The organism is Vibrio lentus (assembly GCF_030409755.1).
GTDB lineage: Bacteria > Pseudomonadota > Gammaproteobacteria > Enterobacterales > Vibrionaceae > Vibrio > Vibrio lentus.
Window position 1 is genome coordinate 2,421,725 of the sequence record NZ_JAUFQE010000002.1, and the last position, 115,343, is coordinate 2,537,067.

Genomic DNA, 115,343 nt, shown 5'->3' on the forward strand with positions numbered 1-115,343 from the left:
AGCTGTTCCAAGGTAACCATGCGTTCATACGGGTACTTTGCAACACCAGTACGACGAAGCATTGTCACGTGAGCACCACAACCTAGCATTTCACCAAGATCGTCGGTGATTGTACGGATGTAAGTCCCTTTAGAACAATGCACTTCCATCTCAACTTCATCGCCTTCAAAGCGAAGTAGCTCAATAGAATACACAGTGATCTTGCGAGACTCACGAGGCACCTCGATACCTGCACGTGCGTATTCATACAAAGGCTTACCTTGATACTTCAATGCTGAGAACATTGATGGAATCTGGTCGGTTTCACCTTTGAAGCTTGCAATGCAGCGTTCAAGTTGCTCTTGAGTCACGTTGATTTCACGCGTTTCAACCACTTCACCATCAGAGTCTGAAGTGTTGGTACGCTCACCAAGCTTAGCAATAACAACGTAGCGCTTATCAGAATCTAATAGAAACTGAGAAAACTTCGTTGCTTCACCAAGACAAATTGGCAGCATGCCAGTCGCAAGAGGATCCAGAGCACCGGTGTGCCCTGCTTTCTCTGCAAAGTAAATGCGTTTTACTTTTTGCAGTGCATCATTAGATGAAATACCTGTCGGCTTATCTAACAGAATTACCCCGTTTATAGGGCGACCTTTACGACGGCGAGCCATTACTCTTCGTCCTTAGACTGAGTATCCTCAGTACGGCCTGCTTCTTCTTGCTTACGCTTGTCGTCATTCAATACTTCGCTTACTAGGTTAGACATACGCATGCCTTCAACCAAAGTGTTGTCGTAAGTAAAGCGAACTTCAGGCGTTAGACGGTGACGAATACGCTTACCAAGAGCCATACGAACTGGCACTTCATGCTCTTTAAGAGCAGCAAGACATGATTCAGGTGTTTGCTCACCGATACATAGGAAAGTCACGAACACTTTTGCGTAAGCAAGGTCACGAGACACTTCTACATCTGAAATAGTTACCATACCAATGCGTGAGTCACGAACTTCACGTTGTAGGATAAGTGCTAGCTCTTTTTGAAGCTGCTGAGACACACGTTGTGTGCGGCTAAATTCTTTTGACATTTTCTTTTCTCACTTAGAAAGATGGGGGGCTTGGTAATTACCAGCCCCCCATGGTGTATTCAACAACCGATTACTTATTACCTTTACTAGTAATGTTAGTAACCTTAGTCAATATGTCGAGTCGTACAGACTGATTAGTCTAGAGTACGTTTAACTTCAACAATTTCGAATACTTCGATCTGGTCACCAACGCGAACGTCGTTGTAGTTCTTAACGCCGATACCACACTCGTAACCATTTTTAACTTCTTGAACGTCATCTTTAAAGCGACGAAGTGACTCTAGTTCACCTTCGTAGATAACAACGTTTTCGCGAAGTACGCGGATTGGGTTGCTACGCTTAATAGTACCTTCAGTAACGATACAACCAGCGATTGCACCAAGTTTAGGCGACTTAAATACGTCACGAACTTGAGCAAGACCAATGATCTCTTGACGGAATTCAGGAGCAAGCATACCGCCCATTGCCTGTTTAACTTCGTCGATCAGTTGGTAAATGATTGAGTAGTAACGTAGATCTAGGTTTTCATTCTGAACAGTACCACGCGCAGTTGCGTCAGCACGTACGTTGAAACCAAGGATGATAGCGTTAGAAGCTGCTGCAAGCGTTGCATCAGTTTCAGTAATACCACCAACACCAGAACCTACGATGTTCACTTTAACTTCGTCAGTTGACAGTTTCAGTAGAGAGTCAGCAATCGCTTCTACAGAACCTTGAACGTCAGCTTTAAGTACAACGTTAAGTTCAGCAACTTCACCAGCCGTCATGTTCGCGAACATGTTCTCTAGTTTCGCTTTTTGTTGGCGAGCTAGTTTAACATCACGGAATTTACCTTGACGGTAGTTTGCAACTTCACGCGCTTTACGCTCATCACGTACAACCGTTGCTTCATCACCTGAAGCAGGAACGCCTGAAAGACCTAGAATTTCTACAGGGATAGATGGACCTGCAGTTTCGATGTCTTTACCGTTTTCATCACGCATTGCACGAACACGGCCGTACTCTTGACCACAAAGAACGATGTCGCCTTTGTTTAGAGTACCAGACTGTACTAGTACTGTTGCAACTGGACCACGACCTTTATCAAGACGAGATTCAACAACAACACCAGATGCCATGCCTTCTTTAACCGCTGTAAGCTCAAGAACTTCAGACTGAAGAAGGATAGCTTCTAGAAGACCATCGATGTTTGTACCCTGTTTTGCAGAGATGTGAACGAAGATGTTCTCACCGCCCCATTCTTCAGGGATAACGTCGTATTGAGCTAGCTCATTCTTAACGTTGTCTGGGTTTGCACCCTCTTTGTCGATCTTGTTCACAGCAACAATCAGAGGAACGCCTGCCGCTTTCGCGTGCTGGATTGCTTCGATTGTTTGTGGCATTACGCCATCGTCTGCTGCAACTACAAGTACAACGATATCTGTCGCTTGAGCACCACGAGCACGCATAGCAGTAAACGCCGCGTGTCCAGGAGTATCAAGGAACGTGATCATGCCGTTGTCAGTATCTACGTGGTAAGCACCAATGTGCTGCGTGATACCGCCAGCTTCGCCAGAAGCAACGTGTGCTTTACGAATGTAATCAAGTGTAGAAGTTTTACCGTGGTCAACGTGACCCATGATAGTAACAACAGGAGCACGACCTTCTGCGATAGCATCGCTATCACGGTCAGCTAGCACTGCTTCTTCTAATTCGTTCTCTTTGCGAAGGATAACCTTGTGGCCCATTTCTTCAGCAACAAGTTGTGCTGTTTCTTGGTCGATCACTTGGTTGATAGTCGCCATAGCGCCCATCTTCATCATCACTTTGATAACTTCCGTTGCTTTAACTGACATTTTGCTAGCCAGTTCAGAAACAACGATAGTTTCGCCGATAGCAACATCAGATTTAGCAACAGTTGCTGACTTATCGAAGCCTTGTTGCATTGAAGTTGGTTTAGCTAGCTTACCTTTACCGCCACGACCACGTTGGTTACGACCACCACGGTTGTTGCCTGGTTGAGCTGCTGGAGCAGGTTTCTTCTTGCGACGACGAGGAGCTTTCTCATCTTTTTTATCAGCCGCATCTTCTGCTTCACGAGCATAAGTAGAAGTAGTCACATGGTAATCCGCAGATTTCTCTTGCTCTTTCTTCTTCTTCTCTTCTTCAGACCAACGTTCTTGGTTTTCTTCTGCTAACTTACGAGCTTCTTCAACAAGCTTAGCTGCTTCAGCTTCTGCTTTACGAGTTGCTTCTTGCTCTTGACGAGCTTTTAGTTCATCCGCTTCTTTTTTCGCTTGTGCGTTAGCGTCTGCATTTTTTGAATTCATGTCTTTTTTAGCCTTATCAGCTTGTGCGCGTTGAGCCTTCTCTTCAGCTTCACGTTTTGCATCCGCTTCACGTGTTACTTTTGCTTCGGCTTCGCGCTGTGCTTTCTCTGCAGCATCACGTTTCGCTTGCTCTTCAGCATCGCGTTGTGCTTTCTCTTCCGCTTCACGATTAGCTGCATCCTCAGCCTCACGTTTCGCTTCATCTTCAATAGCGCTGCGCTTCACGTAAGTACGTTTTTTACGTACCTCTACTTGAACATCCTTACTCTTACCGCCTCCAGCGGCAACACTTAGCGTGCTGCGGGTCTTGCGTTGAAGAGTTAAACGAGTCGGTTCTGTTTCACCTGAAGTATCGCCGTGCTCCTTTTTAAGGTGCGTTAGCAATGTTTGCTTCTCTGAATCAGTCACTTGATCCGACCCTGCTTTCTTCATGCCTGCATCAGCAAGTTGTTCAATTAAGCGGTCAACTGGCGTACCAATCTCTTCACTCAGTGCTTTAACTGTTAATTGTGTCATACCGCTCTCTCTCCTTGCTGAATTATTCTTCGTCGCCGAACCAACAGATGTTACGCGCAGCCATAATCAGCTCGCCCGCACGCTCTGCAGTTAGGTCTTCGATGCCTTCTAGTTCATCAACGCCTTGGTCAGCTAGGTCTTCCAATGTAGCAACGCCTTTTGCAGCTAGCTTGTAAGCCATTTCACGCTCAAGACCTTCAAGTGCAAGTAGGTCTTCAGCAGGCTCAACACCATCGAAAGTTTCTTCTTTCGCTAGCGCTAGAGTAGTTAGTGCGTCTTTTGCGCGGTTACGTAGTTCTTCGACGATACCTTCGTCTAGACCGTCCACTTCAAGAAGCTCGTTTACAGGAACGTATGCTACTTCTTCAAGCGTAGAGAAACCTTCTTCAACAAGCATTTGAGCAAAGTCTTCTTCGATGTCTAGGTGCTTCATGAAGTTTTCAATTGAAGCAACTGCTTCTTCTTGGTGCTTCTTCTGAAGATCTTCAACAGTCATTACGTTCAGTTCCCAACCAGTTAGTTGAGATGCTAGACGTACGTTTTGACCGCTACGACCGATAGCTTGCGCTAGGTTGTCAGCTTCAACCGCGATGTCCATTGAATGTGTATCTTCATCAACGATGATAGAAGCCACATCAGCAGGAGCCATTGCGTTGATTACGAATTGCGCCGGGTTATCGTCCCAAAGCACGATATCGATACGCTCACCGCCAAGGTCGTTAGAAACAGCTTGTACACGTGCACCACGCATACCAACACACGCACCAACAGGGTCGATACGTTTGTCGTTTGTTTTAACAGCGATTTTAGCACGAGAACCAGCGTCACGTGCAGCACCTTTAAGTTCAATTAGCTCTTCACCAATCTCAGGCACTTCAACGCGGAATAGTTCAGCTAGCATTTCAGGCTTAGAGCGAGTAATGAACAACTGGAAGCCGCGAGCTTCTGGCTTAACTGCGTATAGAAGACCACGAACACGGTCACCTGGACGGAAGTTTTCACGAGGAAGCTGGTCATCACGAAGGATTACCGCTTCAGCGTTGCTACCTAGGTCTAGGATAATAGTGTCACGGTTTACTTTCTTAACAACACCAGTAACTAGCTCACCTTCGTTATCGATGAACTGCTCAACGATTTGAGCACGCTCAGCTTCACGTACTTTCTGTACGATAACTTGCTTAGCCGTTTGAGTCGTAATACGGTCAAACGTTACTGATTCGATGTCATCTTCAATGAAGCCGCCAAGTTCGATCTCTGGGTCATCGTACTTCGCAGCTTCAATAGAGATTTCTTTTGTTGGGAATTCAACTTCCTCAACAGCTTCCCAACGGCGGAAAGTTTCGAAATTACCCGTTTTACGGTCAATTTCAACACGAACTTCAATTTCTAGTTCGCTTTTCTTTTTTGTTGCCGTTGCAAGCGCGATTTCAAGCGCTTCAAAAATACGCTCACGAGGAACTGCTTTCTCATTAGAAACAGCTTCTACTACCGCCAAAATTTCTTTGTTCATTAATCTAGCCTCTTAAGCTCATCTCTCTAGGAGAACTAAAATTTAGGGATCAGGTTAGCTTTCGCAATATTGCTCAGGACGAATTCTTCTTCTTGTCCTTCAACCAATACTTTTACTGTCTCGCCTTCAATAGATTGGATATCACCTTTCCATTTACGACGGTTGCCGACAGCCATTTTCAAAACGATGCTTACCTCGTGACCAATAAATTGTTGGTAATGCTCTGCTTTGAACAGTGGTCTCTCTAAACCTGGTGAAGAAACTTCAAGGTTATAAGCCACTGAAATTGGATCTTCAACGTCCATTACGGCACTTACTTGGTGACTAACTTCAGAGCAATCGTCTACATTGATACCATTTGGTGAATCGATGTAAATACGTAGCGTTGAGTGCTCACCAGCACGAATAAATTCTAATCCAACTAACTCATAACCTGATGCTGCTACTGGAGCGTCAAGCATTTCAGTAAGTTGTCTTTCTAAACCAGTCATTTAACCACTCCAGAAACAAAAAAAGGGCTCAAAGCCCAATTTAAATTCCAAGCAAACATTATCTAAATTGCATTTACAAATGCTTAGATAACAAAAAACCCCGTATAAGCCGGGGTTTTTGTTGCTGGACCCTTATATGTTAAGTGCCATCATATTTGATATTACACTTAACTCACAGTGAGGTTCACACTGTGCAAACTTGCTACCAATACACGCTATATAATAGCATTGAAATTGGTTGCGGGAGCCGGATTTGAACCGACGACCTTCGGGTTATGAGCCCGACGAGCTACCAAACTGCTCCATCCCGCGTCCGACTTGTGAGCATTATACGCCCAACAAGATGTTTTACAAGTTTGTAAACATGGTGCCGAGAGAGGGACTCGAACCCTCACACCCTAAGGCACTAGCACCTCATGCTAGCGTGTCTACCAATTTCACCATCTCGGCATCAAATCTTTGCAGATTATTGTGGAATCTCGTCGCCTTGCGCCGGAACTTCACTCACTGCATCTTCAGCTTGCTGAATTACCTGACCTTCAGTCGGGTTAATCCATTGTGACTCAGTTTTATGTGTAGACATATTACCAAGCACTAAGCTAAGGATAAAAAATGTAGTTGCAAAAATTGCAGTCATTCGGGTAAGGAAATTTCCTGAGCCACCAGCACCAAACACAGTGTTTGAAGCGCCAGCACCGAATGAGGCTCCCATATCTGCGCCTTTACCTTGTTGAATCAACACTAGGCCAATTACACCAAGCGCTGCCAACAGGTAAATCACAAGTAGAACTGTAAACATTTTTCCACCTATGTTCCTAATTGTTGAGCCAGCGCCGTTCAAAAAACTATTTTTAAGAACAAGGCTAGCGACCTCCTAACTGAAGGCCGAGCAATACTAGCGAATGCGACGATGACTGACAAGGGGAATTTGCTAAAAAATAAGCCTTTAACAAGCGAGTGCTTAAAAAAAGCTCAAAAGCGACATAAAACTCGTTTATGTCGCTTTTATCAAGGCATAAGTTAAACAGACCTAATCACGGGCATGATGATGCACGCCACAGCGATAAACTATTTAATTAGCAATTCGCTTTTACAGCATCAGCAATCTTAAGTGCAGATTTCTGAACAAGATCAGCATCTTCACCTTCAACCATCACTCGTAATAGTGGCTCTGTACCTGACTTACGCAGCAATACGCGGCCTTTTTCGCCAAGTTCAGCTTCCACTTCCACAACTGCCGTTTTAACGGCCTCTGCTTCTAATGGGTTTGAGTCACCGCTGAAACGAACATTTTCTAGAACCTGAGGGTATAACGTCATACCTTGAGAAAGTTCATTCAGTGTCATTTCGCTATCAACCACTGAAGCCAACACTTGCAGTGCAGCAACGATGGCATCACCCGTCGTTACTTTATCCAATAGAATCACATGGCCAGAGTTTTCTGCACCAATCTTCCAGCCTTTAGCAAGAAGCTGCTCCATTACATAACGGTCACCTACAGCAGCACGTACAAATGGAATACCTAATTGCTTAAGTCCATTTTCCATACCAAGGTTCGTCATCAATGTACCAACAACCCCGCCTTTTAGTTCACCTCGACGTAGCGCATCACGAGCAATGATGTAAGCGATTTGGTCACCATCAACCTTGTTGCCTAGCTCATCAACCATAATGATACGGTCACCGTCGCCATCAAAGCCAAGACCTAGTGCTGCTTTCTCTTCAACCACTTTAGCTTGCAGAGCACGCACATCCGTCGCTCCCACTTCATGGTTAATGTTGGTACCATTTGGCTCAACGCCCATTGCGATGACTTCAGCACCCAACTCTTTAAACACAGCTGGCGCGATGTGGTAAGTTGCACCGTGCGCGCAATCAACCACAATTTTCATTCCGGCTAACGTCATTTTGTGCGGGAATGTACTTTTACAAAATTCAATATAACGACCAGCGGCATCATTTAAGCGTACTGCTTTACCTAGTACTGAAGATTCCACGCACTCGATATCTTTGTCTAGTTCAGCTTCGATTGCCAACTCAATTTCATCCGACAATTTAGTACCTTCAGAAGAGAAGAACTTAATGCCGTTATCGTAATATGGGTTGTGCGATGCAGATATAACAATCCCCGCCTCAGCACGGAAAGTTTGTGTTAGGTAAGCAACAGCCGGTGTCGGCATTGGCCCCGTAAACGTTGCCTGTAGGCCCGCTGCAGCTAAACCAGCTTCTAAAGCAGACTCAAGCATGTAACCAGAAATACGAGTATCTTTACCTATAATCACTTTTTTTGTGCCCTGTTTTGCTAAAACACGACCCGCAGCCCAGCCAAGCTTCAAAACAAAATCAGGTGTAATTGGGTACTGACCCACTTTGCCACGTACGCCATCTGTTCCGAAGTAACGTCTTTTATCAGACATATTGATTTTCCTTAATTATTATTTAGTGATTGTTGTTCATCACTTCAATTATCTTCATCGCTTCCAATGTATCTTCCACATCGTGAACGCGAATAATTTGAGCACCTTTCATCGCAGCAATGGTGGCGCAAGTAACACTTCCTACCATGCAATCTGCTGGTGCTTTGTCTAGCAGCTTAAAGATCATCGATTTTCTCGAGATACCCGCTAAGATTGGCAAGCCAAGCGTATGAAATTTTTCAAGGTGCGCTAATAGGTGGTAATTATGCTCGATGGTTTTACCAAAGCCAAAACCAGGATCGAGAACAAGTTGCTCTTTGGGTATGCCTACAGCCTCACAGGCCTCAACTCTTTCTTTTAAAAAGTCTTCAACATCCGTGAAAACATCGCCATAACAAGGATTAGCTTGCATGGTTCTTGGCTGGCCTTTCATGTGCATCAAACAAACTGGAACTTGAGCTTGAGCAGCAGCCTCTAAAGCGCCCGGCTCTTGCAGAGCTCGCACATCATTGATCAAGTCAGCGCCCGCCTCAACGGCTTGACGCATCACTTCCGCTTTGCTGGTATCAATAGAGATCCACACATCAAAATTGGCTCGAATCGCTTTAATTGCAGGTATAACCCTTGATAGTTCATCTTCCAATGTAACTTCAGGCGCTCCCGGGCGGGTAGATTCACCACCGATATCAATAATACTGACACCTGCTTTGATCATGCGTTCAGCTTGCTGCAATGCTTTCTCTAATGAGTTGAATTGACCACCATCAGAAAATGAGTCGGGCGTAACATTGAGGATACCCATCACATGCGGACGGTCTAAAAGGAGTGTTTTGTTGTTTGCTTGTAATATCATGGAAGGCGGGTCTTAAAAGGTTAAAACACTTTGCGCTATAAACAGAAAAACCCTGAGCGTACTCAGGGTTTTAATTAACAGCTTAGCGATTAAGAATCTTTGTTTTGAGCATCATCTGATTCAGATTTAGCTTCTTCAACTTTCGACTCTTCAGCTTTTGGTTCGGCTTTAGCTTCAGGTTTAACCTCAGCTTCAGGCTTAGCTTCTTCCTTTGCAGGTTCTGCTTTTGCCTGGTCACCCCAACCAGCAGGCTCACGAATATCAGTCTTACGTTCCATGAGGTCATCAATCTGACCCGCATCGATCGTTTCGTACTTCATAAGCGCATCTTTCATCGAGTGCATCAAATCCATATTATCTTCTAGGATTTGCTTAGCTCGAGCGTAGTTGCGGTCGATAAGAATACGAATTTCTTCATCGATAAGTCGAGTTGTATCGTCAGACACATGCTTCGCTTGGCTCATGCCGCGACCTAGGAAAACTTCGCCTTCTTCTTCAGCATAAAGAAGAGGACCCAATTTCTCAGAGAAGCCCCATTGCGTAACCATCTTACGAGCAATATCTGTTGCACGTTCGATATCGTTAGACGCACCAGTCGAAACATTATCTTTACCGTAGATAAGCTCTTCAGCAAGACGACCACCATACAAGCTAGAAATCATTGACTCTAGATGTTGGCGAGACATGCTTACGCGATCTTGCTCTGGTAGATACATCGTCACACCAAGTGCACGACCACGAGGGATGATTGATACTTTGTACACTGGATCGTGTTCAGGTACCAAACGACCAACAATCGCGTGTCCCGCTTCGTGATAAGCCGTTGATTCTTTCACTTCTTCAGACATAACCATTGAACGGCGCTCTGCACCCATCATGATCTTATCTTTCGCAAGTTCAAACTCAACCATAGATACATTGCGTTTGTTTCCGCGAGCAGCGAATAGAGCCGCTTCGTTAACAAGGTTCGCAAGATCTGCACCAGAGAAACCTGGAGTACCACGAGCAATCAGAGATGGTTCAACATCGCCTGACAATGGAACTTTACGCATGTGTACTTTAAGAATCTGTTCACGACCGCGTACATCAGGCAGACCAACCACAACTTGACGGTCAAAACGACCTGGACGAAGTAGTGCTGGGTCAAGTACGTCTGGACGGTTAGTCGCAGCGATAACAATAATACCTTCGTTACCTTCGAAACCATCCATCTCAACCAGCATTTGGTTCAGTGTTTGCTCACGTTCATCGTGACCACCACCAACACCAGCGCCACGTTGACGACCTACTGCATCGATTTCATCGATAAAGATGATACATGGTGCGGCTTTCTTCGCTTGTTCGAACATGTCACGCACACGAGATGCACCAACACCAACGAACATTTCTACGAAGTCAGAACCAGAGATAGTAAAGAACGGTACTTTCGCTTCACCCGCAATCGCTTTTGCAAGCAATGTCTTACCAGTACCAGGAGGACCAACTAACAGGATACCTGTAGGGATCTTACCACCTAGCTTTTGGAAACGACTTGGGTCACGAAGGTAGTCAACAAGTTCTTTAACGTCTTCTTTTGCTTCGTCACAACCAGCAACATCAGCAAACATCGTTTTGATTTGTTCTTCGCTCATCATTCGAGCTTTGCTCTTACCAAACGACATTGCGCCTTTACCGCCGCCGCCGCCTTGCATTTGACGCATGAAGAAAATCCACACACCAATCAGTAAGATCATTGGGAACCAAGAGATGAAGATAGTGCCAAGCAGGCTCTGCTCTTCAGGTGGTGTGCCCTGAACTTTCACGTTTTGGTTAATTAAGTCATCAAGTAGCTTCTGATCATAAACAGGCATGTAAGTTACATACTTAGCACCACCACCACGACGGGTGAAAGAGATTTCACTGTTATTGAACTGTGCGTCTTGAATCTGGCCTTGGCCAACTTCCTGTACAAACGTGGTGTAATCAACTGCTCTGCCATTACTTTCACCAGGGCCGAAGCTCTGGAATACAGACATAAGCACTACAGCGATAACTAGCCACAGAATTAAATTTTTTGCCATGTCACTCAAGGTGTCAGCCTCTCGATAACTAATTGTAATTAAAGGTAGGGTACTACAGTTTGTTACCTGTAGCTATATTGTTAACGGTTCAAAATCGAACAGAATCGTTAACCTTTGTAACCAGTGGCTACGATAAACACTTCACGAGAACGAGCTCGAGAAGAGTCGGGTTTTCTGACCTTAACCGTCTTAAACATCTCACGGACATCTTTAACGTATTGGTCAAACCCTTCGCCTTGGAATACTTTAACAACAAAACTACCATTGGTAGCTAGAACTTGTCGACACATATCCAAAGCTAATTCAACCAAGTACATAGCTCTTGGTTGGTCTACTGAGTTATTTCCTGCAATGTTAGGAGCCATGTCAGACATAACCACATCAACCATATTAGGTTGAATACGATCTAACAACGCTTCCAATACTGCTTCTTCGCGGAAATCACCTTGTAAAAAGCTCACTCCAGCGATTGGGTCCATAGGTAACAAGTCACACGCAATGATTTGTCCACTGTCACCAATAATCTTAGCAGCATATTGAGACCAACCACCAGGAGCTGCACCCAAATCCACAACAGTCATCGCAGGAGACAACAATTTATCTTTCGCTTGAATCTCTTCCATTTTGAAATAAGCACGTGAACGATAGCCTTTCTTTCTCGCCTCATTTGCGTACTTGTCGTCGAAGTGTTCCTTCAACCAACGGCCTGAACTGGCCGAGTGTTTCTGTTTACTCATTGGATACCTAAATTGGAGGAAAGTACTAATTGCTGAATAAATTATAGTCTTCAGCATTAGATGGCGTTAAAATAGGTTTTTTCAACCCTAATACTAAAGAAAATTGGCCGCGTAATGAACCTAAGTACCAAACAAAAGCAGCATCTAAAGGGCCTAGCTCACAGTTTAAAACCTGTAGTGCTAATGGGCGCAAATGGACTTACTGAAGCTGTTCTAGCGGAAATCGAATTAGCTCTAGACCACCACGAACTGATCAAGATTAAAGTAGCATCAGAAGACCGTGAGACTAAGCAACTGATTATCGATGCAATTGTACGTGAAACTAAAGCTGAGAAAGTACAAACTATCGGTAAAGTTCTTGTACTGTTCCGTCAGTCTGAAGCACGTAAAATCGAGATTCCACGCAAATAAGTTAGTTTGACATCAAACTAGCTCCGCAATCAGAAAGCCACTGTGCTTATCTTTTAGTGTAGCGTGAGAAACGAAAAAGGTCGCATTAGCGACCTTTTTACTTATTAGAACCAAAGTAAATTCAATTAGATGTATTCTACTTTGTCGATTTCGAAGTCTTTATCCCCGCCAGGTGTAGAGATAATAACCTCGTCACCTTCCATCTTACCAATAAGACCACGAGCGATCGGTGATTTCACCGAAATGCGGCCAGTTTTGATTTCAGCTTCATCTTCAGAAACGATTTGGTAACGGAACTCTTCATCAGTATCTACGTCAATCAAAGTTACGGTAGTACCAAAGATAACCTTACCCGTGTTATCCATTTGAGTTACGTCGATGATCTGAGCTAGCGATAGCTTGTATTCGATATCTCGAATTTGAGCTTCACAGATACCCTGCTCTTCACGAGCGGCGTGATATTCAGCATTCTCTTTCAAGTCACCGAGTTCACGTGCTTCACCAATAGCTGCTGAAATAATAGGACGTAGCTTAAGTAGGCGATCTAATTCGTCACGTAGCTGCTGAGCGCCACGTACTGTCATTGGAACCTTTTCCATTTTTTACCTCTATGCCAAAGCTTTCTTTGGCCAACATAAATCCACCCAATATAGTTATTGGGTGATAGAAACAAAACGATTTGGCTTAGTGTAAACAAACTTTATGGCTAAATCACCTTTATTCCACTTTGCGTTATAAAAGCTTTATCTAGGTCTAAATTACAGACATCACAAAAATGAATAATAACCTCCCCATCAATAAGCTCAGAAATAAATACCTAAAAAAACAAAAAACAAACAAAATAAATACAGATCACACTTTTATAAAAACCACTTTAAAACAGATAGTTAAGCAACAATAAATATAATAAAACAGTGTTCATTTTTTAGTTTTATATCATTTTACTAACTAACAATGGAACTTTAGAGGTAAAAAGTAACCCATGGATTGCACTGGCATTTTTCAGACTTCTGTTCTAATCATGATTATGAAGCCTGATTAATACAGGCAATACACAAAAGGGTTCAAATCCTTGATAAAACTTCTATGGACAGTAATTAGGAATTAATAACATGAACAAGACTATGATCGCGCTTGCTGTATCTGCTGCAGCTCTTGCTACTAACGCAGTGGCAGCGGACGGTAAACAAGCTGGTGGTATCGACGGTACTTCTGTATACAGCTCAAACGGCACTTCTTTAGAGATCGGTGGTCGTGCGGAAGCTCGTCTATCTCTAAAAGACGGCAAAGCACAAGACAACTCTCGTGTACGTCTAAACTTCCTAGGTAAAGTTGAAATCCAAGACGGCCTATACGGTGTTGGTTTCTACGAAGGTGAATACACTACAGCTGACAACAAAGTAGTTGTTGACGGCGACACAACTTCTGGTAGCGATATTGACCACCGTTACACTTACGCTGGTATCGGCGGTGCATTCGGTGAAGTAACATACGGTAAGAACGACGGCGCGCTAGGCGTAATCACAGACTTCACGGATATCATGTCTTACCACGGTAACTCAGCAGCATACAAAATTGCTGCAGCAGACCGTACTGACAACATGCTTTCTTACAAAGGCGAATTTCAAGACCTAGCAGTAAAAGCAAGCTACCGCTTCGCAGACCGTACAGATTCAGTTGACGGCGGTTACTCAGACAACAACGAAGATGGCTACTCTCTATCTGGTATCTACTCAATCGGTGATACAGGCTTTAAACTAGGTGCTGGTTACGCTGATCAAGACGTAGAAAACGAGTACATGCTTGCTGCATCTTACCGCACTGAAGCGCTATACTTTGCTGGTACGTTCACAGACGGTGAGCTTGCGAAGAGAAACGGTGATTACACTGGTTACGAATTCGCTACAGCTTACACACTAGACAAGACTGCATTCACACTAACGTACAACAACGCAGAAACTGACGGTGAAACTTCAGCTGACAACGTTGCAATCGATGCGACTTACTACTTCAAGCCGAACTTCCGTACGTACATCTCGTACAACTTCAACCTAATCAGTGAAAATGACACTATTGGTACTGTAGGTTTTGGTAACGGTACTGCATCTAAAGCAGATGCTGAAGACGAGCTAGCTCTAGGTCTACGTTACGACTTCTAATTCTGGTTACCTAATTGATTAATTAGTTAATTGAGAATCAAAACGCCCGCTATCTAGCGGGCGTTTTTTATATCTGTATACTGAAAAAATCAGCCATCCAAGAAAATCTTCTATGCGCCTTCTATCCACTCTACTTCTATGTAGTTTTTTCATTAGCGTTTTCTCAATTAACGCTTTTGCATACGCCCCTTTAGATAAACTGCCAAACGGCAGCAGCACAAGTTTGATCTTAGAATCTTTAAGTGGCAGTTCAAATGAAATGAATACCAACAGTGATGGCTTTTACCCACCAGCCAGCACTTTAAAACTGGTTACGGCTTTGGCAGCCAAGTTGGAATTGGGGGATGACTTTCACTACACAACCAGCATTGCCCGTTCTAATAGGGATGTTGTGATCTCATTCAGCGGTGACTCAACGCTACAACGAGAACATCTAAAAAGTCTTTTAGCTCAATACGCTAAGTCGCAATCTAAAACCATCAAAGGCAATTTATACCTCGATAACTCGGCTTATACAGGCTATCAACGAGCAGTTGGTTGGCCTTGGGACATTCTAGGCGTTTGTTACAGTGCGCCTTCTAGTGCGATGACTTTAGACAGCAACTGTGCACAAGCCTCTATTTATACAAAAGATAATGGTTCGACACGCGTATATATCCCAGCTCATTACCCAATAGACGTGACAACCACAACTGCCACTGTAACTCGCTCAGGGCAGAAGGCAACACAATGCGACTTAGAGCTCATAACGACTCCAGACAACGCTTACAAGCTCTCTGGTTGCTTAGTTGAACGTAAGAAACCACTGCCGCTCAAGTTCGCGATTCAAAATCCAGAGCTTTATACCTATCAAGTCGTGACATCGCTTCTTAAAGAGCTGAAAATCCAAGTTAAAGGCAATGTGATTGTGGGTAAAAAAGCTAAAGCAGACAAAACTACGTTAGTCGCGAGTCACCATTCTGAAAAGCTTCCTGAACTGCTCGATATCATGCTGAAGAAGTCGGATAACCTTATCGCAGATAACCTAACTAAAACGTTGGGTGCGACATTTTATGTTCAGCCGGGCAGCTTCAATAACGGCACTGAAGCAATAAAACAGATACTGCTGACCAAGGCTAATATTGACCTCAGCAAAGCGCAATTAGTCGATGGCTCAGGGTTATCGAGAAATAACCGAATGAGATCGCAGACCATGGCACAGGTGCTTCGTTATATCTGGGAAAACGACCAACAGCTCAACCTAATTGAGGCAATGCCAACATCAGGCACTGATGGCACGCTCAAATACCGTCAAAGCATGAGAAAGGCACCGATCCAAGGCAATATTATTGCAAAGAGTGGTTCGTTGTACGGTAGCTACAACATGGCAGGTTTTGGTTTAGACAAAGCGGGCAATCCAAACTCTCTGTTCGTACAGTTTGTCCGAGATTACTTCCCGGAAGAGCAAGATCCAGACAAACCAGTCGAAGCACCAATTACCCAGTTTGAACGTGCTTTCTACACAGATGTAGTTGAATTCAGTCAAACACAAGGCAAACCTAAGTAACGTTCAGCTCTGTGTAAGCTTCTACTTAAACAATAAAAAATGGCGCTGAAGATCTTAAATCTTCAGCGCCATTTTTGTTTATCAGGTGTATTTTAGTTATTTGTTATAAGCTTTTAAGCGATTCCTAGGAATGAGTTCACTACCGTGAAGTAAATCCACATCCCTGAAATATCCACTATCGAAGCGAGAACAGGGCTCACCAACACCGCAGGATCTAACTTAAATAACCGAGCAACAATCGGCAATCCAGCGCCTAGCACGGTTGATATTGTCACTTGAATAAACAGAGCAACAGCAATCGCGTAAGCAATCATATTAATGTCGTAACCACCCGTTGATTGGTTGTCACTGAACAGTAATATGCGGCCTATCATCACCAAAGCAATCGCAAGTGCTAAGCAAATTGCGACTCTAAATTCTTTCCAAAGAACGTTCGCCCACTGGCGTTTCTTCAATTCCCCTGTGGCTAAAGCTCTGATGACCAAAGTCGCAGCCTGTGTCCCTGTATTACCACCCGCAGCGGCGATTACCGGCATATAAATCGCAAGAAGTACTAGCTGGCTAAGGATATCTTCATACTGAGCAATGATAAGCCCAGAGACAATACCCAGCAGCGCTAAGGCAATGATCCAACCGATACGCTGCCTAACGTGGCTAAGCACTCCCGTTGAAAGGTAACCTTGCTGCGGTTCAACCTCTGAGTAGATCAGCCCTAGTTGGTGAGCTAGATGTCGAGAGCGCTTCTCAAAGCCCTGCTCTTCTAACTCACTAAGTAAAGTCTGAATCGTACTAAGAGAGCATTGCCCAAGTACTAACACCGCATCTTCAAGCGGCATTCTGTTCAAAAGGTTAATTTGTTGCTCACGTCCGTACTGTTGAAAGGCATTAGATACAGCTTGGATGTCTTTCTCTGAGTACAGAGCTTCAATAGATAAAAAATTGTTGTTCATTACCGTCATGGCGAATCTCCCGATTGGCAAAGGTAACGACCATCAAAACAAATAGCCTATAGCGAGTACACCAAGAATATATAACTCGTATATCAAGAGCGTATAGCTAGGCGCACCAAAAGCTTAAAGTTAGTATATCAATAGCTTAAAGCGCTAATGTGTCTACTTGTTAGAATCTAGTGTGTGGAAAAGAATGAGGGGGAAAAACAAAGATACCCTACCTGAACGGCAGGACAATAGATCAATACCGAGACAGGTTATTCTTCTCCATTCAAACTAGGAGGATGGTCGGTATTGTTCATAAAAATCTCCAGAATTACTGTCAATATGACAGCGCGCACAGTGTAGCAATGCACGTTCAAAAACTTCGTCAACTTTGTGTCAATAAAAAAGGCATCCGTGGATGCCTTTTGTTCAATTATTGATGTACGTTATTACTTAATAGTAATACGAGCAAACTTACGCTTACCTACTTGGTAAACTGCAGTACCTGCTTCAGGTACGAATCTGCTGTCTTCAATCTTCTCGCCTTCAAGCTTAGCCGCGCCTTGCTTGATCATACGCATCGCATCAGAAGTAGAGTTTACAAGACCTGCTTCTTTTAGAACGTTAGCGATTGGTAGACCTGCTTCGAATTCGAATTCAGGCATTTCATCTGGCACTTGGTTCTTAGCAAAACGGTTAACGAACTCTTGCTCAGCTGCTTCAGCATCGGCTTCACTGTGGAAACGAGCAATGATCTCTTTAGCCAGTAGAACTTTAACGTCACGCGGGTTCTTACCTGCATCAACGCCAGCTTTCAGTTCCGCAACTTCTTCAAGTGGACGGAAAGACAGTAGCTCGTAGTAGCTCCACATTAGATCGTCAGAGATAGACATGATCTTACCAAACATTTCGCTTGGTGCTTCGCTGATACCGATGTAGTTATGCGCAGACTTAGACATCTTCTTAACGCCGTCTAAACCAACAAGTAGTGGCATCATTAGTACCGCTTGTGGTTTTTGACCTGCAGCTTTTTGCAGTTCACGACCCATTAGAAGGTTAAACTTCTGGTCAGTACCGCCAAGCTCAACATCGCTCTCGAGTGCAACAGAGTCGTGACCTTGAAGAAGTGGGTACATGAATTCGTGGATTGCGATCGGTTGGCCACCAGCGTAACGCTTTTTAAAGTCATCACGCTCAAGCATACGAGCCACAGTTTGGTTAGAAGCAAGACGAATCATACCTTCAGCACCAAGCTCAGATAACCACTCAGAGTTGAAACGAATTTGCGTTTTCGCAGGATCTAGAATCTTGAATACTTGCTCTTTGTAAGTTTCAGCATTCTTCAATACGTCTTCACGGCTTAGCGGTGGACGCGTTGAGTTCTTACCTGATGGGTCACCAACCATTGCAGTGAAATCACCAATAAGGAATGTCACTTCATGACCAAGCTCTTGGAAAGCACGAAGCTTGTTAAAGATAACCGTATGGCCTAGGTGGATATCTGGAGCTGTTGGATCGGCACCCAGCTTAATGCGTAAAGGACGACCTTCTTTTAATTTAGCAATCAGTTCGTCTTCTGGAATCAGTTCTTCTACGCCACGTTTGATCTCGGCTAGTGCAGCTTCAATACTCGCCATTCTTGTTCACTCCCACAGATTTGGCAAAAATATAATAATTAGACATCTTACTTGAATAGCGATGTATTTTGAAACCAGTTACACTATTCCGTCGTCGATTTTCATAATATTTACAGAACGAACCGGAACATGTTGTCTATTTTTGCACGCCTTCCTATTTTGCACCGGGCTTTTATCGCATTTTTTAGTGCCGTAATTTTCGTCGCGATCTTCTTACTCCCCGATGTCAGCAGTTTACGTGACGATACGGGCGCTTTAGTGGTGGGGAAACATTACCCACTGACTATCAATGCATCCGCGCTTGTTAGCTCAAGTGACGCACCGCCGACGGCAGTGCTTAATTGGGAGAAATACACCGTTCGTTCTGGCGAAAGCACCTCTGTTTTATTCGAACGTATTGGTCTCTCATACCGCTTGCTGATCACGCTACTCAATACCAATAACGATATTAAGAAGCAGCTGTCTAATCTAAGACCTGGCGATGTATTACAATTCGGTTTTGATGAAAACAACGATCTTATTCAGTTAAAACGACAACTTAGTGCGTTTGAAAGCTTCAAAATCACTAAGTCTGGCGATTCGTTTACCTCTAGCATCGACAAGAAAGAAGTTGCCTACCAATACAATTACGCTGAAGCCAACATTACCTCTAACTTCTGGAATGCAGGCGTTAGCGCAGGTTTAACCGCAAACCAAATCATGGAACTCGCCGGTATCTTCGGTTGGGATATCGACTTTGCGTTAGATATTCGTAAGAACGACAGCTTCAAAATCTTATACCAAGAGAAAGTGGTTGAAGGTGAGGTGGTTGGTCGCGGTAAGATCATGGCAGCCGTATTCAAAAACCAAGGCGATTCATTTACCGCGGTATTGGATGATAAGAGCGGCAACTACTTCGATGAAAATGGTCGAGCAATGAAGAAAGCGTTCTTGCGCTCACCAATTGATTTTCGTCGCGTAACATCGAACTTTAATCCTACCAGGAGACACCCAGTAACCGGTAAGGTTCGAGCTCACCGCGGTACTGACTACGCAGCTCCTGTTGGCACGCCTATCTGGGCAGCCGGTGACGGTATTGTTCAAAAGTCGGGTTACAACCAATTCAATGGTAACTACGTGTTCATTCGACACAGCAACACCTACATCACCAAGTACCTGCATATGAAGCGACGCATGGTGAAAACGGGTCAGCGCGTAAAACAAGGCCAAACCATTGGTACTTTGGGTGGGACAGGTCGTGTTACTGGCCCGCACTTACATTATGAATTCTTGGTTAATGGTGTACATAAGAATGCTCGCACCGTAAAATTGCCACAATCTAAGTCATTAACAGGTAAAGCAAAAGCTACCTTCATTGCTAACTCCGAGATTCGACTGAATAACCTTGAGCGATACGGCCAGTTGTTAGCAACTAATTAGGTTGCTAGCAACCAATTAGGCTAGAACCCTAACAGCCAACAAAAAAGAGCGCCCATCAAGGCGCTCTTTTTATTTCAGTCGAACTAGTACTTATCGTTCATCGTCGTTGCTTTGGATCATATCGGGTTTCTTATCTCGCCCTAGCATCAGCAAACAAGGCGTCAGCACCAAGGTTAGTACTGTCGCAAATGCCAAACCTCCAGCAATCGCCGTAGCGAGTTGCGACCACCATTGGGTACTCGGCGCGCCAAACTCTATTTTTTGGTTAATCAGGTCGATGTTCATCTCTAATACCATCGGCATCAAGCCTAATATGGTAGTAACCGTAGTAAGCATCACTGGCCTTAAACGCTGAACACCGGTTCTTAGAATCGCATCTCGCTTATCCAAGCCTCGTTTAACCAACTGATTATAAGTATCGATCAGCACGATATTGTTGTTCACCACAATCCCAGCCAATGCAATCACCCCAATACCTGACATCACAATGCCAAACGGACGTTGGAAGATAAGTAAACCGACAAACACACCAACCGTTGAAAACAACACCGCACTAAGAATCAAGAACGCTTGATAGAAGCTATTGAACTGAGTAATCAGAATCAACGCCATTACCGCAAGAGCAACCATGAATGCACTTTGTAAGAAGGCTGAAGAGTTTTCTTGTTCTTCATTCTGACCACGGATACGAAACTCGACACTACTCGGTAGCCCCAATTCACTTAACGCTTGCTCAATCTTTGGCAGTTCGAGAGCAAGGTTATAGCCCTCTTCCATATCCGCCATGATGTTCACGACTCGCTTACCATCGAGGCGTTTGATCGTGTCTTGCTTATGGTCGGGAACAATCTGAGCAAAGTTGGTGATCGGCACCAAGCCAGCCGGTGTTTTGACTCTTAGTTGGTCAAAGCGCCCGATATCTCTTTTATCGCTTGGGTAGCGTACCAAGATATCGACTTCTTCTGATGAGTCATCAGGCAGGTAATCACCAATCTTTAGTCCGTTAGTTACAAATTGAACGGTATTGCCGACCAAGGTCGCGTCTGCGGCAAAACGCGCGGCATCGTCGCGGCGAATATCCACCTTCCAATCAATACCGTCTTTGCTTGCAGTATCACTGATATTAGTCAGTGCTTGATTACCATCCGCCCAACTTCTTACAATCTTAGCCGCCTGATTGAGCTGCTCAGGTGTTTTGGCTGAGAGCTCAATCACTAAGTCATTTTCAACCGGTGGCCCTGCATCAGGAAACTTGTATTCAATCTCGACCCCAGCGTATTGATCAGTTTGTGTCTTTAACTCATCAATGATCGCTTTAACACTGCGACGATATTGCCAATCCACAGGCGTGATCGATATCAAACCAATCTGGTCGTCCCCACCCGTTCGCGTGTAAACAGTATCGAACTCATCATGATTTAGCATCATCTGTTCAATATCGCGCATGATGACATCTTTCTCTTGGATAGATAGATCACCATGGGAACGAACTTTGACGTTAAAGAATGGCGGATCAACTTCAGGGAAGAACTCTGCACCTAGACCCGCTTTTGAATACGTAAAACCAACCGCCACCGCAAGTAATATTGCACTGGAGAGAATCTTAAATGGGTGTTTAATCGCAATCGAAAGCGTGTGGTAGTAAGCCTTGGTTAAGCCAGTCGCCTGTGAGAAATCACCGTTGTGCAGTGCCACCATTCGCGCTTGGCTTTTGGGCGATACGTATTGAGGTTTACCAATCAAACCACCTAGTACAGGCACAAACAACAACGCCATAATCAATGAAGCGGTTAAGGTTGCAATCAATGTTAATGGCAAGAACTTCATGAATTCGCCCGTCACATCTGGCCAAAACAGTAACGGAGCAAATGCCGCCAAGGTTGTAGCCGTGGATGCCGTTATCGGCCATGCCATTCGTTTGGCTGCATCTCGATAGGCTGCTTTACGCCCTTCCCCTTCTTGCATTCTCCGGTCAGCAAACTCGGTGATCACAATCGCACCATCGACCAACATCCCCACCGCCATAATCAGCGAAAAAAGCACCACTATGTTTACGGTTAAACCAAATACCGATAGAACTAGTAACCCCGTGAGGAATGATCCAGGAATTGAAATTCCGACCAATAATGCGGTTCGCACACCAAGAATAGCGATGATCACGATCACCACTAAAATGATGGCGGACAAGATATTGTTTTGAAGATCGTTGAGCATGATCTTCACATCTTTAGATTCATCCCAAGTGTATTTGACCAGCAGGTTATTTGGCCACTCGGCTTGCTGCTGAGCGCCTGCCATGACGGCTTTGACTAGCTCAACGGTTTCAATGATGTTTTCACCCGCTCGCTTCTTGATATCCAAGACAACCGCTGATTTACCATCTAAACGAGCAAAACTCTCTGGATCTCGAAACGCTCGACGAACCGTGGCCACATCACCAAAGGTCACGACCTGCTTACCATCGACTTTAATTGGTAGCTCAAGCACGTCTTTTAGAGAGTTAAACACCGAAGGGACTTTGACAGAGAAACGCCCATAACCCGTATCTACAAAACCTGCCGCAACCACTCGGTTATTTAAAGCGATCAAGTTATAGATATCCGCTTGATCTAGGCTGTAGCTCTCCATCAACAGCGGATCAACAATGATTTCAACAATGTCATCGCGATCGCCTGCAATATCGACCTCTAGAATTTGGCGATAGCTTTCGAGCTTATCCCCAAGCTCTCGAGCAATTTGCACTATCGTACGCTCAGGAACGGTACCAAACAGAACCACTGACAACACTGGCTGCTCAGACGCGAGTGTCACCTCATTCACAGTCGGCTCGTCACTGTCTTCTGGTAGCTTTGGTTTGGCAAGGTCAACCGCATCACGCACATCCGCCATCGCTTTAGTTAGGTCGACGCCAACGTTAAACTCCAACACTACCGAGGCGTGACCTTCTGCTGCGGTTGCCGTCATCTCTTTTACGCCTTCAATCGACCTAAGCTCTTGCTCGATAGGTCGTACCAATAAACGCTCCGCATCAGTTGGCGAGATCCCTTGGTGCCCGACTGAAACGTAGATAATTGGAATGGTGATATCTGGGCTCGATTCTTTGGGTATCGTGATATAGGTAATCACACCTGCGACTAAGATGAGCGCCAAAAGGGAGAGCATTGTTCGAGCGCGAGACAAGGCTGCATCAATAATTGAATACATCGGTTATCTCCTACTCTGCAGTTACGTTAGAGAATTCAGCACCTTGCTCAACAGCAATCACCGAATCACCATCACGAACAAAACCTTGCCCTACCGTGATGATATCGACACGCTGACCTAACCCCGTGAGCCACACGCCATCTTGCTCAGCTTTCACCAGTTGAATGCCGACGAATTTCACGATTGGTGAGTCATCAATTGAAACCAAAGTTTTGACCCCAAGATTACCCGCCTCATCTAGTGCCAACATAGCAGGTGTCACTTTGATAGCGTCTCTTGTTTCTAGATTAAGGGTGACTTCGGCACTGACACCGGCAGGTAACAGGCCATCGGAATTATCGATTTCAATCTCTATTGGAAAGGTATTGGTTGAGGCAGAAGATATTCGAGAAACATAACGCAGACGACCCTCTGCTTCTTCTCGCCCTAACAAGCGAACCAAAGCAGATTGATTGACGAGCAAATGCTGGATATGACGCTCACTGACATCGGCCTCAATAACCAAAGGATCGAGGTCAATCACGCCAGCAACAGGATCACCAACACCAACGAAATCACCGAGCTCCACCATCAAATCTTGAACCACTCCCGAAAAAGGCGAAGTAATCACAGTATTCTTTAAAGCCAATTCCGCATTGCGCTTCATAGCCTTTGCTTCCGTTAGTGAAGCCTCTGCGGTGGTATAGGCTATCTCGCCTTGCAACCCTCTTTTCTTCAAAGACTGTGCTGCTTTAAATTCTTTTTGCTTCAAACGATATAACGCAGATGCTCGCTCCAGCTGAATCTCTAAGTCGCCTTTATCAATCTGAGCAATGGCTTGTCCTGCTTTAACTGTATCGCCCTTAACAACATTCAGTCGGACGACCTTACCCGCAACTTCCGCTCCTAATCGAGCATGCCTGTCGGGCGCCGTTCTTCCATAGAGATCAATCGTTTTAAAGGTCGGTGATGAAGTGAATGTTTGAAAGGAAACCTTAGCCAACGGAATCTCTGTCGCTTTTTTCTCTGGCGCTTCTTCCGCCTGTCCCACTCCTAAGCCAAGCCAAATAAACAACAGCACAACTAAAATCAACGAAACCAGCCACGGCTGCTTCAATTTCTGAAAAAGTGGTGAGTTAGGAAATAGAGTGGGCATAACAAATCCTTTTGTCCGATGTAATTAAGACGCGCTAAATGGCTTAACACTGTCATGTGCAACTTCCATATGCACGGAGTAACCTTAACAGACCAAAACCAAACGAAGTTGGACGTTATCGACAGTTTAAAAAATATGCCGTGTACTAAAAATGAAGGGAATGCGTTGAAAAATAATAGGTTAAATATCGAGGTAAGTACTGATTTCGATGAAAAAGCCAAGCGGTCGACCGTCAGGCTTAACTTACTGCGGTTTTTTAGGAGTCTATAAACACAAAAACGCCGAACATAGGTTCGGCGTTTGCAGTATTTCTAATGTAACTTCAGCTTTTTCAGTTCAGCTATACGCTGAATGAAGCACCACAGCCACATGTTGTTGTCGCGTTCGGGTTATTAACAAAGAAGCGTGCGCCTTCTAGGCCTTCAGTGTAATCAACCATGCCGCCCATTAAGTACTGTAGGCTCATTGGGTCAACAACCAGCGTTACACCGCTGTTTACAATGGTAGTGTCGCCATCATTTACTTTTTCATCAAATGTGAAGCCGTATTGGAAACCACTACAACCACCACCTGTAATGTATACACGCAGTTTTAGTTCTGGATTTTCTTCTTCAGCAATTAGCGTTTGTACGCGGGTAGCTGCTGCATCAGAAAAAGACAATGGGATATTTACTTCGCTCACGACAACCTCTCTTACCTGTGTCAAAAACAACATGATACAAATCTAATTCGAGACCATAGTTGTTGAGTATTTTCTTATATTCTGGTGATTATCTAATACCTGACTGAAACGTTCAAGTATTCACCACAGGATCGGTCCTTTTACTGTTGTAAACTCGCCAGAATCTGACAATTAAAACGTGTAACCACACAAAACAACCAGATTCGGGGGATTATATCGGCGAAAGCATTCCTAGTTGGATTCGGGATAGGTACAATGCGAGCCAATTGGTCCGACAGTCAAAAGAGGATATATCAATGACCAAATCAGCAGAACTGTATCAAAAGGCACAGCAAACTATTCCAGGTGGTGTTAACTCTCCAGTGCGCGCTTTTAACGGTGTAGGTGGTTCTCCAATCTTCGTTGAGCGAGCTGACGGCCCACTTCTTTTTGATGCTGATGGTAAAGCATATATCGATTACGTTGGCTCTTGGGGTCCAATGATCCTAGGTCACAACCACGCGGTTATCCGTGAGGCTGTTATTGATGCAGCGCAACGTGGTCTAAGTTTCGGTGCTCCAACTGAAACCGAAATCAAAATGGCTGAGCTAGTATCTGAAATGGTTCCATCAATGGAACAGCTGCGTATGGTTAGCTCAGGTACAGAAGCAACAATGAGTGCGATTCGTCTCGCTCGTGGCTTCACTGGTCGTGACAAGATCCTTAAGTTTGAAGGCTGTTACCACGGTCACGCAGACAGCCTACTTGTAAAAGCAGGCTCTGGCGCACTGACTTTAGGTCAACCAAGCTCTCCAGGTGTTCCTGCTGATTTTGCTAAGCTGACACTAACGGCAACGTTCAATAACCTAGATTCTGTACGTGAAATCTTCGCGGCAAATAAAGGCGAAATCGCATGTATCATCGTTGAGCCAGTAGCGGGCAACATGAACTGCATCCCGCCAGTAGAAGGCTTCCACGAAGGTCTTCGTGAAATCTGTGACCAAGAAGGCGCGTTGCTGATCTTTGATGAAGTAATGACAGGTTTCCGCGTTGCAGAAGGTTGTGCTCAAGCTTACTACAACATCAAACCAGACCTAACGTGTCTTGGTAAAGTGATCGGTGGCGGTATGCCAGTGGGTGCTTTTGGTGGTCGTAGAGATGTGATGCAATACATCGCACCAACAGGTCCGGTTTACCAAGCAGGTACGCTTTCTGGTAACCCTGTTGCAATGGCAGCTGGCTACGCATGTCTGAAGCTATTAAGAGAAGAAGGCAACGAGAAGCGTCTTGCTGCGAAAACTAAACAGTTAGCAAGCGGTTTCAAACATCTAGCGGATAAACACGGCATCCCAATGCTCGTGCACCAAGTTGGTGGTATGTTCGGTTTCTTCTTTACGGATCAAGAAACAGTAACGTGCTACGAAGATGTAACCAAGTGTGATGTAGAACGCTTCAAGCGCTTCTTCCACCTGATGCTAAAACACGGTGTTTACCTTGCACCATCAGCATTCGAAGCAAGCTTTACGTCTCTTGCTCACGGTTCAAAAGAGATCGATGCAACATTAGAAGCAGCCGATCGCTGTTTCGCTATTATTGCTGCAGAAAGCAACGAATCAAACAGCTAACAATTTAGCTAAGCGTTTGAATTTAGGGCTGCATTACTGCAGCCCTTTTTAGTATTTGGTTCAGTGCATTTAAGGTAAATACCTCAACGACACAAGCTAGCCCTTTACTAAAAAAGTCGTTAACGTTCCCAAAAAAGAAAAACCAGCAACATAATGGTGCCTAGAAACATTCGAAACCAAGGGATCTCTTTTTTTGTTTGCTGTTCTTCATCTTGGCATTTCTTATCTTTACCACAACATCCCATAATGCAAACTCCTCATTGCTAACTCTCTGTTTTGCAGCCATTATAAACTCAGAACGCCAATATAGAGACCATTACTGTGTCAGAAAAACTCAAAATCAATACAAGCCACTGGGTAATTATCATTGCCCTACTCGCGGCGGCTTATGCTTGTTTCTTACTTATCGAGCCTTATGTAAATTCCATAGTAATGGCATTCATCATCTCATTACTGATGTTTCCAATTCACGAATGGCTTGAAAAGAAGATACCGAATAAAGAGAACGTAGTCTCTCTACTTTCTTGTGTCATCCTCACTTTCATTATCGTCATCCCTTTACTGGCAGTATTTGCAGCCATCGTGCAGCAAGGCTCGTTATTCTCGCAAAACACTTATCAATGGGTAACACACGGCGGCATTCAAACCTTGTTTGAGCATCCTTTAGTCGTGAAAGCTTTATCGTTCGTGAACAATTATCTACCTTTTGACAATATCGAACCAAAAGCAATAGCCCAGAAAGTCGCAGAATTTGCCACCAGCTTTGGCTCAAAACTTGTGGGTATTAGCGCGAAGATCCTTGGTGATGCGACCAACTTCTTAATGGACTTTTTCTTAATGCTGTTTGTCTTGTTCTTCTTATTGAGAGATCACGACAAAATAATCAGCGTTGTTCGTCATATTTTGCCTTTATCTCGCAGCCAAGAAGACAAACTGCTAACCGAGATTGAGCAGGTTTCTAAATCAGCCGTAATGGGTTCATTTTTAACCGCAATAGCGCAAGGTTTTGCGGGTGGCTTAGGTATGTGGATTGCGGGCTTCCCTGGTCTATTCTGGGGCACTATGATGGGCTTCGCATCCTTTATTCCCGTGGTTGGTACTGCGCTTATCTGGATTCCAGCAGCCACGTACTTATTCCTAACAGGCGATACCACTTGGGCTATTTTCCTAACGGTATACTGCATTGCGATTGTGGGCTCGATTGATAACCTACTGCGCCCGCTATTAATGCAGGGCAGCGCTGGCATGAACACCCTTATGATCTTCTTCTCATTACTGGGTGGTATTCAACTGTTTGGCTTAATCGGCCTGATCTATGGTCCACTGATCTTTGCTATTACGATCGTCCTTTTCAATATTTACGATGAAGAGTTTAAAGACTTTTTGAACCAGCAAGACAAGAGTTAACCTAATCAACGTCAACTTGGTTGGCGAACGAGTATTAAACACTTCAAGCTTTGGGCGGATTATGCGAAAATCCGCCCTCATTTTTTGCTAACGATTCAATAGAGTGTCCTATGTCCGCCTACATTGCCCCAAGCCAGATTGCTCAGCGTCAACTCGCCTACTTTGAAGGCAAACATGTTTTAGTTGCTGGTGAGGCAGAAGACTTATTCCCTGTTGAGTTAGCCAAACATTGTGAATCTGTCACCGTATTTACCTCTAATTACAGCTATTACCGCCAACTGGATAACTGCAGCTCTATTCAACGTTTTTATGGTGCTGAGTTTACCGAAGAGACCAAAGCTGACTTGGTGATGCTGTATTGGCCAAAAGCAAAAGCGGAAGCTGAGTTCTTACTCGCGATGTTGTTTGCAAAATTAGGTAAAGATACTGAAATCGTTGTCGTTGGTGAAAACCGCTCAGGCGTGAAAAGCATTGAGAAGATGTTTGCCCCTTATGGCAAGGTCGTAAAATACGATTCAGCGCGCCGTTGTTCTTTCTACTGGGGTCAGTGCTTCGAGCAACCGCAAGCTTTCAACCTACAAGATTGGTTTAAAACCTACACAGTTAGTATTGACGAGCAATCACTTACCGTTAAAAGCCTTCCTGGCGTATTTAGCCACGGTGCATTCGATGTCGGTAGTCAACTTCTGCTGGATACTCTGCCAAAACTAAAAGGCAAAGTACTGGATTTTGGTTGTGGTGCAGGCGTGTTAGGTGCGGTTATGGCATCTCGTAACCCTGATATCGAGCTAGAAATGTGTGATATCAGCGCGTTCGCAGTCGCATCAAGCCAAGCAACCCTCAAAGCCAATGGTCTTACGGGCAAAGTTTTCGCTTCTGATGTTTATTCTGATACGTCTAAAGACTATCAGTTCATTATCAGTAACCCGCCTTTCCACTCAGGATTAGACACAAGCTACAGCGCAACGGAAACTCTGCTAGCGCACGCACCAAAGCACCTCAAGCGCTCTGGTGAGATGATTATTGTTGCAAACAGCTTCTTAAAATACGTACCTATTATTGAACAAGCGTTTGGAAAATGCGCGACTCTAAATAAGACCACCAAATTCGCGATATACCACGCAAACAAGTAGCCCATCTAACACAGCGCAGGGTCATATTCTGCGCTGTCTGTTCATATTTCTATCAAAACTCTATAAAAATGAGCTTTTGCACACGCTTTAAATACCACTTACTTGTCAAAGTAAAAAAACTCGTTAATTTCGTTAAATTGGAACCCATTAATTCTATTCTCTGTACTTGTTTTCGCCCCTTTTAGCAGTACATCAAAGGAAAGTAGTACCCAATTTATGTTTAGATTCTATCGAAAGCAGAAGTTTAAGCGCCTTCAAAATACCCTAATGTTGGCGTTTCTCGTCCTCAGTATTACCCCAGTGACACTTATCGCGATCTTTTTCCTCCAATCGCACAGTCAGGATCTTCAGGAACAAAGTACTTCGCACCTTGTTTCGGTCCGTGATACTAAGCAGCAGCAAATCGTCGATTACCTACAGGCGCAAGAATCACAAGTGATGGGCTTCGTTCGCTCTGAGCTAGCCAATGCCAGTGGTGGACGTTTCTACGGTTTAATCAATGCCTTTCAACGACTCGGCTTAGATATTGATGAAGCGCGCAGCAATGCTCAACAGCGCTACATTCAAGGATCAGGCGATCAAATCAAAACATCTATCCTACCTGAATCGAGTAGTTTCATTGGAAGTGAACGCTATCGCTTGCTGCATAAGCGCTACCATAACTCATACCAAGAACTGCTTAAGCGTTCAGATTTCGATGACATTTTACTGGTCGACATTAATGGCAACGTCGCTTATTCCGTATTTAAACGTGATGATTACGGTACCAACTTAGTCACAGGTAAATACAAAGATTCAAATCTAGGCCTTACCTTTCAACGACTAGCAAAAGACGTAAGAGAAAAACGTAAATCTAATGAAGACTATACGCCAGTTATCGTTTCAGACTTTAAAGACGAGAACGGTAAACAGACTGCATGGTTAGGTGCGCCAATTGTTCAACAAGGCTATCTGCACAGCTATGCCATGTTTCGACTGCCTATCAACGGCATTACCAAGCTTATTGCGGATCTAAACAAGAGCTCTAATATTCAAACACTTCTTGTTGGTAGTGACCACTTACCTCGCAGCCTAGCTCACTCTCAAGAATCGATTAACCTGAGCTTAGATGTTGTCGACAAAGCTCTGGCTGGTGAAACAGCAGTAGGCACGTTTGACAACACTCTCGATCAAGCGATCATCGCCGCTTACACCCCTATTGAATTGAAGTACGCAACTTGGGCTCTCGTCGTTGAGCTTCCAGAAAAAGAGGCGTTTGCTCGCATTCATCAATTAGAAAAGATCTTCGTGATTGTGATGCTGACAGCGATCATTCTCGTAGTCGTTGCATCGCACTACTTATCGAACTTCATCACCTCGCCATTGTTAAAGCTCACTTGGGCCGCCGAGAAGGTCTCCGCAGGCGATCTTGACGAAACGATGATCAATACCGAGCGTAAAGATGAAATAGGTCGCCTAGCGGTCAGCTTTGAAAGGATGCAGCGTTCTATTCGTGAAAAAATGCTGCTGATTAAAAGTCAAAATGATGAGTTAGAGGACAACCTCAAAACGATTCAAAAACAAAATGAAGAGTTACAGCTTGCCAATAAACTGAAAGATGAATTCTTGGCGACGACTTCGCATGAACTCAGAACCCCACTGCATGGCATGGTTGGTATTGCTGAGGCGCTGATATCTGGAGCAAACGGCCCTATTCCTGCCAACCAGAAGTACCAGTTGGATATCATCATCAATAGTGGTCAGAGATTAGCAACCTTGGTTGATGACCTGCTCGATTACCACAAGATGCGCTATGGCAGCTTAGATATTAAGAAATCAGCCGTGGATTTGTCTGCGGCCACCAGCTTAGTGCTTGAGTTATCTCATCACCTGCTAGGCAACAAACCGATCCGCATTATCAACCAAGTGCCAAGTGATTTAGGGTTAGTCTCATCTGATCCTCAACGACTGGAACAAGTGATGTATAACTTGGTCGGCAATGCTATTAAGTACACATCCGAAGGTAAAATTGTTATCTCAGCGAGTGTTATCGACGACAACATTCGAGTTCAAGTTGTCGATACCGGCCAAGGTATCCCAGCAGAGTACCTAGAACATATCTTTGAACCACTGATTCAAGCAGGACAAGACTCAAGTAACTATCGCCAAGGTGCAGGACTTGGGTTGTCCATTAGCCGCCAGCTGATTGAGCTAATGGGTGGCTCGCTGTACGTAAGTAGCCAACCTATGCTTGGGACGACCTTCAGCTTCACATTACCTTTAGCTACCCAAGAAGAATTGGATAGTTACAATGAATCAGGGAGCTACTCACACTTCCAAGCGCCTGATTTGATTGATAACACTCAGCAAGAAAATAGCGCTATCAGTGAAGACCCGAATGGCCCGCTGTTAGTCATTGCTGATGATGAGCCGGTAAACCTACGCGTGCTAGACAGCTTCTTGAAATTGGAAGGTTATCGAGTTCGCACTGCATGTGACGGCCCAGAAACCATCGAGTTGATTGAGAAAGAGAAACCAGAATTACTTCTGCTCGACATCATGATGCCAGGCATGAGCGGCTATCAGGTTTGTGAAGCACTGCGTAAGCAATACGATCATGCACAATTGCCAATCATCATGCTCACAGCTCTTAATCAAGCAGAAGACCGTGTTCGTGGCTTTGAAGCAGGTGCCAACGATTACTTGTCCAAGCCGTTTAACAAACAGGAACTGGCGGCTCGAATCACAGCGCATTTATCGGCAAGTAAGGCTGAACAGAGGCGCCTTGAGAATGACCAGCTGCAACTGGAGCTCAAACACCGAGCTATGGTTGAAGCGAACTTACTAGAAACTCAAAGACGCTTGCTAGAACAATTAGAGTCAGCACCAGAAGCCATCATCTGTATTCGGGAAGACCAACGTATTCGCTTTGCCAACGAAGCGGCTGCCAAGCTGTTTAGGCGCGGGCAAGAGCAACTTAAGCGCTCAATGGCCGATGAAATCATTGCACCTAAATACCTCAAGGTGGAGCAAGCACACTACTGTGGTGACATCGATATCTATATTGATGACACACGTCAGCGCATACCAAGTGACATTCTTAAACTACCTGAAGGCTCAGGGCTCGATACCATGTATATCTTCAATGTCGGTGGTGGCGTTAACTCAAACCGTATCAATAACCTTGAAACGGCGGTTGAGGCGCTTTCAAGCTACGCCTTTGAAGGTGATAAAGATAAACTGCAACAACTGAAAGAACTCGGTGGAGAATTCACTCGCCTTGCTGATAAGGCAACCGGTGAAGGTAAAAACAAACAAGAGCTAATGCGCGAAGTATTAGTTGAGGCGATGACCAATGCGATCATTTATTGGGAGTCAGTCACTGGTGAAACAAAGTTTGCTTTCGCAGAGAAGAGTGGCTTGTGGCGTGTTTATTTAGACCGAAGTACGCTGCAAACTCGCACCTTAGATAAATACCTACGCTTTGAAACCTTACCTAAAACGCCTCGCTGGCGAACGGTATTGAGCTCTATCGAATTCATACTTGAGCACTGTAAAGAACAAACACCAGAAAGAACTCATATTGAGATGCTAAGGGATAAACTACAGAAACTACTGACCAGCTAACCCTGAAGTAAGATCACGATACTGTAAATAATGGAGCCCACCTAGCGTGGGCTTTTTTGTGAATATCATTCACGAACAAAGCGCAATAATGTCTATTCAAACACACTTATTTCACTGTGTTAAACAAGTAAAATGACACGTTACTCAAGCTTAAACAATCATCAGTTCAATCGCTATTTGAAAGCTTATTCTTGGCTGAGTTTCACATTCCTCTGACTCTTTGTTGCAGTTTGAGAAGCGAGTCACAACAGAACGGCAGATTTAATTTTCTAGGGAAATTTAACGTAAAACTGGCAAGTGACCGAGATCTACAATTACACCAATACACGTTAAGGCCCTATAATAAAAAGCCCGAAATGTAAGTAAACACTAACAAAAAAGCGTCCTTGCAAAATCAAATGCGAGTCACATCACCTTAACAATTGCGCGCAAAAAACCACCAAACTGACCATTTTTGACGTTAATGACGTGTGGTTATGTGTTTTTAACGTTTTTGACGGGAAACGAGTTTGATTAATTCATCGATAAGGTGTTTTCTTACTCCTGCCAAAGGCCTACAGGCCACTCTTACCACTTCTCAGAAGAAGCAACAAATCTGGAGCAACGAAGAAGAGGTAGGCCTTTAACTAGAGTGTGTATCTACTAAATAATTAGCGACAGATAACATTCAATCCATTAGTGAAATGAAAGCAAATAGTAAGGAACAGCTATGCTTGCCAATATAAAAAAAACAGCAATAGCAACAGCAATTATTGCAACTGCTACAACAGGTTTTGCATCAGTAGCAACCGCTGCAGAACGCAGTGAGTTGACTATTCACCCGAAAGAGTACACTACCTTCGTACGTAACTTTAACCCGTACCTTGGTGCTACTAACCTACATACTACAACCGACTTCCTTTATGAGCCGCTAGTAGTATTTAACGAAATGCACGGTAACACTCCAGTGTTCCGTCTAGCTGAAAACTTCACAATGTCAGATGACCTGATGAGCGTAGTTTTCGACATTCGTAAGGGTGTTAAATGGTCTGACGGAGAAGCTTTCTCTGCTGATGATGTTGTTTTTTCTTTCAACCTTGTAAAAGAGAAGCCAGAGCTTGACCAATCTGGTATCAACTCTTGGGTAACTTCTGTAGAAAAACTGAACGACTACCAAGTTAAGTTCAACCTAACAGAAGCTAACTCGAACGTACCTTACGAGATTGCTAAAGTACCAGTAGTACCTAAGCACATCTGGAAAGACGTTAAAGATCCATCAACGTTTACCAATGAGAACCCAGTAGGTTCTGGTCCGTTTACAGAAATCGATACGTTTACAGCTCAGCTATACATCCAGTGTGCTAACCCGAACTACTGGGATGCAGACAACCTAGATGTTGACTGTCTACGTGTTCCACAAATTGCGAACAACGACCAGTTCCTAGGTAAAGTTGTAAACAGTGAAATGGACTGGACGTCTTCTTTCGTTCCAGATATCGATCGTACATACGCTGCAGCTAGCCCTAAACACCACTACTGGTACCCGCCAGCAGGTACACAAGCATTCATCGTTAACTTCAAGCACCCTGATGCTGCAAAGCATGAAGCATTGAGCAACGTTGAATTCCGTCGTGCTTTCTCTATGGCTCTTGACCGTCAAACTATCATCGACATCGCATTCTACGGTGGCGGTACTGTGAACGATTTCGCATCGGGTCTTGGCTACGCATTTGAAGCTTGGTCTGATGAAAAAACTCACGACAAGTACAAAGGCTTCAACACTTACAATGCTGAAGGTGCGAAGAAGCTTCTTGCTGACGCTGGCTTCAAAGATGTAAACAAAGATGGTTTTGTTGATACTCCATCTGGTAAGTCTTTCGAACTAATGATCCAATCGCCAAATGGCTGGACTGACTTCAACAACACAGTTCAACTAGCGGTAGAACAGCTAAACGAAATCGGCATTAAAGCGAAAGCTCGTACGCCTGACTTCTCTGTGTACAACCAAGCAATGCTTGAAGGTACATACGACGTAGCTTACACAAACTACTTCCACGGTGCGGATCCATACACGTACTGGAACAGTGCTTACAACTCATCACTTCAATCTGGTGATGGTATGCCTCGTTTCGCGATGCACTTCTACCAAAACGACAAGCTAGATGGTCTTCTAAACAGCTTCTACAAAACAGCTGACAAGAACGAACAGCTAGATATCGCACACGGTATTCAACAAATCATCGCTGCAGACCAAGTAACGATCCCTGTGATGTCTGGTGCTTACATGTACCAATACAACACAACTCGCTTTACTGGTTGGTGGAACGAAGAAAATCCAAAAGGCCGTCCAAACATTTGGGCTGGTATTCCAGAGCGTCTACTTCATGTACTGGACCTAAAACCAGTTAAATAAGTAATCGTTCAATCTTTGCGGCGTAACTTCTTACGCCGCTTATAAAAATCCCCACACTATCTATTGAAAGTATGGCGCTAGTCGTCAGGGGATTTTTCGTTCCAAATTTCGCTAGGAGCGACCTGAATCCAGAAACAGGGAAACAATCTGGGTGAGTAAGGTGTGAGTTATGGGTTATTTTTTAAGACGTTTGTCATTTTATTTTGTCGCGCTATTAGTTGCAGCGACGTTAAACTTTATTATTCCAAGAGCAATGCCTGGTGACCCGGTTACCATGATGTTTGCGAACGCTTCTGTACAAGTTACTCCTGAGCGTATTGCTGCAATGAAAGAACTATTAGGCTTCGTTGATGGCGGCTTACTGGTTCAATACGGCGCATACATGAAGAACATTCTAAGCTGGGAGCTTGGTACATCAATCCAGTTTTACCCACTTTCAGTAAACACACTGTTAGGTGGCGCATTCGGTTGGTCGCTTTTCTTAGCTGGCACCGCAGTTATTCTGTCTTTCTCTATTGGTTCAATCCTAGGTATTTTTGCAGCGTGGAAACGTGGCAGCAAATACGATGCCTTTGTAACTCCAGGGATGCTTATTCTACAAGCCGTACCTCAAGTTGTTATTGCCATGCTTGCGCTATTTACCTTCGCGATTGGTTTGAAGTGGTTCCCAACCGGCTACGCCTATACCGCAGGTACGATACCTGACTGGACAAGTTGGGCATTCATCAAAGATGTTGCTTACCACGCTTTCTTACCTTTGGTATGTGCTTCGGTTGTTCAAATTGGTGGCTTCCTAGTCAACATGCGTAACAACATGATCAACCTACTCGCAGAAGACTACATCACAATGGCGAAAGGCAAAGGCCTTAGCGAAAACCGAGTGGTATTCAATTACGCAGCTCGTAACGCGATGCTACCAAGTGTGACAGCCCTTTCAATGTCTTTAGGTATGGCAATCGGTGGTCAGTTAATTATCGAAATCATCTTTAACTACCCAGGTCTTGGTAGCGTACTTTTCAACGCAATTAACGCTCGTGACTACCAAGTATTACAAGGCCAACTGCTTATCATGACGCTATTCATGCTGTTCTTTAACCTAGTTGCAGACATGCTTTACGTTGTTCTTGACCCTCGTCTTCGTAAGGGTGGTAAATAATCATGAAAGATATTCTAAAACTCATTTGGCGTAACCCGATGGCCCTAACCGGTGTCATCATCCTAAGTATTTTTATTCTTGGTGCTATTGCTGCTCCATTGATCACCAAACATGTACCAGACAAGCGTACCGGTAATCCACACGAATACCCTGGCTTTGTCGTTAAATCTGCACAAACGAACCCGGATAGCTGGGTTGCTCAAAACCTAGCAGACGACCGCCGCACACTAATCATGTCTAAGAAGGCAGACCACGTACTAGGTACAACTCGTATGGGCCGTGACGTTTGGTCACAAGTGGTATACGGCGCACGTGTATCTCTGGCTGTAGGTTTTGGTGCGGGTCTTACCGTATGTTTATTAGCAACAGTTATCGGTGTTTCTGCAGGCTACTTTGGTGGCCGTGTCGATGACATTTTGACAGCCGCAATGAACATCATGCTGGTTATTCCTCAATACCCATTACTGTTCGTCGTTGCAGCCTTTATCGGTGAGGCAGGGCCACTCACCATAACCTTGGTTATCGGCTTTATGTCCTGGGCGTGGGGGGCGCGTGTTGTTCGTTCCCAAACCTTAGCACTGCGTGAAAAAGAGTTTGTAAAAGCCGCTGAAGTTCTGGGTGAATCTTCATTCCGTATCATCTTCGTAGAGATTCTGCCAAACCTTATCTCTATCGTTGGCGCGAGCTTCATTGGTTCGGTGATGTACGCAATCATGATGGAAGCTACGATTTCGTTCCTAGGTCTTGGTGACCCGAACACAATCAGCTGGGGCATCATGCTGTACAACGTTCAAACCTCTTCATCAATGCTGATTGGCGCTTGGTGGGAACTGTTGGCTCCTTGTATCGCATTGACACTACTTGTAACTGGTCTTGCTCTACTTAACTTCGCTGTCGATGAAATTGCTAACCCGCAACTGCGTTCTCACAAAGGCATGAAGCGTTGGAAGAAACTAGCAGCTCAAGACAAAGAAGAACGTGAACCAGAACTACCACCACAAAATGCACTTTGGAGCGGAGATAAATAATCATGTCTGAACCACTAATTTCTATCCGTAACTTATGTGTGGATTACATCACAGAGTCTGGCGATGTTCGCGCGTGTAATAACGTAAGTTTCGACATCGCTCCAGGTGAAGTATTTGGCCTAGCTGGTGAATCTGGTTGTGGTAAATCAACAGTCGCTTTCTCTCTTATGCGTCTGCATAAGCCGCCCGCTTACATCAGTGGTGGTGAAGTCATCTTCAATGGTGAGAACATCCTTGAATACAGTGACGAACGTATGCAGTCGTTCCGCTGGAGCGAGATGTCGATGGTATTCCAGAGTGCGATGAACGCACTCAACCCTGTACTTCCAATGGAAGAGCAGTTCTGTGACGTAATCATGCGTCACACCAACATGACTCGTGAGCAAGCTAAGCAACGCGCTGAAGGTCTACTTGAAATCGTAGATATTCACCCAAGCCGATTGAGTGACTACCCTCACCAATTCTCTGGCGGCATGCGCCAACGCTTGGTTATTGCTATCGCTTTAGCATTGAACCCAAAGTTGATCATTATGGATGAGCCAACGACCGCGCTTGATGTGGTTGTTCAACGTGAAATCCTACAAAAGATCTATGCACTGAAAGAAGAGTTTGGTTTCTCAATCCTGTTCATCACCCATGACTTGTCATTGATGGTCGAGTTCTCTGACCGTATCGGCATCATGTATTCAGGTGAGCTTATCGAGGTCGCAAACTCTCAAGATATTCTAGAAAACCCTTACCACCCTTACACAAAAGGGCTGGGGAGTTCTTTCCCGCCACTGACAGGACCAAAGACAAAACTAACGGGTATTCCGGGCAACCCTTTAAACCTGTTAGAGATCCCTGAAGGGTGTCGTTTCCAAGCTCGTTGTGACCGTGTACATGAAACTTGTACCAAGGTGCCAACCAAGCTGCGTTCAATCGAACCGGGACATTTGTCTAACTGCCACCTGTACGGTGACCCAATAGTACAAAGGAAGCTATAGCTTGCACGCTGATTCAGCGTGAATAACGAACAAGGCGGCTCGGCCGCCTAAAAACAAGCAAAGCGAATAAGGATTCTGGAGACAATTATGAGCAAAGATTTCGGTCAATTATTGGTAGAAGGCAAGAATGTTGTAAAAGACTTCCCAATAAGCAGTACCACCATTCAAACCCCAATGATGCGCGCGATTAACGACGTATCATTCAAGATGTACAAAAGCCGTGGTCTAGCTGTGGTTGGTGAGTCTGGTTCAGGCAAATCAACAACAGCAAAAATGATCGCAAAAATGTACGCGCCTTCGGGCGGCACGATCGAATACAAAGGTCGTGATATCCAAGAGATCTCAAGCAGAAAAGATCTTATGCATTACCGTGAAGGCGTGCAGATGGTATGGCAAGACCCGTTTGGTTCCCTGAACCCGACACATAACATCTTCCACCACATTGCTCGCCCATTGTTGATCCACAAAAAAGTATCTCCAGGCAACAAGAAAGAGTTACAGGAACGTGTGTACGATCTTCTAGAGCAAGTGGGCTTAGTACCGCCGCAAGCAACAGCAGAAAAATACCCTCACCAACTTTCAGGTGGTCAACGTCAACGTGTCAACCTAGCCCGTAACATCGCGGTAGGTGCAGAGGTTGTATTAGCCGATGAACCAACATCGATGCTTGATGTATCGATTCGTGCTGGTGTTTTGAACCTGATGGAAGAGATGAAGTTTGAGAAGCAAATGTCTCTGCTTTACATCACTCACGATATCGCAACGGCTCGCTACATCGCTGAAGATATTTCCGTAATGTACGTTGGGCATATGGTGGAATGGGGCGATACCGATGACGTGATTGCGAACCCTCAACATCCTTACACCCAACTGCTTGTTTCTGCGGTTCCAGATCCTAAGAAATCTATCCACGACCAACTAGCAGGTAACAAAGGCGAAATCCCTCTTTGGACACCAGTATCAGCAGGTTGCCCATTTGCAGGCCGTTGTACTCACGCAATGGACAAGTGTAAAGAGCAATTACCGGGTGTCACTCAACTCGCAGATAACCACTTTGTACGTTGTTACCTACACGAAAGCTAAGCAATAAATGCCCGTTAGGGTCTGCGGACCCTAACTATTTATCCTAAAAAATTTCAGGTACCTAGCCATAAGAAACTAGGACTTTTGGAGAACATTGATGCTGTTATTGACCAACCATATTGGCTACGAATCCACGGCTCCAAAGCAGGCTATCCTGCAAACTAAGAAAGCTCGCTTATCAAGTACGACTGCACTTTTGGTGTGTGCCGACAACCATATTACCGTGGGTAACTTCGATGTTGTAAAGCAAGGCCGCGTAGCAAATTGGCATCAAGGGCAATTCTTCACTATCGATTTCAGTTCAGTCACTGATTCTGGTCGCTACTATCTACGTTTTGACAACCTACGCTCTGAAGTCTTTGAGATTGGTAGCAACCTATTAATGAAGCACACGTTTTCTGATGTGCTTCATTACTTTAAGTCACAACGTTGTGGCGGTACTTTCGACAAAAAAGATCGACAAGCACAGATTCTAGGTACCAACCGATACGTTGATGTTCATGGCGGTTGGTACGACGCATCGGGTGATGTAAGTAAGTACTTTAGCCACCTATCTTATGGTAACTACCTCAACCCTCAACAGATTCCGATGGTTGTTTGGAACATGCTAAAAAGCGTGCGCTTAACCTGCAATAACCCAGATTTCCCTAAATTCTCCATGACCCGTTTGGCGGAAGAAGCCCTATTCGGTGCGGACTTCTTAGTGCGCATGCAAGACGCGGCTGGATACTTCTATATGACGGTATTCGATAAGTGGAGCAAAGATATCAATCAGCGCGATATCTGCGCTTATGCCACTCAAGAAGGTCATAAATCAACCGACTTGCAAGCGGGCTATCGACAAGGTGCCGGTGTTGCTATTGCTGCACTGGCCGCAGCTTCCGAGCTTGAAACCTCTGGCAGTTACTCTAGCCAAACCTACCTTGATACAGCCGCGAAAGGTTACTGGCATCTAAAAGAGTACAACCTGCAATACCTAAATGATGGTGAAGAGAACATCATCGATGAGTATTGCGCCCTACTCGCAGCCAATGAGTTGTACCGAGTAACACAAGACGAACAATACCTTTCAGAAGCAAGAACTTGGGCGACTCGTTTAATCTCTCGTCAACAATCAGATGATTCATTTGAGCACTTTTGGTCAGCTAATACTGATGGCTCTCGCCCATACTTCCACGCTGCTGAAGCTGGATTACCAGTAATTGCCCTGTGCGAATACATCGACAATGAAACCGATACAGAGCTGAAAGAACGAGCTCGCACCGTTGTTGAACAAGCATGTCAGTTCGAAATCAATATTACCGACAAAGCCATCAATCCATTTGGCTACCCAAGACAGTACGTTAAGTCTGTCGATGGTGATAAGCGCGATGCCTTCTTTGTCGCTCAACAGAACGAAACTGGCTACTGGTGGCAAGGTGAAAACGCGCGTCTTGGCTCAATTGCGACCATGGCGTACTTAGTTCAACCACACATTCAAGATGCCGATCTTCAAAAGCGCTTAATCCAGCTTTCACAAAACAGCCTTGATTGGATTTTAGGATTGAATCCTTACCACATGTGCATGCTCGATGGTCACGGTCATAACAACCCAGACTACCTACCACAGCTTGGTTTCTTCAATGCCAAAGGCGGGATCTGCAATGGCATCACAGCGGGCTTTGACGATGAACAAGACATCGCATTCAATCCACCAGCGCAAAAAGATGACATGCTCCAAAACTGGCGTTGGGGCGAACAATGGATTCCTCATGGCGCGTGGTACCTACTGGCGACAGCAGCCCAATTCAATCATTTAGCACAATGTAAGGAGCAATAATCATGACTCTTTACTACGTAGGTATTGATGGTGGAGGCACTTCTTGCCGAGCTCGAATTAGAGATGACCAAGGCAAACTGATTGGTGAAGCTAAGAGCGGCAGTGCCAACATCCTATTGGGCGTTGATGTTGCGATGAACTCTATTATTGATGCCATCACCAAAGCCGCACAACAAAGCCAACTCGACTCAAAGCATTTATCAAACATGCATGTTGGGTTAGCTCTGGCTGGCGCAGAGCAAAAATCAGCATGGATCGACTTCATGGCGCAAGCTCATCCTTTCGCAAGCATGACACTAAATACCGACGCTTACGGCGCTTGCATTGGTGCTCACAATGGCCAAGACGGTGCAATTATGATCGGGGGTACGGGTTCATGCGGTATCTACTTAAACAATGGCGAGCAACATGTTGTTGGCGGTCGTGAATTCCCAATTTCAGACCAAGGCGGCGGCGCAGTGATGGGCCTTCGTTTAATTCAGCAAGTTCTACTCGCTGAAGATGGTATTCGTAACAAAACTCCTCTGACTCAACATGTTATGAATCATTTCAATAATGATGTTGATGCGATTGTGGCGTGGTCGAAAAGGGCAATTCCAAAAGATTACGGTCAATTTTCTCCAGTCATTTTTCAATTGGCGAATGAAGGAGATGAACTGGCTATCGAGATGCTTAAGCAGACTGCAGCCGATATCGAAATGTTTGTATTAGCGCTGCATCGAAAAGGCGCTGACAAGGTGTGCTTAATGGGAAGTATCGCTGAGCGTATTCTCAACTGGCTATCGCCACCAGTACAACAATGGATCGTTGAACCTCAATTTGACGCTATTGAAGGCGCATTGATGTTTGCCGGAAAACCACAACACAACTTGTATCAACAGGCTTAGCAGGGAAGTTATATGAATTATCGCATCGACTTAGCTGTTCTTTCTGAACAAAAAAATAACTGCCGATTTGGCCTTACGGTACATAACTTAAGTGACCTCGACGTAAAAGATTGGTCACTGCACTTTGCCTTTGACCGATTCATCCTTCCTGAGAGTCTATCGCAAGGTGAACTGACTCAAGTTGGAAGCTACTGCTCGTTCAAACCAAGTTCGCCGGTGTTAAAGGCCAATAACCATTACTACCTCGAATTCAGTATTCAAAGCGCCCCATTCCGCTTCTATTCGGATGGCTTGAATGATGCCTTTATCCAATCACATCACCAAGGAGAAACGTCGGTACTGCCTGTCGCAATATCACCGATTGTTCTGGCTTCACCATATCGTGAACGCAATCAAATTCCTGAAGTGAGCGCAGCTGAAGTGGCATTGATTCCTCAGCCGAATCAGATCGAACTCAAGCAAGGTAGCTTCGCACTAAGCTGTGAACCCAAGATTGAGATTCAATCCCACCTTGCTGATAAAGCAGCGTCTTGGCTTCAACAAGAATTGCTTTCTACCTTCGAAATATCTCTTTCGAATAAGCCTTCAACTGAACTTTCAAAAGGCGAAAGCGGCGACATTCTATTTCGCAGCAATCCGACTTTAGACGAAGCCGAGTACAAGCTCACCGTCACAGCACAACAGATAATGGTTGAATCAGGCAGCCAGTCTGGCTTCACACACGCCGTGGCAAGCTTGATTCAATTGGTACAACAACTGGATGCCGAGAGCTTCTCTGTACCATGTTGCAAAATCGCCGATCAACCTCGTTTCAAGTACCGCGGTATGATGTTGGACTGCGCTCGTCACTTCCACTCGGTAGAGCAAGTGAAGCGTCTAATCAACCAATTGGCGCACTACAAGTTCAACGTATTTCATTGGCACCTAACTGACGATGAGGGTTGGAGAATTGAGATTAAGAGCCTGCCTCAGCTGACTGAAATCGGCGCTTGGCGCGGCCCTGACCATGCATTAGAGCCACAATACACGCACCTTGCTGAAAACTATGGCGGCTTCTACACGCAGCAACAAATTCGTGAAGTGATTGAATACGCAGAGCAACGCAGCATCACGGTGATCCCAGAGATCGATATCCCAGGGCACTGTCGCGCTGCGATTAAGTCACTGCCAGAGATGCTGGTAGAGCAAGCCGACACCACTCAATACAAGAGTATTCAGCACTACAACGACAACGTGCTAAACCCAGGCTTGCCAGGTACTTACCAATTCTTAGATGCGGTTATTGAAGAAGTCGCAGAGCTATTCCCTAGCGAATTGATTCACATGGGCGCAGATGAAGTACCACCGGGCGTGTGGACTAACAGCCCTGCTGCTCAAGCACTGATGAAAGAGCACCATTACCAAGACAGCAAAGACTTGCAAGGTCACCTATTCCGCTATGCCGAAAACAAACTCAAGCAGTTAGGCAAGCGCATGGTGGGCTGGGAAGAAGCACAACACGGCGACAAAGTCAGTAAAGAGACCATCATCTACTCGTGGCTCAGTGAAGAAGCAGCAGTGAATTGCGCTCGCCAAGGCTTTGATGTAGTGCTGCAACCAGCACAGTTTACCTATCTCGACATGACCCAAGATTATGCACCGGAAGAACCGGGCGTCGATTGGGCTGCCGTTATCCCATTAGAACAAGCTTATACCTACGAAGCGCTTGCTGAGATATCCGACACCGACCCAATTCGTAAGCGGATCCGCGGAATTCAGTGTGCTCTATGGTGTGAGATCGTCACCAATCAAAAGCGTATGGATTACATGGTATTTCCAAGAATTAGCGCTTTAGCTGAAGGATGTTGGACACATAAAAACAACCGAAACTGGCTAGATTACCTATCTCGCCTAAAGGGCCACCTGCCATTACTCGACAGACTCAATGTTGATTATCGCAACCCTTGGAAAGCTCAATAAGACAAAACCAAAGCGACACTCATATCGAGTGGGTGCTGACTCGAATTAAGGTGCTCAGTCAGATAAGACTCAGCATCACTATTTAAAAATTAGCTGCATAGATGCAGTTTGTTAAAAAGGAAATGACAATGAAATACGGCTATTTCGATAACGACAATCGCGAATACGTCATCACTCGCCCTGATGTACCAGCACCTTGGACCAACTACCTAGGTACTGAAAAGTTTTGTACCGTGATTTCGCACAATGCAGGCGGTTACTCGTTCTACAATTCTCCGGAATACAACCGTGTTACTAAGTTCCGTCCAAACGGCACATTCGACCGTCCAGGACATTATGTTTACCTGCGTGACGATGAGACGGGTGATTACTGGTCTATCTCTTGGCAGCCAGTGGCAAAAAGCCTAGATGAAGCGAACTACGAAGTTCGTCATGGTCTGTCATACTCAAAGTTCAAATGTGAATACAGCGGTATTACGGCAACTAAAACGCTATTCGTTCCTAAAGGTGAAGATGCGGAAGTTTGGGATGTCGTGCTGAAGAACAACACTGACAAGCCAAGAACCATCAGCACTTTCTCATTTGTTGAGTTCTCTTTCAGTCATATTCAATCAGATAACCAGAACCATCAGATGTCTCTATACTCTGCGGGTACATCTTACCAAGAAGGTGTTCTGGAATACGACTTGTACTACAACACCAACGACTTTGAAGGCTTCTACTACCTAGCATCTACCTTCTCGCCAGACAGCTACGATGGTCAGCGTGACAACTTCCTTGGCATGTACCGTGACGAAGCAAACCCAATCGCGGTTGAAAATGGCAAGTGTTCTAACAGCGCTCAAACCTGTTACAACCACTGTGGTTCTCTGCATAAGCAATTTACAATTCAACCGGGTGAAGAGGTTCGCTTTGCGTACGTACTAGGTATCGGCAAAGGCAACGGTGAGCGCCTACGTGAGAAATACCAAGACACAGCCAACGTAGATTCGGCTTTCCAAGGCATCAAAGATCACTGGGACGAGCGTTGCAACAAATTCCAAGTTAAGTCGCCAAACGAAGGCTTAGACACCATGATCAACACGTGGACACTATACCAAGCGGAAACCTGTGTAGTTTGGTCGCGCTTTGCATCCTTCATTGAAGTTGGCGGTCGTACAGGTCTTGGTTACCGTGATACTGCGCAAGATGCGATTTCAGTGCCTCATGCCAACCCACAAATGACCAAGAAACGTATTATCGATCTGCTTCGTGGCCAAGTGAAAGCGGGCTACGGCCTACACTTGTTCGATCCTGACTGGTTCGATCCAGAGAAAGCAGACGTTGAGCCTTCAAAATCACCAACGGTTGTTCCAACGCCTTCAGACGACGACAAGATCCACGGCATTGACGATACCTGTTCTGATGATCACTTGTGGATCGTCCCAACCATCATCAAGTACGTGATGGAAACGGGTGAACACGATTTCTTTGACGAAGTGATTCCATACGCAGACGGCGGCGAAGCGACCGTTTACGAACACATGAAAGCCGCACTGAACTTCTCTGCTGAGTACGTAGGTCAAACCGGTATCTGTAAAGGTCTACGTGCTGACTGGAATGACTGTTTGAACCTAGGTGGCGGTGAATCTTCAATGGTTTCATTCCTACACTTCTGGGCGCTACAAGAATTCCTAGATCTTGCTAAGTTCCGTAATAACGATGCTGATATCGCTAAATACACAGAAATGGCAGCTAACGTTCGCGAAGCGTGTGAAACACACCTATGGGATGACGAGGGTGGTTGGTACATCCGTGGTCTGACTAAAAATGGCGATAAGATCGGTACCGCTCAACAAACTGAAGGTCGTGTACACCTTGAGTCAAACACGCTAGCGGTTCTATCTGGCGCGGTATCTCAAGAGCGTGGCGAGAAAGCGATGGACGCAGTTGATGAGAACCTGTTCTCTGAATACGGCTTACACCTAAACTCTCCATCATTTGCTACACCAAATGACGATATCGGCTTTGTGACTCGCGTTTACCAAGGCGTTAAAGAGAACGGTGCTATCTTCTCTCACCCGAACCCATGGGCTTGGGTAGCAGAAGCGAAGTTAGGCCGTGGTGACCGTGCGATGAAATTCTACGACGCACTAAACCCATACAACCAAAACGACATGATTGAAACGCGCTACGCAGAACCATACTCGTACGTGCAATTCATCATGGGTAAAGACCACCAAGACCACGGCCGTGCAAACCACCCTTGGTTAACAGGTACGTCGGGTTGGGCTTACTTTGCGGTAACCAACTTCATTCTTGGTGTTCGCACAGGCTTCGAAGGCTTAACCGTAGATCCTTGTATCCCAACTGATTGGCCAGAATTCGAGGTAACTCGTCAATGGCGCGGTGCGACTTACAACATCACAGTTCAAAACCCGAATTCAGTAAGTAAGGGCGTTGCCTCTATCACGATTAACGGTGAACAGATTGAAGGCGCAATCCCAGTACAAGCAGAAGGCAGCGTGAACGAAGTTATCGTTGTACTCGGCTAATCACTTAATTTGATGAACAGCTCCTATCTCAAGCCTTTACTGGCTTGAGATAGTGAGACTAAAAGGATTTTCTAATGATTAAATTTGGTACTGGCGGCTGGCGCGCGTTTATTGGTGAAGAGTTCACCAGAGAAAACGTCCGCTTAGTGGCACAAGCACTCTCTAACATCATCAATAATGAAGATGCAGCGAAAAATGGCTTCGTTATCGGCTATGACCGCCGCTTCCTTTCAGATAAAGCCGCGTGCTGGTTTGCTGAAGTATTGGCCGCCAACAACATCAAAGTGAGCTTTATCGACAAGTTCGTTCCGACTCCTATCGTGATGTTCCAAGCGAAGGAAATGGGATGTGTTTACTCTGCGTGTATTACCGCTTCTCACAACCCAGCAGACTATAACGGTATTAAGATCTTCATTGAAGGTGGCCGTGATGCTGACGAGATCATCACAGAAAAGATCGAACAACAAATTTCGACCCTAACCAGTGAAGATGTCGTCAGAGTCGATTTTGAACAAGCATTGAACGACAAAGAAATTGAAATCATCAATCCGATGAACGCCTTTGTTGACTCGATCATCAACGCGATTGATATTGAATCGATTAAACAAGCCAACTTACGTGTCCTGATCGACCCAATGTTTGGTGTAGCGAAAAACGCACTGCAAACCGTGTTAATCAGCGCTCGCTGTGATGTTGATGTAATCAATGATGGTAAAAACCCAGACTTCGGCGGCTTGATGCCTTCTCCAAGTGCAGCAACGCTGTATCGCTTGAAGCACTTAGTTGCGGCTGAAGGTTACGACATTGGTATTGGTACTGATGGCGATGCCGACCGCTTAGGCATCATCGATGAAAAAGGTCACTTCATTCATCCTAACGAAGTGCTACTGCTGCTTTACTACTACCTACTGGAATACAAAGGTTGGAAAGGCTCTGTCGTTCGTAATATCGCAACCACACACCTGCTTGATAAAGTCGCTGCGGATCATGGTGAAAAGAGCTTTGAGGTTCCTGTAGGCTTTAAGCATATCAGTTCTCAAATGGAAGCCGACGACTCACTGATTGGTGGCGAAAGTTCGGGTGGTTTAACCATTCGTGGTCACATCAAAGGTAAGGATGGCGTATTCGCATCAAGCTTATTGGTTGAGATGATCAGTGTGACAGGTAAGAAACTCTCTGAGTTGCTTGATGAAATCTACTCTAAGTATGGTTATGCGTATACGGCGGAAGGGGATTGCAAATTCAAACCTTCAGAGAAAGAAGCGCTCTACACCAAAATCTACGTGGAGAAACAACTGCCTGAATTTGAATACGAAATTGAAAAAGTCAGCTATGAAGATGGCGCTAAGGTGTACTTCAAGAATGGCGGCTGGGTCATTGCTCGCTTCTCAGGAACAGAGCCGTTACTACGAATCTTCGCAGAAATGGAAGATAAAGACACTGCAGAACATGTTCTTCAAAAAGTGAAAGACTTCCTCTCTCTATAGGCTTATAGAGTGCAGCAGTTTTGTATAGGATTTAACAAATCACTGCCTTGTTAACGCCTATAAGTGAAGAACTCTTGCCCAGTACTTGATTAAAGTGCTGGGCTTTTTTGTCGCTGTAACTTCTCGCTAGACTTTGTTAGAAAGCCAATACGCCTTTGGTGTCGACTTTCACCGTTACCGGCATACCGAACTCAAGTGCTTCTGAAGACGTTGCTAATAATTTCTGGCCATTAGCTTCAATCACGTAACGACAGTGGTCACCCATAAACTGCTGTTCTAACACCGAAAGATTACTGTCGACATCGTGGCTCGCCACAATGTGCTGAGGCCTTAACAACAACGCACATTCAGCACCAATTTCGATCTGAGTCTGCGCTTTCGCTTCAATCAAACCTAAGCTTGTCTCAAACTCATGTTCAGAAATACGTTGTGCACCTAAATAACTACCGCCGCCTAAGAAGTCTGCAACAAACTTGCTTGATGGGTGGAAGTACAATTCTGACGCCGAGCCGTATTGTTCGATGACACCATGATTCATTACTGCCATCTTGTCAGCAAAGGCAAACGCCTCTTCACGACTGTGAGTCACAAAAATAGCCGTCACACCCTGCTTCTTAAAGATTTTACGAATCTGAGAAATCAACTCATGACGCACTTGGGTATCAATGTTAGAAAACGGTTCATCCAATAGCAGCAGGTCTGGCTTATATGCCAACGAGCGCGCAATCGCGACACGTTGTTGTTGTCCACCAGATAGCTGATGAGGATAACGATCGCCAAACTGGTCAAGATGAACAAGCTCAAGCATCTCTTTAACTTTCGCAGCCTTATCTTGCTCAGACATATCACGCAGACCAAATGCCACGTTCTGATTCACAGTAAGGTGTGGAAACAGAGCATAGTCTTGGAAGATCATACCAATGTTGCGCTGCTCTGGTGGTAACCAATTCGCAGCGTCATCAATCACTTGGCAGTTCAGGCTCATGACACCACTGCTTAATGGAAGCAGGCCAGCAATCGCTTTAAGCAGCGTCGTCTTACCACAACCACTGGCACCAAGCAGACAAACAATTTCACCATGCTCAACTTCTAAAGAAAGAGATTCCAAAATAGTTTGGGACTCGTACTTACAAGTCAGATCTTTAATTGATAATGCACAACTCATTAGTGTTTCTGCTCCAAGGAACGGTTTACGATGATCAGCGGAATTAAACCCACCAAGACTAACAACACAGCAGGCATGGCTGCTAATTCAAGGTGCTCATCTGACGCATAGTTATAAACATAAGTCGCGAGCGTTTCGAAATTGAAAGGACGCAGCAGCAATGCCGCATTCAACTCTTTCATTGATTCGATAAACACCAATAAGCCTGCAATCAGTGCACCACGCTTAATCAGAGGGAGATGCACACGACGTAACATCTGATTGGTATTACAACCCATTGTTTTAGATGCCATATCCAATGAAGGTGACACCTTACTTAAGCTACTTTCGATACTACCAATAGCAACAGCAGAAAAACGCACCACCATGGCAAATATCAACGCAAACATAGAACCAGAGAAGATCAAACCAGGTCGGCCCCACTCCATCGCTTTCGCTATGTCATTAACTAAGTGGTCCATGAACAGTACTGGCACCATGACACCTATCGCCAACACGGTTCCAGGAACCGCATAGCCCATGGATGCGAATCTCATGTAAGCTAAGTTTTTCTTACTAGGGCTAACACGTTGATTAAAATTAACAATCAACGCAACGAGCACACCAATAATCGCCGCAACAACAGAGACATAAAGGCTATTAAGCGCATACTCTCTGAACTCTGGGGTCCAGCTTTGGGCAAAATACTTGTAGGCATATATGATCAACTGCGCGAGAGGGAATAAGAACGCAATACACACCAATCCCCAACACCAAAATAGTGCCAACCACTTCTTCCAACCAATTAGCTCGTAACGAAAGTCTTCACGGCTACTGAACTGATTCTGAAATAACTTCTGCTTACGACGGCTGTATCGCTCGGTGCTCAACAATAGAATGACGATAACCAGCATGATTGCCGATATTTTTGCTGCGGCTGTTAAGCTCGAATAGCCTAACCAAGTGTCGTAAACCGCGGTCGTTAATGTGTTTACAGCAAAGTAACTCACGGTACCGAAGTCACCGATGGTTTCCATCGCAACAAGAGACAAACCTACCGCCATCGAAGGGCGCACAAGCGGTAATGAAATACGACGAAAACTTTCCCAAGGAGAGCACTTTAACAAGCGAGCGGATTGTAATAGGGATACGTTTTGCTCCATGAATGCCGCACGGCAGAGCAAATAAATATAAGGGTAAAGAACGAGAGACAGAACAATAATGGCACCGGACAAGGTTCTAATATCGGGGAACCAATACTCACCAGGCCCCCAGCCCGTTAGATCTCGCAAGAGAATTTGAACAGGGCCAGCAAAGTCAAACCAGTCGGTAAAGATATAACCCACGATATAGCCAGGCATTGCTAATGGCAGCACGAGCGCCCATTGCAAAACACGCTCTCCAGGGACACGGCACATTGCCATGATCCATGCAGATGGAATACCAAAAATTAAAGACAGGAACATGGTTCCTATGACTAAAACCACCGTATTGTAGGCATAGGTGGGCATTACTGTGGACATCAGATGAGAAAATAGCTCATCGGTTTCTCCAACAGCAGTCGTGAATATCGCTAAGATTGGTAAAACGAGTAGTACAGCGATTATGCCGCTACTGGTGTTCCATAAATAATTCTTTTCTTTCATCGCCTAACTACAACGAGGCTTAATGAAATACATATGCATTTGCAAATACATCTCATGTCCTTTTAATGGTGGGGTTATTTATACCCATATACTCTAATGACTTCAAGGTGAGATGCACATAACTCAAGGGATCAACAGAGAGCTTTGTATCAAAAAGTGATTTCCCAAAAACAAACAACCCCAAGTGGCCAAAAAGTAGCAACTTGAGGTTGTAATTTTATGCTGGCCGAAGCCTACAATAATAAATTATAGATCGAACTTAACTTCATCTAATAGCTTGATTGCAGCCGCGTGGTGGTTTGCAATTTCATCTAAAGAAATAGTATCTGCTTTGAACTCACCCCATGAAGCAACAAGCTCAGAAGGCTTAACATCTGCTTTCACTGGGTATTCGTAGTTCACTTCTGCGTACATGCTTTGAGCAGTGTTACCAGATAGGAATTCCATCAGCTTAACGGCATTCTCTTCGTTTGGAGAGTATTTAGCCATCGCCATACCAGAGATGTTTACGTGAGTACCGGTTGTCTCTTGGTTAGGGAAGTTAATGTAAACAGAGTCAGCCCAAGCTTTTTGCTCTTTATCATTAATCATTTTGCCTAGGTAGTAGCTGTTACCAAGAGCAACATCACATAGACCTTCTTTAATTGCTTTAACTTGTGCGCGATCGTTACCTTGAGGCTTACGTGCTAGGTTTGCTTTTACGCCTTCTAGCCACTCTTTCGTTTCAGCTTCACCTTTGTGAGCAATCATCGAAGAAACAAGAGAAACATTGTATGGGTGCTTACCGCTACGAGTACAGATTTTGCCTTTAAATTCAGGCTTAGTTAGATCTTCGTAAGTGAACTCTTCACCTAGACGACCAACACGGTCACGTGAAGAATAAACGCTACGTGTACGAGTTGTTAGAGCAAACCACTCGTTAGCAGTATCTTGGTACTGAGCAGGGATGTTCTTTTCAAGTACATCGCTTTCAACTGATTGAACTAGACCTTGTTTAGTTAGCTCAGATAAACGGCTGATATCGACAGTTAAGACAACATCAGCAGGGCTGTATTCACCCTCTTGAGCTAACTTCTCTGCTAAACCTTTTTTAGCAAACTTAACGTTTACTTTAATACCAGTCTCTTTCGTGAACTCTTTGAACATTGGCTCAACAAGGAAAGGTTGGCGGTAAGAGTATACATTTACTTCTTCCGCAGCCATTGCTGTTGGGGCAATTACGCCACACGCTAGAGCTGAAAGTGTTAGCAGTTTCTTCATTTTAAAATCCTTTATATCGAAATGATAATGTCTATCAGTTGCGTTATTATATTCATCATTAACATAATTACAATGACGACCGACAAAAAATCCGTCTACTCAGACCATTTAAACTCTCACTTTTGTAACAAAGCATTTCAGTAATTATGCACATCATCAGGCTTTCACATAGCTCCTGTAACCACGACAAGCTCGCTTACAATGTTCAGCCCCAAAGACAACAAAACCCCACAACGGTTCGTTGCAGGGTTTTCTTTGTACTGCCTAACCCATTCAGGTTAGGCGGTTACTGTTGATTATTTTACTGATACAAACTCAGGGTAAGCACCTACACCACAATCGTGCATGTCCATACCTTCAAGTTCTTCATCTTCACTGACACGAATACCGATTGTTGCTTTAAGCACTGCCCATACCGCCAAGCTAGCACCGAATACCCATGCAAAGATAACGGCTGCACCCAGTAGTTGAGCACCAAATGTTGCATCAGCATTGCTTAGTGGAACAGCCATTAGACCGAAGAAACCACATACACCGTGTACCGAGATAGCACCCACTGGATCATCAATCTTAGCTTTATCTAGGGCAATGATACTGAATACAACCAACGCACCAGATACCGAACCAATCGCTACTGAAAATAGTGGTGATGGAGATAGAGGGTCTGCAGTGATTGCTACTAGGCCAGCTAACGCACCGTTCAGAATCATTGTTAAATCAGCTTTACCCCAAGTTGTTTTACATACTAGTAGTGCTGCAATCGCGCCGGCTGCTGCTGCTGCGTTGGTGTTAAGGAAGATTTGGCCAACCGCTGTCGCATTCTCAAAGTCAGAAACCATAAGTTGAGAACCACCGTTGAAGCCGAACCAACCAAACCAAAGGATAAATGTACCTAGCGTTGCCAGTGGCATGTTTGAACCTGGAATTGGGTAGATTTCACCGTTCTTACCATATTTACCTTTACGAGCCCCCAGTAGAAGTACACCCGCTAAGGCTGCTGAAGCACCAGCCATATGTACGATACCTGAACCAGCAAAGTCACTAAAACCGGCTTCTGATAGGAAACCACCGCCCCAAGTCCAGTAACCTTCCATTGGGTAGATGAATGCTGTTAGCACGACAGAGAAGATAAGGAATGACCAAAGTTTCATTCGCTCAGCAACTGCACCTGATACCACAGACATTGCTGTTGCAACGAAAACTACTTGAAAGAAGAAGTCTGATTCTAATGAGTGGTCTGCACCTTCACCTTGAGTACCAATCAGAGTACCAAATGACGGTAACCAGCCACCTTCGCCGTTATCGACATACATAATGTTGTAACCAACGACTAAGAAAGTCGTACAAGCAATTGCGTACAAACAAATGTTCTTAGTTAAAATTTCTGTGGTGTTCTTCGAACGAACAAGGCCAGCTTCTAACATCGCGAAGCCTGCAGCCATCCACATTACCAACGCACCTGAAATGAGAAAGAAAAAAGTGTCTAGTGCGTAACGTAGTTCCGTTACTGTTGTTGTAAGTTCCATATTAAAGTCTCCAGTCCTTGTAATTCTTTAAAGTGCTTCAGCATCCATTTCACCGGTACGAATTCGTACGGCTTGGCTTAGGTCATACACAAAAATTTTGCCATCGCCGATTTTTCCGGTGTGTGCCGCTTGGCTAATCGCTTCAACAACTCGGTCAACATTTTCAGCTTGGGTTGCAATCTCTAGCTTTACCTTTGGTAGGAAATCAACTTGGTACTCTGCACCACGATACAACTCAGTGTGTCCTTTTTGACGACCAAATCCTTTCACTTCAGAAACGGTCATCCCTTCAATACCAACATCAGAGAGCGCTTCTCGAACATCATCCAATTTAAATGGTTTAACTATGGCGTTTATTAATTTCATATTCTTTCCTTAAATTCTTCACTTAATCCGTTAATACTCTTATTACAATCCAAGTAGCGTGCCATAAATTTAAGTTATTGATTTTAAATAAAATAGAAACAATACCGTTTTAGAAACGAAAAAGGCCGCACCAATATGGTGCGGCCTTTTCACTATCTTAATGCGTTGCACTGTCGTTGCTCTAGTTTTGGGCAACGAAACTTTCACGATGAAAAATCATTAGCAACTAGTAACCTAAAAAATCAATCCAACGTTCGATTAGCAACTCGAAATCATCGATTCCGCAGCTTGCTTCGCTTTCACAATTATAGAAATCGAACTCACTGCTCTCTTCCATCTCTTGCTCGTGCCCGAGCACATTTTCTTGAATGGTTACATCGTCTTCATTGATCGCTAGGCTGATCTCTTTGCCTAGTAGCGTCACTTCATTGTTCAGATCTTGTCGAGATTGCTCAATCAACGCCATCACATGATCCAGTTTCTGCTTATCTTTCCCGATCTCTTCTTGAAGCCAGCGGCCAACAATTTCATGACCCATGCTGCACTTTACATAGTACTCGCCCATTAAAGTGTTTCGTGTAAATTCAAATTCCATAAAGGCTCCGCGCACTAATGACAGATAGGGTAAAAATGAGGCGAGAGTATATAGCGAAGTCATCAAGAGATCGAGTCGCTCGTCGTCCAACATTCAGACATAAAAAACGCCTTCTACGAATAGAAGGCGTTCTGTCTGTATCTTACTCAGTCAACGATTACGCTGGCTCTTGGAAGATAACCGTGTCTGCTTTATCCGTGTACTGACCCATTTTATGGAAGTTCAAGTAACGGTAAGTATCGGCAGCGGTTGCATTAATCTTCTCTGCGTACGCTAAGTACTCTTCTTTAGTTGGGATACGACCAAGAATCGCACCAACTGCAGAAAGCTCGGCAGAAGCTAGATAAACGTTCGCACCATTACCCAAACGGTTCGGGAAGTTACGAGTAGACGTCGACATTACTGTCGAAGCGTCAGCAACACGAGCTTGGTTACCCATACATAATGAACAACCCGGAGTTTCAATACGAACCCCAGCACGACCGAAGATGCCGTAGTAGCCTTCTTCTGTCAGTTGGTCTTTATCCATCTTAGTTGGCGGAGCAACCCATAGGCGAGTATTCAAAGAGCCATTAAACTCTTCAAGCATCTTACCTGCTGCACGGAAGTGACCAATGTTGGTCATACAAGAACCGATGAACACTTCTTGAATCTCAGTGCCTTGAACGTCAGAAAGAAGACGAGCATCATCTGGATCGTTTGGTGCACACAGTATTGGCTGATCGATGTCAGCAAGGTCAATCTCGATAACATGAGCGTATTCAGCATCTGAATCAGCAGCAAGTAACTCAGGGTTCGCTAGCCACTCTTCCATTGCCGTAATACGACGCTCGATAGTACGAACATCACCGTAGCCTTCAGCGATCATCCACTTAAGCATAACGACGTTCGAGTTCAAGTACTCTTCGATAGACTCTTGAGAAAGCTTAACAGTACAACCAGCAGCTGAACGCTCTGCCGATGCATCTGAAAGTTCAAATGCTTGCTCAACAGACAGGTGGTCAACACCTTCAATCTCTAGTACACGACCAGAGAATTCATTGATTTTACCAGCTTTTTCTACAGTCAGTAGGCCTTGCTTGATACCGTAAAGAGGAATTGCATGTACTAGGTCACGTAGCGTGATACCCGGCTGCATTTCACCTTTAAAGCGAACCAAGATTGATTCAGGCATATCAAGAGGCATAACACCTGTTGCTGCAGCAAATGCTACTAAGCCAGAACCTGCTGGGAATGAAATGCCTAGAGGGAAACGAGTATGCGAGTCACCACCTGTACCAACAGTATCAGGCAGAAGCATACGGTTTAGCCATGAGTGAATAACACCATCGCCCGGACGAAGTGAAACACCCGCACGGTTCATGATGAAATCAGGCAGTGTATGGTGAGTGTTTACATCAACTGGTTTCGGGTATGCAGATGTGTGACAGAAAGACTGCATCACAAGATCCGCAGAGAAACCAAGACAAGCCAGATCTTTCAGCTCATCACGTGTCATAGGACCCGTAGTATCTTGAGAGCCTACCGTTGTCATTTTAGGTTCGCAGTACTGACCTGCACGCACACCTTCAACGCCACACGCTTTACCTACCATCTTCTGAGCTAACGTGTAGCCTTTATCAGAAGCAGAAGGGTCGATTGGCTTAGCAAACAGATCCGTTTCAGCTAGACCTAAAGCATCACGAGCACGGCCCGTTAAGCCACGACCGATGATCAATGGAATACGACCACCAGCACGAACTTCATCTAGAAGTACTTTGCCTAGTTCAAAGCTTGAGATATCTGCACCGTCTTTACGAACAACACCTTCATAAGGATAGATATCAATCACATCACCCATGTTCATGTCTTGTACGTTCAGCTCAATTGGTAGTGCACCTGAGTCTTCCATTGTGTTGTAGAAGATCGGAGCAATTTTACCACCAAGACAAACACCGCCAGTACGCTTGTTTGGTACGAATGGGATATCTTCGCCCATGAACCAAAGCACTGAGTTTGTCGCTGATTTACGCGAAGAACCGGTACCAACAACATCACCAACGTAAGCCAGTGGAATGCCGTCTTTTTGCATTTCTTCAATTTGAGTAATTGGACCAACGTTGCCCTGCTCATCAGGAGTAATGCCATCACGCTCCATCTTCAGCATCGCTTTTGCGTGTACTGGGATATCAGGACGTGACCATGCATCTGGCGCTGGAGATAGGTCATCGGTGTTTGTTTCACCAGTGACTTTGAATACTTTAACGGTAATTTTTTCCGCTACTTTCTCTTTAGCTGTAAACCACTCAGCATCAGCCCAAGACTGAAGAACTTGCTGAGCAGAAGCATTGCCAGCTTTTGCTTTTTCTTCTACGTCGTAGAATGCATCGAACATCAATAGAGTATGAGAAAGCGCTTTAACAGCGATAGGAGCAAGCTCAGCATCATCCAGTAAAGAAACTAGAGATTCGATGTTGTAACCACCTTGCATTGTGCCAAGTAGTTCCGCAGCTTTAGCTTTGCTTACTAGTGGAGATTCAACTTCACCTTTAGTGATAGCCGTTAGGAAGCCCGCTTTAACGTAAGCAGCTTCATCGACACCTGGTGGAATACGGTTTTCTAGTAGGTCAAGAATAACAGCTTCTTCACCTTGGGGCGGGTTCTTTAAAAGTTCAACTAGGCCTGCTACTTGTTCAGCATCTAATGGTCTAGGAACAACTCCTTCGGCAGCACGCTCTGCGACGTGTTTACGGTAGGCTTCAAGCACGACTTTTTCCTCTCATTGCGGTTCCTTCTTTACATTGGTAATTATTAGTAAAATAAAGAAGCGAACATCCTTGGAAACTTGGCTCTCCATTGCCATTTTTGTCATTCAATTTGTATTGATGAGCGGCGTCATAGAGGCCAAACTGTGGGCGACAGAATAGCAAATTTAACGATAAATTAAAATCTTATCATTTTGACCAACATAGCAAGTTAAGACGAAAGTCCTACGATTTTTGCCTATTTTAGTCAGAAAAAGAGCTATCCCGCGCATTATTATTAGTAAGATGTACCGATGATTAAATAAACAGAATCGTAGTTACCTTCTGTTTTACCATAAGCCAAAATGATTGGCCCGATTGGTGAATCTACGCCAGCAAAGAGTGACCCAGCAGTAAACATCGGCGCTTCATCCAATGACAAGTCGTTGTTCGACCAAACGCCGCCATGTTCTAGAGATGCGCCTATGTAAAATGGCGACTCAAACAAGCCGAAGTCATTTTCAAACCATTTATAGCGATAGATTAAACTGCCGTATGCTAAGTTTTGTCCAATAAGACTGTTTCTTGGTATTCCCGATAAGTTTAAGAAGCCTCCAAGCTCCTTTGGGTCAATAGGGAACACGGAGTTTTTACTCTCTACCATGCCAAAATCGAACTTTGCGACTAAAGTATGCTTTTCAATACTCTGTGCCGCCATGAAATTAGCCGAAATCTCATAAACTGTGTCGCTTTCAGAGTTAAACTCGGAATCAGCCAGAGAAGAGTCGTTATCAAAATCATCGTGGGAAATGAGATATTCCAGATCAACAAAGTAACCTTTAGTCGGCAAACTGAAGTTATCTAAGGTATCCAATCGATAACTCATAAACCCACCAATACGTGTATATCCACCGCTACCTAAAGACGGTAACGAGGCTACCTCAATGTCACCATCGGTGTATCGAGCACCCACTTTAAATTCTTGCCACAATGTTGGCTGGTAACCTAATGCCAGTTCACCAATATACTCTTGATAAGTCATTGGTAAGTAGTCTTTCGTTACGTCGAGAGTAGGCTCTTCGATATCGTCAATATTGGCAGGTAAGTTTCTTTTCTGATTGCTGTAAACAAGTGATGCCGATGTAAATAACTTCTGGCTTGAGAAAAAAGGAGAATATAACTCAGCCTCGATGAGCTTATCAGTGCCCATTTCTACATTCGTTCTTAACTCTGCGCCATGCGAGTTAATATCCGTAAAATTAGCCGACATACCGATTGAATATTGGCTCTCGGTTGCAAAGTCATCTTCAAGATAAAATCGAAAGTTGAGGTAATTAGGGCCCCATGATTTTTCATTTACATCGACCTGTAGTTGATCTTCACCATCTACATTGTCAAATTCATAGGTGACCAGTTCAAAACGATCGAGTGCATACAGGTCTTTAACCTGAGATTCAATTTCACTGGTTTTAAGGACTTTTCCAGAATCGAGGTTCAAACGATTGGCAATCAACTTATCTGAATAGTGGGTGTTATTATTGATAACGACCTTATCCACCACCGTTTTATCACCATGCTTGAGCTGCTTTCGAGCTTTCTGCTTGTCATCAATATAATGTTGGTAGTCCGCATTCGAGAGCGCCAACTTAGAAAGCTGATCCCGATACTGCCTTGTTGCTTCGTATCCAGCATGGTAAGCCGTCGGCATTTTATCGAAGTCTGTGGTTTCCATTCGCCCAACATCAGGACGTAGGAAAAAATCATCGTCTGTTAACGTCGCGGCTTGCTCTTGCGTGCTGCGTTGAACAAGGTAATTAGAGAGTTGATCTGCTGCGGCTAAAAAGTTAGTGAAGTCTTCTTTGCTTTTGTAGTTAGTACTGATGTCAACGGCAATAACGATGTCGGCTCCCATTGCTCGAGCAACATCCACTGGCATGTTATTGGTGACACCACCATCGACCAGCATGCGCCCTTCTACTTCATAAGGAGGAAGCGCACCGGGTACTGACATACTCGCCATCATCGCATCAACAAGATGACCATGATCGATGACCACTTCTTCAAGATCGATGATGTCGGTTGCAACAGAACGATATGGAATAGCAAGGTTGTCGAAAGAATCGAGTGGAGATAAGTTACCGGTCGTTTCACGCAGAATACGCAACATATTCTGACCTTGAACCACACCTTTTCTTGCTTTGATCTCGCCCCAACCTAGACCGAGGTCGGTATTCAGTTGGTAACGGTCTTCATACTCTTTGTCTCGCACACGGCGATCACTACGGTTAACGCGATCGCGATAGCCGCGATTCCAATCCACCGTATAAATAAAACTTTCGATCTCATCTGCGCTCATCCCTGTCGCATAAAGACCACCAACGTATGCACCCATACTGGTACCGGTAATGTAATCAACCGGAATCTGCATCTCTTCCAAAGCTTTAAGCACGCCAATGTGGGCTGCACCTTTAGCGCCTCCACCAGCGAGCACGACAGCAACGGTTGGCCTTTTATGAGCTTGTTTAAGTTCAGCATGTTCTGATGAATCAACTTGTGCTGCAGTGGCTGCAAACAGTTGAAAACTGATCACTGTACCGACAACACCTAAGCTACTCACTAACCAACGAGAAATCATTATCTAAACTATCCTTGTCATTCTTTTCTGTTATGACTTTACCACTGAAAAAGCTTCTTTAGCCACTGTTTTGGTTGACTTTCACAGCCCTTTTTAATGCTGCCACTCTCATCCCAAACCGGTAATTTCACCGTACCATCACAATCAAACTCTAACGCCCCTTCAGAAGTTCGAGTAAAGCTAGCAGTCGCAATTCCTGTTGGCCAAGGTAACAATAGCTGTTCTGGTGTTCTTTGTTTCAGGTAATCAGCATAGACACGCAACGCACCACTAGAACCTGTTAGTTTAGTCGGTTTATTATCATCTCGACCTAACCAAATCGTCGTCACTTCACGGCCATCAACACCAACAAACCAACTGTCTCGACTGTCGTTACTGGTACCAGTTTTACCGGCTAATCCTGCCCATGTAAACTGGCCTTGTAGAAAACGGCCTGTACCTTCTGATACGCCACGCTTCATCGCATAAGTTGTTAACCAAGCCGCTTGCTGATCAACGCTTTGAGATACACGTGGAATCGATTGATACAACACCTCACCTTCACTATCAATCACAGAGCGAAGCGCAGACAATGGCGCGATACGGCCAGAGTTGGTAATCGTTTGGTACATCTGTGCTACCTGAAACGGTGTTAGCGAGAATGAACCCAAGAACATGGATGGCACTGGGCGAATTTCGTTTTTATCAACACCCAGTTTACCAATCGTATCCGAGACACTATCAATACCTAACTGCATCCCTAAACGAACGGTCGGCACGTTATAAGACTTAGAGAGCGCCACATACAACGGCACGTCTCCGCGAAACTTACGGTCGAAGTTTCTTGGGCTCCATACGCTTCCTTTACTGCCTTTCAAACTCAGTGGGGTGTCCATCAAAGTCGTCGCTAACGTGTACTTTTCGGGTTGTTCTAATGCGGTTAAGTAGATTGCAGGCTTAACCAAAGAACCAATAGGACGACTCGCATTCAGTGCACGGTTAAAACCATCGTAACCGGTACGTTTACCGCCGACCATCGCTCGGATTTCTCCGGTATTTCTATCAACAGCAATCGCAGCCGCTTCCAATTTGTTACCTGCCGTTTTCGACAGATCAGGCACCTTACGAGCAATCGATTTCTCTAGCTTATCTTGAGAAACCGGATCTAGAGAGGTAAAGACTCGAATGCCTTTCTGAGCTTCAAATCGGTCACCCACATACTTCTTCAGCTCAATGTTTACTTGTTGGAAGTAAGCTGGCTGACGGCTGGCAATACGAGGGTTGTCTTGAATATCTAAATCACGACTTGCTGCTTCTTCGTATTGTCGCGGAGTCAAGATGTCTTGCTGCATCAACAAGCGAAGAACCAGATCTCGTCGAGTCTTAGCACGTTCTGGGTAGCGAACAGGGTTGTAATACGAAGGCCCTTTCACCATACCAACAAGCAGTGCCAACTGATCAATTCTTAACTCTTGAATAGGCTGGCCGAAATACAAACGAGATGCCAAGCCGAAACCATGAATCGCTTCACCACCATTCTGGCCAAGATAAACCTCGTTCAGATACGCTTCTAAGATACGGTCTTTGCTGTAACGATGATCCAAGATAAGTGCGATATACGCTTCACGCACCTTACGCCACAAGGTACGTTCACTCGATAAGAACAGGTTTTTCGCCAACTGTTGCGTCAACGTACTGCCACCTTGAACCGTTCGTCCTGCCTTGATGTTGACTACCATTGCACGAGCGATCGCCAATGGTGAAACTCCATCGTGCTGATAGAAGTTTCGGTCTTCGGTTGCCAGCAATGCGTCAACCATCACTTCAGGGAACTGATTACGTTTTAAGAACAAACGCTGCTCATCGTTACTTTTCTCAAGCATACCGAGCATTTTAGGTTCGACACGTAAGTAACCCATGTCGCCTTTCTTCTCTAATGACTGAATACGAGTAAGCTCGTTGCCATTAAAGTGCAGCATCACATGACGATCGGCTTCTGGCCCATCGACAAACTCGAACGGACGACGAATCATTTCAATCTTGGTTGAAGAAGAAGAGTACTCACCAGGGTGACGAGGGGAATTCACTTTACGGTAATTCAGCACATCCAATTCATTTTTGACTTGTACCAAACTAACGGCTGTACCCGGAGATAGATCCAATACACGAGCATAAACAACGGTTGGCAGATCAAAAAGCTGACCTTCAAAACGCTGCTTAACCACCGAATCCAAATAGATCCCAACGAACAACAACAGAGCTGCCGTTGCTAAACCCACCTTCCAAGCGATACCCCATAGGATCTTCAGCCAACCTCTGTTGCCCGTTTTCTTGGTCTTTGCCTTACCTTTCTTCGCGGCTGCTCTAGGCTTTCTTGGCTTGGCTTTGGTCGCTGGTGACTTCTTTGCTGGCGCTTTTTTAGGTGGTGCCTTTTTCGGCGTTAACATTTTGGTCATCATCGGTTCAACTGTCGTTTGGTTTTAGTGGTTGCTACATGATTAGCAGGGTCATCCGGCCAAGGATGTTTGGGGTAACGGCCTTTCATTTCTTTTTGAACTTCTTTATACGCGCCAGCCCAAAAGCCAGCTAAATCCTGAGTAATTTGCAGTGGTCGTTGCGCAGGAGACAATAACTCAAGCACCACCTTTTTACGCCCTTGGGCAATCAAGGGTGAATCTTGCTCACCAAAGACTTCCTGCATTCGAACAGAGATCATTGGCTCAGATAGATATTGGTATCGAATCGACTTCTTACTGCCCGTTGGCATCAGGTAATTCGTAGGTAACCATTGATCAATTTCTTGATTAAGAGGCCAGCCAAGATAAGCCGACAATGCTTGCTCGACCGAGATACTCGTCAGTCCTTTTGCCGACTTGATACCATTCAAATAAGGTAAAAGCCACTCATCAAGATGGCGCAATAAGCTCGCTTCATCCATTTGAGGCCATTGCTGTTCAGGCAGCCACAACTCAGCACAGCGCACGCGTTCAACCAGCTGTTTAGCAGAAGCCGTCCAATTTAAACTTTCAAGTCCGCGTCGAGAGATGTAATTCAGTAACGCTTGGCTTATCTGAGCGGAATCAGGCTCTGGCAAAGGTTTAGTACTGATAATCAGCTTACCCAGTAATACTCTTTCTTCAGCAACCAAGCGACCGCGTTTTTCATCCCAATCCGCATAATCTTCGCGTGTAAAAAGACCGGAGAATGAAGCCTCAAGCTGCACTATATCAATCGGTGTCGCTAAAAAGATCTGACTTGCTCGCCCTGCCGTACGCATCAAATCAATCACCACGATGTATTCGTTGCTTGCTAGCGGATCATCATCACGAACCTCGGCTCCATGGCCATTGGCAAGACGAAATGCACAGCCAGTCGCACTTCTCGATTGGGCAATTCGGTCTGGAAAGGCCAAGCAAAGCACTAATGGTAGCAATGATTCATCGACTTGTGACAAATCCAGGTGATGATTGAGTTTGCTTGCGAGACTTTTCGCTCGCTGCATCACAACACTGTTTTTCGAGTGCTTTCTTTGCTTAAGTCGATGTAGCGAATGCTGAATATCCGTCACGTTACGTTCAGGCTCTTCGAGTAAAGCGGCAGCGACAATCGCGACATTCAACAAGGCTTGGCTGTTTTGCTGCGCTTTGATCAGCATACTGGCGATACGCGGCTCAATGCCTAAACGCTGAGCTTGCTTTCCGACTGGAGTAAATTGCCCATTACTATCTAATAAATCAAGCCCTTGTAACAGCTCTGTCGCTTGCTCAATCGATGCCTGTGGCGGAACATCTAACCAATGAAGCTCATCGGCACTACTTGCTCCCCATTGCGTCAATTCAGCCACCAGCGAAGAGAGATCAGAATGGAGTATTTCAGGTTCTGGAACGGATGGTTGTTGCATCAACTGTGTTTCACTGTACAAGCGAACACATAAGCCCTCTTCGATTCGCCCAGCACGACCCGCTCTTTGTTCCGCTGAGGATTGTGAGATTTTTACTTGCTCAAGTTTGGTGATTCCAGTTTTAAGATCGAACTTTGCGACCCTTTCCAATCCCGAATCAACAACTAAGCGAGTCCCTTCAATCGTCAAAGAAGTTTCCGCGATATTGGTGGCTAACACCACTTTTCGGCGACCTTGCTTTGACGGCGCAATGGCTCTCTGTTGCTGTTCAAAACTCAACTGGCCATACAACGGACACACATCAATATCACTAGCAAGTTGTCCAAGCTGTGATTCCACTTGTTTTATCGCCGAGACACCCGGTAAGAAAGCCAAAAGTGAGCCCGATTCTTTCTCCATCAGAGATTGGATCACCTTGGCCATTTTAGGCGCTAAATATTCATTCGAGCCTAGCGGCTGATAACGGAAATCGACAGGGAAAGTTCGGCCTTGTGATTCAACATACTTGGCATCAGGCAGCAAAGATTGCAGCGAGTGTTGATCCAATGTCGCCGACATCACGATCACCTTGAGATCATCTCGCAGCGCTTCTTGGATCTCTAAGCTAAACGCTAATGCGGTATCGGCATGAATGCTGCGTTCATGAAATTCATCAAAGATCACCATGTCCACACCTGTCAATTCAGGGTCGCTTTGGATCATTCTGGTCATGATCCCTTCAGTGACGATTTCCAAACGCGTTGCACTACTGGTTTTAGATTCACCACGAACTCTAAAACCAATGCTCTCTCCCACCTTCTCTCCCAGTTGACTCGCTAAGTAAGTCGCAATATTCCTAGCCGCTAAACGCCTTGGTTCGAGCATGATAATTTTCCCTTTAACAGCATTAGTCTTAACCAACTGCAAAGGGAAAAACGTTGACTTACCCGCACCGGGAGCGGCCTTTAGAATAAGTTGAGTATGTGTTTCTACGCCAGTGAGCAGATCTGGCATCACAGCTTCTATGGGCAGTTGTGGCAATGGGAGAACCTTGTGGTGTAATGTTGGCAACATTGTACATAAAAACCCACCTGTCTAAATAAGTAATATGCACTTCAACCCCCCTTTAGAGCCAGCGACTCTTATTAAACGCTATAAACGTTTTCTTGCTGATATCACATTGCCTGACGACAGTGAACGTACCATTCACTGTGCGAACACCGGAGCCATGACTGGCTGCGCCACACCCGGTAATACGGTTTGGTATTCAACCTCAGATAATGCAAAGCGAAAATACCCAAACAGTTGGGAGATCTCAGAAACAGATAAAGGTCATCGAATTTGTGTAAATACTGCGCGAGCGAACCAACTGGCAGTGGAAGCAATTGAAAATAAGACTATAGTTGAACTCTTAGGCTATGACGCTTTACGAACTGAAGTGAAATATGGCAGCGAGAATAGTCGAATTGATATTCTGCTGGAAGACAGTGAAAAGCCACCTTGTTATATCGAAGTAAAAAGTGTCACTTTGCTTGATGAGCAACAAACATCAACTAAGCAAGGGACCTCAACCAAAGGACAAGGCTTTTTCCCTGATGCGGTCACCACCAGAGGCCAAAAACACCTGCGTGAACTCACAGAAATGGCAGAATCTGGAAATAGAGCCGTACTTTTATTCACTGTTTTACATTCAGGTATTGAAAAAGTATCTGCAGCACACCATATAGACGCCAAATATTCGTTATTACTAAAACAAGCACAAGACGCTGGGGTTGAAGTGCTTTGCTATAAAGCAGAGCTCAGCAGTACTCAAATACAACTAAAACAGGCTGTTGAATTTATCAATAGCTAGATAAAGATGATGAAGTAATCACTTTGACTACAAGTTTGGATAAGAGTATTTGCCAGAACCAGATCTTTCTGCTATAGATACCCGCCTTAAAATTAGCTGCTTTGCAGTTGACTAGGTGTAAATAGGAGATGCTGTATGCCAGAATCTAAGAAAAAAGCGCTAGGCATCCTAGCCATCGCAGGTGTTGAACCGTACCAAGAAAAGCCAGGTGAAGAGTACATGTCACCTGAGCAAACGGAACATTTTACAAAAATTTTAGCAGCTTGGCGCAACCAGCTCAGGGAAGAAGTTGATCGTACTGTGCACCACATGCAGGACGAAGCAGCGAATTTCCCAGACCCAGTTGACCGTGCTTCTCAAGAAGAAGAGTTCAGCCTAGAGTTACGTAACCGTGACCGTGAGCGTCGTCTTATCAAGAAGATTGAAAAGACACTAGATAAGATTGAAGAAGATGATTTTGGCTTCTGCGATTCTTGTGGTGTTGAGATCGGCATTCGTCGCCTTGAAGCTCGTCCAACAGCTGACCTTTGTATTGACTGTAAAACACTTGCAGAGATCAAAGAGAAACAAATGCAAGGTTAATTCTTGCTGATGTAAAAAAGGGAGCTTTCGCTCCCTTTTTTGTTTGTATTGAAAGCTATTTTCAACATGCGCTATCTCATTGTCATCAAATAGCTACCACTACCAACAAACGGTTACTGTTGTTCTATCTAGACTAGGTTTTCACTCATGAGTTATATCGGGCGCTTTGCACCATCACCGTCAGGTCCTCTTCATTTTGGCTCACTGGTTGCCGCACTTGGCAGCTACTTTCAAGCGAAATCAAACCAAGGACAATGGTTAGTTCGTATGGAAGATCTTGATCCACCAAGAGAAATGGCTGGCGCCGCAGATCTCATCCTCAAAACTCTTGAGGCTTATCATCTATTTTGGGATGGTGAAGTGGTGTATCAAAGCCAGCGTCATGATTTGTACCAAGCTCAAATAGATGCATGGGTAGCCTATAACCAAGCCTACTATTGCCAATGCACTCGTAAACAGATCAAAGCCCTTGGCGGCTTTTATACTGGGACTTGCCGCAACGCTGCGTTAATGGATTCAGGTGACCAAGCCGTTCGCTTACGTATGGCGCACCCTATTGAATCGTTTACCGATATTCGCCATGGTGACATTCATATACCGAAAGCACTGGCTGAAGAAGATTTCATCATTAAGCGTAGAGATGGCTTGTTTGCTTACAACTTGGCTGTTGTGCTTGATGACATCGACCAAGGCATTACAGAGGTTGTGCGAGGAGCGGATTTGATTGAGCCAACAGGCCGTCAAATTAGTTTGTATAAAACACTCAAACAAAAAACCGTCAGTTACTTGCACTTACCATTGGCAACCGATGGCTTGGGTAATAAACTGTCAAAACAAAATCATGCAACTGCGATAGATCTCGACAATCCGAAACCGACGCTAATTAACGCGATGCGATTCTTAGGTTTTGATATCACCGAAGCCCTTTTGAGTGCTTCTATTGACGAGATTTTATTTTGGGGCTGCCAGCAATGGAGCATTGCTCAATTGCCTGATAGTTTACAAAAAGAACACCGTGATTAACCCGAGTTCAGAGCTAAATAGCAAAAACGACACATAAAAATGCCATAACCAACAACTGTGGTTAAGCAGACGATGTTCTCAAATGGCTCGCGCTAAGCTATTATTAGCCGCAATTAAACTCTGCACTACCACTTTGGACTAAGAGAAAAACAAAGTTGGCGATACCTACTTTGTTCTAAACTAATGAATACAAACGACAATACCCCAAGCGAACAACGCGGATTCCACGAATTAGCACTGAATATTTATACTCGTCAAGAGCACAATATTTCACGCAAGCAGATCAGCGACAACGCACTAAAAGTATTATATCGCCTAAATGGGGCGGGTTTTGATGCATTTTTAGTCGGTGGTGGTGTGCGCGACATCTTATTGGGTTCTCAACCAAAAGATTTTGATATCGCAACCAACGCTACGCCAGAACAGATCAAAAACCTGTTTAGAAACTGCCGCCTAATTGGCCGTCGTTTCCGCTTGGCACATATCATGTTTGGTCGCGACATCATCGAAGTTGCAACTTTCCGTGGCCACCATCAAGAGCCATCGAAGAACGTGTCTGCACAATCGAAAGAAGGCATGCTATTACGTGATAACGTTTATGGCAGCGTCGACGAAGATGCAGAGCGTCGTGATTTCACCATTAACGCGATGTACTACAACATTGCCGATTACAGCATCCACGACTACGCGGGTGGTATCGAAGATTTAGAAGATAAGCTGATCCGTTTGATTGGCGATCCTGAAACTCGTTACCGTGAAGACCCGGTACGCATGCTACGTGCTATGCGTTTCGCCGCTAAACTGGATTTCGATATTGAAGAAGATACTGCCGACCCAATCGAAGAGTTAGCACACCTTCTAAAAGATATTCCAGCTGCGCGTCTTTACGAAGAATCACTTAAGTTACTGCAATCAGGACACGGTTTAGAAACTTACCACTTAATGCGTGAGTACAATCTATTCCAACAGATGTTCCCAGCCGTGGCTGAGCACTTCACTGAAGGTTACGATTCTCATACCGAGCAGATGCTTGATTTAGTACTCGATTCAACTGACCTTCGTATCGACGATGGCAAGCGAGTAAACCCAGCCTTCATGTTTGCTGCAATTCTTTGGTACCCGATGAATAAGCTAGCGGACAAGCTAGTCGCTGAACAAGGCATGGCGCACTACGATGCAATCATGGAAGCAAGTAACATCATCCTTGATCAGCAAGTAAAGTCGATTGCTATTCCTCGTCGTCATACCGCGACTATTCGTGAAATTTGGCAGCTGCAAGTTCGACTTCCACGTCGCAACGGTAAACGTGCTGTACGCCTAATGGAACTGAACAAATTCCGTGCAGGCTACGATTTCCTAGAAATGCGTGGCGAAACCAAAGAGTTGGCAAAATGGTGGGAGCGTTATCAAACAGCCGGTCGCAATATGCGCCAAGCTATGGCTAATGACGTAGCTGCACCATCAAAATCAGGTCATCGTCGTCGTAAGACTTACCGTAATAAAAAAAGTAAGCAATCCGAATGATAACGGCTTATATTGCGGTCGGCAGCAACCTTGCCGACCCAGTTAGCCAAGCAAATTTGGCTATCGAAACACTAAAAAGCCTACCGCGATCAACGTTTATTGCGACCTCCAAGCTATATAGTAGCACTCCGATGGGGCCGCAAAATCAACCCGACTACATCAACGCGGTAGTGGCAATCCAAACCGAATTAACGCCAATTGAACTGCTTGATTGCACTCAAAAAATCGAGTTAGAGCAAGGGCGTGTCCGTAAAGATGAGCGTTGGGGACCAAGAACCTTGGATCTCGACATTGTGCTTTACGGCAATGAGGTGATCGATTCAGAGCGCTTAACCGTTCCTCATTATGGAATGAAAGAACGAGAGTTTGTACTCTACCCGCTTGCTGAAATCGCACCAAGTTTACAACTCCCTGATGGGACTGAGCTGAACGAACTACTCAAAGTAGTCGATCAAAATGGGCTCAATGTTTGGCAACAATAGCCAGGCGCATTAAGGAAACCCAATGAAAAAAGTAACCATTAACGACCTTATCAAGTGCAAACAAGAAGGCCGTAAATTCGCGACGTCGACAGCTTATGATGCGAGCTTTGCTCAATTATTCGAAAGCCAAGAGGTCCCTGTATTACTTGTCGGTGATTCACTAGGCATGGTTTTACAAGGCCAAACTGACACATTGCCAGTGACAGTCGACGAAATTGCTTACCACACTCGCTCAGTGCGTGCTGGTAGCCCAAACTGTCTTCTTATGGCTGATATGCCGTTCATGAGCTATGCCACACCTGAGCAAGCTTGTGAGAGCGCTGCAACCATAATGCGTGCTGGTGCAAACATGGTTAAAATCGAAGGCGGAAGCTGGTTGGTTGATACCGTGAAGATGCTAACAGAGCGCGCGGTTCCCGTGTGTGCTCACTTGGGATTAACACCTCAATCAGTGAACATCTTTGGTGGTTACAAAGTTCAAGGCCGTGACGACGAACAAGCGGACAAAATGGTTGCTGATGCTCTAGCTCTGCAAAATGCTGGCGCTCAAATTGTATTACTTGAATGTGTTCCGGCATCATTAGCCAAACGCATTACTGAAGCTTGTGATGTACCAGTGATTGGTATTGGCGCAGGCAACGTTACCGATGGTCAGATCTTAGTGATGCATGACATGTTCGGTATCTCTGCGACTTATATGCCAAAGTTCTCTAAGAATTTCTTAGCGGAAACAGGCGATATGCGTAAAGCCGTCGCTCTATACAAAGAAGAAGTAGAGAGCGCGCGTTTCCCTGATGAAGCTCATACAATAGCTTAGGAGTTACTATGCAAACTTTTGCTGAAATAGCGGCTCTTCGCGAGCAGATTAAACAGTTTAAGCGTGATGGACGTACCGTTGCTTTTGTACCAACAATGGGAAACCTTCATGAAGGCCACCTGACGCTGGTAAAGAAAGCGCGTGAATTAGCAGACATTGTTGTGGTGAGCATTTTTGTTAACCCAATGCAGTTTGACCGTGCCGACGACCTGAACAATTACCCTCGAACGTTAGAAGCTGATTTAAGCAAACTAACAGGCGAAGGTGTTGAGCTTGTGTTTACTCCAACGCCAGAAGTGATGTACCCAGATGGACTAGACAAACAGACGTTTGTTGAAGTACCTGGTATTTCGCACATGCTTGAAGGGGCATCTCGCCCAGGCCACTTCCGTGGTGTGGCGACGATTGTTGCTAAGCTATTTAATATCGTTCAGCCAGACTTTGCATGCTTCGGCGAGAAAGACTTCCAACAGCTTGCGGTCATTAGTCATATGACGACGGATCTTGCTTTAGATATCCAAATTATCGGCGTACCAACCGTTCGTGAGATGGATGGACTTGCGATGAGCTCTCGCAATAGCAACCTGACTATCGACGAACGCCAGCGCGCACCTGTACTTGCTCGTACTATGCGTTGGATCAGTAGTGCTATTCGTGGCGGCCGTGACGATTACGCATCTGTCATTGAAGACGCAACCGACCAACTTCGAGCTGCAGACCTGCAACCTGATGAGATTTTCATTTGCGATGCTAAAACGCTGCAAGCCATCACTTCAGAATCGACTCAAGCGGTTATCTTAATGTCAGCTTTCTTAGGTAAGACTCGTCTTATCGACAACCAAGTTCTCGATTTGGTCACGGAAACGAAAGAAGAAGTGAAAGAAGAAACGGCGGAATAATCGCTCTCTTCTCGAAATGCGAAACAAAAACACAAAACGCAAAACGCAAAACGCAAAACGCAAAACATAAAAAAGGTCGATGTAATATCGACCTTTTTCTTTGCCTGTCATTCCAAGACTTACAAGGAAGACATTAGCTACGCAAGCCGATGCCCTTAGTCACTAGATAGTGTGCAACACCATACAGCGCTACGATAAACACACCCAATACAGTAAACGACGTTACAATACCAACATCAGACACTCCCAAGAAGCCATATCTGAATGCGTTAACCATGTACACAATTGGGTTCAGTTTCGACACACCTTGCCAAAATTCAGGCAATAGACTGATCGAGTAAAACACCCCCCCAAGGTATGTTAACGGTGTCAGAATAAACGTTGGGATAATAGAAATATCGTCGAACGTGCGTGCAAATACAGCGTTGATTAAGCCACCCAGAGCGAACACAATCGACGTTAGAAATACAGTCGCAATAATCACGCCCCAATGATCAACTTGCAAGTCGACAAAGAAAAGCGATACGAATGTGACTATGGTACCCACTAACAAGCCACGCACTACACCGCCCATCACGAAACCAGCAATAATCACATAGTTAGGAACTGGCGCTACAAGCAGCTCTTCAATGTTCTTCTGGAATTTAGCACTAAAAAACGACGAAGCGACGTTAGAGTATGAGTTCGTGATCACCGACATCATGATCAAACCCGGCACAATATATTCCATGTAACTAAAGCCGTTCATTTCACCGATACGAGCACCAATTAGGTTACCGAAAATGATGAAGTAAAGCGTCATAGTGATCGCAGGTGGAACCAGAGTTTGCACCCAAATTCGAGTGAATCTGTTCACCTCTTTGGTCAACAAGCTACAAAAGGCTGTCCAATATAATTTATGCATATTACTTGCTCCCCTCACGCACAATGCTCACAAATAGCTCTTCTAGACGGTTCGCTTTATTACGCATAGAAAGGACTTTTACCTGTTGCTCTGTCAGTTGAGCAAAGATAGCGTTCAAACCTAGGTTCTTGTCGATTTCGATCTCTAGCGAACCATTGACCATTACTTGGCTATTGACGCCATCAAGCTTAGGCTCTGCAGTGCCCTCTTCAAGATCTAGAATAAACGTCTCAGCACTTAACTTACCCAGCAGTGCTTTCATGGTCGTATTCTCAATCAACTCGCCACGGTTAATAATACCGATATTGCGACACAGCATTTCCGCTTCTTCTAGGTAGTGCGTGGTCAAGATAATGGTAATACCCTGCTTCTCGTTGATCTCTTTCAGGAATTCCCACATAGAACGACGCAGCTCAATATCAACACCCGCTGTTGGTTCATCAAGGATCAGCAAATGAGGTTCATGCATCAGTGCGCGAGCAATCATCAAACGACGCTTCATACCACCAGACAAGTTACGCGCACGTTCGCCACGTTTTTCCCACAAATCGAGTTGAGATAGGTACTTTTTCGCGCGTTCTTTAGCAAGAGTTTTAGTCACGCCGTAATAACCCGCTTGTTGCAGCACAATCTGCTCAACGGTTTCGAACGGGTTAAAGTTAAACTCTTGCGGTACTAAGCCTAAGTTCTGTTTCGCTAACTCCAGATCGGTATCAATGTCGTAACCGAACACGTTAACCTTGCCGGATGTTTTGTTAACCAGAGAAGAAATAACGCCAATGGTCGTAGATTTACCCGCACCATTTGGACCAAGAAGCGCGTAAAAGTCGCCCTTTTTCACTTGTAAACTGATGCCTTTGAGAGCCTCAAAGCCCCCAGCATAAGTTTTTCTTAATTGCTCAATTTCTAATGCATACATAGAGATAGACTGCCATTTGCGATAGATAGATGTTGATGACCGAGTATGAGGAAGAGAGTGAAACTTAAAACGAGCTAGTTGAACCTAACTCAAAACTTGTTTACTCGGCCATTTTGCAAGCAAGTTTATCGTTGATTAACGATTAATACAAATGCCGAGTGAGAGTTTCTTTCGAAAGCGAACAAGGATATTAGCTATGTGAAAACCAATTCAGTGTTCAGTAAACATAAAAATGCCGTTAAGTTATTCACTTAACGGCATTAATCACAAATACTAGATTTGGCGTCTATAACTGATTCATGTCAGATTATTGCTGAAAATTAAACTGACTCAAATTGATGTTCATCTCTATCAACATAGCTTGTTGCAGCTGTCAGGGCTTCATATCTGAATCGATAGGTGTTGGATTCCGGCACAAGATCAAGCACATGGAATTTCTCTAATTGCTGACGGGTATTCTCGTTTGGACACAACAGATAAACCTCACATTCAGCATCGAGGGCATCTTTGATTGCGTTTTCTAGTGCGAGGCCGACCGTCACGTCAATCATTGGCACATCCGTCAGATCTAAGATCATCGCTTCGTAATCAGAGATGCTTGAGTGCTGACGCGATATCGCCTTAGAAACACTAAAAATCATCGGTCCAGAAAGATAGAAGAACAAAACTTTACCATTAGCGGTATCTAACAACTGACGTTCGCTGTCCGTCAGCGGGATATCGTCTTCGTCATCACCATCACTGATAGATTTAACTTGTCTGGCTTGTTCACGACTCAAACGTTCAATAATCAGGATGTTCGATATAAAGACACCAAGTCCAACGGCAATAATCAAATCAACAAATACGGTCAGGAGCATCACGCCATACATCACCCCCATACCCGCATAACTCACCTTGTGTGCGCGCTGAATAAAACTCCAATCAAGAATATTGAAGCCGACATACATGGCGATACCCGCAAGCACAGCCATTGGGATCGGTTCGGTCAAACCACCCGCGACTAATACAACTAACGCTAAAACTAGCGCTCGAATAACACCTGAAAGTGGAGAACGAGCACCTACTTGGATATTCGTGACCGTACCCATCGTAGCGCCTGCGCCCGGCAAAGCGCCGAACAAGCCAGAAATCATATTAGCGATGCCTTGTCCGCGAAGTTCCTTATCAGAGTCATGCTCTTTACGGGTTAATGAGTCCCCTATCACCGCGGTAAGCAGCGTATCGATACAACCTAACGTACCTAGCACCAAGGCATCGATTACCATGGTTGTGAACAGTTCAGGGCTAATCGTTGGAATAACTAAAGAAGGTAAGCCAGCCGGGATTTCACCAATACGACGAATAGAATCCGTATCGAAGATAATGACCGATAATAGGGTCACTGCAACTAGGGCCACCAATTGTGCAGGGACATACTTACGGTATTTAGTCGGAAAACCAAAAAGGATACCGAGCGTTAATACACCTAAAAACAGCTCGCTGAACTTCAGATTTGCCAGCGTATCGGGAAGCGCAGAAAGCGTCCCCATCACGCCACCTGATGGTGCTGCGTGTCCTAACAATGGAGACAGTTGCAAGATAATCAGAATAACGCCAATACCTGACATAAAGCCGGAGATCACGCTATATGGCATCAAAGTAACGTATTTACCGAGCTTTAATGTCCCAAGTAATATCTGGAATGCACCCGCCATCATCACGACGGTAAAGGTCATTGCCATTCCAGTTTCAGGATATTTAGCGACCATGCTGGTCATCACCGCCGTCATGATCACCGTCATTGGTCCGGTAGGCTCTGAGATCAAACTGCTGGAACCGCCAAATAATGCTGCAAACAGGCCAACCATAATGGCGCCCCATAAGCCCGCTTCCGCACCCGCTCCAGAAGCAACACCAAATGCTAACGCTAAAGGCAGTGAGATGATGGCTGTAGTGACACCGCCAAACATATCTCCTTTGAGATTGATATCCGCAAAACGACTTCCAAACAAAACACACCTTCCTGATGATGAAATGACAAACCTTATTACTTTAACAAATGAGTCTGTAACACAGAAAGTGTTAATTCAATCACATTATTCATGTCTTATAACCAGATACTAGCTTCTACGCTAAGTTAATGATTTTAACAGCTAGAACACGTCAGATGAGTGCGAGTTGACACAGTTTTTACGAGATTGAATTTGTAACATTGTGTATAGTTATAACTCTTAATTAAGGGACGTAAGACGCAAAATGCCAGAGATTAAACAGCTTTTTGAAAACAACTCTAAATGGTCTGAAGAAATTCGTTCTCAAAGACCAGAGTATTTTACAACGCTTGAAGAGGGTCAAAACCCTGGTTTCCTATGGATCGGCTGCTCTGATAGCCGTGTACCGGCCGAGCGTCTCACTGGTTTGTATTCTGGCGAACTGTTTGTTCATCGAAATGTAGCAAACCAAGTGGTTCATACCGACCTAAACTGCTTGTCTGTTGTGCAGTACGCCGTTGACGTACTCAAAGTTAAACACATCATTGTATGCGGTCACTATGGCTGTGGTGGTGTTAATGCAGCGATTGATAACCCTAAACTTGGCCTTATCAACAACTGGCTACTCCACATTCGCGATAACTACCTTAAGTACCGTAAGCAAATTGAATCTCTACCTCGTGAACAATGGGGCGACAAGTTGTGCGAAATTAACGTTGCAGAGCAAGTCTACAACCTTGGTAACTCAACCATCATGCAAAGCGCATGGGAACGGGGACAAGATATTGAAATCCACGGCGTAGTTTATGGTATTGGTAACGGCAAGCTACAAGACCTTGGCGTTCGTTGTTCAAGTAATGACACGTTAGAAAATAGTCACTTAGATGCGCTTGATAAAATCCTATCGTCTCCAATTCTTGGTTAATTATTAAGATTTAAACCTTATCGTTTAATCACTAGATATAAGAAAGGCTCGCATTGTGCGAGCCTTTTTGTTTGTCAGTCTTAACAGAGTAATAATTACTCTTGAGGTACAACTTTACCGATGTACGGTAGGTGACGATACTTTTGCGCGTAGTCGATGCCCACACCAACAACGAATTCGTCAGGAATTTCAAAACCAATCCACTTAGTATCTACAATCACTTCACGGCGAGAAGGCTTGTCTAACAGCGTACAAATCTCGATAGATTTAGGACCACGTAGGCTTAGAATCTCTTTCACTTTAGTCAGAGTGTTACCTGTATCGATAATGTCTTCTACAAGTAGAACGTCTTTACCTTGGATGTCGTCATCAAGGTCTTTCAAAATACGCACGTCACGTGAGCTTTCCATACCGTTGCCGTAGCTAGATGCGGTCATGAAATCCACTTGGTGGGTTAAATCGATAGCACGAGCAAGATCGGCCATAAAGACAAAAGATCCACGTAATAAGCCAACTAGAACTAGATCTTCACTACCGTTGTAATGTTCCGTGATCTGTTTACCTAGTTCATTCACTCGATCCTGAACTTCTTGCTCGGAGATCATGACTTCAACTGTATGCTTCATACTGCTCTCATTTTATTTGGTGATTGCGACAAGTGTAGACAGTTTGCCAGTGGTGCCGCTCGATTTTGTGGGTAAGTCTAGCATTGCTCAAATACCCACACCACCTTCTGGTTCGAATTTACTCATACATTCTCAACGAAGTGTGCGCTGATGCCTTGTTCAATAGTCGCTTCCTTTCACATCAATCCTGATCACGCTTTATGGATCAAGTTTGATGTAACTGCCTATAAAATAAGCTCAAAGGATTGACCATTCGCATATGCACCATTACACTCATCTTGGCTTAAATAATAATAAAATCATTAATATAAAAATTCGTTGGCAAGGAAAATAAAATGGACTCAATATCTAAGAGACCTAGAACTAGGCTTTCACCCCTAAAAAGAAAACTGCAATTGATGGAGATCGCTCTTGAAGTTTTCTCTCGTCGTGGCATTGGCCGTGGCGGTCATGCAGACATCGCAGACATTGCTCAAGTATCAGTTGCAACTGTATTTAACTACTTCCCAACCCGAGAAGACCTGGTTGATGAAGTACTTAATCACGTAGTTCGCCAATTCTCTAACTTCCTTTCAGACAATATCGACTTAGATATTCACGCAAAAGAAAACCTACATAATATTGCGACTGAAATGGTGACGTTAGTGGCTCAAGATAGCCATTGGTTAAACGTATGGTTTGAGTGGAGTGCTTCGACTCGTGATGAAGTGTGGCCTCTGTTTGTAACCACTAACCGCACTAACCAGATGTTAGTACAAAACATGTTTAGCAAAGCGATTGAACGCGGCGAAGTTTGCGACGATCACGACCCTAAACATCTTGCGAACCTATTCCACGGCATTTGTTACTCGCTATTCATCCAAGCGAAACGTGTAGATACACAAGAAGAACTTTCGACCTTGACGGATAGCTACTTGAACATGCTGTGCATTTATAAGTAGATTCGAGATTCGAGATTCGAGATTCGAGATTCGAGATTCGAGATTCGAGATTCGAGTAAATAATTTAAGGGTTGACCTAAACGGTCAACCCTTTTTTGTAGAATGGAATAGCTCTCGCATCCCGAAGCGCAGCGTACTCACATCTCGGAGTGAAACGTTCCTGTTCCTTACTTCAGACATAAAAAAGCCGCTGACGAATCAGCGGCTTTTAAAAACATTAGCGAGTGGCTAAAGAAGAATTACTTCTTCTTTTTTACTGCTTTTTTGTTTGGAAGGTCAGTGATTGAACCTTCGAATACTTCCGCAGCAAGACCAACAGACTCGTGTAGAGTTGGGTGAGCGTGGATAGTCAGTGCGATATCTTCTGCATCACAACCCATTTCGATTGCTAGGCCGATTTCGCCAAGAAGTTCACCACCGTTAGTACCAACAACAGCACCACCGATTACGCGATGAGTCTCTTTATCGAAGATCATCTTAGTCATACCGTCAGCACAGTCAGAAGCGATTGCACGACCAGAAGCAGCCCAAGGGAAAGTAGCAACTTCGTAGTTCAAGCCTTCCGCTTTCGCTTCTTTCTCAGTCTTACCTACCCAAGCAACTTCTGGCTCAGTGTACGCAATTGATGGGATTACTTTAGGATCGAAGTAGTGCTTCTTACCAGAGATAACTTCAGCAGCTACGTGACCTTCATGCACACCTTTGTGAGCAAGCATTGGTTGACCAACAACGTCACCGATCGCGTGGATGTGAGGAACGTTAGTACGCATTTGCTTATCAACATTGATGAAACCGCGCTCATCAACTTCGATACCTGCTTTTTCAGCGTCGATAAGTGCACCGTTTGGAACACGACCGATAGCAACAAGAACAGCATCGTAACGCTCAGCTTCAGCTGGTGCTTTTTTGCCTTCCATTGAAACGTAGATACCGTCTTCTTTCGCTTCAACTGCAGTCACTTTAGTTTCAAGCATTAGCTTGAACTTGTTCTTGATGCGTTTAGTGAAAACTTTAACGATGTCTTTATCCGCAGCAGGGATAACTTGATCGAACATCTCAACAACTTCAACTTTAGAACCTAGAGAGTGGTAAACCGTACCCATCTCAAGACCGATGATACCGCCGCCCATGATAAGCAGTTTTTCTGGTACTTCGTTTAGTTCTAGTGCATCCGTAGAATCCCAAATACGTGGGTCTTCATGTGGGATGAAAGGAAGTTTGATTGGGCGAGAACCCGCTGCAATGATTGCATTATCAAAGTTAATTGTTGTCGTTTCTTCGCCAACAACTTCGATGCTGTTAGGACCAGTAAACTTACCGAAACCGTTAACAACAGTAACATTACGCATCTTAGCCATACCGCCAAGACCGCCAGTCAGTTGATCAACTACTTTGTCTTTCCAGATACGAACTTTGTTGATGTCCGTTTGTGGCTCGCCGAATACAACGCCGTGCTCTGCCATCGCTTTTGCTTCTTCAATTACTTTAGATACGTGAAGAAGTGCTTTTGATGGAATACAACCAACGTTTAGACATACACCACCAAGAGTGCTGTAACGTTCAACTAGTACTGTTTCTAGACCTAAATCCGCACAACGGAATGCCGCTGAGTAGCCAGCAGGACCTGAACCAAGTACAACAACTTGGGCTTTAATTTCTTTGCTCATTGTGACCTCTTGTAGTCATTATCCCTAACAGGCTGAGTAGATGTTCTTAAAATTATTGGGCTTTCAAACAGGAAACATTTTACAGAGATGTTAACAGTGTGAAAGTAGCTTTAAGTTAGCCTGTGAGCTAGACAACAATTCCCCCGCAGTTTATGAGAAATGCCGGAAACTGTTCTCTAAAAATAGTCTTTATATAAAGAATTAAGGTGACCCGAAAGTCACCTTAATAATTACTTTCTCAATTACAGTACTAGACGACGAATGTCAGATAGTGCGCTGTTTAGGAAAGTAATGAAGCGTGCACCTTCAGCACCATCGATCACACGGTGATCGTATGATAGAGACAGTGGAAGCTGTAGACGTGGTTGGAACTCTTTACCATTCCAAACTGGCTTAATCTCAGACTTAGATACACCTAAGATACCTACTTCTGGAGCATTTACGATTGGAGTAAATGCAGTACCGCCAATACCACCAAGGCTAGAGATTGTGAAACAACCGCCTTGCATGTCTGCTGCTGTTAGCTTACCAGAGCGTGCTTTCTTAGAAACAACCATTAGTTCTTCAGATAGCTCGTAAATACCTTTCTTGTTCACGTCTTTGAAAACAGGAACAACTAGGCCGTTTGGTGTATCAACTGCGATACCCACGTTTACGTACTTCTTAAGAATGATGCTTTCGCCATCGTCAGATAGAGACGAGTTGAATGCAGGGAATGCTTCTAGCGCTTTAGCAACAGCTTTCATGATGAACACAAGTGGAGTGATCTTCATACCAGTGTCTTTCTTCGCTTCGATTGCATTCTGTTCTTTACGGAATGCTTCTAGCTCAGTGATGTCTGCGTTGTCCCACTGTGTAACGTGCGGGATCATTACCCAGTTACGGTGCAGGTTAGCGCCAGAGATCTTCTTAATCTTAGAAAGCTTCTGAACTTCAGTTTCGCCGAACTTGCTGAAGTCAACTTTTGGCCACGGTAGTAGACCAAGAGCAGAACCGTCGCCGCCTTTGCCAGATGCTGCAGCACCAGACTCTAGACGCTTAAGTGCATCTTTAACGTAAGACTGAACATCTTCTTTAAGGATACGGCTCTTACGACCAGTACCTTTAACCTTAGAAAGGTTAACGCCAAATTCGCGAGCAAGACGACGAACAACTGGAGAAGCGTGCGCGTAGTCACCGTTCTCTTGGAAGTCGCCAGCTGCTGGAGCTACTGCTTCTGCTTTAGGTGCAGGTGCTGCTGCCGGAGCTGCTGCTTGTGCTGGAGCCGCTACTGCTACTGGAGCTGCGCCTTCAACAACGAAAGTCATGATTGAAGAGCCTGTTGACACTTTGTCGCCAGCTGCAATCTTGATTTCTTTTACTGTACCAGCGAATGGTGCAGGCACTTCCATTGAAGCTTTGTCGCCTTCAACAGTAATTAGAGATTGCTCTTCTTCTACTGTATCGCCAACCGCTACCATGATTTCAGTAACTTCTACTTCGTCGCCACCGATATCTGGAACGTTCACTTCTTTCTCAGCAGATGCTGCTGGAGCCGCTGCAACTGGTGCCACCACTGGAGCAGGAGCTGCTGCAACTGGAGCGCCAGAACCTGCCACTTCAAATACCATCACTAGAGAACCAGTAGATACTGAATCACCAGAAGCGATCTTGATTTCTTTAACGATACCAGCGAATGGTGCAGGTACTTCCATTGAAGCCTTATCACCTTCAACAGTAAGAAGAGATTGCTCTTCTTCTACTGCGTCGCCGATAGCTACCATGATTTCAGTTACTTCAACTTCATCACCGCCGATATCAGGAACGTGAACTTCTTTAAGCTCAGCTGCCGCTGCAGGAGCAGCTGCAACTGGTGCCGCTGCTTCAACTGCTGGCGCAGCCGGTGCTGCTGCAGCACCTTCCGCTTCGAAGATCATGATAAGAGAACCAGTAGAAACAGAATCACCTTCTGAAATCTTGATTTCTTTAACGATACCCGCTTGAGACGCAGGAACTTCCATTGAAGCTTTGTCGCCTTCAACAGTGATCAGTGACTGTTCTTCTTCAACCTTGTCGCCAACGTTTACAAGAATCTCAGTTACTTCAACCTCGTCAGCACCGATGTCTGGTACATTAATTTCGATTGTCATTGTATTTACCTACCTTAATGCCAGTCTTATGCGTATTGCGGGTTAGTTTTTTCAGTGTCGATATCGAACTTAGCAATTGCTTCAGCAACAACAGACTTCTCGATATCACCACGTTTAGCCAGTTCAGTTAGAGCTGCAACTACGATGTAGCCAGCATTAACTTCGAAGTGACGACGTAGGTTTGCACGGCTGTCAGAACGGCCGAAACCATCTGTACCAAGTACTTTGTAAGACTCAGTTGGCATGTACGCACGTACTTGCTCAGCGTAGTTCTTCATGTAGTCAGTCACTGCGATTGCAGGTTCTTTACCAAGAACAGTCGTGATGTACGGTACTTTCTCTTCAGCTTCTGGGTGAAGCATGTTGTCACGCTCTACCGCTTGGCCGTCACGAGTTAGTTCGTTGAACGACGTTACAGAGAATACGTCAGATGCTACGCCATACTCTTCGCTTAGAATTTCAGCGGCTTTACGCGCTTCGTTCATGATAGTACCAGAGCTCATTAGTTGAACTTTGCCCTTAGCACCAGCGTGAGATTCAAGCTTGTAGATACCCTTACGAATGCCTTCTTCAGCGCCTTCTGGCATTGCTGGCATTGCGTAGTTCTCGTTCATTACTGTTAGGTAGTAGTAAACGTTCTCTTGGTTCTCACCGTACATGCGACGGATACCGTCTTGCATGATAACCGCTAGCTCGTAAGCAAACGTTGGGTCGTAAGAGATACAGTTAGGGATCGTGTTCGCTTGAATGTGCGAGTGACCATCTTCGTGCTGTAGACCTTCACCATTCAGTGTTGTACGACCTGCAGTAGCACCTAGTAGGAAGCCACGAGCTTGTTGGTCGCCTGCTAACCAAGCCATGTCGCCAATACGTTGGAAACCGAACATTGAGTAGTAGATGTAGAACGGGATCATTGGTAGATCGTTTGTGCTGTATGAAGTTGCAGCAGCAACCCATGAAGCCATAGAACCTAGTTCGTTGATACCTTCTTGAAGAACTTGACCAGACGTTGCTTCTTTGTAGTAAGAAACGATGCCTTTATCTTCAGGTGTGTATTCTTGACCGTGTGGGTTGTAGATACCAACCTGACGGAATAGACCTTCCATACCGAATGTACGAGCTTCATCACAGATGATAGGAACGATGTTCTTACCGATGTTCTTATCTTTAAGAAGGATGTTTAGCGTACGTACATAAGCCATAGTTGTAGAGATATCACGCTTCTGCTCACCTAGTAGAGGTGCGAATGCGTCTAGCTCAGGAACCTTGAACTCTTGAGTAAACTTAGGAAGACGTGCAGGTGTGTAACCGTGTAGAGCGTTACGACGAGCGTGCATGTATTCGTATTCAGCAGAACCTTCTTCCAGTTTTAGGTATGGAAGTTCAGCGATTTTCTCATCTGATAGTAGGTCTTCTAGGCCTAGGCGATCACGTAGGTGTTGAACATGAGTCATGTCCATTTTCTTAACACCGTGTGCAATGTTCTTACCTTCAGCTGCGTCACCCATGCCGTAACCTTTAACAGTCTTAGCTAAGATTACAGTTGGCTTACCGTTTGTTTCTTTTGCATTGTTGAATGCAGCAAACAGTTTAGAAGAATCGTGACCACCACGCTTAAGAGCGAAGATTTCGTCATCAGTCATGTCTGCAACTAGTGCAGCTGTTTCTGGGTACTTACCAAAGAAGTGCTCACGTACGTATGCGCCATCTTTAGATTTGAATGTTTGGTAGTCACCATCGATAGTTTCGTTCATTAGTTGAAGAAGCTTACCAGTCGTGTCTTTAGCCAGTAGAGAATCCCAGTTGCTACCCCAGATAACTTTAACAACGTTCCAACCTGCGCCTTTGAATAGGCCTTCAAGTTCTTGAATGATGCTGCCGTTACCCATTACAGGGCCATCTAGACGCTGTAGGTTACAGTTGATTAGGAAACATAGGTTGTCTAGCTTCTCACGCGCAGCGAAAGAGATAGCACCACGTGATTCTGGCTCATCCATCTCACCGTCACCTAGGAACGCGTATACGCGTTGCGCTGAAGTTTCTTTCAGGCCACGGCCGTCAAGGTACTTAAGGAAGCGCGCTTGGTAGATCGCAGAGATTGGACCAAGACCCATAGATACAGTAGGGAACTGCCAGAACTCAGGCATCAGTTTCGGGTGCGGGTAAGAAGGGATACCTTTACCATCAACTTCTTGACGGAAGTTATCTAGCTGTTCTTCAGTTAGACGACCTTCAACGAATGCACGAGAGTAGATACCTGGAGAGATGTGACCTTGGTAATAAACTAGATCGCCACCGTCCGTCTCATTTGGAGCACGGAAGAAGTGGTTGAAACATACTTCGTAGAACGCTGCAGCTGACTGGTAAGAAGCCATGTGACCACCAAGGTCTAGGTCTTTCTTAGAAGCACGCAATACGATCATGATTGCGTTCCAGCGAATAATCGAACGAATACGACGCTCAAGAGTTACGTCACCAGGGTAAGCTGGCTCTTGTGCTGCTGGAATTGTGTTGATGTAGTTTGTGTTGATGCCTGTAGCCATATCAACACCATCTAAACGCGCTTTATCTAGAACTTGTTCTAGTAAAAACTGTGCACGTTCTACACCTTCTTCACGTACTACTGACTCAAGAGCTTCTAACCAATCTTGAGTTTCCAGAGCATCAACGTCATGCTTCATGTCAGACATGGCGATCTATCCTTTTTGTTAGTTGGATTCTACTAAACACGTAAAAAGCCGAAGTATTACGGCTATTTACCCTGTTGGATTCGACGTAAAGAACGTTCGCGGCGCGATTCTTCTTTGGTCAAATCCATCAATGTTTCTTCGATGTAAGCTAAATGAGAGTGTGACATTTCACGAGCCTGTTCTGGCTGTCCTGAAACGATCGCATCCACAATGTTAGCTCGATGTATACTCACTTTCTCCACAACGTCTTTACGACGATGCAACAGCTTTAAATTTTCTAAGACGTTTTGTTCGAGTAACGGAGCCAAGCTACGAACAATGTGCAATAACACCACATTGTGTGCTGCCTCTGTTAAAGCAATAAGAAAAGCCATCACCGCTGCAGATTCGGCTTCAATATCACCTTTATCCTGCGCACCGCGAATTTTTTCTTGGCATGCTTGAATTCGAGCAAAGTCTTCATCAGTGCCACGCAATGCCGCGAAGTAAGCCGAAATCCCTTCCATCGCATGACGCGATTCCAACAAGTCTAGTTGGGTTTCAGAATGGGAGGACAACAAATTAAGCAAAGGATCTGAAAAGCTTTTCCAGATATTTTCACTAACAAACGTACCTCCACCTTGACGGCGAGTAAGCAAGCGTTTTGCTTCTAAACGTTGTATCGCTTCTCGGATTGAAGGACGAGACACATCGAACTGTTTCGCCAGTTCGCGCTCAGGCGGCAGCTGCTGCCCTGGAGCCAGTGTTCCTTCCACTATCAACCTTTCTAACTCTTGTTCGATAACGTCCGAGAGTTTTGGCTGACGAATCCTTTGATAAGCCATAGTTTGTTGTTCTTCTTTTTCTTCGCTGACAATTGGTAATACCAATTTTAAGTTGGGCAGAAATTAACATAATTAAAACGCCACTGTCCAGTCTAAAGTTGACCTGCATCATAGAACGCAGTGTGAATTAACCACGATTTAACAAATGAGATTTAAAACAGCAACCAAATTGGTCTTACCATTTACAGGGGTAATACTTTTGGGGAGTATTCGTGCTAGAAAGTTTCAGGATAAAAATGAATTGTTTCAGAAAGATTAGCGCCACTTGATTAAAAATCGAACCAAGTGCACATTAGAGGCAGAAATTCTGTTCATAAGTCTTAACATTAGAGCGTTTGATAAGCTCGTCACACTCTCGATTTATTGATGCTCACCGCCCGACCACTTCCTTTACAAAAGCACAACAAAAATTCACAAACAATTATGCTCATCATTGATTATCTAGAGCCCTTCAATGAGCAAAGCCTTATTGTGAATTCGAATTTAGAAGCTCAGTTGACCTTGATATTTCTTCCAATCAAACACCAAACCGGGGTCAGTTTTCCGTAGCGGGGCTATGTATTGATGGCCAGTGATACGCTGACGCGTAATCTGCGGGAACGTCGACATCAATGTATTCGTCAATTGAGTCAAAGATTGATATTGCTGCTCGGTATAAGCAACAAAGTCACTGCCTTCCAATTCAATGCCAATCGAGTAGTCATTACACCTTTCACGGCCAGAAAAGCTCGATTGACCCGCATGCCAAGCTCGGTCTAAGAAAGAAACGAACTGCACCACTTCCCCATCGCGACGAATCAAGCAATGTGCCGAAACGCCCATTTGATGAACCACCTTAAAAAACGGATGCTCAGCGGGGTCGAGTTTTCCCGTAAAAAAACTGTTCGATGTAAGGCCCACCAAATTGACCCGGTGGTAAACTGATATTGTGAACCACCAGCAAAGAGATATCGTCCCCCTTTGGCCTTGCATCAAAATAAGGGGAAGGAACATGCCGAGCGTTGTCATACCATCCGTTGGAGCTGATCGTCATCTTAGTCTCACTTTCTTTTCTGCTAGCACAATAAGATGTGACCTTGCCCATAGAGCAGTCGCGCTAGCCTCTTTAATTTGAAGTTAAGCAAGAGTATCATTCCATTCCCACTCCCTTTCAAGATTAGATTTGCGATGAAAAACACACATAACAGCCACCAACGCCTTGATTACTTAAAAGAGCAACTGCCGCTAGAGATCACTCGCTCAGTGGCTGAGACCATCAAAGAAGATCTAGGCGGAACGTTAGATCCAGCGGCTGATATCACGGCAAGTCTAATTCCCGCAGACGCAATCAACAGCGCAACCATCATTACGCGTGAGCACGGTGTGTTCTGTGGTAAAGCTTGGGCTGATGAAGTGTTTAAGCAGTTGGGCGGAGAAGTGACTATCGAGTGGAACGTAGAAGATGGCGACAAAGTTGAACCAAACCAAACGCTTTGTAGCTTAACTGGCCCAGCACGTGCACTATTAACTGGCGAGCGTAATGCAATGAACTTCATTCAAACGCTATCTGGCTGTGCGACTACAACAGCAATCTACGCAGACAAAGTTAAGCACACAGAATGCCGCCTATTAGACACTCGTAAAACAATTCCAGGCCTTCGCAGCGCACTAAAATACGCTGTTGCTTGTGGTGGCGGTTTCAACCACCGTATTGGCGTTTTTGATGCTTACCTAATTAAAGAAAACCACATCATTGCATGTGGTGGCATTGAGAAAGCTATCTCTACAGCAAAAGAGCTGAACCCAGGTAAACCTGTAGAAGTAGAAACAGAGAGCCTAGCAGAGCTAGAGCAAGCCATCAGCGCTGGCGCAGACATCATCATGCTAGACAACTTCACCACAGACATGATGCGTGAAGCCGTGAAAATCAACGCCGGTCGTGCTGCATTAGAAAACTCAGGTAATGTCACTCTAGACACTATCGCAGAGTTCGCTGAAACGGGTGTTGATTACATCTCTGTTGGTGCACTCACTAAGCACTTAAAAGCGATGGATTTATCAATGAGATTCAAAGCTTAATCTATTGAAATATAAATAACTTATTCATAAAGGCATGGTTAACTACCGTGCTTTTTTATTGCCTAAACTATCAGTATTTCAATCACTTATTTAAGTTGATCGCATAAATTTGCGCGCTATATGAAACACCACACTAATAAATACAAAACCACTCGCGACCACACTTGATTACCATTCCACTTCCCCATTCCGGCTTCTATTCTTTCCATCAACCAGTGCTTGCGCTGAAACAAACTAAATAATGGAATAGAACAATGAATAACAAAAGTAAAAGAACAAATCAGAAAGGTTTCACGCTAATTGAGTTGATGATTGTAGTAGCCGTGATTGGGGTTCTTTCTGCTATTGCGGTACCTCAATATCAAGATTACGTAAAGAAAAGTGCTTTGGGTGCAGCTTTAGCTTCCGTAACTGCATATAAAACAAATATCGAAGATTCAATCGCGTTTGAAAATGAATTCCCGGCAATTTCAGCCGCATTTGGTATTGGTACTATTAACTCTACATCTGCCGCGATCACAACAACCGGACAAAACACAATAGTTGCAACAGTCACCGAAGGCGCAGGGGAAAATGCCACTGTAACGTTAACTAGACAAAATGCTACCGGCGAATGGTCATGTGCCCATAACCAAAGCCCAATTAATTTAACAGGTTGCTCATAAGTGCTAACCAACCTCCCAACCGTTCTCCGTCAGGCTGACTTACTCAGCCTGACTCAAGAACAAGCCGTTGCGGAACATGTACATGCTTCAGGCGTTTCTACGCCTGAAGCTTTACTTGTTCTAGACATCTTCACCGGCGAGAGTCTCGCAAATAACATTCACGCCATCTTCGGCTTGCCGTTGGTACAACTTGGCAATACGGACTATGAAGCTTTATGCGAACAGTTAGGGCTTCGTGAGCTGATCACCAAGTATCGCGCCATTCCAATTTCAGTTTCTAGCTCAACTCTTACACTCGCTTCAGCCGATCCAACCGACTTACAAGCTGAAGATGATTTCCGCTTTGCGACGGGATTACAAATCGAATTAGTTGTCGCTAACTACTCTGAACTAGAAGGCGCAATACGAAAGCTGTATGGACGCTCTATTTCTGGGCAAGACTCCAAGCGTAAAGAGATCACCCAAGATGAACTCGCCAACCTAGTTGAAGTCTCTGACGATGAGATGACTTCAATTGAAGACCTCAGCCAAGACGACTCCCCTGTCAGCCGTTTTATCAATCAAATACTGGTTGATGCGGTGCGTAAAGGCGCTTCCGATATCCACTTCGAACCTTATGAAGAAAACTATCGTGTGCGCTTACGTTGCGATGGCATCCTTGTTGAAATACAACAGCCCGCTTCTCATTTAAGTCGCCGTTTATCTGCTCGTTTAAAGATCCTCGCTAAACTGGATATTGCCGAACGTCGCTTGCCTCAAGATGGTCGTATCAAGTTGCGGCTAAACGATGAACTGGCGATTGATATGCGTGTATCTACGCTGCCAACCTTGTGGGGTGAGAAGATCGTTCTTCGTCTTCTAGATAGCAGCGCTGCTAATCTAGATATCGATAAGTTGGGTTACAGCGAGGATCAAAAAGCACTCTATCTCAATGCATTGAAGCGCCCACAAGGAATGATCTTAATGACCGGCCCAACCGGCAGTGGTAAAACCGTTTCTCTCTACACTGGCCTTCGGGTACTTAACACCACAGAGCGCAACATCTCAACAGCTGAAGATCCGGTCGAGATCAATCTATGTGGTATCAATCAAGTTCAAGTCGCACCCAAAATCGGTTTTGGGTTTGCTGAAGCATTGCGATCATTTTTACGACAAGATCCCGATGTGGTGATGGTGGGGGAGATCCGCGATTTAGAAACCGCAGAGATCGCGATCAAAGCATCGCAAACCGGTCACCTAGTCCTTTCGACATTGCACACCAACTCCGCCGCAGAAACCGTGACTCGATTGGCTCACATGGGAATTGAACCCTTTAATCTTGCTTCATCATTAAGCCTGATTATCGCCCAACGACTGGCAAGACGATTGTGCAATCACTGTAAAGCCGCTGACGACTCTCCGGACATATTTCTGCGTCACTCTATCCCTAACAACCAAACGATCTACAAAGCCAATCCTCAGGGGTGTAATGAGTGTAATCAGGGATACTCTGGGCGAGTGGGCATCTATGAAGTTATGCCGTTTAGCGACCAACTGAAAAGCAGCCTAATCGACAAACCGAACGCGTTAGCCATTGAAAACTTGGCGCGCCGAGAAGGCATGCGAACACTGCAAGAATCAGGGCTAGATAAATTGCTGGAAGGCACCACCAGCTATCAAGAACTACAACGTGTTCTGTACCTATAATTCACGGAGCGAAAATGAGTAGTAAAAACAAACAATCACAACTAAAAAACTACCATTGGAAGGGAATAAACAGCTCCGGAAAGAAAGTATCAGGGCAGACCTTAGCATTGACGGAATTAGAGGTACGAGAAAAGCTCAAAGACCAGCATATCCAAATAAAGAAAATCAAAAAGAAGAGCATTTCAGCACTGACTCGTTTAACGCACCGAGTTAAGGCCAAAGACATTACCGTGTTAACTCGGCAACTCGCGACCATGTTGGCAACGGGTGTTCCTATCGTGCAGGCCATCAAGTTAGTATCAGACAACCATCGTAAAGCTGAGATGAAATCTATCTTGTCGCACATCTGTAAAGGCGTGGAAGCAGGTACTCCGATTTCAAAAGCCATGCGCACCGCAAGCCGTCACTTTGATGAACTGTATACCGACTTAGTTGCGACGGGAGAACTCTCAGGTAACCTAGCGCAAGTGTTTGAACGTTTAGCGACATACCGTGAAAAGAGTGAGCAACTAAAGTCTAAGGTTATAAAGGCTCTCATCTACCCAGCAATGGTTGTTGCGGTCGCCCTTACCGTTTCCTATTTAATGCTGACCATGGTCATTCCTGAGTTTGAATCGATGTTTTCTGGTTTCGGAGCAGACTTACCTTGGTTCACTCAGCAAGTGCTTTATCTTTCCCACTGGATGCAGGCCTACAGTTTCTATACTGCTATCGGTATTGGTTTATTATTCCTATCCATTCAGCAACTGCGTCAGCGATCTTATTCAATTCGACTTTCAACCAGTCGTCTTGGTTTACGCTTTCCTATCTTGGGTGCTGTCATCACTAAGGCATCAATTGCAAAGTTCAGCCGGACGCTCTCAACCAGTTTTAGTTCTGGGATTCCCATCTTAACGAGCCTAAAAACCACAGCGAAAACGGCGGGTAATCTGCATTATGAATCGGCAATCATCGAGGTTCACCGTGAGACTGCCGCAGGCATGCCGATGTACATTGCAATGCGCAATACCAATGCCTTTCCGGAGATGGTTTTGCAGATGGTAATGATTGGAGAAGAGTCAGGAAACCTCGATGATATGCTCAATAAAGTCGCTTCCATTTACGAGTTTGAAGTAGACAACACCGTCGATAATCTAGGTAAAATTCTCGAACCACTGATTATTGTCTTTTTGGGTACCGTTGTTGGTGGCCTTGTTGTCGCGATGTACTTACCGATCTTTAATCTTATGAGTGTGTTAGGATAGCCAAAAGCAACTAAACACCCATGAGTAGCCAATCTCTACTCATATAGATCAAGTGGTAAAAGGACACTATGGAAGTATTTCACTACTATCCTTGGCTATTCCCCGTATTAGCTTTCATTTTTAGCCTTCTTATCGGCAGTTTTCTCAACGTCGTCATACACCGTTTACCGATTATGATGGAACGAGAATGGCAACAAGAGTGCTCGGAATATTTCTCTCAATACAAAATCCCGGCACCTGAAGGGAAGTTTAACCTAAGCATTCCTCGTTCGACTTGTCCGAAATGTGAAACCCAATTAAGAATCATCGACAATATCCCAGTATTGAGCTGGTTGTTCTTAAAGGGTAAATGTCACAGTTGTGCGAATCCAATCAGTGCTCGCTACCCTTTGGTTGAACTGCTTACTGCAATCCTTTGTACCGTAGTCGCTAGCCATTTTGGTTTCAGTTACTACGCTATCGCCCTGATCTTTTTCACATTTGCATTAATTACCGCAACCTTTATCGATCTCGATACCATGCTGCTGCCTGATCAAATTACCTTACCTTTAGTTTGGTCTGGTATCGCTCTCGCTCTGTTTAACGTCAGTCCGGTATCGCTTCAAGATTCTGTGATTGGCGCAATGGCAGGCTACCTAGCCTTGTGGTCGGTTTATTGGCTGTTCAAGCTTCTAACAGGCAAAGAAGGCATGGGTTACGGTGATTTCAAACTTCTGGCTGCGCTTGGTGCATGGCTTGGCTGGCAACACCTACCAATGATCATCCTTTTATCGTCGCTGGTCGGTTTGGTTTTCGGCTTGATTCAACTTCGCTTGAAACAACAAGGCATAGATAAAGCCTTCCCATTTGGCCCATACCTAGCGATTGCTGGTTGGGTAAGCCTATTGTGGGGCAATGACATCATGAGTTGGTATTTCACTTCTGTTTTAGGGATTTAATCATGGCAATCATTATCGGATTAAGTGGTGGTATCGCCAGTGGCAAAACCACGGTAGCCAACCTATTCCATGAGCATTTCAATATTGATATTGTCGATGCTGATATCGTGGCACGCGAAGTGGTGGCGTTGGGCAGTGAAGGTCTAAAACAGATTGCTACTCATTTTGGTGAAGAGGTATTGCTCAAAGATGGAGCGCTAAACCGAGCTAAACTGCGCGAAGTGATCTTCACTGATCCCACAGAAAAACAATGGCTCAATGAACTGCTTCATCCAATGATCCGCGACAAAATTGACAGTGACCTGTCTAAAGTCACATCCCCTTATGCTTTATTAGTCGCACCGCTATTGGTTGAAAACCAAATGCAAGGTATGGCCGATCGCGTTTTAATCGTTGATGTGCCGGCAGAAGTACAAATAGAACGCACAATGAGTCGTGACAATGTTTCAAAAGAACAGGTTACAGCAATTTTAAAGTCACAAGCTTCAAGAGAACAGCGCTTAGCGGTTGCAGATGACGTGATTAAAAACCATACTAAAAACCAAGAACTTTTGCCTCAAATCACAGATTTACATCAAAAGTATCTGGCAATCAGTACAGTAGATGGGTCAGAATAGAACTATGTTGAATGAAGGTTTGCTTGATGATCACCCATAAATTTGAACATCCTCTAAATGAGAAAACAAGAATCTACTTAAGAGTTGAATCACTCTTGAGGCAGCTCCACCTGTCTTCTACATTTTCTGATGCTCAACAGTATCAACTCTTTTTCCGTTCAATCTTTGATCTGATTGAAATATTCGAACAGATCCAACTTAAGAGTGAACTGGCGAAAGACATTGAGAAACAACGTGTAACCTACAAGAGTTGGTTAGATGTTGAAGGTGTCGATCAAGAGATGTTAACGTCATTACTCAATGATATTGGCAATATCTATCGCGAACTGATGCAGGCCGAACGTTTTGGGCAATCCCTAAAAGAAGACCGTTTCCTGAGCGCGATTCGTCAACGCTTTAATTTACCCGGTGGTTCGTGCTGCTTTGATTTACCCGCACTGCATTATTGGCTGCACCTACCTCTCGATAAAAAAATGAGAGATGCCAAAGCATGGATGGACAGCCTACAACCGCTCTATGAAGCGCTGACACTGTGGTTAAAGCTCACCAGAGAGACTGGTCACTTTAAAGAGCAAATAGCTCGTGCTGGCTTCTTCCAGAGCGATGCTGATGAAGCAAATATCCTTCGTCTTTCTATTCCAATGCAATACGGCGCCTACCCGATGATCTCAGGCCATAAGAACCGTTTTGCAGTTAAGTTCATGAGTTTTGAAACCGGCCAAGCCTGTACTCAAGATATCGAATTTGAATTGGCTATCTGCACCTAATTAATTTCCTTTTATAGTTTGGCTTGAGTCCTCACTCGAGCCTAAACTCAGTATTATTACACCTTCAAATTAAGAATCACTATGTCGAAAAAAATCACCATCGTAAAATGCCCTCAATGTAATACCGACGTTGAATGGGGCGAACAAAGCCCACATCGCCCGTTTTGCAGCAAGCAATGTCAGATGATTGATTTCGGTGAATGGGCAGACGAAGAGAACAGCATCGCTGGCGCACCAGACATGTCAGATAGCGATGGTTGGTCGGAAGACCCGCACTAAGCGAGTAGCGAGTAGCGAGTAGCGAGTAATTTTTGAAGGGTTGACGTTTTACGTCAATCCTTTTTTATTGCCTATAACACGGCGCTACCAGAGATTCCCTACTCCTTCCTTCGCCAGTCTAGGGAATGACGGTTATTGTCCCTACGGGATTCTATTAGCCACAGCCTTCCTACTGGGCCTCTACCCCAATAAGTCTTCATCATCCAATGCCAGATTCCGGTTACCCATTCGTCATTCTCAAGAGTGAGGAACGAACGAGTTGGGGATCTAATGACTTCGAACTAAATCATATACCTAGCTCTGGGGCAGATTTCCGACGATATGCTCACGTATGACACTCTTCTCGATATCCCAAGAGCGAGAAACGAGCGAGTTGGGGATCTCTTATCAGCGAAACTCTAAATAACAGGTACAAAAAAGCGGAACCAAATGGCTCCGCTTTTATCGATAGAATGCAAAAAGAATTACTTCTTAGTAAGCTTCTCTTTAATACGAGCTGACTTACCAGAACGCTCACGTAGGTAGTACAACTTGGCACGACGTACTGCACCACGGCGTTTAACTTCGATGCTATCAACCATTGGAGAGTGAGTTTGGAACGCACGCTCTACGCCTTCACCGTTCGAGATCTTACGAACTGTGAATGCAGAGTGTAGACCACGGTTACGAATAGCGATTACAACGCCTTCGAAAGCCTGTAGACGCTCACGGTCACCTTCTTTTACCTTAACCTTAACTACAACAGTGTCACCTGGTGCGAATTTAGGAAGGTCTGATTTTAGTTGCTCTTCTTCAAGAGCCTTGATGATGTTGCTCATTTGTATAAATTCCTAGAATAAACTGATACTAAATTTAATAGGTTACTGCTTGCTTTTCGTTAAGAGCGTTGCTCTTTAATGAATTCAGCCAGTAATTGTTCCTGTTCGTCAGTCAGAGCTAGGTTTTCCAGGAGTTCTGGTCTTCTTAGCCAAGTTCGGCCCAACGATTGTTTCAATCGCCAGCGACGAATGTCCTTATGGTTTCCAGACTTGAGTACCGAAGGTACATCTTTATCGTCTAGCACCTCAGGGCGCGTATAATGGGGACAATCTAGCAAACCATTTGCAAAAGAATCTTCTTCTGCTGATGCGAAATCTCCAAGTACACCCGGAACAAACCGAGAGACTGAATCAATCAACGTCATGGCTGGCAACTCACCACCCGTCATCACAAAATCTCCAATCGACCATTCTTCGTCGACTTCAGATTGAATGATGCGCTCATCTACCCCTTCATAGCGACCACAAATAAGAAGCAAGTTCTCGTTTGTTGCCAGCTCTTCAACACCTTGTTGGTCGAGTTTACGACCTTGAGGTGAAAGGTAGATAACCTTCGTCTTTCCCGGTGCTGCCTGTTTGGCTGTTTGGATAGCGTCGCGCAAAGGCTGAACCATCATTAACATGCCAGGACCACCACCGTAAGGTCTGTCATCAACAGTGCGATGTTTATCATGAGTGAAATCACGAGGATTCCATGTCTCAATAGATAAAAGACCTTTTTTAACCGCTTGACCTGTTACTCCAAAATCAGTAACAGAACGGAACATTTCAGGAAAAAGGCTAATAATGCCAACCCACATGTGTTCTCTCGCTCTGTAATTTGGAGTTAGAATCCAGGATCCCAGTCAACTTCGATCCGGCGAGCTTCGCGATCAACTTTCTTGATCACTTGCTCTTCAAGGTACGGGATTAACCGTTCCTTTTGGCCAAAAGCATCTTTAAGATTTGCTTTGATTACTAGAACATCGTTCGAGCCAGTTTCTAATAGGTCAGTGACCTCACCAAGGTTGTAACCTTTAGTGGTAAAAACTTGCATACCGAACAATTCGCGCCAGTAGAATTCATCTTCTGACAATTCAGGTAATGAAGCAGGGTCAATAGCAATTTCAAAGTTGGTCATCAGTTGCGCGTCTTCACGTACATCTAATCCCGCTAGCTTACATACATAGCCTTGGCCATGACGTTTCCAGCTTTCAACTTTATACTCAACCCACTCGCCCTTTAGCTTTAAATACCAAGGACTGTAATCAAATATGCTTTCAGCATTGTCTGTGTAGGAGAACACTTTAAGCCAGCCACGAATACCATAGGTAGACCCAAGTTTACCCATAACAATTCTTTCGTTTTGCTCGCTCATCGTTTCTTTACCCTTCATCGACATAAGCTATTTCTCTTTTTAAAAAAGAATTAAGCCGCTTTTTGAGCGTCTTTAACTAGCTTAGCTACGCGGTCAGATAGAGATGCGCCTTGACCAACCCAGTGGTTAACACGATCTAGGTCTAGACGTAGACCTTCTTCTTGACCTTGAGCAGTAGGGTTAAAGAAACCTACTTTCTCGATGAAACGGCCAGTTACAGAGTTACGGCTATCCGCAACTACGATTTGATAAAATGGGCGCTTCTTTGCACCGTGACGTGCCAAACGAATGGTTACCATGTCGTCCTCTTTGCTTTCTTAATAAAATAATTAACCCCAAGTATAAGTAAATAGCTTGGGGTCTCGTGCCAAATTAAAGCCCCGGAATTTTACTCTTATTCCGGTGCAATGCAAGGGCTTTAGCTATTTTTTCACCAACATAGCCACCGTACACTTTCTGTGACACGGCTAACACTATGAAAAGTAACGTAGCTAAAGCTTACATTTGTAGATTATCGGCCAAACGGGTTAAAACCACCACCCATTCCGCCCATACCTCCACCGCCGCCCATCATGCCCTGCATGTTGCGCATCATGCCTTTCATTCCACCCTTCTGCATTTTCTTCATCATCTTCTGCATTTGAGTGAATTGTTTCAGCATACGGTTTACATCTTGTACTTGAGTGCCAGAACCTGCAGCAATACGCTTCTTGCGTGAACCTTTGATTAGGTCAGGACGCTGACGCTCCTTCATTGTCATAGAGTTGATGATCGCTTCCATCTGCTTGAACATCTTGTCATCAACTTTATCTTTTACGTTGTCCGGTAGCTGAGACATGCCTGGAAGCTTATCCATCATGCCCATCATGCCGCCCATGTTCTGCATTTGTCCTAGCTGCTCACGGAAGTCTTCAAGGTCAAAGCCTTTCTTCTCTTTGAACTTCTTAGCCAGTTTCTCTGCTTTCTCGGTATCAACGTTTTTCTGTAGGTCTTCAATAAGAGACAGTACGTCGCCCATACCAAGGATACGAGAAGCAACACGATCTGGGTGGAACGGTTCTAGTGCGTCAGTTTTTTCACCAACACCCAAGAATTTAATCGGTTTACCTGTGATATGACGAACAGACAGAGCTGCACCACCACGCGCATCACCGTCCACTTTCGTTAAGATAACACCGGTAAGTGGTAGCGTATCGCCAAAGGCTTTTGCAGTGTTCGCAGCATCTTGACCTGTCATTGCATCAACAACGAACAGTGTCTCTACTGGGTTAATTGCCGTATGAAGCTCTTTGATCTCGCCCATCATCTCTTCATCGATAGCCAAACGACCGGCAGTATCGACAATTAGAACGTCGTAGAATTTCTTCTTCGCGTGGTCGATTGCAGCATTTGCAATATCAAGAGGCTTTTGATCAGCTGAAGATGGGAAGAAGTCGACACCAACATCGCTTGCTAAGGTTTCAAGCTGTTTGATCGCCGCTGGACGGTAAACGTCGGCAGACACAACCAAAACTTTCTTCTTGTCACGCTCAGTCAGGAGCTTAGATAGTTTACCTACCGATGTGGTTTTACCCGCACCTTGTAGACCCGCCATTAAGATAACTGCTGGCGGTTGTGCTGCTAGGTCAAGAGCCTCGTTAGACTCACCCATCACAGCTTCAAGTTCAGCTTGAACGATCTTAATGAATTCTTGGCCAGGTGTTAGAGATTTAGATACCTCAACACCCACAGCGCCTTCTTTTACGCGCTTAACAAAATCACGGACAACTGGCAGTGCAACGTCGGCTTCAAGTAGCGCCATACGTACTTCACGCAGCGTCTCTTTAATATTGTCTTCGGTCAGGCGACCTTTACCGCTGATATTCTTCAGCGTTTTGGATAGACGATCCGTTAAATTATCAAACATAGTTTTCTCTTCGCTCAATCCTGCGACTATTACTGTGAGTATACATTAGCGTGGATTAGAGTCATACCCGTTGTAGAGCGTTAATCATCCACGCTTGTGATGTGAGACATTGTTCCCTTGGAATTGAGTGAGGTTCACCATAGCCCCAAAGAGCGATGCAAGGTATAATTCGTCAATTAGTAATCATTTAAATGGATACCATGGACAGTCTTATTGCGATCGCAGCAGCCTTTCTTTATACAATGGCGATTTCCACGATCATTCCAGGTCTCGTGCACCAAACAGGAATCCGTGTAAAAACGGTGTTTATCAGCGCATTACTTGCTTTAGCTTTCCATGCTTGGTTGCTTGGCGATTTAATCTTTAATGCCAGTGGCCAAAACCTCAGTATCTTGAACGTTGCTTCATTGATCAGTTTAATCATCTCTTTGGTCATGAGCGGTGCTATGCTCAAAACCCGATTGTGGTTCATCTTGCCCGTCGTTTATAGCTTCGCTGCGCTTAACTTGATGGCTGCCACTTTTCTTCCGAGCACCTTCATCAAACACCTAGAGAATGACCCAAAACTGCTTGTGCACATCTCTTTGGCGCTCTTCTCATACGCGACACTAACTATCGGCGCGCTATACGCTCTGCAACTCGCGTGGCTCGATCACAAACTTAAAAAGAAAAAAGCGTTAGTAATAAACCCTAACTTACCTCCATTAATGATGGTGGAAAGACAACTTTTCAAGATCATTCTTATCGGTAATGGTTTATTAACCGGCACCTTGCTGACTGGCCTTATCTTCGTACAAGATATGTTTGCTCAAGGAAAGGCGCACAAAGCCGTGTTGTCTTTTATTGCTTGGGTTATCTACTCCATCCTTCTTTGGGGTCATTACCAAAAAGGTTGGCGTGGACAGAAAGTCACTTGGTTCGCCCTTGCGGGTGCCAGCATGCTCACATTAGCCTACTTCGGTAGCCGCTTCGTTCAGGAAATCATCCTGAATTAGTCTGTAAAATAAAGGCAAGGTCTCACACACCTTGCCTTTAAAATATTGAGTCCGTTAGATTCAATTGACATCTCGACCATGTTCGGTCATAAATTAATCAAGATACACAAATAGGAAAAGAATAGTTTTGGACGACATATCAACGGGTATCTTATTTGCGCTACTCGCGTGTCTCATCGTAATTTCTGGTTATTTCTCTGGTTCTGAAACGGGCATGATGTCCCTGAACCGCTACCGTTTAAAGCACTTAGCCAGTACGGGCCATAAAGGTGCCAAACGCGTAGAAAAACTTCTGAGTCGCCCAGACAGATTGATCGGCCTCATTCTCATCGGCAACAATCTCGTCAACATTCTTGCATCTGCGATCGCTACGATTCTTGGTATGCGCATCTATGGGGATATCGGTGTTGCAATCGCAACCGGAGCCCTGACCCTAGTGATCCTCGTATTTGCTGAGGTTACCCCAAAAACCATCGCCTCACTTTTCCCAGAACGAGTGTCTTACGCCAGCAGTATTCTATTAATGATACTGATGAAGGTGCTGTCACCACTGGTTATCTTGGTTAACTTTATTACCAACGGCTTCATTCGTATCTTAGGTGTCAAAGCCAGCCATGATGCGACCGACCATTTGAGCTCAGAAGAACTTAGAACGGTAGTAAATGAAGCGGGAACCCTAATACCTCAGCGTCACCAAGATATGTTGGTGTCGATTCTAGATTTAGAGCACGTCACCGTGAATGACATCATGGTGCCACGTAACGAGATCACTGGCATCGACATCAATGATGATTGGAAGTCTATCGTCCGTCAGCTCACTCACTCTCCTCATGGTCGTGTCGTGCTATACCGCGATCAAATAGATGAAGTGGTTGGTATGCTGAGGCTGCGTGAAGCTTATCGCTTGATGCTTGAAAAGAACGAATTCAATAAAGAGACGCTGCTGCGTGCCGCAGATGAAATCTACTTTATTCCTGAAGCGACGCCGCTCAACATTCAACTGCTTAAATTCCAACGCAACAAACAGCGTATTGGTTTGATCGTCGATGAATATGGCGATATCAATGGTTTGGTTACGCTAGAAGATATTCTTGAAGAGATCGTGGGCGAATTTACGACCTCTATCGCACCGAGCTTATCTGAAGAGATCACGCCGCAAAGCGATGGTAGCTTCTTGATTGAAGGCAGCGCTAATATCCGAGATATCAACAAAGGTTTGCAATGGACATTGCCTACTGACGGCCCAAGAACACTCAATGGCCTGATATTAGAACATCTAGAGGACATCCCAGAAAGTCACCTCAGTGTTGAGGTTGCCAGCCATCCGATGGAAATCGTTGAACTCGAAGAAAACCGCATCAAGCTAGTACGTGTATTTCCACAGGTCGCTAACGGATAATCACTACTCGACGAAAAACAAAAGGCCCGGTTCATTGAACCGGGCCTTTTAGTATCTAACTCGCCCTATCTAGGGAGCTACAATGATTAGTCGATTTTAAGCTCTTGAAGCATTGACTCTGGCAGTGCCAGTTCATCATTTTTGTTTACAGAGATACCTGCAGCGATGATCGCGTTGGCGATATCTTTAGCTTCATCCAAAGAGTGCATTGCCGCTGTACCACATTGGTATTCGTTCAGCTCAGGGATCTTATTCTGGCTCTCAACTTTCAGCACATCTTGCATTGCAGCCAACCAACCGTCTGCCACTTGCTGCTCTGAAGGCGTACCAATTAGGCTCATGTAGAAACCAGTACGACAGCCCATCGGTGAAATATCGATGATTTCCACGTCTGAACCATTCAGTTGATTACGCATAAATCCCGCGTATAGGTGCTCTAGAGTATGGATACCTTTTTCAGATAGGATATCTTTATTTGGTGCCGTAAAACGCAAGTCAAATACCGTGATGGTATCCCCTTTTGGGGTTTGCATTGTTTTAGCTACACGAACTGCAGGGGCGTTCATGCGCGTATGATCAACAGTGAAACTATCTAATAAAGGCATTGCTATTCTCCGTGACGGTTGGCTTTAGAAAAACCAACTTCTATTGTCTTCTAGTTCTTTACGGCACTGTTTCAGCTGCCATCCATAATCTTTTGCTTGCTGCTCGACTTTGCGCGCCACCTTAATCAACGATGGTTTGCTATTGTATGACTTGCGCTTATAACCACCACGACCTTCATGATAAGCCAAGTACTGGTTATATGGGTCCCAAAGTGAAACCCCTAACTGACGACGCGTTTCGCTGGTGTACCAACCGATGAACATCAGTGCATCATCAAAACTGGTTCTTGAGCCACCGTTATTCGTCGCCTTTTGGAAGTCTTCCCAAGCAGGGTCTTGAGCTTGCGCATAACCGTAGGCACTGCTCACACGGCCCCACGGAATAAAGCCAAGAATGTAATCTTTAGGCGGGCGCGCATCATGACGATAGCTACTCTCTTGTTTCACAAAAGCCATCGCTACGTTGATCGGCGTGCCCCACTCTTCTTGCATATCGAGTGCATCTTCATACCACGAAGGGTGCTCTCTAAAGATGCTGCACAAGTTATCTTGCTGTTTTGGCGGTGGCGTTGCACATCCAACCAATAGGCTAGAGACAACACCAACAGTCACTACAGGCAACCATTTTCCACTTACGCGTTTAGGCTGGCCTAATAAGGCTTGCTTCCTTTCCACCAAAGTCTCGCTATGCTTTTAAATACGAAAAATAATCCGTTAAGAAGCTGTCAAAATCTTGAGTGCTTGCTTCTTCACTTTGTTGTTGAGCGATCATTGAGCGCTGAACTTCCGCTTCCATCAACTCAGCTGAGTAAACTTTATATTGATGCGCTTTGTGTTGTTGAGCGTAGGTTTTCCCCAACGCGCAGCCCACTTTTCCTAAGCCACCTAATCTCTTGGTCTCTTCAAGTAGCTGACCAGAAATCGTTAATTCTGGGTTATCGATCCAAGCTTCAAGCGTATCACACGTTTCTTGGTATGCACGGCCGCCTTGTTCAGCGTCCATCATCTCAGCAATAGAGCGTAGGTCTTTGAAGACGCGCTTCGCCCAATCTTGCAGAGACAATCGTTCACCATGACAACCGATTTTCAGCTCTAAACCAACCTGACGACCTTCTAAGATCACCTTGTTCCAGTTATCGCGCCAGCATTCAAGTTCGCAGTTATCCATCTCAGCAGAGTCGGTTAGCACGCTCCAAGTTAGGAATAAATCCAAGAAGCGAACCTGTTGCTCATTGATACCAATTGAGCTGAATGGGTTTACGTCTAAAGAGCGAACCTCGATGTACTCGACACCAGCACGAGCCAGTGCTTCAGATGGCTTCTCACCACTTTTAGCAACACGCTTAGGACGAATTGGCGCATAAAGCTCGTTCTCGATTTGAAGAACATTGCTATTCAACTGACGGTATTCACCATCAACTTTAGTACCGATTTCGGCAAACTCTTCCGATGGAGTGCGAATCGCTTGGTTCAATCCCTCTAGGTACTGGTCTAGGCTATTAAAGCCAATTTTCAATACACTTTGAGCACTGTTGGTGTAGCCAAGATCGCTCAAACGTAGTGCCGTTGCTTTTGGTAGATACAGCGTCTCACCAATCTTTTCAAAAGGTAGCTTTGTCTCTCTTCCTTTGATGAAAGAAGGACATAGTGCAGGTGAAGCACCGAAGAAATAAGGAATTAACCAACCAAAACGGTAGTAATTACGAATCAAACCAAAGTAAGCATCGGACTTAGATTCACAACGTGCTTCTTCGGTTTGCTCTCCAAACAGGCTATCCCAAAAACTATCCGGGAAAGAGAAGTTGAAGTGAACACCTGAAATAATCTGCATCAGGCTACCGTAACGACGTTTTAGGCCTTCACGATATAGCGTCTTCATCTTGCCGTTGTTAGAGGTACCGTATTGCGCTAACTGAATGTAATCTTCACTGCCTACATAACAAGGCATAGAAAGCGGCCACATCTTTTCGCCATCTAACTTGGTTTGTGTGAAGTGATGGATATCAGACAACTGATTCAAAAGCGTCGGAACGTCGTTAGAAACAGGCGTAATAAACTCCAGTAGCGACTCAGAAAAATCGGTCGTTACCCATCCGTTCATCAACGCAGATCCCAAAGCCTTTGGGTGCGGCCCAGTCGCAAGATGCCCATCTTCCGTGTAGCGTAACGTTTCCCTTTCAACACCACGACCAAATTGAGAGAAGGTCTTAGGGTTGGTTGCAACTTGCTTTAGTCGCGCAGCAAAATCAGTCAAAATTCAGTTCACTTATCTTATATCGTTCTGATTAGAACTATCATAAATTAGGTCGGAGGAGAAAAATAGAGTCTTTTCCCTCCCCCTTTAATGTGTACTCTAACGAATGATTTCAAGCTCTTCTATTGGAATATCTAACTTTTCTAGTTGAGGACGAAGCGAAGCCGCGTCGCCAACAACAATTATTTGATAATCATTCGGGTCAAACCATTTCTTAGATAGCTCGTTTAACGTCTCTTTTGAGACCGTTTCAACTATCTGATTACGTTGTTGCAGGTAATCTTCGTCAAGGCTCAGCGCAACAATATTACTCAACAACCCAGCCTTTTGACTTGGAGTTTCGTATTTAAGCGCATCTTGTTGACCGACGGCAAGGCGCATAAATTTCACCTCTTCGTCAGTTAATCCACTTTGACTAAATTCATTTAGCTCAGAGATAAACTCTTGAATCGATGGAACCGTCGCATTGGCTCTCACTTGAGCACTAAATACTACCGCACCAGTTTCACGTGTACTCGCGAAGTAACCGCTTGCACCATAAGTGTACGCTTTGTCTTCACGTAAGTTTTGGTTAATGCGGCTATTGAAGTTACCGGCTAAATTGAAGTTAGCCAACTGGCTCAAATACAACTCACCCGTCGCATCAAAAGGTAAACCTTTACGCACCAGACGAACAATACTTTGTGGCGCACCTGGTTTATCTACTAAGTACAGATGCTGTCCTGAAAGCTCTTTGATGATCTGCGGACGCGTTAGTGGTGCCGCATCGCCTTGCCACTGTTCAAAGAATTGTAGCTGTTTCCCCACCTCTTTCTTCGAGATGTCTCCCACAACAACAATATTGGCACCTTCTGGTGTGTAATGTTGACCATAGAATTTTTTTACATCATCTAAGGTCAGTTGCGATAGAGACGCTTTAGTACCATCGCTTGCTCGAGCAAAAATACTGTCACCAAATAACACTTCACGGGTTGCTTGAGAAGCCATCCAGCTTGGTTGTTGATGCTGATAGACAACACCTTCAAGCATCTGCTTCTTCACGCGTTCGAAGTCTTGCTCATCAAACTTAGGCTCAAACAGAACCTCTTGTACGATCGCTAAGGTTTGAGGCAGGTTTTTCTCTAGCGTTGAAACCGAGATATCCGTGGTATAACTTCCGGCGCTAATGCTGACACTGCTACCTAGCTTATCTAAGGTCGCCTGTAATTCTTCAACCGTTCGTTTCGTCGAACCTTCTTCCATCATAGAAGCGGTTAAGTTCGCTAAGCCTTCTTGCCCTTTACGAACATAGCGTTCGCCTGCAGGCAGTTGAATTTGTAGCTGCACTGTCGGCGTTTCACTGGTCACGGTACCAATCAAGTCTGTGCCATTCGCAAAGTGCATGCGATACAGCTCAGGCATGGTCGCTTCAACACCAAAGTTCACTTCTGGCATCACACTGCGATCAAATGTGTTGGGTGCTTTTCTGAAATCAAGCTGATCTTCAGTGACCTTAGCGTATTCAGGTAACGTGCGATCTGGAGTGGTGAATGTAGCTTCACGAACTGCGAGATCGAGCTGCTTCTTAGGAACAACACTGAGTGTCACCTTATGCTTACCCTCGATGAAATCTTGGTATGCCTTGCTGACGCTTTCTGGTGTTACCGCTCGGATTTGATCGAGTTGCGATTCAATACGGTCAGGTTGACCATAGAACGTCTGATTCGAAGCCAGTTGTGAAACTTTCCCTTTGACACTTTGTAGAGCGAAAACCGCATCCGCTTCAGCCATACCAGTAATTTGGTCTAAGCGCTCTTGTTCAACACCCTCTTTCGAGAACTGCTCTAAGGTATCCATCAACTCTTTGTTAAGAACCGTCAAATCCCCTTTTTTACCAGAGTCGCCCATCGCATAAACATACATGGTACAAGCCAATTCAGCACAGTCATGGAAAGAACCCGCGCTCACTGCTTTTTGCGTCTTAACCAAGTTTTGGTATAGGTAACTGTTGGTACCAGAACCTAAAACGTTAGACAGTGCATTTAACGAAGCTTGTGTTTCTTCACCACGATATGTCGTTGGCCAACCGACCAGTACCATCGGCTGACGAATATTATCTTTTAAGGTGATGTACTTATCTTCAGTCAGCACCGCAGGTTGTTTCTCAGCAGCCTTAACTTCAGGGCCTTGAGGGATTGGACCAAAGTACTTGTTAACCCACTCTAGCGTGTCATCAACGTCGATATCACCACCGATAGTCAACACGGCATTATTTGGGCCATACCAGCGTAGAAAGAAGGCTTTAAGATCATTCACATCCACACGGTCTAAGTCTTCAACATAACCGATTGGTTGCCACGAGTATGGGTGGCCTTCAGGGTAAAGGGCTTCACCCATACGTTCCCACATCAAGCCATAAGGACGGTTTTCGTAGCTTTGAGCTCGCTCGTTCTTAACCGTGCCTCTTTGAACTTCAAATTTCTTCTGAGAAACCGCATCCAACAAGAAGCCCATGCGGTCTGATTCCAGCCACAGCATTTTCTCAAGTTGATTAGATGGAACGGTTTCAAAGTAGTTGGTACGGTCACGGTTAGTGGTGCCGTTTAAAGAACCACCCGCTTCGGTAATGATCTTGAAGTGCTGTTGGTCACCAACGTTTTCAGAGCCTTGGAACATCATGTGCTCAAAGAAGTGAGCAAAGCCTGACTTACCAATCTGCTCACGAGCAGAACCTACGTGATAAGTGACATCAACATGCACCAGTGGATCGGAATCATCAGGAGATAGAATAACGGTCAAGCCATTTTCAAGCTGATATTTCGCATACGGAATCACGACTTTATCTTTAGAAGGCTTAACTTCTTCTAATAAGGTGACACCTTCAGGTAGCGAAGAAAAGAAGGGTGTTGAGCTAGGTACATTGTAAGAACAGCCAGCAATGGCGATAAGAGAAAATGTACCAAGTAAAACCTTTTTCATAGGTTCTCCTTAGAAAAAACCGAAGTAAATAGCAGCAAGTAAGCTGTAGCGAGCGGCTTTGCCAATCGCTATCAAAATAACGCTAGGGATAAATTTCATTCTCAGCCAACCGGCAGCCAGACACAAAGGGTCACCAATGATCGGTAACCAACTGAATAACAGTGTCCAGTAACCATAGCGGCTCAGCCAAGCCATAGCCTTATGACCATGCTTTTCAGATTGAGTTCGATTAGGTAACCACAAACCAATCCAATAATTGGTCAGGCCGCCTAAGGTATTACCAAGTGTCGCCAGCAGAATGATCGATGATGTTGAGAACTGATCTAAGCTCAATGCCGCAACCAGACTTGCTTCAGAACCGCCGGGCAATAACGTGGCACTCAAGAAGCCACTAATGAAGAGTACCCACAGCGCTGAGTCAGAAAACCACAGCGCTATGTTTTCAAATAGAGAATTAAAAAACTCTAGCACTGCATATCAACCTTCTTGCATTTTAAGTAGTACCTTGCCTCTGGTATGTCCGGTTTCAACCTGCAGATGAGCTGATTGCGCTTCGTCTAACTGGTAGATACCTTGAATTTCTGTTTTGAGCAATCCGACACTGACCATATACAGCATAGTGTCCATTTGCTCTGGGTTTGGCTCAACCAGCATACCTGATGCAGTAAAGCCTAATAATGTTGCTTTTTCGCAGATCAATTCAGCAGATAAAGTTGGGACTGTCACGACTCTTGCGCCATCTTTTAGACACTTCAATGCATCGAGAGCGGTATCTCCACCGACCAAATCAATCAGCACATCGACATCGGATACTCTTTCTGATGCTGGTGCAAATTTATAGTTAATCGCATGAGCGCCTAGCGTTGCTAAGTAATCAAGATTCGCTTCACTACACGTTGTATAAACCTCGGCTTTCGCTGCCACGGCGATTTGAACCGCTAGATGACCAACGCCGCCTGCACCCGCCAAGATGAGTACACGATCGCCCTCTTTCACTTCCGCTTTATTGAGTGCCTGTGCTGCCGTTTGGCTGGCTAGTGGTAATGCCGCAGCCGCTTCTAGAGTGACAGAATCAGGAACCATGCTTAATGCAGCTTCTGGAACGCACACATATTGGCTGTAACCGCCGCCTTGCAATGGGAAGCCAATAAAGCCGGCTACGTTATCACCAACAGTAAAACGCTCTGCATGTTCGCCTAGCGTAACAATCTGCCCTGAAATGTCGTAACCAGGTACCCAAGGAAGATTATCTTTGTTCTGTGCTGCGGCCCAACCAAGGCCAGCACGGGTTTTGACATCAATCGGATTAATGCCCGAAAAGGAAACTTTGACCAGCACTTCTCCCGCCTTTGGCTTAGGAATAACGTTGGTTTGAATACTTAGGTTTTCGACGCCGCCGAATTGAGTAATCGCAATCTGTTTGTTTTCCATTTCCACATTTCCTTGATTGATAAAAGCCCTAGTGAGCAAACACCCTAATTGATAAAAAGAAAGGGATGCGAAAGCATCCCTTTGACTATAAACCATTTAATAAGGCGAAGTTAACCGCTCATTCGTAAATTGACGACCAATTAACGTAACGACACATGACCCAGCAGTTCATTAGCCCACGAGAGCTAATAGAATACCTGCGGCAACCGCACTACCAAGTACACCTGCCACGTTCGGGCCCATCGCATGCATCAACAAGAAGTTTTGAGGATTTGCCTCAAGACCAACCTTGTTTACAACACGAGCCGCCATAGGAACCGCTGATACTCCAGCTGCGCCAATCAATGGGTTGATGTCTTCTTTAGAGAAGCGATTAAGTAGCTTAGCCATTAATACGCCACCCGCCGTACCGATACTGAACGCCACAGCACCTAAACCTAGAATACCCAGTGTCTCTAAGTTCAAGAACGTATCCGCTTGAAGCTTAGAACCAACACCTAGGCCTAGGAAAATAGTTACGACGTTAATCAGTTCGTTTTGAGCTGTTTTTGAAAGGCGATCAACCACACCCGCTTCACGCATTAAGTTACCCAAGCAGAACATACCCACTAGAGGTGTTGCTGAAGGTAGGAACAGAATCGTCATCAATAGTACAGCAAGCGGGAAAAGGATCTTCTCGGCTTTACCAACGTGACGTAACTGCGCCATCTTAATCTTACGTTCTTCAGGCGTCGTTAACGCTTTCATGATTGGCGGCTGAATAATAGGAACCAACGCCATGTAGCTATAAGCCGCTACCGCAATGGCACCTAATAGGTCAGGAGACAACTTACTCGCCAAGAAGATCGCGGTTGGGCCATCGGCACCACCAATAATCGCAATTGACGAAGCATCGGCCATTGAGAATTCCATTCCTGGAACATAGTTCAGCAAGATCGCACCAAATAGCGTTGCGAAGATACCAAACTGAGCCGCAGCCCCTAGCCATAACGTTTTAGGGTTAGCAATCAACGCACCGAAGTCCGTCATTGCACCAACACCCATAAAGATCAGCAGTGGGAAAATACCCGTTTCAATACCAATGTAGTAAACGTAGTAAAGCAAACCACCTGGATCAGTAAACCCAGCATTTGGAATGTTTGCTAATACGGCACCAAAGCCAATTGGCAGTAGAAGTAACGGTTCAAATCCTTTGCGAATTGCTAAAAACAACAATAAGCAACCGACCAACATCATACAGATCTGGCCGAACTCAAAGTTAGCAATACCTGTTTCAGACCATAAGGTCATCAATCCTTCCATGGGACTCCCTTACGCTAAGCTTAGTAGTGGAGCGCCTACAGTAACTGCATCGCCTTCTTTAACATTCAACTCTTGAACGATACCACCACGAGCAGCACGAACTTCGGTTTCCATCTTCATCGCTTCCAAGATCAGTAGCACATCACCTTCAGCCACTTCAGCACCCGGCTGAACGATAACTTTGAAGATGTTGCCCGCTAACGGAGCTGGAACGGCTTCTGCATCAGAAGCCGCAGCAAGTGCTGCTTGAGCCGCTTGTGCAGGTTTCGCTGATGGAGATACCGATGTCAGTTCACCTTGAGGGCCAACTTCAACATCATAAACTTGACCATCAACCTTCACGCTGTAGCTTTCAATACCGCCAGTAGCAGGTTGTGGTGCTGCAACAGGAGCTGCCGTTTCCGCAGTCGGTGCAGGTTCAAATGCTTCAGGGTTACGACGGTTCTTAAGGAACTTAAGGCCGACTTGTGGGAAGAGTGCGTATGTCAGTACATCATCAACGGTATCTTCAGCGAGTGAAATGCCATCTGATTTCGCTTTTTCTAAAAGGTCAGTCGTTAACGTATCCATTTCAGACTTAAGTAAATCAGCAGGACGACACGTGATTGGCTCAGCACCATCTAACACTTTCGCTTGTAGTTCAGCATCAACCTCAGCAGGCGCTTGACCGTATTCGCCTTTCAACAGACCCGCTGTCTCTTTAGTGATGCTCTTATAGCGCTCACCGGTTAAGACGTTGATAACTGCTTGAGTGCCCACGATTTGAGAAGTAGGTGTTACCAAAGGAATGTAACCCAATTCTTTACGTACGCGCGGGATCTCTTCAAGCACTTCGTCCATACGATCGGCTGCGCCTTGCTCTTTAAGCTGACCTTCCATGTTGGTTAACATGCCGCCAGGAACTTGAGCGATCAAGATGCGAGAATCGACACCTTTTAGCTGACCTTCCCATTTCGCGTACTTTTTACGTACATCACGGAAGTAAGCCGCGATGGGTTCGATCTGATCAAGCTTAAGATTGGTGTCGCGCTCTGTGCCTTCCAACATAGCAACAACCGTTTCGGTTGGTGTATGGCCGTAAGTACAGCTCATAGAAGAGATTGCGGTGTCTAGAATATCAATGCCAGCTTCAACAGCTTTAACGGCTGTAGCGGTTGATAGACCCGTTGTCGCGTGGCTATGTAGCGCTAGAGGTACATCACAAGACGCTTTGATGCGAGTAATTAGCTCTTCCGCTTCATAAGGCTTTAATAAACCTGACATATCTTTGATACATAGTGAATGGCAGCCTAGATCTTCCAAGCGCTTAGCGAGATCAACCCACGTATCTGAGTTATGTACTGGGCTGGTTGTATAAGACAACGTACCTTGAGCGTGGCCGCCAACATCGATCGTTGCTTTCACTGCCGTTTCAAAGTTACGAACATCATTCATCGCATCAAAAATACGGAATACGTCCATGCCGTTCTTGTGGGCACGTTCAACAAACTTTTCGACTACGTCATCCGCGTAGTGGCGGTAACCTAATAAATTTTGACCACGCAGTAGCATCTGCATTGGTGTGTTTGGCATCGCTTTTTTCAGCTCACGCAAACGCTCCCACGGATCTTCTCCAAGAAAACGGATACACGAATCAAACGTCGCGCCACCCCAAGTCTCTAAAGACCAGTAACCGACTTTATCCAGTTCTGCCGCAATAGGCAGCATATCTTCGATACGCATACGTGTAGCAAATAGTGACTGGTGCGCGTCACGAAGTACCACATCAGTGATAGCTAGTGGTTTAGACATGCTCATAAACTCCTTTTTAATCCTTTAAATGCTACTTAGCAGTAGACGCACGGTATTGGTGAACCGCGGCCGAAATTGCTGCCACTACCTGTGGACTAACAGCAGAAGGGTTTGATTGTGATTTTTTAATTTTTTTAGGTGCTGCGATCGGTTCAGGTACTTCTTCTGGTACCAGTTTTGACATCAACCGAACGAGGTAAACTAGAATAGTTAGGAAAATAAAGACAACGGACATTCCCGTTATCATTAGAGTTGCTGCATCTCCTAGCAGGCTTCCAATATTAGTCATGTTGCTTCCTTTCTTCGTCATCCTGACATAGGTGCAGGATTTCAGCGAATAGTGATCCCGACCCATGGATTATCTCGATTGGTAAAAGTTTGTCAATTTTGTTTAAGGTTCTGTTACGGATAACGCACACATAAGGTTAATTATTCGCCTATCAGATCACATAAATCTGTCAAATGAGTCATTTTTAGATATTTAAACTGTGACTTAAACGGGGCTTTTCTGGGAAATGATATGAGAAAGGTGGAATAACCAAGAAGCAATCAAGAATTACTTTAAATACAACAAGTTAAAAAAACCGTAAATTTAACATTGTTGCAACAAATTTACGACAGGCATAAAAAAAGCCTCGTAAAAACGAGGCTTTCTCTAATAATGTGGTGCGCCCTGGAGGATTCGAACCTCCGACCGCCTGGTTCGTAGCCAGGTACTCTATCCAGCTGAGCTAAGGGCGCAACGGTTTCGATATTGAACTGTTAGTTAAGGCAATAAAGCAGTTAAAACTAAACATTCAACATCAGGATTAATGAAAACCCTAAATAGTGGTGCGCCCTGGAGGATTCGAACCTCCGACCGCCTGGTTCGTAGCCAGGTACTCTATCCAGCTGAGCTAAGGGCGCAACGGTTTCGATATTAAGCATAAAGTTAAAACTAAACGTTTAACATCAGGATTAATGAAAACCCTAAATAGTGGTGCGCCCTGGAGGATTCGAACCTCCGACCGCCTGGTTCGTAGCCAGGTACTCTATCCAGCTGAGCTAAGGGCGCAACGGTTTCGATATTGAGCATAAAGTTAAAACTAAACGTTCAACATCAGGATTAATGAAAACCCTAAATAGTGGTGCGCCCTGGAGGATTCGAACCTCCGACCGCCTGGTTCGTAGCCAGGTACTCTATCCAGCTGAGCTAAGGGCGCAACGGTTTCGATATTGAGCTGTTAGTTAAGGCAATAAAGCAGTTAAAGCTAAACGTTCAACATCAGGATTAATAAAAACCCTAAATAGTGGTGCGCCCTGGAGGATTCGAACCTCCGACCGCCTGGTTCGTAGCCAGGTACTCTATCCAGCTGAGCTAAGAGCGCAACGGTTTCGATATTGAGCTGTTAGTTAAGGCAATAAAGCAGTTAAAACTAAACATTCAACATCAGGATTAATCAAAACCCTAAATAGTGGTGCGCCCTGGAGGATTCGAACCTCCGACCGCCTGGTTCGTAGCCAGGTACTCTATCCAGCTGAGCTAAGGGCGCAACGGTTTCGATATTGAGCATAAAGTAAAACTAAACATTCAACATCAGGATTAATGAAAACCCTAAATAGTGGTGCGCCCTGGAGGATTCGAACCTCCGACCGCCTGGTTCGTAGCCAGGTACTCTATCCAGCTGAGCTAAGGGCGCACGGTATCTTCAAGTGAAGAAGTTGTGAAATATATCACATTCTTGTTTCTACGAAACAAAAAAAAGGCCATAGGCCTGTAATGAATGGCGGTGAGGGAGGGATTCGAACCCTCGATGCGGCTACAAACCACATACTCCCTTAGCAGGGGAGCGCCTTCGGCCACTCGGCCACCTCACCTAATTCATTATTCTTATCCATTACTTCTTAACAAAGTAATCTAAAGAATGGTGCGCCCTGGAGGATTCGAACCTCCGACCGCCTGGTTCGTAGCCAGGTACTCTATCCAGCTGAGCTAAGGGCGCACATTGTTACTTCTGTGTTTGCTTGCAAATTCAAACGTGCAAGAAATGGCGGTGAGGGAGGGATTCGAACCCTCGATGCGGCTACAAACCACATACTCCCTTAGCAGGGGAGCGCCTTCGGCCTCTCGGCCACCTCACCGTCTTGCGGAGGCACATATTACGTTTTACCGAAAATATGTCAAACACTTTATTGAAAAAAACCGGACAAAAACATTCAACCGTTTGCAATTTAATCAAAGCGCTTGCAAATTGAACTTATAACATCCAATTAGCGCTTTTTCCCTTAAAAATTAAGGTGAAAGATTGGCAATAATTAACAGCGGAAAACAATTATCTAATTTATCTCGCAGTAAGTGTCACTGCTGTTTGCACCATACTACGGGATGCTCTATTTCACCATAGGGTAAGTCAGTAAAACTTGAACTATGGCAAACAAATATCACGATGCCTCAATAAGAGTTAACTCAGGCGCGTAACTTTTCGATATCAAGCATTCAGCCCTGCATCTAGAACTAAGCCAGTTATTGAACTAACCAATCACTAACTTGTGATTTTGCTCTCCCAAGATCAAAAAAGGCTAGCAACAATGCTAGCCCCTCTTCTACGCAAAAGTATTAGTAGTTGCCAGATGCAACGTTACCATTACCTTTTTCAGCTTGAATGCGCATGTAGATCTCTTCACGGTGAACAGATACTTCTTTAGGTGCGTTAACACCAATACGTACTTGGTTACCTTTAACGCCTAGTACAGTAACTGTTACTTCATCACCAATCATCAGTGTTTCGCCAACACGGCGAGTCAAAATTAGCATTCTTTGCTCCTTGAGTAATCTCTAAATTTATCTAGCTACGAGAGCATTATCCAACAAAAGTTATATTTTCGTAAACTATCGATTGAGTTTATTTAACCAAAATGCACTTCTTTTTTAAGATAACCCTGTGTTTCACGCGCTACGATGTATGCATTGTGTAATATGTTAGCAGCCATATCGACTTGCGTTGGTGATATCACCAAAGTTAAAGACTGCTGCTGCAATAAGTGATGTTGTACATCAATTTCGCCTTCAGACAACAATCCATGTGAACTGACCACAATTTCTTGTGTTCGGCTTCCTACCACAGTTAACAAACTAACATATTCACTATTACGGATTTTTTCAGCAAAAACTAGTTTTAATTTAGCACTTATGTCCGGTTTGATAATGAGCGCTGCCCGTTCTGTTTCCTCGATCACACTACAGACTTCGATCCCTAACAACTGACAATGCGACATGAGAGACGGTAAATCTTGATTCAAACACTCGATGCGAACCATATCTCTTTCAATAGCTATCCCAGCAATATCATTCAAACAGTCATTACCTGCGATAAGAGTTCCCTCGCCTTCTTCAAAGCTCGAAAGCACTCTCAATGGTACATTGTGTCGCCACGCATGCTGAACACATGGAAGGTGCAAAACCTTAGCGCCTCTGCGAGCCATTTCTTCCATAGAAGGAAAGTCTAAGGTATCTAATTTCTTAGATTGCTTAACGACTCTAGGGTCGCAGGAATATACGCCATCAACATCGGTATAAATCTGACACTCTTTCGCTTGAAGCGCGCCCGCTAATGCAACGGCCGTGGTATCTGAACCACCTCGCCCTAAGGTTGTGATATCACCTTTCGCGTTAACGCCTTGAAAACCTGCAACAATGACAATCTGATCATCATCTAACAGCGCTTTAATAGGAGCGGTATCAATACGCTCAATCGTCGCATTATTATGATTAGAATCGGTGTGTATCTTGGCTTGGTAGCCAGTCATCGATGTCGCTTCATAACCCAACTTGTGCAACGTCATCGCTAACAAAGCCATGGAAACTTGTTCTCCAGCTGTTAACAGCACATCCAACTCTCTAGCATTTGGCACGCTATCAACTTGTGAAGCTAAGTTAACTAACCGATTTGTTTCACCTGACATAGCAGAAACGACAACCAGGATCTGGTTCCCTTCATTTTTCGCTTCAATGATTTTTTCTGCTACATGATGGATTCGTTCTATTGAACCCACCGACGTTCCACCAAATTTCTGCACGATAAGAGGCATTTTCACCCTTCCTCACCTTCCCAAGACCAATGTCTATATATGACAAAAAAACACATACTCCGCGTCATGGCGAAGCAATAAAAAATTAACCAAGGAGTCTAACGTTACCATTAGACTTCTTGGTTAATCTCAATCAAACCTTTTTCAGACGTTCTTCCATTAGGCAAAATAAAAGATGCCCAATCAGTTGATTGGGCATCTTTGTATCAATTACTTAAGCTTAAAGACGCTCTTCTAGCCAAATACGTACTGATTTAAGCGCTTCAGGTAGTGCTTCAACGTCTGTACCACCCGCTTGAGCCATATCTGGACGACCGCCGCCTTTACCGCCAACTTGCTCAGCAACCATCTTAACGAGGTCACCGGCTTTTACTTTGCCGATAAGGTCTTTGGTTACGCCAGCAATTAAGCCAACTTTACCGTCTGCTACGTTCGCAATCAGGATGATGCCGCTACCCACTTGGTTTTTAGCATTATCAACCATAGTACGTAGGTTCTTGTTGTCTGCGCCTTCAATTGCAGCAACCAGAACTTTAGTGCCTGAGATGTCTTCCACTTTACCCATGATGTTTGCGCCTTCAGCTGCAGCCATCTTTTCTTTAAGTAGTTGGATTTCTTTCTCTAGCGACTTCGCTTTCTTAGCCGATTCAGCCAATTTCTCTTCGTAAGCGTTATTCTGAGCATCAACGGCATCTAGAGCAGCTTCACCCGTTACCGCTTCAATACGACGAATACCCGCAGCAATACCACCTTCAGAAGTGATCTTGAATAGACCGATATCACCCGTGTTGCTCGCGTGGATACCACCACAAAGCTCAGTAGAGAAATCGCCCATAGACAGAACGCGAACTTCATCATCGTACTTCTCGCCAAACAGTGCCATCGCACCTTTTTCTTTCGCTGACTCGATGTCCATGATGTTCGTTTCAATCACATGATTCTTACGAACTTGTGCGTTAACTAGACGCTCTACTTCTTTAATCTGTGCTGGTGTTACCGCTTCAAGGTTAGAGAAGTCAAAACGTAGGTTGTCTGGCTTAACTAAAGAACCTTTCTGAGCAACGTGCTCACCTAGCACTTCGCGCAATGCAGAGTGAAGTAAGTGAGTTGCAGAGTGGTTTAGTGAGATAGCAGCACGACGCTCAGCATCAACGCGCGCTTCTACTTTATCGCCTTGAGCAAATACGCCTTCAACTAGCTCGCCGTGGTGTGCAAATGCATTACCTAGCTTCTGAGTGTCTTGTACTTTGAATAGACCCGACGCAGTGCTTAACGTACCAGCGTCACCACATTGACCGCCTGACTCAGCGTAGAATGGTGTCTCTTCAAGGATGATGATTGCTTTGTCGCCAGCCGATAGTGAAGATACTTCTTCGCCGTCAACGAATAACGCAGAAATTTCACCCGCACCTTCAGTACCTGTGTAACCACAGAACTCAGTGTTAGTGTCTACTTTGATCGTTGCGTTGTAATCAGTACCGAACTGACCCGCTTCACGTGCACGCT

The 115,343-nt window shown here is 44.8% G+C and carries 88 protein-coding genes, 12 tRNA genes and 1 pseudogene (2 of these 101 running past the window's edge); 37 read left to right on the forward strand and 64 right to left on the reverse strand.

The genetic code is table 11. The annotated features are described in order from the left end of the window. The 12 genes from truB to rlmE form a co-directional block, all read right to left on the reverse strand. Window positions 1-653, reverse strand: the 5' portion of a protein-coding gene (gene truB / locus QWZ07_RS19170) for a tRNA pseudouridine(55) synthase TruB (protein WP_102299795.1). 301 nt of this gene lie to the left of the window's left edge; 653 of the gene's 954 nt are visible here — the first part of the coding sequence; the start codon lies at window positions 651-653; its stop codon lies off the left edge, out of view. Then, the gene (gene rbfA, locus QWZ07_RS19175) at window positions 653-1,066 is read right to left on the reverse strand and encodes a 30S ribosome-binding factor RbfA (RefSeq protein ID WP_017106942.1); all 414 of its coding nucleotides are present in this window, start codon (window positions 1,064-1,066) and stop codon (window positions 653-655) included. The genes truB and rbfA overlap by 1 nt, the downstream gene beginning before the upstream one ends. A gap of 134 nt (window positions 1,067-1,200) precedes the next feature. After that, entirely contained in the window at window positions 1,201-3,891 is a 2,691-nt protein-coding gene (gene infB, locus QWZ07_RS19180) for a translation initiation factor IF-2 (RefSeq protein ID WP_076672205.1), read from the reverse strand. Between the two features lie 22 nt (window positions 3,892-3,913). Then, window positions 3,914-5,401, reverse strand: a complete 1,488-nt coding sequence (gene nusA, locus QWZ07_RS19185) for a transcription termination factor NusA (RefSeq protein ID WP_065103003.1) — start codon at window positions 5,399-5,401, stop codon at window positions 3,914-3,916. Window positions 5,402-5,436: 35 nt separating this feature from the next. Then, window positions 5,437-5,892, reverse strand: a complete 456-nt coding sequence (rimP, locus tag QWZ07_RS19190; RefSeq protein ID WP_004734501.1) for a ribosome maturation factor RimP — start codon at window positions 5,890-5,892, stop codon at window positions 5,437-5,439. Between the two features lie 235 nt (window positions 5,893-6,127). Beyond that, window positions 6,128-6,204: transfer RNA gene (locus tag QWZ07_RS19195), tRNA-Met, on the reverse strand. Window positions 6,205-6,257: 53 nt separating this feature from the next. Next, a tRNA-Leu gene (locus tag QWZ07_RS19200) sits at window positions 6,258-6,342 on the reverse strand. A gap of 16 nt (window positions 6,343-6,358) precedes the next feature. Beyond that, on the reverse strand, window positions 6,359-6,691 hold the full coding sequence (secG, locus tag QWZ07_RS19205; protein WP_029223252.1) for a preprotein translocase subunit SecG: 333 nt from the start codon (window positions 6,689-6,691) through the stop codon (window positions 6,359-6,361). A 277-nt stretch (window positions 6,692-6,968) separates the two neighbouring features. Beyond that, window positions 6,969-8,309 carry a phosphoglucosamine mutase gene (glmM, locus tag QWZ07_RS19210; RefSeq protein ID WP_102279526.1) on the reverse strand — a complete coding sequence of 447 codons (1,341 nt, stop codon included), beginning with the start codon at window positions 8,307-8,309 and terminating at the stop codon, window positions 6,969-6,971. Between the two features lie 22 nt (window positions 8,310-8,331). Beyond that, window positions 8,332-9,162: a dihydropteroate synthase gene (folP, locus tag QWZ07_RS19215; RefSeq protein ID WP_192852281.1), complete on the reverse strand. Its 831-nt coding sequence runs from the start codon at window positions 9,160-9,162 to the stop codon at window positions 8,332-8,334. Between the two features lie 89 nt (window positions 9,163-9,251). After that, the gene (gene ftsH / locus QWZ07_RS19220) at window positions 9,252-11,222 is read right to left on the reverse strand and encodes an ATP-dependent zinc metalloprotease FtsH (RefSeq protein WP_029223251.1); all 1,971 of its coding nucleotides are present in this window, start codon (window positions 11,220-11,222) and stop codon (window positions 9,252-9,254) included. A gap of 107 nt (window positions 11,223-11,329) precedes the next feature. After that, window positions 11,330-11,959 (reverse strand): 23S rRNA (uridine(2552)-2'-O)-methyltransferase RlmE, encoded by a 630-nt coding sequence (gene rlmE, locus QWZ07_RS19225; RefSeq protein WP_017106934.1) that lies wholly within the window; start codon window positions 11,957-11,959, stop codon window positions 11,330-11,332. Window positions 11,960-12,073: 114 nt separating this feature from the next. On the opposite strand from rlmE, the gene yhbY reads away from it, so the two are divergent. Further along, window positions 12,074-12,370 (forward strand): ribosome assembly RNA-binding protein YhbY, encoded by a 297-nt coding sequence (yhbY, locus tag QWZ07_RS19230; RefSeq protein ID WP_004738252.1) that lies wholly within the window; start codon window positions 12,074-12,076, stop codon window positions 12,368-12,370. Window positions 12,371-12,495: 125 nt separating this feature from the next. On the opposite strand, the gene greA is transcribed toward yhbY, so the two are convergent. Further along, on the reverse strand, window positions 12,496-12,969 hold the full coding sequence (greA, locus tag QWZ07_RS19235; protein WP_017084249.1) for a transcription elongation factor GreA: 474 nt from the start codon (window positions 12,967-12,969) through the stop codon (window positions 12,496-12,498). A 513-nt stretch (window positions 12,970-13,482) separates the two neighbouring features. Between greA and QWZ07_RS19240 the strand changes: the two genes are divergently transcribed. Together QWZ07_RS19240 and dacB are read left to right on the forward strand one after the other, a co-directional pair. After that, window positions 13,483-14,529 carry a porin gene (locus QWZ07_RS19240; protein WP_123284068.1) on the forward strand — a complete coding sequence of 349 codons (1,047 nt, stop codon included), beginning with the start codon at window positions 13,483-13,485 and terminating at the stop codon, window positions 14,527-14,529. Between the two features lie 112 nt (window positions 14,530-14,641). Further along, the gene (gene dacB, locus QWZ07_RS19245) at window positions 14,642-16,075 is read left to right on the forward strand and encodes a serine-type D-Ala-D-Ala carboxypeptidase (protein ID WP_192852282.1); all 1,434 of its coding nucleotides are present in this window, start codon (window positions 14,642-14,644) and stop codon (window positions 16,073-16,075) included. A gap of 113 nt (window positions 16,076-16,188) precedes the next feature. Here dacB and QWZ07_RS19250 read toward each other — a convergent pair whose 3' ends face one another. Next, window positions 16,189-17,034: a magnesium transporter gene (locus QWZ07_RS19250; protein ID WP_102361882.1), complete on the reverse strand. Its 846-nt coding sequence runs from the start codon at window positions 17,032-17,034 to the stop codon at window positions 16,189-16,191. A gap of 425 nt (window positions 17,035-17,459) precedes the next feature. Further along, window positions 17,460-18,647, reverse strand: a complete 1,188-nt coding sequence (gene tyrS, locus QWZ07_RS19255) for a tyrosine--tRNA ligase (RefSeq protein WP_017108750.1) — start codon at window positions 18,645-18,647, stop codon at window positions 17,460-17,462. 129 nt (window positions 18,648-18,776) lie between these two features. Here tyrS and shyC point away from each other — a divergent pair, with 129 nt between their 5' ends. Continuing rightward, on the forward strand, window positions 18,777-20,066 hold the full coding sequence (gene shyC, locus QWZ07_RS19260; protein WP_102361881.1) for a peptidoglycan DD-endopeptidase ShyC: 1,290 nt from the start codon (window positions 18,777-18,779) through the stop codon (window positions 20,064-20,066). Window positions 20,067-20,156: 90 nt separating this feature from the next. Here shyC and QWZ07_RS19265 read toward each other — a convergent pair whose 3' ends face one another. From QWZ07_RS19265 to erpA, 3 genes are all read right to left on the reverse strand, one after another. Then, entirely contained in the window at window positions 20,157-23,270 is a 3,114-nt protein-coding gene (locus tag QWZ07_RS19265; RefSeq protein WP_192852283.1) for an efflux RND transporter permease subunit, read from the reverse strand. Between the two features lie 10 nt (window positions 23,271-23,280). Beyond that, the gene (locus QWZ07_RS19270; protein ID WP_192852284.1) at window positions 23,281-24,405 is read right to left on the reverse strand and encodes an efflux RND transporter periplasmic adaptor subunit; all 1,125 of its coding nucleotides are present in this window, start codon (window positions 24,403-24,405) and stop codon (window positions 23,281-23,283) included. Between the two features lie 340 nt (window positions 24,406-24,745). Then, complete coding sequence (erpA, locus tag QWZ07_RS19275) at window positions 24,746-25,087, reverse strand: iron-sulfur cluster insertion protein ErpA (protein WP_004734539.1); 342 nt, start codon at window positions 25,085-25,087, stop codon at window positions 24,746-24,748. A gap of 296 nt (window positions 25,088-25,383) precedes the next feature. Between erpA and hemL the strand changes: the two genes are divergently transcribed. From hemL to QWZ07_RS19345, 14 genes are all read left to right on the forward strand, one after another. Next, window positions 25,384-26,691, forward strand: coding sequence for a glutamate-1-semialdehyde 2,1-aminomutase (gene hemL / locus QWZ07_RS19280; protein ID WP_017106926.1), 1,308 nt, complete (start codon window positions 25,384-25,386; stop codon window positions 26,689-26,691). Window positions 26,692-27,012: 321 nt separating this feature from the next. Then, window positions 27,013-28,098: an AI-2E family transporter gene (locus tag QWZ07_RS19285; RefSeq protein WP_017106924.1), complete on the forward strand. Its 1,086-nt coding sequence runs from the start codon at window positions 27,013-27,015 to the stop codon at window positions 28,096-28,098. Between the two features lie 110 nt (window positions 28,099-28,208). Beyond that, window positions 28,209-29,231, forward strand: coding sequence for a 16S rRNA (guanine(1207)-N(2))-methyltransferase RsmC (rsmC, locus tag QWZ07_RS19290; protein ID WP_192852285.1), 1,023 nt, complete (start codon window positions 28,209-28,211; stop codon window positions 29,229-29,231). A 216-nt stretch (window positions 29,232-29,447) separates the two neighbouring features. Continuing rightward, complete coding sequence (locus tag QWZ07_RS19295) at window positions 29,448-32,837, forward strand: response regulator (RefSeq protein ID WP_192852286.1); 3,390 nt, start codon at window positions 29,448-29,450, stop codon at window positions 32,835-32,837. 709 nt (window positions 32,838-33,546) lie between these two features. After that, window positions 33,547-35,229, forward strand: coding sequence for an ABC transporter substrate-binding protein (locus tag QWZ07_RS19300; protein ID WP_192852287.1), 1,683 nt, complete (start codon window positions 33,547-33,549; stop codon window positions 35,227-35,229). Window positions 35,230-35,398: 169 nt separating this feature from the next. Then, on the forward strand, window positions 35,399-36,385 hold the full coding sequence (locus QWZ07_RS19305; RefSeq protein WP_004734532.1) for an ABC transporter permease: 987 nt from the start codon (window positions 35,399-35,401) through the stop codon (window positions 36,383-36,385). Window positions 36,386-36,387: 2 nt separating this feature from the next. Beyond that, the gene (locus QWZ07_RS19310) at window positions 36,388-37,413 is read left to right on the forward strand and encodes an ABC transporter permease (RefSeq protein WP_065102991.1); all 1,026 of its coding nucleotides are present in this window, start codon (window positions 36,388-36,390) and stop codon (window positions 37,411-37,413) included. Window positions 37,414-37,415: 2 nt separating this feature from the next. Beyond that, a complete protein-coding gene (locus QWZ07_RS19315) occupies window positions 37,416-38,399 on the forward strand; it encodes an ABC transporter ATP-binding protein (RefSeq protein WP_017106919.1) in 984 nt (327 codons plus the stop codon). Window positions 38,400-38,486: 87 nt separating this feature from the next. Continuing rightward, a complete protein-coding gene (locus QWZ07_RS19320; RefSeq protein WP_017108741.1) occupies window positions 38,487-39,482 on the forward strand; it encodes an ABC transporter ATP-binding protein in 996 nt (331 codons plus the stop codon). 97 nt (window positions 39,483-39,579) lie between these two features. Beyond that, complete coding sequence (locus QWZ07_RS19325; RefSeq protein WP_192852288.1) at window positions 39,580-41,301, forward strand: glycoside hydrolase family 9 protein; 1,722 nt, start codon at window positions 39,580-39,582, stop codon at window positions 41,299-41,301. Between the two features lie 2 nt (window positions 41,302-41,303). Then, window positions 41,304-42,188 carry a glucosamine kinase nucleotide-binding domain-containing protein gene (locus QWZ07_RS19330; RefSeq protein WP_192852289.1) on the forward strand — a complete coding sequence of 295 codons (885 nt, stop codon included), beginning with the start codon at window positions 41,304-41,306 and terminating at the stop codon, window positions 42,186-42,188. Between the two features lie 12 nt (window positions 42,189-42,200). Beyond that, window positions 42,201-44,147: a beta-N-acetylhexosaminidase gene (locus tag QWZ07_RS19335; protein WP_192852290.1), complete on the forward strand. Its 1,947-nt coding sequence runs from the start codon at window positions 42,201-42,203 to the stop codon at window positions 44,145-44,147. A 128-nt stretch (window positions 44,148-44,275) separates the two neighbouring features. Then, a complete protein-coding gene (locus tag QWZ07_RS19340) occupies window positions 44,276-46,681 on the forward strand; it encodes a glycoside hydrolase family 94 protein (RefSeq protein ID WP_192852291.1) in 2,406 nt (801 codons plus the stop codon). A 74-nt stretch (window positions 46,682-46,755) separates the two neighbouring features. Further along, window positions 46,756-48,168, forward strand: coding sequence for a phosphoglucomutase/phosphomannomutase family protein (locus QWZ07_RS19345; RefSeq protein WP_017108736.1), 1,413 nt, complete (start codon window positions 46,756-46,758; stop codon window positions 48,166-48,168). A gap of 136 nt (window positions 48,169-48,304) precedes the next feature. Here the strand turns inward: QWZ07_RS19345 and QWZ07_RS19350 are convergent, their stop codons facing one another. The 10 genes from QWZ07_RS19350 to hrpB form a co-directional block, all read right to left on the reverse strand. Continuing rightward, window positions 48,305-49,333 carry an ABC transporter ATP-binding protein gene (locus QWZ07_RS19350; RefSeq protein ID WP_017108735.1) on the reverse strand — a complete coding sequence of 343 codons (1,029 nt, stop codon included), beginning with the start codon at window positions 49,331-49,333 and terminating at the stop codon, window positions 48,305-48,307. Next, the gene (locus tag QWZ07_RS19355) at window positions 49,333-50,958 is read right to left on the reverse strand and encodes an ABC transporter permease (protein WP_192852292.1); all 1,626 of its coding nucleotides are present in this window, start codon (window positions 50,956-50,958) and stop codon (window positions 49,333-49,335) included. Before QWZ07_RS19355 ends, QWZ07_RS19350 begins: the two co-directional genes overlap by 1 nt. A 246-nt stretch (window positions 50,959-51,204) precedes the next feature. Further along, entirely contained in the window at window positions 51,205-52,218 is a 1,014-nt protein-coding gene (locus tag QWZ07_RS19360; RefSeq protein WP_017106911.1) for a Fe(3+) ABC transporter substrate-binding protein, read from the reverse strand. A gap of 296 nt (window positions 52,219-52,514) precedes the next feature. After that, window positions 52,515-53,744, reverse strand: a complete 1,230-nt coding sequence (locus tag QWZ07_RS19365) for an ammonium transporter (protein WP_017106910.1) — start codon at window positions 53,742-53,744, stop codon at window positions 52,515-52,517. Window positions 53,745-53,771: 27 nt separating this feature from the next. Then, complete coding sequence (glnK, locus tag QWZ07_RS19370) at window positions 53,772-54,110, reverse strand: P-II family nitrogen regulator (protein ID WP_004738200.1); 339 nt, start codon at window positions 54,108-54,110, stop codon at window positions 53,772-53,774. 226 nt (window positions 54,111-54,336) lie between these two features. Next, window positions 54,337-54,705, reverse strand: a complete 369-nt coding sequence (locus tag QWZ07_RS19375; protein WP_192852293.1) for a YacL family protein — start codon at window positions 54,703-54,705, stop codon at window positions 54,337-54,339. Window positions 54,706-54,862: 157 nt separating this feature from the next. Beyond that, entirely contained in the window at window positions 54,863-57,451 is a 2,589-nt protein-coding gene (gene acnB / locus QWZ07_RS19380; protein ID WP_102382984.1) for a bifunctional aconitate hydratase 2/2-methylisocitrate dehydratase, read from the reverse strand. A 275-nt stretch (window positions 57,452-57,726) separates the two neighbouring features. Then, a complete protein-coding gene (locus QWZ07_RS19385) occupies window positions 57,727-60,063 on the reverse strand; it encodes a patatin-like phospholipase family protein (RefSeq protein ID WP_102339838.1) in 2,337 nt (778 codons plus the stop codon). Window positions 60,064-60,101: 38 nt separating this feature from the next. After that, window positions 60,102-62,501: a penicillin-binding protein 1B gene (gene mrcB, locus QWZ07_RS19390; protein WP_192852294.1), complete on the reverse strand. Its 2,400-nt coding sequence runs from the start codon at window positions 62,499-62,501 to the stop codon at window positions 60,102-60,104. Next, window positions 62,498-64,936 carry an ATP-dependent helicase HrpB gene (gene hrpB, locus QWZ07_RS19395; RefSeq protein ID WP_261891341.1) on the reverse strand — a complete coding sequence of 813 codons (2,439 nt, stop codon included), beginning with the start codon at window positions 64,934-64,936 and terminating at the stop codon, window positions 62,498-62,500. Before hrpB ends, mrcB begins: the two co-directional genes overlap by 4 nt. Window positions 64,937-65,030: 94 nt before the next feature. Between hrpB and sfsA the strand changes: the two genes are divergently transcribed. The 7 genes from sfsA to panC all read left to right on the forward strand — a co-directional run bounded on the left by sfsA (window position 65,031) and on the right by panC (window position 71,101). Then, window positions 65,031-65,774, forward strand: a complete 744-nt coding sequence (sfsA, locus tag QWZ07_RS19400) for a DNA/RNA nuclease SfsA (protein ID WP_065102980.1) — start codon at window positions 65,031-65,033, stop codon at window positions 65,772-65,774. Window positions 65,775-65,909: 135 nt separating this feature from the next. After that, window positions 65,910-66,356 (forward strand): RNA polymerase-binding protein DksA, encoded by a 447-nt coding sequence (gene dksA, locus QWZ07_RS19405; RefSeq protein WP_017108728.1) that lies wholly within the window; start codon window positions 65,910-65,912, stop codon window positions 66,354-66,356. 147 nt (window positions 66,357-66,503) lie between these two features. After that, a complete protein-coding gene (gene gluQRS, locus QWZ07_RS19410) occupies window positions 66,504-67,379 on the forward strand; it encodes a tRNA glutamyl-Q(34) synthetase GluQRS (protein WP_192852296.1) in 876 nt (291 codons plus the stop codon). A 183-nt stretch (window positions 67,380-67,562) separates the two neighbouring features. Then, window positions 67,563-68,903, forward strand: a complete 1,341-nt coding sequence (gene pcnB / locus QWZ07_RS19415) for a polynucleotide adenylyltransferase PcnB (RefSeq protein ID WP_192852297.1) — start codon at window positions 67,563-67,565, stop codon at window positions 68,901-68,903. Next, window positions 68,900-69,385, forward strand: a complete 486-nt coding sequence (folK, locus tag QWZ07_RS19420) for a 2-amino-4-hydroxy-6-hydroxymethyldihydropteridine diphosphokinase (protein ID WP_017106900.1) — start codon at window positions 68,900-68,902, stop codon at window positions 69,383-69,385. Before pcnB ends, folK begins: the two co-directional genes overlap by 4 nt. A gap of 22 nt (window positions 69,386-69,407) precedes the next feature. Next, a complete protein-coding gene (gene panB, locus QWZ07_RS19425) occupies window positions 69,408-70,202 on the forward strand; it encodes a 3-methyl-2-oxobutanoate hydroxymethyltransferase (protein WP_065102976.1) in 795 nt (264 codons plus the stop codon). 8 nt (window positions 70,203-70,210) lie between these two features. Next, on the forward strand, window positions 70,211-71,101 hold the full coding sequence (panC, locus tag QWZ07_RS19430; RefSeq protein WP_017106898.1) for a pantoate--beta-alanine ligase: 891 nt from the start codon (window positions 70,211-70,213) through the stop codon (window positions 71,099-71,101). A gap of 133 nt (window positions 71,102-71,234) precedes the next feature. Here the strand turns inward: panC and QWZ07_RS19435 are convergent, their stop codons facing one another. The 3 genes from QWZ07_RS19435 to QWZ07_RS19445 form a co-directional block, all read right to left on the reverse strand. After that, on the reverse strand, window positions 71,235-72,005 hold the full coding sequence (locus tag QWZ07_RS19435) for an ABC transporter permease (protein WP_029223246.1): 771 nt from the start codon (window positions 72,003-72,005) through the stop codon (window positions 71,235-71,237). Window position 72,006: 1 nt separating this feature from the next. Beyond that, window positions 72,007-72,924, reverse strand: coding sequence for an ABC transporter ATP-binding protein (locus QWZ07_RS19440; RefSeq protein ID WP_192852298.1), 918 nt, complete (start codon window positions 72,922-72,924; stop codon window positions 72,007-72,009). Between the two features lie 320 nt (window positions 72,925-73,244). After that, window positions 73,245-74,876, reverse strand: coding sequence for a SulP family inorganic anion transporter (locus QWZ07_RS19445; protein ID WP_170960678.1), 1,632 nt, complete (start codon window positions 74,874-74,876; stop codon window positions 73,245-73,247). A gap of 286 nt (window positions 74,877-75,162) precedes the next feature. Here QWZ07_RS19445 and can point away from each other — a divergent pair, with 286 nt between their 5' ends. After that, window positions 75,163-75,822 (forward strand): carbonate dehydratase, encoded by a 660-nt coding sequence (can, locus tag QWZ07_RS19450; protein ID WP_017108722.1) that lies wholly within the window; start codon window positions 75,163-75,165, stop codon window positions 75,820-75,822. A 95-nt stretch (window positions 75,823-75,917) separates the two neighbouring features. Here the strand turns inward: can and hpt are convergent, their stop codons facing one another. Continuing rightward, window positions 75,918-76,448, reverse strand: coding sequence for a hypoxanthine phosphoribosyltransferase (hpt, locus tag QWZ07_RS19455; protein ID WP_010435974.1), 531 nt, complete (start codon window positions 76,446-76,448; stop codon window positions 75,918-75,920). A 335-nt stretch (window positions 76,449-76,783) separates the two neighbouring features. On the opposite strand from hpt, the gene QWZ07_RS19460 reads away from it, so the two are divergent. Next, window positions 76,784-77,389 carry a LuxR/HapR/OpaR family quorum-sensing transcriptional regulator gene (locus QWZ07_RS19460; protein WP_017108721.1) on the forward strand — a complete coding sequence of 202 codons (606 nt, stop codon included), beginning with the start codon at window positions 76,784-76,786 and terminating at the stop codon, window positions 77,387-77,389. Between the two features lie 239 nt (window positions 77,390-77,628). Here the strand turns inward: QWZ07_RS19460 and lpdA are convergent, their stop codons facing one another. From lpdA to ampD, 5 genes and pseudogenes are all read right to left on the reverse strand, one after another. Beyond that, window positions 77,629-79,056, reverse strand: a complete 1,428-nt coding sequence (gene lpdA / locus QWZ07_RS19465; protein ID WP_017106891.1) for a dihydrolipoyl dehydrogenase — start codon at window positions 79,054-79,056, stop codon at window positions 77,629-77,631. Between the two features lie 242 nt (window positions 79,057-79,298). After that, complete coding sequence (aceF, locus tag QWZ07_RS19470) at window positions 79,299-81,185, reverse strand: pyruvate dehydrogenase complex dihydrolipoyllysine-residue acetyltransferase (protein ID WP_192852299.1); 1,887 nt, start codon at window positions 81,183-81,185, stop codon at window positions 79,299-79,301. A gap of 26 nt (window positions 81,186-81,211) precedes the next feature. Next, entirely contained in the window at window positions 81,212-83,875 is a 2,664-nt protein-coding gene (gene aceE / locus QWZ07_RS19475; RefSeq protein WP_017108719.1) for a pyruvate dehydrogenase (acetyl-transferring), homodimeric type, read from the reverse strand. 62 nt (window positions 83,876-83,937) lie between these two features. Beyond that, entirely contained in the window at window positions 83,938-84,699 is a 762-nt protein-coding gene (gene pdhR / locus QWZ07_RS19480) for a pyruvate dehydrogenase complex transcriptional repressor PdhR (protein ID WP_009847596.1), read from the reverse strand. A 483-nt stretch (window positions 84,700-85,182) separates the two neighbouring features. Then, window positions 85,183-85,783 (reverse strand): annotated as a pseudogene (gene ampD, locus QWZ07_RS19485) (1,6-anhydro-N-acetylmuramyl-L-alanine amidase AmpD). 83 nt (window positions 85,784-85,866) lie between these two features. Here ampD and nadC point away from each other — a divergent pair. From nadC to yacG, 8 genes are all read left to right on the forward strand, one after another. Beyond that, a complete protein-coding gene (gene nadC, locus QWZ07_RS19490) occupies window positions 85,867-86,757 on the forward strand; it encodes a carboxylating nicotinate-nucleotide diphosphorylase (protein WP_017079961.1) in 891 nt (296 codons plus the stop codon). 254 nt (window positions 86,758-87,011) lie between these two features. After that, window positions 87,012-87,422 (forward strand): pilin, encoded by a 411-nt coding sequence (locus QWZ07_RS19495; protein WP_192852301.1) that lies wholly within the window; start codon window positions 87,012-87,014, stop codon window positions 87,420-87,422. Continuing rightward, window positions 87,423-89,108 (forward strand): type IV-A pilus assembly ATPase PilB, encoded by a 1,686-nt coding sequence (gene pilB, locus QWZ07_RS19500; RefSeq protein ID WP_192852302.1) that lies wholly within the window; start codon window positions 87,423-87,425, stop codon window positions 89,106-89,108. Window positions 89,109-89,122: 14 nt separating this feature from the next. Further along, window positions 89,123-90,352, forward strand: coding sequence for a type II secretion system F family protein (locus QWZ07_RS19505; RefSeq protein WP_102267283.1), 1,230 nt, complete (start codon window positions 89,123-89,125; stop codon window positions 90,350-90,352). Between the two features lie 68 nt (window positions 90,353-90,420). Beyond that, a complete protein-coding gene (locus QWZ07_RS19510; protein WP_192852303.1) occupies window positions 90,421-91,290 on the forward strand; it encodes a prepilin peptidase in 870 nt (289 codons plus the stop codon). 2 nt (window positions 91,291-91,292) lie between these two features. Beyond that, entirely contained in the window at window positions 91,293-91,907 is a 615-nt protein-coding gene (gene coaE / locus QWZ07_RS19515) for a dephospho-CoA kinase (RefSeq protein WP_192852304.1), read from the forward strand. Window positions 91,908-91,933: 26 nt separating this feature from the next. Continuing rightward, on the forward strand, window positions 91,934-92,674 hold the full coding sequence (zapD, locus tag QWZ07_RS19520; RefSeq protein ID WP_017108712.1) for a cell division protein ZapD: 741 nt from the start codon (window positions 91,934-91,936) through the stop codon (window positions 92,672-92,674). An 81-nt stretch (window positions 92,675-92,755) separates the two neighbouring features. Next, a complete protein-coding gene (gene yacG / locus QWZ07_RS19525; RefSeq protein ID WP_017056605.1) occupies window positions 92,756-92,953 on the forward strand; it encodes a DNA gyrase inhibitor YacG in 198 nt (65 codons plus the stop codon). 464 nt (window positions 92,954-93,417) lie between these two features. Here the strand turns inward: yacG and rplS are convergent, their stop codons facing one another. The 5 genes from rplS to ffh form a co-directional block, all read right to left on the reverse strand. Next, a complete protein-coding gene (gene rplS, locus QWZ07_RS19530) occupies window positions 93,418-93,771 on the reverse strand; it encodes a 50S ribosomal protein L19 (RefSeq protein ID WP_009847607.1) in 354 nt (117 codons plus the stop codon). A 59-nt stretch (window positions 93,772-93,830) separates the two neighbouring features. Next, window positions 93,831-94,571 (reverse strand): tRNA (guanosine(37)-N1)-methyltransferase TrmD, encoded by a 741-nt coding sequence (trmD, locus tag QWZ07_RS19535; protein WP_009847608.1) that lies wholly within the window; start codon window positions 94,569-94,571, stop codon window positions 93,831-93,833. 26 nt (window positions 94,572-94,597) lie between these two features. After that, window positions 94,598-95,152: a ribosome maturation factor RimM gene (gene rimM / locus QWZ07_RS19540; protein ID WP_009847609.1), complete on the reverse strand. Its 555-nt coding sequence runs from the start codon at window positions 95,150-95,152 to the stop codon at window positions 94,598-94,600. A gap of 26 nt (window positions 95,153-95,178) precedes the next feature. Next, window positions 95,179-95,427, reverse strand: coding sequence for a 30S ribosomal protein S16 (gene rpsP / locus QWZ07_RS19545; protein ID WP_004735508.1), 249 nt, complete (start codon window positions 95,425-95,427; stop codon window positions 95,179-95,181). 212 nt (window positions 95,428-95,639) lie between these two features. Then, the gene (gene ffh, locus QWZ07_RS19550; RefSeq protein WP_029223244.1) at window positions 95,640-97,034 is read right to left on the reverse strand and encodes a signal recognition particle protein; all 1,395 of its coding nucleotides are present in this window, start codon (window positions 97,032-97,034) and stop codon (window positions 95,640-95,642) included. Window positions 97,035-97,234: 200 nt separating this feature from the next. Between ffh and QWZ07_RS19555 the strand changes: the two genes are divergently transcribed. After that, complete coding sequence (locus QWZ07_RS19555) at window positions 97,235-98,029, forward strand: cytochrome C assembly family protein (RefSeq protein ID WP_029223243.1); 795 nt, start codon at window positions 97,235-97,237, stop codon at window positions 98,027-98,029. A 127-nt stretch (window positions 98,030-98,156) separates the two neighbouring features. Continuing rightward, window positions 98,157-99,428 (forward strand): HlyC/CorC family transporter, encoded by a 1,272-nt coding sequence (locus QWZ07_RS19560; RefSeq protein ID WP_017108711.1) that lies wholly within the window; start codon window positions 98,157-98,159, stop codon window positions 99,426-99,428. A gap of 86 nt (window positions 99,429-99,514) precedes the next feature. On the opposite strand, the gene luxS is transcribed toward QWZ07_RS19560, so the two are convergent. The 22 genes from luxS to alaS form a co-directional block, all read right to left on the reverse strand. After that, complete coding sequence (luxS, locus tag QWZ07_RS19565) at window positions 99,515-100,033, reverse strand: S-ribosylhomocysteine lyase (RefSeq protein ID WP_017106874.1); 519 nt, start codon at window positions 100,031-100,033, stop codon at window positions 99,515-99,517. 24 nt (window positions 100,034-100,057) lie between these two features. Further along, window positions 100,058-100,708: a transglycosylase SLT domain-containing protein gene (locus tag QWZ07_RS19570; RefSeq protein WP_032500972.1), complete on the reverse strand. Its 651-nt coding sequence runs from the start codon at window positions 100,706-100,708 to the stop codon at window positions 100,058-100,060. Between the two features lie 10 nt (window positions 100,709-100,718). Then, window positions 100,719-102,287 (reverse strand): glutamate--cysteine ligase, encoded by a 1,569-nt coding sequence (gshA, locus tag QWZ07_RS19575; RefSeq protein WP_029223242.1) that lies wholly within the window; start codon window positions 102,285-102,287, stop codon window positions 100,719-100,721. 99 nt (window positions 102,288-102,386) lie between these two features. Continuing rightward, entirely contained in the window at window positions 102,387-105,245 is a 2,859-nt protein-coding gene (locus tag QWZ07_RS19580; RefSeq protein ID WP_102353229.1) for a M16 family metallopeptidase, read from the reverse strand. Window positions 105,246-105,254: 9 nt separating this feature from the next. Continuing rightward, on the reverse strand, window positions 105,255-105,716 hold the full coding sequence (locus QWZ07_RS19585; protein WP_004735497.1) for a YqaA family protein: 462 nt from the start codon (window positions 105,714-105,716) through the stop codon (window positions 105,255-105,257). 6 nt (window positions 105,717-105,722) lie between these two features. Continuing rightward, window positions 105,723-106,676: an NADP-dependent oxidoreductase gene (locus tag QWZ07_RS19590; RefSeq protein ID WP_102542826.1), complete on the reverse strand. Its 954-nt coding sequence runs from the start codon at window positions 106,674-106,676 to the stop codon at window positions 105,723-105,725. 171 nt (window positions 106,677-106,847) lie between these two features. Then, window positions 106,848-107,978 (reverse strand): sodium ion-translocating decarboxylase subunit beta, encoded by a 1,131-nt coding sequence (locus QWZ07_RS19595; RefSeq protein ID WP_004735495.1) that lies wholly within the window; start codon window positions 107,976-107,978, stop codon window positions 106,848-106,850. 9 nt (window positions 107,979-107,987) lie between these two features. Beyond that, window positions 107,988-109,769, reverse strand: a complete 1,782-nt coding sequence (oadA, locus tag QWZ07_RS19600) for a sodium-extruding oxaloacetate decarboxylase subunit alpha (RefSeq protein ID WP_192852305.1) — start codon at window positions 109,767-109,769, stop codon at window positions 107,988-107,990. 31 nt (window positions 109,770-109,800) lie between these two features. Further along, on the reverse strand, window positions 109,801-110,058 hold the full coding sequence (locus QWZ07_RS19605; protein ID WP_010435831.1) for an oxaloacetate decarboxylase subunit gamma: 258 nt from the start codon (window positions 110,056-110,058) through the stop codon (window positions 109,801-109,803). 375 nt (window positions 110,059-110,433) lie between these two features. Further along, a tRNA-Arg gene (locus QWZ07_RS19610) sits at window positions 110,434-110,510 on the reverse strand. A gap of 88 nt (window positions 110,511-110,598) precedes the next feature. Next, window positions 110,599-110,675 (reverse strand) — tRNA-Arg (locus QWZ07_RS19615). A 71-nt stretch (window positions 110,676-110,746) separates the two neighbouring features. After that, window positions 110,747-110,823: transfer RNA gene (locus QWZ07_RS19620), tRNA-Arg, on the reverse strand. Window positions 110,824-110,894: 71 nt separating this feature from the next. Beyond that, a tRNA-Arg gene (locus QWZ07_RS19625) sits at window positions 110,895-110,971 on the reverse strand. Window positions 110,972-111,059: 88 nt separating this feature from the next. Next, window positions 111,060-111,136: transfer RNA gene (locus tag QWZ07_RS19630), tRNA-Arg, on the reverse strand. Between the two features lie 88 nt (window positions 111,137-111,224). Further along, window positions 111,225-111,301, reverse strand: a tRNA-Arg gene (locus QWZ07_RS19635). 70 nt (window positions 111,302-111,371) lie between these two features. After that, window positions 111,372-111,448 (reverse strand) — tRNA-Arg (locus QWZ07_RS19640). Between the two features lie 85 nt (window positions 111,449-111,533). After that, window positions 111,534-111,626, reverse strand: a tRNA-Ser gene (locus QWZ07_RS19645). Window positions 111,627-111,674: 48 nt separating this feature from the next. Continuing rightward, window positions 111,675-111,751: transfer RNA gene (locus QWZ07_RS19650), tRNA-Arg, on the reverse strand. 46 nt (window positions 111,752-111,797) lie between these two features. Then, a tRNA-Ser gene (locus tag QWZ07_RS19655) sits at window positions 111,798-111,890 on the reverse strand. 475 nt (window positions 111,891-112,365) lie between these two features. Beyond that, window positions 112,366-112,563, reverse strand: a complete 198-nt coding sequence (gene csrA / locus QWZ07_RS19660; RefSeq protein ID WP_004415691.1) for a carbon storage regulator CsrA — start codon at window positions 112,561-112,563, stop codon at window positions 112,366-112,368. 92 nt (window positions 112,564-112,655) lie between these two features. Further along, the gene (locus tag QWZ07_RS19665; protein WP_080585220.1) at window positions 112,656-113,837 is read right to left on the reverse strand and encodes an aspartate kinase; all 1,182 of its coding nucleotides are present in this window, start codon (window positions 113,835-113,837) and stop codon (window positions 112,656-112,658) included. 220 nt (window positions 113,838-114,057) lie between these two features. Beyond that, window positions 114,058-115,343: the 3' portion of an alanine--tRNA ligase gene (gene alaS / locus QWZ07_RS19670; RefSeq protein ID WP_017108704.1), read on the reverse strand. 1,297 nt of this gene lie beyond the right edge of the window; the window shows 1,286 of its 2,583 coding nt (coding positions 1,298-2,583); the start codon falls outside the window, past its right edge — the gene reads right to left on this strand; the stop codon is at window positions 114,058-114,060.

What these genes read in the sequence shown, in the direction of transcription:
- rbfA (WP_017106942.1), bottom strand. Translation starts at nt 1,066, where the DNA reads ATGTCAAAAGAATTTAGCCGCACACAACGTGTGTCTCAGCAGCTTCAA.
- infB (WP_076672205.1), bottom strand. Translation starts at nt 3,891, where the DNA reads ATGACACAATTAACAGTTAAAGCACTGAGTGAAGAGATTGGTACGCCA.
- nusA (WP_065103003.1), bottom strand. Translation starts at nt 5,401, where the DNA reads ATGAACAAAGAAATTTTGGCGGTAGTAGAAGCTGTTTCTAATGAGAAA.
- rimP (WP_004734501.1), bottom strand. Translation starts at nt 5,892, where the DNA reads ATGACTGGTTTAGAAAGACAACTTACTGAAATGCTTGACGCTCCAGTA.
- secG (WP_029223252.1), bottom strand. Translation starts at nt 6,691, where the DNA reads ATGTTTACAGTTCTACTTGTGATTTACCTGTTGGCAGCGCTTGGTGTA.
- glmM (WP_102279526.1), bottom strand. Translation starts at nt 8,309, where the DNA reads ATGTCTGATAAAAGACGTTACTTCGGAACAGATGGCGTACGTGGCAAA.
- folP (WP_192852281.1), bottom strand. Translation starts at nt 9,162, where the DNA reads ATGATATTACAAGCAAACAACAAAACACTCCTTTTAGACCGTCCGCAT.
- ftsH (WP_029223251.1), bottom strand. Translation starts at nt 11,222, where the DNA reads ATGGCAAAAAATTTAATTCTGTGGCTAGTTATCGCTGTAGTGCTTATG.
- rlmE (WP_017106934.1), bottom strand. Translation starts at nt 11,959, where the DNA reads ATGAGTAAACAGAAACACTCGGCCAGTTCAGGCCGTTGGTTGAAGGAA.
- yhbY (WP_004738252.1), top strand. Translation starts at nt 12,074, where the DNA reads ATGAACCTAAGTACCAAACAAAAGCAGCATCTAAAGGGCCTAGCTCAC.
- greA (WP_017084249.1), bottom strand. Translation starts at nt 12,969, where the DNA reads ATGGAAAAGGTTCCAATGACAGTACGTGGCGCTCAGCAGCTACGTGAC.
- QWZ07_RS19240 (WP_123284068.1), top strand. Translation starts at nt 13,483, where the DNA reads ATGAACAAGACTATGATCGCGCTTGCTGTATCTGCTGCAGCTCTTGCT.
- dacB (WP_192852282.1), top strand. Translation starts at nt 14,642, where the DNA reads ATGCGCCTTCTATCCACTCTACTTCTATGTAGTTTTTTCATTAGCGTT.
- QWZ07_RS19250 (WP_102361882.1), bottom strand. Translation starts at nt 17,034, where the DNA reads ATGACGGTAATGAACAACAATTTTTTATCTATTGAAGCTCTGTACTCA.
- tyrS (WP_017108750.1), bottom strand. Translation starts at nt 18,647, where the DNA reads ATGGCGAGTATTGAAGCTGCACTAGCCGAGATCAAACGTGGCGTAGAA.
- shyC (WP_102361881.1), top strand. Translation starts at nt 18,777, where the DNA reads ATGTTGTCTATTTTTGCACGCCTTCCTATTTTGCACCGGGCTTTTATC.
- QWZ07_RS19265 (WP_192852283.1), bottom strand. Translation starts at nt 23,270, where the DNA reads ATGTATTCAATTATTGATGCAGCCTTGTCTCGCGCTCGAACAATGCTC.
- QWZ07_RS19270 (WP_192852284.1), bottom strand. Translation starts at nt 24,405, where the DNA reads ATGCCCACTCTATTTCCTAACTCACCACTTTTTCAGAAATTGAAGCAG.
- hemL (WP_017106926.1), top strand. Translation starts at nt 25,384, where the DNA reads ATGACCAAATCAGCAGAACTGTATCAAAAGGCACAGCAAACTATTCCA.
- rsmC (WP_192852285.1), top strand. Translation starts at nt 28,209, where the DNA reads ATGTCCGCCTACATTGCCCCAAGCCAGATTGCTCAGCGTCAACTCGCC.
- QWZ07_RS19295 (WP_192852286.1), top strand. Translation starts at nt 29,448, where the DNA reads ATGTTTAGATTCTATCGAAAGCAGAAGTTTAAGCGCCTTCAAAATACC.
- QWZ07_RS19300 (WP_192852287.1), top strand. Translation starts at nt 33,547, where the DNA reads ATGCTTGCCAATATAAAAAAAACAGCAATAGCAACAGCAATTATTGCA.
- QWZ07_RS19305 (WP_004734532.1), top strand. Translation starts at nt 35,399, where the DNA reads ATGGGTTATTTTTTAAGACGTTTGTCATTTTATTTTGTCGCGCTATTA.
- QWZ07_RS19310 (WP_065102991.1), top strand. Translation starts at nt 36,388, where the DNA reads ATGAAAGATATTCTAAAACTCATTTGGCGTAACCCGATGGCCCTAACC.
- QWZ07_RS19315 (WP_017106919.1), top strand. Translation starts at nt 37,416, where the DNA reads ATGTCTGAACCACTAATTTCTATCCGTAACTTATGTGTGGATTACATC.
- QWZ07_RS19320 (WP_017108741.1), top strand. Translation starts at nt 38,487, where the DNA reads ATGAGCAAAGATTTCGGTCAATTATTGGTAGAAGGCAAGAATGTTGTA.
- QWZ07_RS19325 (WP_192852288.1), top strand. Translation starts at nt 39,580, where the DNA reads ATGCTGTTATTGACCAACCATATTGGCTACGAATCCACGGCTCCAAAG.
- QWZ07_RS19330 (WP_192852289.1), top strand. Translation starts at nt 41,304, where the DNA reads ATGACTCTTTACTACGTAGGTATTGATGGTGGAGGCACTTCTTGCCGA.
- QWZ07_RS19335 (WP_192852290.1), top strand. Translation starts at nt 42,201, where the DNA reads ATGAATTATCGCATCGACTTAGCTGTTCTTTCTGAACAAAAAAATAAC.
- QWZ07_RS19340 (WP_192852291.1), top strand. Translation starts at nt 44,276, where the DNA reads ATGAAATACGGCTATTTCGATAACGACAATCGCGAATACGTCATCACT.
- QWZ07_RS19345 (WP_017108736.1), top strand. Translation starts at nt 46,756, where the DNA reads ATGATTAAATTTGGTACTGGCGGCTGGCGCGCGTTTATTGGTGAAGAG.
- QWZ07_RS19350 (WP_017108735.1), bottom strand. Translation starts at nt 49,333, where the DNA reads ATGAGTTGTGCATTATCAATTAAAGATCTGACTTGTAAGTACGAGTCC.
- QWZ07_RS19355 (WP_192852292.1), bottom strand. Translation starts at nt 50,958, where the DNA reads ATGAAAGAAAAGAATTATTTATGGAACACCAGTAGCGGCATAATCGCT.
- QWZ07_RS19360 (WP_017106911.1), bottom strand. Translation starts at nt 52,218, where the DNA reads ATGAAGAAACTGCTAACACTTTCAGCTCTAGCGTGTGGCGTAATTGCC.
- QWZ07_RS19365 (WP_017106910.1), bottom strand. Translation starts at nt 53,744, where the DNA reads ATGGAACTTACAACAACAGTAACGGAACTACGTTACGCACTAGACACT.
- glnK (WP_004738200.1), bottom strand. Translation starts at nt 54,110, where the DNA reads ATGAAATTAATAAACGCCATAGTTAAACCATTTAAATTGGATGATGTT.
- QWZ07_RS19375 (WP_192852293.1), bottom strand. Translation starts at nt 54,705, where the DNA reads ATGGAATTTGAATTTACACGAAACACTTTAATGGGCGAGTACTATGTA.
- QWZ07_RS19385 (WP_102339838.1), bottom strand. Translation starts at nt 60,063, where the DNA reads ATGATTTCTCGTTGGTTAGTGAGTAGCTTAGGTGTTGTCGGTACAGTG.
- mrcB (WP_192852294.1), bottom strand. Translation starts at nt 62,501, where the DNA reads ATGATGACCAAAATGTTAACGCCGAAAAAGGCACCACCTAAAAAAGCG.
- hrpB (WP_261891341.1), bottom strand. Translation starts at nt 64,936, where the DNA reads ATGCCAGATCTGCTCACTGGCGTAGAAACACATACTCAACTTATTCTA.
- sfsA (WP_065102980.1), top strand. Translation starts at nt 65,031, where the DNA reads ATGCACTTCAACCCCCCTTTAGAGCCAGCGACTCTTATTAAACGCTAT.
- dksA (WP_017108728.1), top strand. Translation starts at nt 65,910, where the DNA reads ATGCCAGAATCTAAGAAAAAAGCGCTAGGCATCCTAGCCATCGCAGGT.
- gluQRS (WP_192852296.1), top strand. Translation starts at nt 66,504, where the DNA reads ATGAGTTATATCGGGCGCTTTGCACCATCACCGTCAGGTCCTCTTCAT.
- pcnB (WP_192852297.1), top strand. Translation starts at nt 67,563, where the DNA reads ATGAATACAAACGACAATACCCCAAGCGAACAACGCGGATTCCACGAA.
- folK (WP_017106900.1), top strand. Translation starts at nt 68,900, where the DNA reads ATGATAACGGCTTATATTGCGGTCGGCAGCAACCTTGCCGACCCAGTT.
- panB (WP_065102976.1), top strand. Translation starts at nt 69,408, where the DNA reads ATGAAAAAAGTAACCATTAACGACCTTATCAAGTGCAAACAAGAAGGC.
- panC (WP_017106898.1), top strand. Translation starts at nt 70,211, where the DNA reads ATGCAAACTTTTGCTGAAATAGCGGCTCTTCGCGAGCAGATTAAACAG.
- QWZ07_RS19435 (WP_029223246.1), bottom strand. Translation starts at nt 72,005, where the DNA reads ATGCATAAATTATATTGGACAGCCTTTTGTAGCTTGTTGACCAAAGAG.
- QWZ07_RS19440 (WP_192852298.1), bottom strand. Translation starts at nt 72,924, where the DNA reads ATGTATGCATTAGAAATTGAGCAATTAAGAAAAACTTATGCTGGGGGC.
- QWZ07_RS19445 (WP_170960678.1), bottom strand. Translation starts at nt 74,876, where the DNA reads ATGTTTGGCGGTGTCACTACAGCCATCATCTCACTGCCTTTAGCGTTA.
- can (WP_017108722.1), top strand. Translation starts at nt 75,163, where the DNA reads ATGCCAGAGATTAAACAGCTTTTTGAAAACAACTCTAAATGGTCTGAA.
- hpt (WP_010435974.1), bottom strand. Translation starts at nt 76,448, where the DNA reads ATGAAGCATACAGTTGAAGTCATGATCTCCGAGCAAGAAGTTCAGGAT.
- QWZ07_RS19460 (WP_017108721.1), top strand. Translation starts at nt 76,784, where the DNA reads ATGGACTCAATATCTAAGAGACCTAGAACTAGGCTTTCACCCCTAAAA.
- lpdA (WP_017106891.1), bottom strand. Translation starts at nt 79,056, where the DNA reads ATGAGCAAAGAAATTAAAGCCCAAGTTGTTGTACTTGGTTCAGGTCCT.
- aceF (WP_192852299.1), bottom strand. Translation starts at nt 81,185, where the DNA reads ATGACAATCGAAATTAATGTACCAGACATCGGTGCTGACGAGGTTGAA.
- aceE (WP_017108719.1), bottom strand. Translation starts at nt 83,875, where the DNA reads ATGTCTGACATGAAGCATGACGTTGATGCTCTGGAAACTCAAGATTGG.
- pdhR (WP_009847596.1), bottom strand. Translation starts at nt 84,699, where the DNA reads ATGGCTTATCAAAGGATTCGTCAGCCAAAACTCTCGGACGTTATCGAA.
- nadC (WP_017079961.1), top strand. Translation starts at nt 85,867, where the DNA reads ATGAAAAACACACATAACAGCCACCAACGCCTTGATTACTTAAAAGAG.
- QWZ07_RS19495 (WP_192852301.1), top strand. Translation starts at nt 87,012, where the DNA reads ATGAATAACAAAAGTAAAAGAACAAATCAGAAAGGTTTCACGCTAATT.
- QWZ07_RS19505 (WP_102267283.1), top strand. Translation starts at nt 89,123, where the DNA reads ATGAGTAGTAAAAACAAACAATCACAACTAAAAAACTACCATTGGAAG.
- QWZ07_RS19510 (WP_192852303.1), top strand. Translation starts at nt 90,421, where the DNA reads ATGGAAGTATTTCACTACTATCCTTGGCTATTCCCCGTATTAGCTTTC.
- coaE (WP_192852304.1), top strand. Translation starts at nt 91,293, where the DNA reads ATGGCAATCATTATCGGATTAAGTGGTGGTATCGCCAGTGGCAAAACC.
- zapD (WP_017108712.1), top strand. Translation starts at nt 91,934, where the DNA reads ATGATCACCCATAAATTTGAACATCCTCTAAATGAGAAAACAAGAATC.
- yacG (WP_017056605.1), top strand. Translation starts at nt 92,756, where the DNA reads ATGTCGAAAAAAATCACCATCGTAAAATGCCCTCAATGTAATACCGAC.
- rplS (WP_009847607.1), bottom strand. Translation starts at nt 93,771, where the DNA reads ATGAGCAACATCATCAAGGCTCTTGAAGAAGAGCAACTAAAATCAGAC.
- trmD (WP_009847608.1), bottom strand. Translation starts at nt 94,571, where the DNA reads ATGTGGGTTGGCATTATTAGCCTTTTTCCTGAAATGTTCCGTTCTGTT.
- rimM (WP_009847609.1), bottom strand. Translation starts at nt 95,152, where the DNA reads ATGTCGATGAAGGGTAAAGAAACGATGAGCGAGCAAAACGAAAGAATT.
- rpsP (WP_004735508.1), bottom strand. Translation starts at nt 95,427, where the DNA reads ATGGTAACCATTCGTTTGGCACGTCACGGTGCAAAGAAGCGCCCATTT.
- ffh (WP_029223244.1), bottom strand. Translation starts at nt 97,034, where the DNA reads ATGTTTGATAATTTAACGGATCGTCTATCCAAAACGCTGAAGAATATC.
- QWZ07_RS19555 (WP_029223243.1), top strand. Translation starts at nt 97,235, where the DNA reads ATGGACAGTCTTATTGCGATCGCAGCAGCCTTTCTTTATACAATGGCG.
- luxS (WP_017106874.1), bottom strand. Translation starts at nt 100,033, where the DNA reads ATGCCTTTATTAGATAGTTTCACTGTTGATCATACGCGCATGAACGCC.
- QWZ07_RS19580 (WP_102353229.1), bottom strand. Translation starts at nt 105,245, where the DNA reads ATGAAAAAGGTTTTACTTGGTACATTTTCTCTTATCGCCATTGCTGGC.
- QWZ07_RS19590 (WP_102542826.1), bottom strand. Translation starts at nt 106,676, where the DNA reads ATGGAAAACAAACAGATTGCGATTACTCAATTCGGCGGCGTCGAAAAC.
- QWZ07_RS19595 (WP_004735495.1), bottom strand. Translation starts at nt 107,978, where the DNA reads ATGGAAGGATTGATGACCTTATGGTCTGAAACAGGTATTGCTAACTTT.
- oadA (WP_192852305.1), bottom strand. Translation starts at nt 109,769, where the DNA reads ATGTCTAAACCACTAGCTATCACTGATGTGGTACTTCGTGACGCGCAC.
- QWZ07_RS19605 (WP_010435831.1), bottom strand. Translation starts at nt 110,058, where the DNA reads ATGACTAATATTGGAAGCCTGCTAGGAGATGCAGCAACTCTAATGATA.
- csrA (WP_004415691.1), bottom strand. Translation starts at nt 112,563, where the DNA reads ATGCTAATTTTGACTCGCCGTGTTGGCGAAACACTGATGATTGGTGAT.
- QWZ07_RS19665 (WP_080585220.1), bottom strand. Translation starts at nt 113,837, where the DNA reads ATGCCTCTTATCGTGCAGAAATTTGGTGGAACGTCGGTGGGTTCAATA.